This window comes from Thalassobacillus sp. C254, assembly GCF_001310615.1.
On the sequence record NZ_BAXQ01000003.1, the window covers coordinates 1 to 114791 of the forward strand.

Annotated in this window: 106 protein-coding genes, 5 tRNA genes, 35 pseudogenes and 1 riboswitch (1 of these 147 running past the window's edge); of the genes and pseudogenes, 27 read left to right on the forward strand and 119 right to left on the reverse strand. The window is 41.4% G+C overall.

Annotated features, from left to right (window positions below; genetic code table 11):
• The 9 genes from JCM19033_RS25025 to comGA form a co-directional block, all read right to left on the reverse strand.
• Window positions 1-348: hypothetical protein (locus JCM19033_RS25025; RefSeq protein ID WP_054635424.1), on the reverse strand; the 348-nt coding region annotated here is incomplete at its 3' end.
• Window positions 348-818: a competence type IV pilus minor pilin ComGF gene (locus tag JCM19033_RS04470; RefSeq protein ID WP_083465261.1), complete on the reverse strand. Its 471-nt coding sequence runs from the start codon at window positions 816-818 to the stop codon at window positions 348-350. The genes JCM19033_RS25025 and JCM19033_RS04470, both read right to left, overlap by 1 nt.
• Window positions 793-1143, reverse strand: coding sequence for a type II secretion system protein (locus JCM19033_RS04475; protein WP_054635426.1), 351 nt, complete (start codon window positions 1141-1143; stop codon window positions 793-795). Before JCM19033_RS04475 ends, JCM19033_RS04470 begins: the two co-directional genes overlap by 26 nt.
• Window positions 1109-1567, reverse strand: coding sequence for a competence type IV pilus minor pilin ComGD (gene comGD, locus JCM19033_RS04480; protein WP_054635427.1), 459 nt, complete (start codon window positions 1565-1567; stop codon window positions 1109-1111). The genes JCM19033_RS04475 and comGD overlap by 35 nt, the downstream gene beginning before the upstream one ends.
• Window positions 1554-1865, reverse strand: a complete 312-nt coding sequence (gene comGC / locus JCM19033_RS04485; protein WP_054635428.1) for a competence type IV pilus major pilin ComGC — start codon at window positions 1863-1865, stop codon at window positions 1554-1556. The genes comGD and comGC overlap by 14 nt, the downstream gene beginning before the upstream one ends.
• Window positions 1862-2026, reverse strand: coding sequence for a hypothetical protein (locus JCM19033_RS23135; protein WP_157049733.1), 165 nt, complete (start codon window positions 2024-2026; stop codon window positions 1862-1864). Before JCM19033_RS23135 ends, comGC begins: the two co-directional genes overlap by 4 nt.
• 26 nt (window positions 2027-2052) lie before the next feature.
• Window positions 2053-2316 carry a type II secretion system F family protein gene (locus JCM19033_RS04490; protein WP_198153419.1) on the reverse strand — a complete coding sequence of 88 codons (264 nt, stop codon included), beginning with the start codon at window positions 2314-2316 and terminating at the stop codon, window positions 2053-2055.
• A gap of 20 nt (window positions 2317-2336) precedes the next feature.
• On the reverse strand, window positions 2337-3086 hold the full coding sequence (locus JCM19033_RS04495) for a type II secretion system F family protein (RefSeq protein WP_054635430.1): 750 nt from the start codon (window positions 3084-3086) through the stop codon (window positions 2337-2339).
• Window positions 3055-4146 (reverse strand): competence type IV pilus ATPase ComGA, encoded by a 1092-nt coding sequence (comGA, locus tag JCM19033_RS04500; RefSeq protein WP_054635431.1) that lies wholly within the window; start codon window positions 4144-4146, stop codon window positions 3055-3057. The genes JCM19033_RS04495 and comGA overlap by 32 nt, the downstream gene beginning before the upstream one ends.
• A 120-nt stretch (window positions 4147-4266) precedes the next feature.
• On the opposite strand from comGA, the gene JCM19033_RS04505 reads away from it, so the two are divergent.
• Window positions 4267-4341: transfer RNA gene (locus JCM19033_RS04505), tRNA-Gln, on the forward strand.
• A gap of 39 nt (window positions 4342-4380) precedes the next feature.
• Here the strand turns inward: JCM19033_RS04505 and JCM19033_RS04510 are convergent.
• The 15 genes and pseudogenes from JCM19033_RS04510 to JCM19033_RS04580 form a co-directional block, all read right to left on the reverse strand.
• The gene (locus JCM19033_RS04510) at window positions 4381-4692 is read right to left on the reverse strand and encodes an MTH1187 family thiamine-binding protein (protein WP_054635432.1); all 312 of its coding nucleotides are present in this window, start codon (window positions 4690-4692) and stop codon (window positions 4381-4383) included.
• A complete protein-coding gene (locus JCM19033_RS04515) occupies window positions 4693-5448 on the reverse strand; it encodes a DUF1385 domain-containing protein (protein WP_054635433.1) in 756 nt (251 codons plus the stop codon). It lies immediately after the preceding gene.
• Window positions 5445-6068, reverse strand: a complete 624-nt coding sequence (locus tag JCM19033_RS04520; protein ID WP_054635434.1) for a hypothetical protein — start codon at window positions 6066-6068, stop codon at window positions 5445-5447. The genes JCM19033_RS04515 and JCM19033_RS04520 overlap by 4 nt, the downstream gene beginning before the upstream one ends.
• Window positions 6069-6085: 17 nt before the next feature.
• Window positions 6086-6805: pseudogene (fetB, locus tag JCM19033_RS04525) on the reverse strand (iron export ABC transporter permease subunit FetB).
• A gap of 46 nt (window positions 6806-6851) precedes the next feature.
• Window positions 6852-7559 (reverse strand): ATP-binding cassette domain-containing protein, encoded by a 708-nt coding sequence (locus tag JCM19033_RS04530; protein ID WP_054635435.1) that lies wholly within the window; start codon window positions 7557-7559, stop codon window positions 6852-6854.
• 119 nt (window positions 7560-7678) lie between these two features.
• Window positions 7679-8479 (reverse strand): annotated as a pseudogene (gene thiD, locus JCM19033_RS04535) (bifunctional hydroxymethylpyrimidine kinase/phosphomethylpyrimidine kinase).
• Window positions 8480-8513: 34 nt separating this feature from the next.
• Window positions 8514-9683: a glycine oxidase ThiO gene (thiO, locus tag JCM19033_RS04540; protein ID WP_306301220.1), complete on the reverse strand. Its 1170-nt coding sequence runs from the start codon at window positions 9681-9683 to the stop codon at window positions 8514-8516.
• Window positions 9661-10442 (reverse strand): annotated as a pseudogene (locus JCM19033_RS04545) (thiazole synthase). The gene thiO and the pseudogene JCM19033_RS04545 overlap by 23 nt, the downstream one beginning before the upstream one ends.
• Window positions 10443-10447: 5 nt before the next feature.
• Window positions 10448-10645 (reverse strand): sulfur carrier protein ThiS, encoded by a 198-nt coding sequence (gene thiS, locus JCM19033_RS04550; RefSeq protein ID WP_054635436.1) that lies wholly within the window; start codon window positions 10643-10645, stop codon window positions 10448-10450.
• Window positions 10642-11280: a thiamine phosphate synthase gene (gene thiE, locus JCM19033_RS04555; RefSeq protein ID WP_054635437.1), complete on the reverse strand. Its 639-nt coding sequence runs from the start codon at window positions 11278-11280 to the stop codon at window positions 10642-10644. The genes thiS and thiE overlap by 4 nt, the downstream gene beginning before the upstream one ends.
• A 94-nt stretch (window positions 11281-11374) precedes the next feature.
• A riboswitch (TPP riboswitch) is annotated at window positions 11375-11483 on the reverse strand.
• 179 nt (window positions 11484-11662) lie between these two features.
• Window positions 11663-13077, reverse strand: a pseudogene (gene aspA, locus JCM19033_RS04560) (aspartate ammonia-lyase).
• A gap of 147 nt (window positions 13078-13224) precedes the next feature.
• Window positions 13225-14208, reverse strand: a complete 984-nt coding sequence (locus JCM19033_RS04565; protein WP_054635438.1) for an ROK family glucokinase — start codon at window positions 14206-14208, stop codon at window positions 13225-13227.
• Entirely contained in the window at window positions 14201-14419 is a 219-nt protein-coding gene (locus JCM19033_RS04570) for a YqgQ family protein (protein ID WP_054635439.1), read from the reverse strand. The genes JCM19033_RS04565 and JCM19033_RS04570 overlap by 8 nt, the downstream gene beginning before the upstream one ends.
• Window positions 14416-14943, reverse strand: coding sequence for a hypothetical protein (locus JCM19033_RS04575; protein WP_054635440.1), 528 nt, complete (start codon window positions 14941-14943; stop codon window positions 14416-14418). Before JCM19033_RS04575 ends, JCM19033_RS04570 begins: the two co-directional genes overlap by 4 nt.
• 202 nt (window positions 14944-15145) lie before the next feature.
• Window positions 15146-16191 (reverse strand): annotated as a pseudogene (locus JCM19033_RS04580) (M42 family metallopeptidase).
• Window positions 16192-16276: 85 nt separating this feature from the next.
• On the opposite strand from JCM19033_RS04580, the gene JCM19033_RS23140 reads away from it, so the two are divergent.
• Complete coding sequence (locus JCM19033_RS23140; protein WP_157049734.1) at window positions 16277-16453, forward strand: hypothetical protein; 177 nt, start codon at window positions 16277-16279, stop codon at window positions 16451-16453.
• Window positions 16444-17160 carry a hypothetical protein gene (locus JCM19033_RS04585; protein WP_054635441.1) on the forward strand — a complete coding sequence of 239 codons (717 nt, stop codon included), beginning with the start codon at window positions 16444-16446 and terminating at the stop codon, window positions 17158-17160. The genes JCM19033_RS23140 and JCM19033_RS04585 overlap by 10 nt, the downstream gene beginning before the upstream one ends.
• A gap of 2 nt (window positions 17161-17162) precedes the next feature.
• Here the strand turns inward: JCM19033_RS04585 and JCM19033_RS21905 are convergent, their stop codons facing one another.
• The 10 genes and pseudogenes from JCM19033_RS21905 to rpmG form a co-directional block, all read right to left on the reverse strand.
• A complete protein-coding gene (locus tag JCM19033_RS21905) occupies window positions 17163-17285 on the reverse strand; it encodes a tetratricopeptide repeat protein (protein ID WP_083465285.1) in 123 nt (40 codons plus the stop codon).
• A 1-nt stretch (window position 17286) separates the two neighbouring features.
• Window positions 17287-18368, reverse strand: a pseudogene (locus JCM19033_RS27925) (rhomboid family intramembrane serine protease).
• The gene (locus tag JCM19033_RS24065) at window positions 18296-18673 is read right to left on the reverse strand and encodes a hypothetical protein (RefSeq protein ID WP_083465264.1); all 378 of its coding nucleotides are present in this window, start codon (window positions 18671-18673) and stop codon (window positions 18296-18298) included. The pseudogene JCM19033_RS27925 and the gene JCM19033_RS24065 overlap by 73 nt, the downstream one beginning before the upstream one ends.
• 33 nt (window positions 18674-18706) lie before the next feature.
• Window positions 18707-19462: an HAD family hydrolase gene (locus JCM19033_RS04595; RefSeq protein WP_054635442.1), complete on the reverse strand. Its 756-nt coding sequence runs from the start codon at window positions 19460-19462 to the stop codon at window positions 18707-18709.
• 175 nt (window positions 19463-19637) lie between these two features.
• The gene (locus JCM19033_RS23150) at window positions 19638-19829 is read right to left on the reverse strand and encodes a hypothetical protein (protein ID WP_157049736.1); all 192 of its coding nucleotides are present in this window, start codon (window positions 19827-19829) and stop codon (window positions 19638-19640) included.
• A gap of 81 nt (window positions 19830-19910) precedes the next feature.
• Complete coding sequence (locus tag JCM19033_RS04600; RefSeq protein WP_054635443.1) at window positions 19911-20864, reverse strand: L-lactate dehydrogenase; 954 nt, start codon at window positions 20862-20864, stop codon at window positions 19911-19913.
• Window positions 20865-20991: 127 nt separating this feature from the next.
• Window positions 20992-22005, reverse strand: coding sequence for a ThiF family adenylyltransferase (locus JCM19033_RS04605; protein WP_054635444.1), 1014 nt, complete (start codon window positions 22003-22005; stop codon window positions 20992-20994).
• 12 nt (window positions 22006-22017) lie between these two features.
• Window positions 22018-22801: pseudogene (locus tag JCM19033_RS27930) on the reverse strand (DUF92 domain-containing protein).
• Window positions 22798-23355: a 5-formyltetrahydrofolate cyclo-ligase gene (locus tag JCM19033_RS04615; RefSeq protein WP_054635446.1), complete on the reverse strand. Its 558-nt coding sequence runs from the start codon at window positions 23353-23355 to the stop codon at window positions 22798-22800. Before JCM19033_RS04615 ends, JCM19033_RS27930 begins: the two are co-directional and overlap by 4 nt.
• A gap of 154 nt (window positions 23356-23509) precedes the next feature.
• A pseudogene (gene rpmG / locus JCM19033_RS21930) lies at window positions 23510-23658 on the reverse strand (50S ribosomal protein L33).
• 173 nt (window positions 23659-23831) lie between these two features.
• Here rpmG and JCM19033_RS04620 point away from each other — a divergent pair.
• A complete protein-coding gene (locus JCM19033_RS04620) occupies window positions 23832-24161 on the forward strand; it encodes a hypothetical protein (protein ID WP_054635447.1) in 330 nt (109 codons plus the stop codon).
• Window positions 24162-24180: 19 nt separating this feature from the next.
• A complete protein-coding gene (locus JCM19033_RS04625; RefSeq protein ID WP_054635448.1) occupies window positions 24181-24642 on the forward strand; it encodes an endolytic transglycosylase MltG in 462 nt (153 codons plus the stop codon).
• A gap of 166 nt (window positions 24643-24808) precedes the next feature.
• Here the strand turns inward: JCM19033_RS04625 and JCM19033_RS25035 are convergent, their stop codons facing one another.
• From JCM19033_RS25035 to JCM19033_RS04670, 11 genes and pseudogenes are all read right to left on the reverse strand, one after another.
• Entirely contained in the window at window positions 24809-26071 is a 1263-nt protein-coding gene (locus JCM19033_RS25035) for a penicillin-binding protein 2 (protein ID WP_269757965.1), read from the reverse strand.
• Between the two features lie 60 nt (window positions 26072-26131).
• A pseudogene (locus JCM19033_RS25040) lies at window positions 26132-26700 on the reverse strand (penicillin-binding protein 2); the annotation flags it as partial.
• The gene (locus JCM19033_RS25045; RefSeq protein WP_269757967.1) at window positions 26676-26891 is read right to left on the reverse strand and encodes a hypothetical protein; all 216 of its coding nucleotides are present in this window, start codon (window positions 26889-26891) and stop codon (window positions 26676-26678) included. The gene JCM19033_RS25045 and the pseudogene JCM19033_RS25040, both read right to left, overlap by 25 nt.
• 135 nt (window positions 26892-27026) lie before the next feature.
• Window positions 27027-28313, reverse strand: a pseudogene (locus tag JCM19033_RS27935) (MFS transporter).
• Between the two features lie 135 nt (window positions 28314-28448).
• Window positions 28449-29060, reverse strand: coding sequence for a superoxide dismutase (locus JCM19033_RS04640; RefSeq protein WP_054635449.1), 612 nt, complete (start codon window positions 29058-29060; stop codon window positions 28449-28451).
• 297 nt (window positions 29061-29357) lie between these two features.
• A tRNA-Ile gene (locus JCM19033_RS04645) sits at window positions 29358-29433 on the reverse strand.
• 12 nt (window positions 29434-29445) lie between these two features.
• Window positions 29446-29521 (reverse strand) — tRNA-His (locus JCM19033_RS04650).
• A 14-nt stretch (window positions 29522-29535) separates the two neighbouring features.
• Window positions 29536-29612: transfer RNA gene (locus JCM19033_RS04655), tRNA-Met, on the reverse strand.
• 3 nt (window positions 29613-29615) lie between these two features.
• Window positions 29616-29690: transfer RNA gene (locus tag JCM19033_RS04660), tRNA-Asn, on the reverse strand.
• A 194-nt stretch (window positions 29691-29884) separates the two neighbouring features.
• Window positions 29885-30370, reverse strand: coding sequence for a DUF456 domain-containing protein (locus tag JCM19033_RS04665; RefSeq protein WP_054635450.1), 486 nt, complete (start codon window positions 30368-30370; stop codon window positions 29885-29887).
• Window positions 30371-30692: 322 nt separating this feature from the next.
• Window positions 30693-32317: pseudogene (locus JCM19033_RS04670) on the reverse strand (Na/Pi cotransporter family protein).
• Between the two features lie 264 nt (window positions 32318-32581).
• Between JCM19033_RS04670 and JCM19033_RS04675 the strand changes: the two are divergent.
• A complete protein-coding gene (locus JCM19033_RS04675) occupies window positions 32582-33358 on the forward strand; it encodes a DUF1189 domain-containing protein (protein WP_054635451.1) in 777 nt (258 codons plus the stop codon).
• Window positions 33359-33493: 135 nt separating this feature from the next.
• Here JCM19033_RS04675 and JCM19033_RS04680 read toward each other — a convergent pair whose 3' ends face one another.
• The 3 genes from JCM19033_RS04680 to JCM19033_RS04685 all read right to left on the reverse strand — a co-directional run bounded on the left by JCM19033_RS04680 (window position 33494) and on the right by JCM19033_RS04685 (window position 35247).
• Window positions 33494-34054: an NfeD family protein gene (locus JCM19033_RS04680; RefSeq protein WP_306301252.1), complete on the reverse strand. Its 561-nt coding sequence runs from the start codon at window positions 34052-34054 to the stop codon at window positions 33494-33496.
• Between the two features lie 35 nt (window positions 34055-34089).
• Window positions 34090-34257 (reverse strand): hypothetical protein, encoded by a 168-nt coding sequence (locus JCM19033_RS27110; RefSeq protein WP_306301224.1) that lies wholly within the window; start codon window positions 34255-34257, stop codon window positions 34090-34092.
• A gap of 102 nt (window positions 34258-34359) precedes the next feature.
• Window positions 34360-35247 (reverse strand): DUF1002 domain-containing protein, encoded by an 888-nt coding sequence (locus tag JCM19033_RS04685; protein WP_054635452.1) that lies wholly within the window; start codon window positions 35245-35247, stop codon window positions 34360-34362.
• Window positions 35248-35481: 234 nt separating this feature from the next.
• Here JCM19033_RS04685 and JCM19033_RS04695 point away from each other — a divergent pair, with 234 nt between their 5' ends.
• Both JCM19033_RS04695 and ispG read left to right on the forward strand, forming a co-directional pair.
• Complete coding sequence (locus tag JCM19033_RS04695; RefSeq protein ID WP_054635454.1) at window positions 35482-35871, forward strand: hypothetical protein; 390 nt, start codon at window positions 35482-35484, stop codon at window positions 35869-35871.
• 158 nt (window positions 35872-36029) lie between these two features.
• Window positions 36030-37139 carry a flavodoxin-dependent (E)-4-hydroxy-3-methylbut-2-enyl-diphosphate synthase gene (gene ispG / locus JCM19033_RS04700; protein WP_198153420.1) on the forward strand — a complete coding sequence of 370 codons (1110 nt, stop codon included), beginning with the start codon at window positions 36030-36032 and terminating at the stop codon, window positions 37137-37139.
• A 45-nt stretch (window positions 37140-37184) separates the two neighbouring features.
• Here the strand turns inward: ispG and JCM19033_RS04705 are convergent, their stop codons facing one another.
• Window positions 37185-37703, reverse strand: a complete 519-nt coding sequence (locus JCM19033_RS04705) for a DUF4190 domain-containing protein (RefSeq protein WP_269757985.1) — start codon at window positions 37701-37703, stop codon at window positions 37185-37187.
• 136 nt (window positions 37704-37839) lie between these two features.
• Here JCM19033_RS04705 and JCM19033_RS04710 point away from each other — a divergent pair, with 136 nt between their 5' ends.
• Window positions 37840-38418: a hypothetical protein gene (locus JCM19033_RS04710; RefSeq protein WP_054635457.1), complete on the forward strand. Its 579-nt coding sequence runs from the start codon at window positions 37840-37842 to the stop codon at window positions 38416-38418.
• A gap of 45 nt (window positions 38419-38463) precedes the next feature.
• Here the strand turns inward: JCM19033_RS04710 and JCM19033_RS04715 are convergent, their stop codons facing one another.
• From JCM19033_RS04715 to JCM19033_RS04730, 4 genes and pseudogenes are all read right to left on the reverse strand, one after another.
• Window positions 38464-38898: a Fur family transcriptional regulator gene (locus JCM19033_RS04715; RefSeq protein ID WP_054635458.1), complete on the reverse strand. Its 435-nt coding sequence runs from the start codon at window positions 38896-38898 to the stop codon at window positions 38464-38466.
• Between the two features lie 15 nt (window positions 38899-38913).
• Window positions 38914-39747, reverse strand: a complete 834-nt coding sequence (locus JCM19033_RS04720; RefSeq protein WP_054635459.1) for a metal ABC transporter permease — start codon at window positions 39745-39747, stop codon at window positions 38914-38916.
• 72 nt (window positions 39748-39819) lie between these two features.
• Window positions 39820-40688, reverse strand: a pseudogene (locus JCM19033_RS04725) (metal ABC transporter permease).
• Between the two features lie 3 nt (window positions 40689-40691).
• A complete protein-coding gene (locus JCM19033_RS04730) occupies window positions 40692-41468 on the reverse strand; it encodes a metal ABC transporter ATP-binding protein (RefSeq protein ID WP_054635460.1) in 777 nt (258 codons plus the stop codon).
• Between the two features lie 290 nt (window positions 41469-41758).
• On the opposite strand from JCM19033_RS04730, the gene JCM19033_RS04735 reads away from it, so the two are divergent.
• The 3 genes and pseudogenes from JCM19033_RS04735 to JCM19033_RS04745 all read left to right on the forward strand — a co-directional run bounded on the left by JCM19033_RS04735 (window position 41759) and on the right by JCM19033_RS04745 (window position 45477).
• Window positions 41759-42319: a hypothetical protein gene (locus JCM19033_RS04735; RefSeq protein WP_054635461.1), complete on the forward strand. Its 561-nt coding sequence runs from the start codon at window positions 41759-41761 to the stop codon at window positions 42317-42319.
• A 26-nt stretch (window positions 42320-42345) separates the two neighbouring features.
• Window positions 42346-43317, forward strand: coding sequence for a hypothetical protein (locus JCM19033_RS04740; RefSeq protein WP_269757986.1), 972 nt, complete (start codon window positions 42346-42348; stop codon window positions 43315-43317).
• A 51-nt stretch (window positions 43318-43368) separates the two neighbouring features.
• A pseudogene (locus JCM19033_RS04745) lies at window positions 43369-45477 on the forward strand (RNA degradosome polyphosphate kinase).
• A gap of 35 nt (window positions 45478-45512) precedes the next feature.
• Here the strand turns inward: JCM19033_RS04745 and JCM19033_RS04750 are convergent.
• The 5 genes and pseudogenes from JCM19033_RS04750 to JCM19033_RS04770 form a co-directional block, all read right to left on the reverse strand.
• On the reverse strand, window positions 45513-46196 hold the full coding sequence (locus JCM19033_RS04750) for a lytic transglycosylase domain-containing protein (protein WP_054635463.1): 684 nt from the start codon (window positions 46194-46196) through the stop codon (window positions 45513-45515).
• 450 nt (window positions 46197-46646) lie between these two features.
• A pseudogene (locus JCM19033_RS04755) lies at window positions 46647-47506 on the reverse strand (metal ABC transporter permease).
• Window positions 47506-48259, reverse strand: a pseudogene (locus JCM19033_RS04760) (metal ABC transporter ATP-binding protein). The pseudogenes JCM19033_RS04755 and JCM19033_RS04760 overlap by 1 nt, the downstream one beginning before the upstream one ends.
• Window positions 48260-48510: 251 nt before the next feature.
• A complete protein-coding gene (locus tag JCM19033_RS04765) occupies window positions 48511-49527 on the reverse strand; it encodes a nitrogen regulation protein NR(II) (RefSeq protein WP_083465267.1) in 1017 nt (338 codons plus the stop codon).
• The gene (locus JCM19033_RS04770; RefSeq protein WP_054635465.1) at window positions 49464-49886 is read right to left on the reverse strand and encodes a hypothetical protein; all 423 of its coding nucleotides are present in this window, start codon (window positions 49884-49886) and stop codon (window positions 49464-49466) included. Before JCM19033_RS04770 ends, JCM19033_RS04765 begins: the two co-directional genes overlap by 64 nt.
• 208 nt (window positions 49887-50094) lie before the next feature.
• Here JCM19033_RS04770 and JCM19033_RS04775 point away from each other — a divergent pair, with 208 nt between their 5' ends.
• Window positions 50095-50352 carry a DUF2624 family protein gene (locus JCM19033_RS04775; RefSeq protein WP_054635466.1) on the forward strand — a complete coding sequence of 86 codons (258 nt, stop codon included), beginning with the start codon at window positions 50095-50097 and terminating at the stop codon, window positions 50350-50352.
• A 185-nt stretch (window positions 50353-50537) separates the two neighbouring features.
• On the opposite strand, the gene JCM19033_RS04780 is transcribed toward JCM19033_RS04775, so the two are convergent.
• Both JCM19033_RS04780 and JCM19033_RS04785 read right to left on the reverse strand, forming a co-directional pair.
• On the reverse strand, window positions 50538-51428 hold the full coding sequence (locus JCM19033_RS04780) for a deoxyribonuclease IV (RefSeq protein ID WP_054635467.1): 891 nt from the start codon (window positions 51426-51428) through the stop codon (window positions 50538-50540).
• 32 nt (window positions 51429-51460) lie between these two features.
• Window positions 51461-52784, reverse strand: a pseudogene (locus tag JCM19033_RS04785) (DEAD/DEAH box helicase).
• Between the two features lie 217 nt (window positions 52785-53001).
• On the opposite strand from JCM19033_RS04785, the gene vrrA reads away from it, so the two are divergent.
• Entirely contained in the window at window positions 53002-53436 is a 435-nt protein-coding gene (gene vrrA, locus JCM19033_RS04790) for a VrrA/YqfQ family protein (protein WP_198153407.1), read from the forward strand.
• Window positions 53437-53620: 184 nt separating this feature from the next.
• Window positions 53621-54563: pseudogene (locus JCM19033_RS04795) on the forward strand (4-hydroxy-3-methylbut-2-enyl diphosphate reductase).
• 55 nt (window positions 54564-54618) lie between these two features.
• Here JCM19033_RS04795 and JCM19033_RS04800 read toward each other — a convergent pair.
• The 31 genes and pseudogenes from JCM19033_RS04800 to rpsU form a co-directional block, all read right to left on the reverse strand.
• Window positions 54619-55738, reverse strand: a pseudogene (locus JCM19033_RS04800) (Nif3-like dinuclear metal center hexameric protein).
• A complete protein-coding gene (locus JCM19033_RS04805; protein ID WP_054635629.1) occupies window positions 55735-56448 on the reverse strand; it encodes a tRNA (adenine(22)-N(1))-methyltransferase TrmK in 714 nt (237 codons plus the stop codon). Before JCM19033_RS04805 ends, JCM19033_RS04800 begins: the two are co-directional and overlap by 4 nt.
• A gap of 60 nt (window positions 56449-56508) precedes the next feature.
• Entirely contained in the window at window positions 56509-56886 is a 378-nt protein-coding gene (gene cccA, locus JCM19033_RS04810; RefSeq protein ID WP_054635469.1) for a cytochrome c550, read from the reverse strand.
• A gap of 373 nt (window positions 56887-57259) precedes the next feature.
• Window positions 57260-58375, reverse strand: coding sequence for an RNA polymerase sigma factor RpoD (rpoD, locus tag JCM19033_RS04815; protein ID WP_054635470.1), 1116 nt, complete (start codon window positions 58373-58375; stop codon window positions 57260-57262).
• A gap of 162 nt (window positions 58376-58537) precedes the next feature.
• Window positions 58538-60365 (reverse strand): annotated as a pseudogene (dnaG, locus tag JCM19033_RS04820) (DNA primase).
• Between the two features lie 28 nt (window positions 60366-60393).
• On the reverse strand, window positions 60394-60846 hold the full coding sequence (locus tag JCM19033_RS04825) for a DUF188 domain-containing protein (protein ID WP_054635471.1): 453 nt from the start codon (window positions 60844-60846) through the stop codon (window positions 60394-60396).
• A gap of 220 nt (window positions 60847-61066) precedes the next feature.
• Window positions 61067-61879 (reverse strand): pyruvate, water dikinase regulatory protein, encoded by an 813-nt coding sequence (locus JCM19033_RS04830; protein WP_054635472.1) that lies wholly within the window; start codon window positions 61877-61879, stop codon window positions 61067-61069.
• A gap of 28 nt (window positions 61880-61907) precedes the next feature.
• Complete coding sequence (locus tag JCM19033_RS04835) at window positions 61908-62573, reverse strand: helix-turn-helix transcriptional regulator (protein ID WP_083465268.1); 666 nt, start codon at window positions 62571-62573, stop codon at window positions 61908-61910.
• A 101-nt stretch (window positions 62574-62674) separates the two neighbouring features.
• On the reverse strand, window positions 62675-64759 hold the full coding sequence (gene glyS, locus JCM19033_RS04840) for a glycine--tRNA ligase subunit beta (protein WP_054635474.1): 2085 nt from the start codon (window positions 64757-64759) through the stop codon (window positions 62675-62677).
• Window positions 64752-65641 (reverse strand): annotated as a pseudogene (glyQ, locus tag JCM19033_RS04845) (glycine--tRNA ligase subunit alpha). Before glyQ ends, glyS begins: the two are co-directional and overlap by 8 nt.
• 84 nt (window positions 65642-65725) lie before the next feature.
• On the reverse strand, window positions 65726-65857 hold the full coding sequence (locus tag JCM19033_RS25055) for a hypothetical protein (RefSeq protein ID WP_269757969.1): 132 nt from the start codon (window positions 65855-65857) through the stop codon (window positions 65726-65728).
• A gap of 141 nt (window positions 65858-65998) precedes the next feature.
• Window positions 65999-66745 carry a DNA repair protein RecO gene (recO, locus tag JCM19033_RS04850; RefSeq protein WP_054635475.1) on the reverse strand — a complete coding sequence of 249 codons (747 nt, stop codon included), beginning with the start codon at window positions 66743-66745 and terminating at the stop codon, window positions 65999-66001.
• A 43-nt stretch (window positions 66746-66788) separates the two neighbouring features.
• Entirely contained in the window at window positions 66789-66935 is a 147-nt protein-coding gene (locus JCM19033_RS21935) for a YqzL family protein (RefSeq protein WP_083465269.1), read from the reverse strand.
• A gap of 307 nt (window positions 66936-67242) precedes the next feature.
• The gene (era, locus tag JCM19033_RS04855) at window positions 67243-68148 is read right to left on the reverse strand and encodes a GTPase Era (protein WP_054635476.1); all 906 of its coding nucleotides are present in this window, start codon (window positions 68146-68148) and stop codon (window positions 67243-67245) included.
• Window positions 68141-68539 carry a cytidine deaminase gene (locus JCM19033_RS04860; RefSeq protein WP_054635477.1) on the reverse strand — a complete coding sequence of 133 codons (399 nt, stop codon included), beginning with the start codon at window positions 68537-68539 and terminating at the stop codon, window positions 68141-68143. The genes era and JCM19033_RS04860 overlap by 8 nt, the downstream gene beginning before the upstream one ends.
• Complete coding sequence (locus JCM19033_RS27940; RefSeq protein WP_374701201.1) at window positions 68532-68711, reverse strand: hypothetical protein; 180 nt, start codon at window positions 68709-68711, stop codon at window positions 68532-68534. Before JCM19033_RS27940 ends, JCM19033_RS04860 begins: the two co-directional genes overlap by 8 nt.
• 90 nt (window positions 68712-68801) lie before the next feature.
• Window positions 68802-69282: pseudogene (locus JCM19033_RS04865) on the reverse strand (DUF502 domain-containing protein); the annotation flags it as partial.
• A gap of 170 nt (window positions 69283-69452) precedes the next feature.
• Window positions 69453-69845, reverse strand: a complete 393-nt coding sequence (locus tag JCM19033_RS04870) for a diacylglycerol kinase family protein (protein WP_054635478.1) — start codon at window positions 69843-69845, stop codon at window positions 69453-69455.
• The gene (gene ybeY, locus JCM19033_RS04875; protein ID WP_054635479.1) at window positions 69829-70290 is read right to left on the reverse strand and encodes an rRNA maturation RNase YbeY; all 462 of its coding nucleotides are present in this window, start codon (window positions 70288-70290) and stop codon (window positions 69829-69831) included. Before ybeY ends, JCM19033_RS04870 begins: the two co-directional genes overlap by 17 nt.
• Complete coding sequence (locus tag JCM19033_RS27115; protein ID WP_306301225.1) at window positions 70262-70699, reverse strand: hypothetical protein; 438 nt, start codon at window positions 70697-70699, stop codon at window positions 70262-70264. The genes ybeY and JCM19033_RS27115 overlap by 29 nt, the downstream gene beginning before the upstream one ends.
• Window positions 70684-71271, reverse strand: a complete 588-nt coding sequence (locus tag JCM19033_RS27120; RefSeq protein WP_306301253.1) for an HDIG domain-containing metalloprotein — start codon at window positions 71269-71271, stop codon at window positions 70684-70686. The genes JCM19033_RS27115 and JCM19033_RS27120 overlap by 16 nt, the downstream gene beginning before the upstream one ends.
• 29 nt (window positions 71272-71300) lie before the next feature.
• A complete protein-coding gene (locus JCM19033_RS27125) occupies window positions 71301-72452 on the reverse strand; it encodes a hypothetical protein (protein WP_306301226.1) in 1152 nt (383 codons plus the stop codon).
• A gap of 129 nt (window positions 72453-72581) precedes the next feature.
• Window positions 72582-73556: pseudogene (locus JCM19033_RS04885) on the reverse strand (PhoH family protein).
• 2 nt (window positions 73557-73558) lie between these two features.
• Window positions 73559-74752, reverse strand: coding sequence for a sporulation protein YqfD (gene yqfD / locus JCM19033_RS04890; RefSeq protein WP_054635480.1), 1194 nt, complete (start codon window positions 74750-74752; stop codon window positions 73559-73561).
• Entirely contained in the window at window positions 74752-75051 is a 300-nt protein-coding gene (yqfC, locus tag JCM19033_RS04895) for a sporulation protein YqfC (RefSeq protein WP_054635481.1), read from the reverse strand. The genes yqfD and yqfC overlap by 1 nt, the downstream gene beginning before the upstream one ends.
• 356 nt (window positions 75052-75407) lie before the next feature.
• Window positions 75408-75776: a hypothetical protein gene (locus JCM19033_RS04900; protein WP_054635482.1), complete on the reverse strand. Its 369-nt coding sequence runs from the start codon at window positions 75774-75776 to the stop codon at window positions 75408-75410.
• Window positions 75777-75815: 39 nt separating this feature from the next.
• A complete protein-coding gene (gene floA, locus JCM19033_RS04905) occupies window positions 75816-76835 on the reverse strand; it encodes a flotillin-like protein FloA (RefSeq protein WP_054635483.1) in 1020 nt (339 codons plus the stop codon).
• 28 nt (window positions 76836-76863) lie between these two features.
• The gene (locus JCM19033_RS27130) at window positions 76864-77340 is read right to left on the reverse strand and encodes an NfeD family protein (RefSeq protein WP_306301227.1); all 477 of its coding nucleotides are present in this window, start codon (window positions 77338-77340) and stop codon (window positions 76864-76866) included.
• Window positions 77301-78206, reverse strand: a complete 906-nt coding sequence (locus JCM19033_RS04910; protein WP_306301228.1) for an ATP-dependent Clp protease proteolytic subunit — start codon at window positions 78204-78206, stop codon at window positions 77301-77303. Before JCM19033_RS04910 ends, JCM19033_RS27130 begins: the two co-directional genes overlap by 40 nt.
• A gap of 320 nt (window positions 78207-78526) precedes the next feature.
• Entirely contained in the window at window positions 78527-78970 is a 444-nt protein-coding gene (locus JCM19033_RS04915) for a GatB/YqeY domain-containing protein (protein WP_054635484.1), read from the reverse strand.
• A gap of 15 nt (window positions 78971-78985) precedes the next feature.
• Window positions 78986-79159: a 30S ribosomal protein S21 gene (gene rpsU, locus JCM19033_RS04920; RefSeq protein WP_054635485.1), complete on the reverse strand. Its 174-nt coding sequence runs from the start codon at window positions 79157-79159 to the stop codon at window positions 78986-78988.
• A 233-nt stretch (window positions 79160-79392) separates the two neighbouring features.
• On the opposite strand from rpsU, the gene JCM19033_RS23155 reads away from it, so the two are divergent.
• Together JCM19033_RS23155 and JCM19033_RS25065 are read left to right on the forward strand one after the other, a co-directional pair.
• On the forward strand, window positions 79393-79545 hold the full coding sequence (locus JCM19033_RS23155; RefSeq protein ID WP_157049737.1) for a hypothetical protein: 153 nt from the start codon (window positions 79393-79395) through the stop codon (window positions 79543-79545).
• A 38-nt stretch (window positions 79546-79583) separates the two neighbouring features.
• Window positions 79584-80329 (forward strand): annotated as a pseudogene (locus JCM19033_RS25065) (Na/Pi symporter).
• Between the two features lie 66 nt (window positions 80330-80395).
• On the opposite strand, the gene deoC reads toward JCM19033_RS25065, so the two are convergent.
• The 13 genes and pseudogenes from deoC to gpr all read right to left on the reverse strand — a co-directional run bounded on the left by deoC (window position 80396) and on the right by gpr (window position 96022).
• Window positions 80396-81049: a deoxyribose-phosphate aldolase gene (gene deoC / locus JCM19033_RS04935; RefSeq protein WP_054635488.1), complete on the reverse strand. Its 654-nt coding sequence runs from the start codon at window positions 81047-81049 to the stop codon at window positions 80396-80398.
• 323 nt (window positions 81050-81372) lie between these two features.
• Window positions 81373-82719, reverse strand: a complete 1347-nt coding sequence (mtaB, locus tag JCM19033_RS04940; RefSeq protein ID WP_054635489.1) for a tRNA (N(6)-L-threonylcarbamoyladenosine(37)-C(2))-methylthiotransferase MtaB — start codon at window positions 82717-82719, stop codon at window positions 81373-81375.
• Between the two features lie 5 nt (window positions 82720-82724).
• The gene (locus JCM19033_RS04945; protein ID WP_054635490.1) at window positions 82725-83477 is read right to left on the reverse strand and encodes a 16S rRNA (uracil(1498)-N(3))-methyltransferase; all 753 of its coding nucleotides are present in this window, start codon (window positions 83475-83477) and stop codon (window positions 82725-82727) included.
• Window positions 83478-83516: 39 nt separating this feature from the next.
• Window positions 83517-84450, reverse strand: a pseudogene (prmA, locus tag JCM19033_RS04950) (50S ribosomal protein L11 methyltransferase).
• 324 nt (window positions 84451-84774) lie between these two features.
• Window positions 84775-85896, reverse strand: coding sequence for a molecular chaperone DnaJ (gene dnaJ, locus JCM19033_RS04955; protein WP_054635491.1), 1122 nt, complete (start codon window positions 85894-85896; stop codon window positions 84775-84777).
• A 203-nt stretch (window positions 85897-86099) separates the two neighbouring features.
• A complete protein-coding gene (dnaK, locus tag JCM19033_RS04960; protein WP_054635492.1) occupies window positions 86100-87941 on the reverse strand; it encodes a molecular chaperone DnaK in 1842 nt (613 codons plus the stop codon).
• Between the two features lie 33 nt (window positions 87942-87974).
• Window positions 87975-88550 (reverse strand): nucleotide exchange factor GrpE, encoded by a 576-nt coding sequence (gene grpE / locus JCM19033_RS04965; protein WP_054635493.1) that lies wholly within the window; start codon window positions 88548-88550, stop codon window positions 87975-87977.
• Window positions 88551-88660: 110 nt separating this feature from the next.
• Window positions 88661-89694: pseudogene (gene hrcA, locus JCM19033_RS04970) on the reverse strand (heat-inducible transcriptional repressor HrcA).
• Window positions 89695-89798: 104 nt separating this feature from the next.
• Window positions 89799-90934: pseudogene (gene hemW, locus JCM19033_RS04975) on the reverse strand (radical SAM family heme chaperone HemW).
• 77 nt (window positions 90935-91011) lie between these two features.
• Window positions 91012-92842: pseudogene (gene lepA / locus JCM19033_RS04980) on the reverse strand (translation elongation factor 4).
• A 189-nt stretch (window positions 92843-93031) separates the two neighbouring features.
• Window positions 93032-93328 (reverse strand): hypothetical protein, encoded by a 297-nt coding sequence (locus JCM19033_RS04985; protein ID WP_157049738.1) that lies wholly within the window; start codon window positions 93326-93328, stop codon window positions 93032-93034.
• Window positions 93321-94501: pseudogene (spoIIP, locus tag JCM19033_RS04990) on the reverse strand (stage II sporulation protein P). Before spoIIP ends, JCM19033_RS04985 begins: the two are co-directional and overlap by 8 nt.
• A 405-nt stretch (window positions 94502-94906) precedes the next feature.
• The gene (gene gpr / locus JCM19033_RS04995; RefSeq protein ID WP_054635630.1) at window positions 94907-96022 is read right to left on the reverse strand and encodes a GPR endopeptidase; all 1116 of its coding nucleotides are present in this window, start codon (window positions 96020-96022) and stop codon (window positions 94907-94909) included.
• 175 nt (window positions 96023-96197) lie between these two features.
• Here gpr and rpsT point away from each other — a divergent pair, with 175 nt between their 5' ends.
• Window positions 96198-96464, forward strand: coding sequence for a 30S ribosomal protein S20 (rpsT, locus tag JCM19033_RS05000; RefSeq protein ID WP_054635495.1), 267 nt, complete (start codon window positions 96198-96200; stop codon window positions 96462-96464).
• On the opposite strand, the gene holA (JCM19033_RS25075) is transcribed toward rpsT, so the two are convergent.
• A complete protein-coding gene (gene holA / locus JCM19033_RS25075) occupies window positions 96415-97176 on the reverse strand; it encodes a DNA polymerase III subunit delta (RefSeq protein WP_054635496.1) in 762 nt (253 codons plus the stop codon). The genes rpsT and holA (JCM19033_RS25075) overlap by 50 nt on opposite strands.
• Window positions 97154-97597 (reverse strand): DNA polymerase III subunit delta, encoded by a 444-nt coding sequence (gene holA / locus JCM19033_RS25080; RefSeq protein WP_054635497.1) that lies wholly within the window; start codon window positions 97595-97597, stop codon window positions 97154-97156. Before holA (JCM19033_RS25080) ends, holA (JCM19033_RS25075) begins: the two co-directional genes overlap by 23 nt.
• A 467-nt stretch (window positions 97598-98064) precedes the next feature.
• Between holA (JCM19033_RS25080) and JCM19033_RS21945 the strand changes: the two genes are divergently transcribed.
• Window positions 98065-98202, forward strand: coding sequence for a YqzM family protein (locus tag JCM19033_RS21945; protein ID WP_083465272.1), 138 nt, complete (start codon window positions 98065-98067; stop codon window positions 98200-98202).
• A 39-nt stretch (window positions 98203-98241) separates the two neighbouring features.
• On the opposite strand, the pseudogene JCM19033_RS05015 reads toward JCM19033_RS21945, so the two are convergent.
• From JCM19033_RS05015 to JCM19033_RS05040, 5 genes and pseudogenes are all read right to left on the reverse strand, one after another.
• Window positions 98242-100013, reverse strand: a pseudogene (locus tag JCM19033_RS05015) (DNA internalization-related competence protein ComEC/Rec2).
• Window positions 99953-100597 carry a ComEC/Rec2 family competence protein gene (locus JCM19033_RS05025; RefSeq protein ID WP_054635500.1) on the reverse strand — a complete coding sequence of 215 codons (645 nt, stop codon included), beginning with the start codon at window positions 100595-100597 and terminating at the stop codon, window positions 99953-99955. Before JCM19033_RS05025 ends, JCM19033_RS05015 begins: the two are co-directional and overlap by 61 nt.
• Window positions 100594-101158, reverse strand: a pseudogene (locus tag JCM19033_RS05030) (ComE operon protein 2). Before JCM19033_RS05030 ends, JCM19033_RS05025 begins: the two are co-directional and overlap by 4 nt.
• 71 nt (window positions 101159-101229) lie before the next feature.
• A pseudogene (locus JCM19033_RS05035) lies at window positions 101230-102484 on the reverse strand (homocysteine synthase).
• Window positions 102485-102552: 68 nt separating this feature from the next.
• Entirely contained in the window at window positions 102553-103164 is a 612-nt protein-coding gene (locus tag JCM19033_RS05040) for a helix-hairpin-helix domain-containing protein (protein WP_054635501.1), read from the reverse strand.
• A 41-nt stretch (window positions 103165-103205) separates the two neighbouring features.
• On the opposite strand from JCM19033_RS05040, the gene JCM19033_RS05045 reads away from it, so the two are divergent.
• On the forward strand, window positions 103206-103466 hold the full coding sequence (locus JCM19033_RS05045) for a DUF2533 family protein (protein ID WP_054635502.1): 261 nt from the start codon (window positions 103206-103208) through the stop codon (window positions 103464-103466).
• An 87-nt stretch (window positions 103467-103553) separates the two neighbouring features.
• Window positions 103554-104387 (forward strand): late competence protein ComER, encoded by an 834-nt coding sequence (gene comER, locus JCM19033_RS05050; protein WP_054635503.1) that lies wholly within the window; start codon window positions 103554-103556, stop codon window positions 104385-104387.
• A gap of 32 nt (window positions 104388-104419) precedes the next feature.
• Here the strand turns inward: comER and JCM19033_RS05055 are convergent, their stop codons facing one another.
• From JCM19033_RS05055 to JCM19033_RS05090, 8 genes and pseudogenes are all read right to left on the reverse strand, one after another.
• A complete protein-coding gene (locus tag JCM19033_RS05055) occupies window positions 104420-105172 on the reverse strand; it encodes a class I SAM-dependent methyltransferase (protein WP_054635504.1) in 753 nt (250 codons plus the stop codon).
• 119 nt (window positions 105173-105291) lie between these two features.
• The gene (rsfS, locus tag JCM19033_RS05060) at window positions 105292-105645 is read right to left on the reverse strand and encodes a ribosome silencing factor (RefSeq protein WP_054635505.1); all 354 of its coding nucleotides are present in this window, start codon (window positions 105643-105645) and stop codon (window positions 105292-105294) included.
• Complete coding sequence (yqeK, locus tag JCM19033_RS25085) at window positions 105635-106231, reverse strand: bis(5'-nucleosyl)-tetraphosphatase (symmetrical) YqeK (RefSeq protein WP_054635631.1); 597 nt, start codon at window positions 106229-106231, stop codon at window positions 105635-105637. Before yqeK ends, rsfS begins: the two co-directional genes overlap by 11 nt.
• A 63-nt stretch (window positions 106232-106294) precedes the next feature.
• Window positions 106295-106798, reverse strand: a pseudogene (locus JCM19033_RS25090) (nicotinate-nucleotide adenylyltransferase); the annotation flags it as partial.
• A gap of 20 nt (window positions 106799-106818) precedes the next feature.
• On the reverse strand, window positions 106819-107115 hold the full coding sequence (gene yhbY, locus JCM19033_RS05075; protein WP_054635506.1) for a ribosome assembly RNA-binding protein YhbY: 297 nt from the start codon (window positions 107113-107115) through the stop codon (window positions 106819-106821).
• Window positions 107108-107938: a shikimate dehydrogenase gene (gene aroE, locus JCM19033_RS05080; RefSeq protein ID WP_054635507.1), complete on the reverse strand. Its 831-nt coding sequence runs from the start codon at window positions 107936-107938 to the stop codon at window positions 107108-107110. The genes yhbY and aroE overlap by 8 nt, the downstream gene beginning before the upstream one ends.
• 120 nt (window positions 107939-108058) lie before the next feature.
• On the reverse strand, window positions 108059-109168 hold the full coding sequence (gene yqeH / locus JCM19033_RS05085) for a ribosome biogenesis GTPase YqeH (protein ID WP_054635508.1): 1110 nt from the start codon (window positions 109166-109168) through the stop codon (window positions 108059-108061).
• Window positions 109161-109687, reverse strand: a pseudogene (locus JCM19033_RS05090) (YqeG family HAD IIIA-type phosphatase). The gene yqeH and the pseudogene JCM19033_RS05090 overlap by 8 nt, the downstream one beginning before the upstream one ends.
• A 397-nt stretch (window positions 109688-110084) precedes the next feature.
• Here JCM19033_RS05090 and JCM19033_RS21955 point away from each other — a divergent pair.
• The 6 genes and pseudogenes from JCM19033_RS21955 to JCM19033_RS05115 all read left to right on the forward strand — a co-directional run.
• Complete coding sequence (locus JCM19033_RS21955; protein ID WP_083465275.1) at window positions 110085-110237, forward strand: sporulation histidine kinase inhibitor Sda; 153 nt, start codon at window positions 110085-110087, stop codon at window positions 110235-110237.
• A 200-nt stretch (window positions 110238-110437) separates the two neighbouring features.
• On the forward strand, window positions 110438-110764 hold the full coding sequence (locus JCM19033_RS23175; RefSeq protein WP_157049741.1) for a hypothetical protein: 327 nt from the start codon (window positions 110438-110440) through the stop codon (window positions 110762-110764).
• Window positions 110765-110946: 182 nt separating this feature from the next.
• Window positions 110947-113363, forward strand: a pseudogene (locus JCM19033_RS05100) (Na+/H+ antiporter subunit A).
• A 14-nt stretch (window positions 113364-113377) separates the two neighbouring features.
• Window positions 113378-113781: pseudogene (locus JCM19033_RS05105) on the forward strand (Na(+)/H(+) antiporter subunit B).
• Window positions 113781-114119, forward strand: coding sequence for a Na(+)/H(+) antiporter subunit C (locus tag JCM19033_RS05110; RefSeq protein WP_054635510.1), 339 nt, complete (start codon window positions 113781-113783; stop codon window positions 114117-114119). Before JCM19033_RS05105 ends, JCM19033_RS05110 begins: the two are co-directional and overlap by 1 nt.
• Window positions 114112-114791 carry the start of a Na+/H+ antiporter subunit D gene (locus tag JCM19033_RS05115; RefSeq protein ID WP_054635511.1) on the forward strand. 805 nt of this gene lie beyond the right edge of the window, so only the first 680 of its 1485 coding nucleotides appear in the window; the start codon lies at window positions 114112-114114; its stop codon lies beyond the right edge, outside the window. Before JCM19033_RS05110 ends, JCM19033_RS05115 begins: the two co-directional genes overlap by 8 nt.

Sequence of the window (114791 nt, forward strand, 5' to 3'; positions counted from 1 at the left end):
AGCTTCTTTTCTGTTTTTATGGCTCCGTATCAGGCAAGTGATAAAATATATAGTGCTGACGTTCCTGACCGCTGTCTGTTTTTGCAACCCAGCGAACATGGACAAGAGAAGAGGTAAGCTCAGTGCTTTCATACGTGATACTGCCTGCAGGGTAAGTGATTGTTTTTTGTACACTTTCTGCTTTGGGTCCCACTCTTCCCACCAGTCCCTTTCTCCTTCTATAATCATTCGGTCAAGTAAAAACGAGGAGCCTGTCTCTTTCATCATCATTTTCTCATTTCCAAATAACAACAGGTGATGTACAATCACCCCTCCCAGCAAAAGAGAGAAGAATAATACGGCTGGCATTACTGCCCCCTGCTGATCCATCCTTCATGCACTCCCTTCTCAAACTGAGATGGTCCAATATGAACAAAGCCGGAAGCCCCGCTTTCTGCTGTAACTACGACTTTTGCCCCCTCTCCAACCATTTCAGCTTCAAAGTCAGAAACATGTTGAAGGACAATCTCATACCCCTTTTGATTTACCTTTCGTACAATATTGGTCCCTATTAGTTCATAGGTGATTATCTCTGTTTCTTCCTCAAGTTCAATTCTTTGCACTCCAGTAGTTATCATGCCAGTATATTTTGTATCAAGTCGCAGTTGCTGAAAAAAAATATCTTTCTCCTGTTCACTTTTCATTCTTTCAATAGAGGCGGTACCGTCTAAGGAAGAAATGGCCAGGGGAAGAAAGGCAGCGATGGCGGTTACAATCACAAGACTTATCAATGTCTCTATTAAGGTAAATCCTTTATTTAAAATAGGCACAATGCTCACCGGGCCTCTGTTTTACATTTAGCCAACTGATACAAATTTCATTCCAGTCTTTTCCTTCTTTTGTCTCAATGAAAAATTCATTGTCCCCCAGCCACCTTGTTTTCTCATGATCAAAAGTAGAGGCTGCCTCATCAATAAAATACATTTCTTCCTCAAGAATAGAGAGTGCTGCTCTTTCCTGGGCGATCACTTGTCTCTCTGTCTGAACAAGAGTATAAACGGGGACAAGAACAGCTGCGATTACTGTAATGATGCTTAAGGCCCCTACAACCTCTATTAATGTAAAGCCATTAGTATTCTTGAATATAAAACCTCCCCCTTCCAAGCAAAAATACTATTCGGTATTGTTTATCGCCTGCTCTTAGAAAAATAGTTCCCGGTTTAAAAATATTTCCATTCGCTAAATACCTGATTTCATCTGCATTTATCGTATGAAAGGTAAACTGAACGTCTTCCGGGATAGATCTTACTTCAAGCACCTCGCTGTATGTTCGTATTTGATATTCATTCCGGTGAGGATAAATGCGCATAAGCACTGTTTTGTCTGTAACTAGAGCAGTCTGTTGCACTCTGAGTAAGTCGTTCTCTAGCTGTTCAATAAACTCTTTACTTTTTACCGAAGATTGAATAGTTGAAAAGTATAAGAAGGGAAGTGATAAAGCAACAGAAAGGATCGATAGAACCAAAAGCATTTCAATTAATGTATGACCTTTTTGGTTTATAGCATGAGGGAAATTACGAGGAGCCATTTCTTACAACAGTACCATTAGACAAAGTGAGAGAAGAGCCATCTGGACAAGTAATCCGATCTACATACCCCTCTTCAAGTAGATTATTTAAAGAAGAAGGTCTATCTCCATGTTCAACTTCATAGGTTGCTACTTGAGTTTGAAGCAGATCTACCGTCGCCTCGCACCCTTTTGACTGGGCAACAGAGTTATTTTTGACCATATTAGGAACAGCTATTAACAGTAAGACTGTAATAATGAGCAATACAATCATCATCTCAATCAGTGTGAAGCCTTTCTGATTTTTTATGTGTTTCATTCTATCCCTCCTGTTTTTCTTACTCTTTCAAAGCAGACCATTTCTACGAGTGACTTTACTCTTGCTGGCTCGTTTCCATCTGCGAAATTCTTTCCTCTATGCCTTTTATTTTCTCTAAAAGAGTTCCCCATTTCGATTTTTCCGGCTTCTTTCCTGATCATTCCCACACCTCCTTTCAAGAATTGTTTTACCCTAGAGAAGTCATCAACTGGAAAATAGGAAGAAAAATTGATAAGAATAAAGCAAGGACCAATGCACCTACAACCAGGAACAGAGAAGGCTGAAGAGCCATAACCCATTTTTTCATCAGGCTCTCGATCATCCCCATCAATCGTTGCTGATAAAAATAAAGGTCTTCAGCAAGCTTTCCAGATGTTTGCCCATGGTGGATCACAAATACCAGATCCTTAAGAAACCACCCCCTTTCATCAATCACTTTTGGAAACTCAATACCTTCTTTTAATTTCTCTTTTAATTGTTTTCCTTCTTCCTGGAAAAAAACAAGTGATCCTGTCTTTCAAATACAGTTAAAGCATCATGAATAGTCAAGCCACCCTTTAGTAAGCTACTTAACTGAGAAGAGAAATAATAGGTAATAATCATGCGGAAAAAATGAGAAAGAACCGGAATGCGGTACACTTTTTCCATTTGAGTGTGTGGGGATAAGCGTCTGAATACTTTCATATAGTACAAGAAACTAATAAATAAGGTTAGCACAAAAATGCCGGCTGCCAGGGGAGCCAATTCCATTATTTTGATCATAACTCTTGTAATGAGGGGAAATTCCATGTCCATAGAAGAAAACAGGAGGTTAAACTGAGGAAATAAATAATGCACCATCATAATACATAAAAGTGATAAGATCCAAATTAACAAAATTGGGTAGCGGGATAAAATTCTCACTTTCTCTTTTATTTCTTCTTTCTTACTATATAACCTTCCAGCTCCTTTAAAGCCTTCTTCCAGGCTTCCGTAATGCTCAGAAAAATACAGGAAGGCAAGCACATCTTCAGGATAATCCAGAAGACGCAGACTTTCATGAACTGAAGATCCATCTGCTATCGAGTTCATCCATTCCTTGCAGAGAAGCTGAACCTCTTCCGTTTGTTCATAGGTTAAAAATGTAATACTTTCAGGAAGTGTGTACCCCTGTTCAATCAACTGGCCAATCTTAAGTAAGTATGCTGCTTTATCTTTTCCTTTCCATTTCTTCCGTCTCAATACCCTGGTCACCTCCATCTTTCCATGAATTCATGGGGAGATATCCAAGAGCTATTCCCTTTAACAAGTAACCAGGAAGCTTATTTCTTATATGCTTATTGTTTATTTTCGGCAGCATCTCTAAAGCACCCTCCAGCTCTTCATTGGCAAGGATATCAAAAAGAGCCGTTCTTCCTCCTCGAATGTATTGTGGACAATAAATAGAACAGGTCCCCTGACAAAACGTACATTGCTTTCTAACAAGACGCTGGGAAACAACTCCTAGGAGTGTTTCTTTTAAGTCAAGCTTATTTATGCCTAAATCCTGGAGGCGAAATAATGCTCCAACCTTATCCCTGCTGTGAAGCGTGCTGACAACAAGGTGTCCAGTCAAAGCAGCACGAATGGCAGCTGCCGCCGTCTCTTCATCTCTAATCTCGCCAATCATAATGATATCAGGGTCATGACGTAAGGAAGAGCGCAGTCCTTCTGCATAAGTAATACCAGCTTTTGGATTTACTCCTATTTGCAGAAACTTATCTGTTCTCTTCTCGATCGGATCCTCAATTGTTAAAATTGTAGGCTGCTTTTTTTCATATAATTCATGAAGAAGGGAGTAAAGTGTAGTGGTTTTCCCGGAACCAGTGGGACCGGTGAATATAAGGAGGCCATAAGGATGGTGTATAAGTTTTTTTAAAAGTGTAATGGGCTGGGGAAATAATGACAGTTCGGAAAGAGAGAGGCTGTTATCCTGCGGGAGAAGACGTATGACTAAACTTTCCTTATAGGGGGTCGGAAGTGTGGAAAAACGCAAATGATGAGGCGGTGATAGCTGAGAATAAAATAAGGCACCATTTTGGGGCCGGCGTTGTTCACCAATGTCCATGCCGGATATAAATTTAAAATGAGCGATCAGCCTTTCAGCTCTACGGCGGCTGATGTGTGTTCTAAAGTGAAGGTCTCCTTGAATACGAAATAAAACAGCCGTTCCATTTTCACGGGGATGAAAATGGATATCTGAAGCTTTCCTATTCACAGCATCTGTCAGCAGAGCTATGCTGTCTTGTTCTAAACTTGGCATATAACACAACCTTTCATAAGTGATGAGTATATTCATTCGACACTTTTTTTATTTTTCCTTTTTCTTTTTTTAAAATTATTGCATAAAGATTTTTTTACTGAGCACAATACTAAATGTTGATGGGATGTAGCCAAGCGGTAAGGCATCGGACTTTGACTCCGTGATGCGCAGGTTCGAATCCTGCCATCCCAACCATACATAAAAAGCATGGGCTTTGCCCCATGCTTTTTTACATTACTTGTTTTCGACTTTTTCTTCTACTTCTTGTACCTTTTCATTCATGTCTTCTTCAGCATCACGGCGGTCGTCAATGCGGATATTCACTGCTACACGCTTCGTATCCTGATTAAATGATTCTTCATGAAGCTTTTGAATGATTTGGTATAAATCGTTTACGTCTCCCTCCAGAATCGTACTGGTAGGTGTCAGCTGGAATTTCACTTTATCCTTATAATCTTCTAGAAGTTTATGAACATCAGCTACTTCATCACTCATGCTTGTTGTTTCCTTACCAAGAGGGGTAATATTAATATCTGCAATTGCCATTTACAATTCCTCCTTTTCCGTTCTTGGTTTATTACATTCCACTATAGGAAGCTGAGGAAACTCCTGTTTTGCAAATGCCTTGTATCCATCGATTGCAGCCAGCAGGTGAATACGCTCTGGATCAGCGCACGTTACTTTTCTTTGCAGAAAAAAAGATATTTTCAATAAAGGCTCCCTCAGTGTTGCTCCTCTTCTTTTTTGAAGAATTCTGTGAGAAAAGAAAGAAGCAGGAACACTCCCATAAGCAGAAGCTGCTATTGCATTTTCCCACCCAGTAAAAAATTGAAACATTAATGTTCCCATGAGCAGAAAACAAAAGTACAGGAAAGCAATGTTTGTTGAACAATATCTGTTTGTAATAGAAGCTCTCTTAAGAGCCGTCAAATCAGCACGGTCAACATTACCTTTACAGCTGAATAGCTTGTGTTCAGCTCCGTGGAATTTTTTCCACTCTTTAGGAAACATAAAGTGGCTGCCAAAGAAGAAAAGAACAAGGATGTACCAAGGGAGGTCAGGAACATTCCAAGTCGGCCAAAGCCAAGATTGGGTTAATAAAATGGCGATGCACAAAAAGAAGGCGGTTCCTTTGTACCACCAGGGCAAAGAACCAAAAACATAACGAACAGCCTTCCACAATGTTTTTATAGTTAAGGGAGCTGTCCATGTTTGAATCTGGCCTTCTTCTACATGAGCCCCTCCTGCAAAACGTCTTCCAAAGAATAGAATCCCCTTCTGATAAGAGAGACCTTTAGTCATTCATTTGCGCTTTCTTCATTATCTACATACCTTTCAATTACCCAGTAAGAGGAGTCACTGTCTCTCATTCCAGACAGGACAGGCTCAAAAAACCGGGCATCTGTTTTTTCTAATCCATCATGAGCCTCCCACGTATGCAGATAGCTCACAATCGCTCTCTGTGGATTGTCTTCCGTTTCTACTGTCACTTCTATGTTGCCTCTATCTCCAAAGCTTTGATGCTCGTCTGTTTCGTTCGGAAAGGAAAAGACAAAGCCATTTTCTACGCTCACCGCTTCGTCTTCATAGACGACTTCATTACCATAGGTTAAATGTATATGGCTCTCATCAGCAAGCTCGGCTTGCATCGGCTGGCCGTCTTCGTCTAAAAACGTTACCCCAATATAATCCTCGCCAGCCAATCCCTCACTTGGCATAGCTGTCCATTCCCAGGCTGCCCTGAGAGTTGTGAGGCCTTCATTCTCACCGTTATGTGTCATCAATGTGTCCCACTCCACTTCTTCATGGAGAGCTTCATTGGTAACTTCTTCAGACTGCTGCACATAAACAGCCCCGCCTACAAACAAAAAAATCATTAAAAAAACGGGCAAAATCACAACTAATTTGTTTCCATTTAACACTTTTATCCCTCCTCTTTTTACTCCCTCTCTATTAATTGCATCCGGCTGTTAAAGAAGAACCTGTAAATGATTAAAACAGCTAACATTGCGCTTAACGACACGGCTACAAAAATACTTAAAGAAATGACAATTTGAAACCGAACAGCAACTAAAGGTGAGACTCCACCCAAAATTAATCCGGTCATCATTCCTGGAAGCTGGACGATCCCAATGGTCTTTAACCCATCAATGTTTGGAATCATAGCTGAACGAATAATTCTTTTAACAAATGGCTGAGTAGCTTGAGCAGGAGAAGCACCTAATGCTAGTGAAGCCAGGATTTTTTCTTTTTTCTGTTTTCATTTTCGCTTTTTTAGCTTATCTAGAGCAAGTCCAATTGCTACCATGCTATTGCCTATAACCATTCCGCTCATAGGGATGACCTGGTCAGGCTCAAAGTCAATAATCTGGAAGCTGAGCCATAAGGCGAGAACCATTCCTTCTATTACAACCATTATTATAAATACTACTGGCAGAATATATGGTATTCCTTTCCCCTTTTTAGCCGCATGCAAAGCCGCGGTCATAATCATGATCGCAAGCATTAGGGGAATCCCTTGGAGTGGTTCTAACCCGAATAAAAATGTAAGTATATACCCAATAAGAAGTAATTGGGAAATTCCTCTGAAAGCTGACCACAGAATTGACCGAGAGAGCCCTAAAGAATAATAATAAGATAAGCATACAGGAATAATGATAAAAACAAGTAAAAAAACAGGGTCGTGTTTGTTATTTCAATTTCGTTCATGAAATACTATCCTTTAAAAACAATCTAAGCCACTTTGTTTTTGGTTCACTAATCAATGACTCTGGAGGACCTTCCTCAATAACCTTCCCTTTATCAATGAAGTAAGCATAATCAGCCAGTCGCCTGATTTGGTTTATATTATGACTCACCATTACAATCGTCTTTCTCTCATTTTTTACTACGTTCTTCAGAAGTTCCTCTATTGCTTCTGTGCTTTTTACATCCAATGCACTCGTCACTTCATCAAGAAGCAGCACGTCTGGGTCATTGGCAAGTGTCCTTGCGAGAGCCACTCTCTGTTTTTCTCCCCCTGACAAGCTATCAGCTGACTTAGATAGAAATTCTGCAGGAAGCTTTACTTTTCTTAATAACTTTTCGCCATCATTAGGAGACCAGGAATGGTGTAAAGCTGGCCCGTATTTCAGGTTATCTTCAACCGTGCCTTCAAACAAAGCAGACTCTTGAAAAACCATTCCAACATCTCGTCTCAACTTCTGGACAGGTAAACTGGCAAGGGAGGTTCCACGGTAATAAATGTCTCCAGCTCCCTGGTCTGACAAACGGTTCAGCAAGTACAGGATACTGCTTTTTCCCGCTCCTGAAGGTCCAAATAAGCACGAAATTTTCCCCTCTTCCAGCGAAAGATTAACATCGTTTAAGTGTTCAGTTGAAACATTGCACAGCTCAAAAACTATCTCTGCCATGGAAAATCTCCTTCTTACTAGCTGTATCATAAGTATAAATCCTGAAAGAATGAAAGGCAAAGAGACAGCCACAGACATGGAAAAAGAGCGCACTTGCGCTCTTTTTTCGGTGATTCATCCTACTTTTTTAATCGGTGGGCTGCGTGATTTGTAGGACTATCCTGTGCCTAACATCAAGGAATGCTCAATTGCTGCTGTAATAAATTGTTTAGCAACTGTCACAGACTCTACAAGAGAATTCCCTTTCGCAAGCTCAGCTGCAATACATGCAGCAAATGTGCATCCTGTTCCGTGTGTATGTTTTGTATTTATTCTTGGGGTTTCAAAAGGAATCATTCTCTCTCCGTCAAAAAACAAGTCTGTCGCTATCTCGTCTTCCAAGTGTCCTCCCTTTAAAACAACTGACTGTGGTCCCAGACTTTTCAGCTCTCTGACTGCTTCTTTCATATCACCAAGTGTTTTAATACTGCCTGCTCCTAGTATCTTTTCCGCTTCTGGAAGATTAGGCGTAATTACTGTAGCTAATGGAAGCAGCTGAGTTGTCAGGGCTTCTACAGCCTCTTGCTGTAAAAGTTCCGATCCCCCCTTAGCAATCATTACCGGGTCCACCACAATATTAGTGACGTTATATTCCTTACACAACTTGCTGACAAGCTCAATAATTTCTGCAGAAAAAAGCATCCCCGTTTTTAAGGCGTCAGCTCCAATATCAGAGAGGACCGCATGTAACTGAGCTTCAATGCTTTCAAGAGACTGAGGATACACTCCATGTACCCCAACGTATTTTGAGCAGTTACCGCAGTGATTACGCTTGTGCCAAACACGCCTCTTTCCTGGAATGTTTTTAAGTCCGCTTGAATTCCTGCACCGCCGCCGCTGTCAGAACCGGCAATGGTTAGTGCTTTTGCCATTGTAGACATGTTTGCACCTCCTTCCACATGCAATTTTCTCTACCTAAAACCGATTGGGGTCAAAAAGATGAAGAGGAATCTCCGCTTCTTTCCCATCAATAGTATCTGCTACGATTTCTGCTGTCACCGGGCTTAATAATATTCCATTTCGGTAATGCCCTGCAGCAAAGATAATATGGCTGGCTTCTTTCTTCTTTCCAATCAGGGGATAGCCGTCTTGTGTGGCAGGACGAAGGCCGGCCCAGGAATGGAATGGTTCTTTTCCCTCAAGAAAAGGAAAGACATTTTTATTCCATTTAACCAGACGGTCAATTCCTTTTTTCGTTACCTCAGTTTTAAAACCTGCAATGTCCTCAGAGGCTCCGTTAATTAATGATCCGTTTTCTTTTGGGACGAGATAGCCTTGAGGAGAGTATACAATGTGCTGTACCTCGCCGTTGTTAATCTCATAGGCGCAAATCTGTCCTCGAATCGGCACAATGGGTATATTCATCTGAAATACATTTTCCATTTCTTTTGCCCAGGCACCAGAAGAAATGACGAGTTTGTCGGCCGTAAACGTTTCTCCGTTCTTTGCTTGAAGCAAAACAGCCGACTCCCATTCCTTGACTGTTACTTCTTCCAAGTGGTCTTTAATAGTTACTCCAAGGTTCCGGCATGCTTCTTCTAAAGCCTTTACATAACCTGGTGCATAAACATGACTTTCTTCCGGGTAACGCATGGCTGCTATAACGTCTTTTGACAGTTTAGGCTCAAGGTCAAAAAGCTCTCTTCCTTTTATTATTTCAGCCTCTACTCCGAATTCACCCTGCCAGCGCTGCCTCGACTCAAGAGACAATAAATCAGCCTCATGGTATACGACATGAAGGCTGCCTGAATTACTGAACTCAAAGTTTGTTTCCGAGTTCTTTTTTACATCTTCAATCCATTGAGAATAAAGCCTTAAGCTTCTCAGACCCAGCCTGAAAAAATCGTCGGGGTCTTCTTCAATTTCAGAAAACGGTGCCAGCATCCCTGCCGCTGCACCAGAAGCTTGTCCCCCGCAACTCACCTTTTCAAGAAGAGTAACGTCATGGCCCCGCCGCCTGCACTCAAAGGCAGCAGCCAGGCCAATTACACCTCCGCCAAGAATAATAATTGATTCCTTCATCCCCTGTACACCTGCTTTCTCAGCCTTCATCAGCCTCTGTCTATTTTGATATGAAGGTTTCATAACCACTGCTTGCTGTTGCATACCGTTTCTTCTGAATCCTTCCGGCTTCATAAGAAAGACGGCCAGCCTCAATCGCGTGCTTCATGGCAGCAGCCATCCGAACAGGGTCCTTGGCTTTAGCTACAGGAGTGTTCATAAGCACCCCATCTGCTCCAAGCTCCATAACTTCTGTTACATCTTTGGCCGAGCCAAGCCCCGCATCGACGATAATTGGTACGTTCGCTTCTTCAATAATCAAGGAAAGGTTATAAGGATTCAACACACCCAGTCCTGTCCCTATTGGAGCAGCCCCCGGCATGACAGCAGCTGCTCCTGCTTCTTCCAAACGTTTGCAAAGTACTGGGTCATCTGAAGTATAGGGAAGAACAGTAAACCCTTCTTTAGCCAGCTGCTCGGTAGCCTTTAGTGTTTCTATCGGGTCAGGTAAAAGTGTTTTTTCATTTGCACTGATTTCAACCTTAATCCAGCTGCTCAAGCCAGAAGCCTTTGCCAGCTGAGCAATTCTAACCGCTTCTTCTGCCGTTTTGGCACCGGAAGTATTGGGAAGGTACTGAAAGATTTTCCCTTCCACATGCTGTAGAATAGCATCCTCATCCGGGGCCTCCAGATTTACACGGCGGATAGCAAATGTCAGTACTTCAGTCCCACTCTCACGTATTGCTTCATTTTGAACAAACGGATTCGGATAACGGCCTGTGCCAGGAAGAAGCGAGAAGAAAGCTCTACATCTCCTATTACTAACTTATCCTTTTTCGTCATGGTGATCATCCTCCTCCTACAAAGTGAACCAGTTCTATTTTCATTCCAGGCTGTACTTCCGTTACGTCCCACTGATCACGGTCAATAATCTTTCCTTCAACTTCGGTGACAATCATTTTATCCTGAAGATCAAAATGCTCAACTACCTCAATTAATGTCTGTACTTGCAGGTCCTTTTTTTCTCCGTTCACCTCAATGATCATTTTTCAATCCTCCTCTTTGCATCCAATTTATCTAAAAAGGCCTGGCATGTTCCTTGAATATCTGTACTGCCGACAATCTCACTGATGGCGCAAATCCTGTCTGCTCCAGCATCAATTACCTGATCCACGTTATGAAGCTTAATGCCTCCAATCGCCACAAACGGGATAGTAATTTCATCAGCTACCTGCTTTACATAAGAGGTCGTCACTGGATCAATGACGTCCACTTTGCTTTTCGTGGCAAAAACCGGCCCCACCCCAATATAATCGGCCCCATTTCGTTCTGCTTCTCTTGCTTCTTCAATCGCATGGGTGGAAATTCCAATAATCATATCTTCGCCTACAATTTTCCTTGCCTCTGATAAAGGAAGATCATCCTGGCCTAAATGAATACCATCAGCTCCTGCTGCAAGAGCAACATCAATATGGTCGTTTACAATAAAGGCAGCCCCATAACGGGCAGTCATTTCCCTTAACTTTTTGGCTTTTTCAAACACTTCTTTTTTGCTGCTGAATTTATCCCGAAGCTGAATAATATCTGACCCGCCCTTTACTGCTTCTTCCATTACCTCAAGCATAGAACGGCCGCTATGAAATTCTTCTCCAGTTATCGTATATAAGCGAAAGTCCTTCATACTTCCGCCTCCTTTCTGATGCTAAATCCTTTGTTGTGAAAGAGAATCTTAAAACATATAAAAAAACGTCACCCAGCGCAGTGGATGACGTCAGTTTCCTACTCATCGACTTTCCTACGCTGGCATCAACCAGATCAGGTTCAAGGGTAAAAGGACCACCTTTTTCTCAGCCGGCTTCCTGTCCGGCACCCCTAGTCATCTATAAAGGTCTATTATTTTAAAGAATACAATATAAATATTATCCCATAAATTTAATAGATAACAACCCATTTCCCTCAATCCAACGAACATATTTTGATACTTTTTTCATGGCATTCTCCCTGTTCTTCCAAAAATAAACCGCAAAAAACCAGTCAGAAGACCTTCTGACCAGCTCCTTGCATTAATCAAAGATAAAACGCCCTCCAGCTATTCCTGGGTTCGTCATTTCTTTTGCATTGAGTATTTCATCAAGCTCTTCTTCGGTAAGAATTCCTCTTTCCAGCAAATTTGCCTTACACTCATTCCTGTCTGAATAGCTTCTTTTGCAATTCTGGAGGCTGTTTCATATCCTACATGGGGATTAATAGCGGTTATTATTCCGACACTGTGCTCCACCATGTGTTTCGTTCGTTCCACATTGGCGGTCAAATCCTCCAGAGCCAGCTGCCTGAAGGAATTTAGTCCGTTTTGTAAAATGGAAAGAGACTGAAGCAAGTTAAAAACTAAAACAGGTTCCATTACATTTAACTCAAGCTGTCCTGCTTCTGAGGCCATGCATATTGTATGGTCATTCCCCATCACTTGAAACGCAATCTGATTAACCACCTCTGCCATGACCGGGTTAACTTTTCCAGGCATAATAGAGGAACCTGGCTGCCTTGGCGGAAGGTTAATCTCATTAAACCCTGTTCTTGGACCTGAACTCATTAATCGTAAATCGTTTGCAATTTTTGATAGGTTAATAGCATGCACTTTAAGAGCTGCGGATAGTTCTGTATAGGCGTCTGTATTTTGCGTGGCATCTACAAGGTCTTCTGCACTGAACAAAGGGAAACCAGTTAGGTCAGCCAAATATTCTGCCACTTTTTCAATGTACTCAGGCTTCGCATTTAAACCTGTTCCTACAGCTGTCGCCCCCATGTTAATTTCAAACAAATGGTCCACAGATTTTTTAATACGGTTCAAATCCCTCGTCAGCACTCTTCTATAAGCCCCGAACTCCTGTCCAAGCCTAATGGGTACTGCGTCTTGAAGATGAGTTCTTCCCATCTTAATGACTTCATCAAATTCCTGCTCTTTTCGTTTCATGGTATCTACAATATCCGAGAGTGCCTGGGTCAGCCCTTTGGACAGAAGCAAGGAAGAAATATGAATGGCAGTAGGGAACGTGTCATTTGTTGACTGAGCCATATTAACATGAGTATTAGGACTCACCTTCAAATAATCCCCTTTTTCTCCTCCTAGCAACTCAATTGCCCTGTTGGCGATCACTTCATTTGTATTCATGTTAAAGGAGGTGCCGGCTCCTCCTTGAATGGCGTCCACAATAAACTGATCATTATACGCTCCTTCAATCACTTCATCTGCTGCCTGGATGATAGCCTTGGCAATTTTTTTGTTAAGTACGCCCACATCTCTATTTGCCATCGCTGCAGCCTTTTTGACATAACCGAACGCGCGAATAAGCTCTGGGTGAGGTGGATAGCCAGTGATCGGAAAATTTTCTTTGGCGCGGATCGTCTGAATCCCATAATACGCATCTTTTGGCACCTTTTTCTCCCCGAGAAAATCTTTTTCAATTCGGAATTCTGTCATACAATAACGCTCCTTCTCAAATGAACTAAGTTTCATTCGTATTATAGGTATGTATACCCTTTCTCCAACAAATTATGCTATCCGCATATTCAGCCCGTGTAAAGGCATAACACGGGCTGAATGCAAATTAATTTGCATGATTCATTTTTAATGATTCTCCGGAAGAATACCTAAAGATTTAGCGGCAAGCCAAGCCGCTCCCGTTACTCCTGCATCATTTCCTAATTCTGCAATAACAAACTCTGTGCCTTTTGCTACTTTTTCCAAGGCATAACGTTGAAAGTATTTTTGTATAGGTGACAGGAGAGCCTCTCCGGCAGCCGACACTCCGCCGCCAATCACAATTCTTTCTGGATTCAGCAATGTACAAGCATTGGCTGCCGCAAGGCCGATGTACAACGCCGCTTCCTCAATAACTGCCGTAGCGAGGGGGTCTTTCCTGGCAGCGGCCTCAAAGATTTCCTTTGTCGTCAGCTTCTCCTCGCTTGTACTTTGAAGAATGGAAGTTGGATACTCTTTATTTTCTCGTTTCTCCATTACTGAACTTACCATTCCCGTAGCTGACGCCACTGTTTCCAGGCAGCCAGTCTTGCCACAATTACAGGTTTTCCCTCTAAAAGGGTCAACCGTAATATGCCCGACTTCTCCAGCCATCCCTTCTACGCCATGTACAATATTTCCCCCTACGATCACACCGCCGCCTACACCAGTGCCTATCGTAAAACAGATCATATCCTTTGCTGATCTGCCGGCTCCCTTCCAGTATTCTCCTGCGGCTGCCAGGTTAGCGTCATTATCCAGGAAAACCGGGACAGACAGATTTTTCGATAAAATTTTGGCCAAAGGAAAATCTCTCCAGCCAATGTTGACTGCAAATTCAATTGTTCCATTCTCTATGTCCACAAAACCAGGAACACCAAGACCAACTCCTTCAAGCTGTTCAAGTGTGATCCTTTCATTTTCCAGCTCTTTTATCACTGACCTTTCAATATCATCAGGAATATAGCTGCCTTTTTCTCGTTTATCTGTAGGAATAGACCATTTCTTAATCATTGGTCCTTCTTTCGTAAACAAAGCCATCTTTATGGCTGTTCCGCCCACATCAATGCCAAGCAGATATGTATTACTCATGAGACTCACCTCTTTTCTCTCGCGAAATTTTATTTCGTTCCTGTCTGACTATTAATAAAGCTTTTTGATATGAATCTTTATCGAGTACGCCCATGTTATAGGCTTCTTTTACTTCCTCTTCTATTAAATCAAGATCAGCCAGTGGATCCTTTGTATAGATTACTGCCCCGAAGCTTATCAGCCACTTTTTTAATTCATACAAATTATTCATTCACAAACACCCTCGCTCATTATATCAGTAAAATGACAGCAAAGAAAAGAAGGAGCACCGGTGGGAGGAATGGCAGAAAAGTAGCACGAAAAAACTTCTGCTGCACAAAAAACTGACCGTATCCTCCTGCTGCATACCCTATAAAAAAGACAACTAAAATCAATCCATACCATAGGAAGTGCGAAAAAAATGCAGCTGTCTGCACCCCTGTATAGAAGAATAACATAAAAAGAAGAAACCACATGCCCTTCGCCTTTTTCGAAAAAAGCCCCAGCCTGGCTGTACTCTGTAAACGAGAAAAAGAGGAAAGCTCCTATTAAGAGGAGACGAATCACATGACTCACCCAATGCCCGGCCAGTATTTCTGTCCATTCCCACCTGCCTGTTAAAAAACCTAAATACCCAGCAGAGGCGAAAAAAAGAAAGAAAAGAAGAGCCAGCTTTTGAAAGGAATTTCTCGTATAAATGGCCATGCCGCCTATCGCAGCACCGAGTATAAGGGGTTCTACTATTATCCAAACCATTCGGGCCACCGCCTTTAGGTAAAGTAGCTTGCGAAAGCTCCACTTTTTACTCACCATATGCATACTTTAATGAAACATGCTTTGCTTCGGTGAGTTTCCTATATTTATTGATATCAAGTAGAGAACCATTATACCTGACGGTCAGGGACCACCCCTCTCCCACTAGCAGAAAAAAAGCCCTCCTGTGAAAAGAGAGCGGTTTCTATGTTGCCAATTCTGACTGTACATAATAATAAAGCAAGCCAAAGGTATGGAGGAGAGAATCTGTGTGTGTTCTTTCATGGGAATGAGAAGCATCTATTCCAGGCCCAATAAGACCATGGGCAATATCATACCCTGCCCGAATGGCAGCAGAGGCGTCTGACCCGTAATAAGGATATATGTCGACAGCATACGAAAGCTCATGTTCTTTTGCAAGCTCAACAAGCTTGTTCCTAAGCTTAAAATGATAAGGGCCAGAAGAATCCTTGGCACAAATAGAAACACTATGTTCATCAGTTGTCTGACCGTCTCCGATCGCTCCCATATCTACAGCAAGATACTCTTCTGTTTCAGGTGAGATATTTGAGTTTCCGCCGTATCCAATCTCTTCATTGTTTGAAATAAGAAAGTGAGTTGTATAAGGCAGGACAATTCCTTCGGTCTCTATCACGTTTATCAAATGAATGAGAAGTGCAACACTTGCTTTATCATCAAGATGCCTGGATTTAATATAACCGGAAGCCGTTTTTTCAAACCGGGGTTCAAAAGCTACAAAGTCTCCTGGCTGAATACCCAGCTGTTCCGTCCCTTTTTTACTATCAACTTTTTCATCTAGACGGACTTCCATATTTTTTTCATCACGCTTGATATCTCCCGCATTTTTATAGACATGCACAGAAGCCTGGTGAAGCAAAATGGTACCAGTGTACCTTTTATCCGAAGATGTGATGACTCTGCAGTATTCTCCTTCTGCAGCATTCCAGCGAAACCCTCCTATATTCGTCAGTCTCAGCCTGCCATCTTTTTTCACTTCTTTAACCATCGCTCCCAGAGTATCCACATGGGCAGTCAGCATGCGGTGGCGTGTCTTGTCTTTCCCGGGCAGAGTAACAAGCAGGCCCCCTTTGCGGTTTCTTGTCACTATAACATTTCTGTTAAGGAGCAGTTCTTCTACCTGGTTATAACCTCTTCCGTATAGCCTGATGGGCTTGGAATGTTAACAAGTGTTTCAATATAGTCGGTAATCGTTTGAATATTGCCTTTCATATTTTCTCCCCCCATAAAATGGTATATGTAACTGACACACTACATATCAATGGGTACAACCCTATTTACGAACGGTGGGATAAAGGTGATCAAAAAAAAGACCGTACGTATGGTCCTGGCCATCGCGGGGGTCCATCTTGTTTTCCTTTTGATCTGGCTTAACGCAGAACCCTCTGGATTAAGAGAGACTTTTTCCATATATCCGCCTGACCCAAAAGCAAGCTATGAAGCCGCTGAAACCAGCTTGATATTTTGCACATAGAAGATGATGATGAGTACATTCTTGAGTGGTCTATTTCTTCTTCGTTAAATGAAGAAGCGAGTCTTCGCCAAGACCTTTCCCTTTTCTTTGAGAACGGATATCTCCGTGACGTGATGACCGTGTGGGAAGAAGATAGTAAAGATTTATCCTTTAAGAAAAAGCTAAAAGGGGAAGACAGCAATAAATTTGAAGTCCTTACTCTTCACCACGCAGAAATATTAAAAGATCAGGAAGGGTGGAAAAGCAGACAATCGATGAGCCATGACAGTCTGTACGTGCTTGACTCCCCTTTTACTGAGCTTCACTCCTTTAAGAATAATCCTTCAAGCAGTGAAGATCAGGATTCAAAAGAGGTACTTGATTATATTATGGATCAACAGCTCAACCATGTAGAAAAGGGTCTTAGAAAACACTTTTCCCTGGAAGAAGATATCGATCTTTATCCTATTACGGCCATTACGTCATGGTACGAGGAACCCCCGGCCTTTCTGCCTGAAGACCGGGTAGATGCCTTTATAGGAACAATCTGGGAAACTCTTTATCATCATGTTCTCCTGGACAAAAAAAGTGCTTCTGGAACAAAGGACGTACCCTTAGGACACTCTATGCCTTTTATAGCCTGGTCTCAGGAGGAACAATGTATATACCTTATGGTTAAGATGCAGGATGGGAGTCCCGTAAAATGGAAGCGGCCTTTTAAGATATAACCTTACTCCTCGAGGTCCTCTGCAAGGTTTTGATACAGCTCTTCGTCCGGCTCAAGTTCCAGCGCTCTTTCTACCGAATCCCGGGCCTCATCCAGTTCTCCCAGCTCTCTGTATACAAGAGCCAGATTATAGTGGCTTCGTGAAACTCAGGATGCAGGTCGATAGCCTGCTCCAGGTTCCGCGTGCCTCTTCATACATTTCTAAATTAGCCTCTGCGTATGCTAAGAGAAAAAAGGCTTCCGGCCGTTCTTCCCCCTCTTCAATGGCACTTTCTATTAAAGGCCGGGCGTCTTCATATTCTCCTTCTTCAAGCAATTCCTGGCCCATCTGCAGCTGCACAAGAGGGGTGCTTCCTTTATCCTCGTTAACAAACCCGTATGCAAATAACCCGGCTCCTGCCACTAAAGCAGCTGCTAAAAAAAGCAGCTGTCTTACATGTTGGCGGTGCTTAGGCAAATGAAGGAAGGCGGAAGCTATAAAACCACCAATCAAACCGCCAATATGAGCCCCATTATCAACCATAGGAACCAGGAAGCCAAACGATAGATTAATAATTAATATGACAATTACGCTTGTGCCCATCGTTCGGAAAAAAAGTTTTTTGTGGATCAACCCAAAATAAAGGAGAGCTCCGAAACAACCAAATATAGCCCCTGATGCTCCAGCAGATATTTGTTCATTAAAGGCAAATGATGCAGCCGAGCCAAATAAACCTGCAGTTAAATAAATGAAAAAAAGCGGAACGTTCCGTAAATCCGTTCCACTGCCCCGCCGAGAAAATACAGAGCCAGTGAATTCATAAACAAATGCAAAAAACCAATATGAAGAAACATGGCGGTAAGAAGACGCCACCATTCACCATCAATGATCGCCGGATTATATTTTGCTCCAAAATCAATAAGAGTCGTGATATTGGTGGAGCCTCCCTGCTGTTCCACGATAAAATACACTGAGAGGATACATATCAACAGGATAGTTGTCAGAATAGGCTTCCCATATAAAAACAAGGACCGCTCTCTTTGAGTTCTTTCTTCTGCGGTCTTCTTTACTTCCCTTATAAGGTGCTGGGTTTCCAATTCCACATCTTCACTGACGTACTCCATGTCTTTCCAATGGCTCTTTGTTTGTAAATCCTTTAACAAATCCTCCACTCGGTCACTCTCTTCCGCCGTGTTTGAAGAAGCAATGACATAAGTTGACATAGACATCCCCGGGTAATCAGCCTGTTTTTTGCAGCATCATTCCAATTATCTATCGGCGGATATGGAGAGACATATACGTTATAAAAAGGTGCTTTTTTAGCAGCTACGAAACGCTTAGCCTTCTGAAAAGATTTTTTTGCTTTTTCGATATCTTCTTTAAGCCATTTACTCCAATCGATATCAGCCCGGAAGACCCTGATGACAGCGGGGTTTCCTTCTTGATCTTTTTCCAGCCATACCTGTTTTTGGTCAGGCTGATCTCGATAACTCTCATTTTTTCTTCTATTACGAGGTAGTGCACGAGACGCCAAAAAAGGTAGTTCTGTCGAAGTACTTCCATCTGCTCACCCTTCTTTCAACCCTAAACGTTCATAAATGAATCCCGCTGTTTCCTTTAAGGTCTTGCATTCCAAGATTGGATGGTGCGAGGTCAAGGGCTCCTCTCCTCTGGTATTTAAAAAAATTGCATCCCACCCCGCATCAATGGCGCCAGCTACGTCTAACGACCAGGAATCCCCTATAAAAAGAGGGGAAAGATTCTTTTCCCCCATTTTTTTTAAGGCAAGATCGAAAATAGCTTTATCTGGTTTTTCCACTTGGGCCTCTTCTGAAATGATTATATGCTCTTTGGGAATGTAGCTTTCCAAACCAAGGTTGTCCACTTTCTTTTGCTGGGTTTCTATTCCGCCATTGGTGATAATTCCAAGCTTCACGTTTTCCTTTTTCAGAGTATTCAGGAAATCATACAATCCTTCAAAAGGGGTACTGAAGTTCCCCACCACTTGCTGATACCGTGCTTGAAAACGGCTGGCATCATTTTCTTTTATGGGAAGGCCGAAAATTCTCATTGTTTCTTCGTATCGCTTTTTGCGATACTCCTCGAGCGTCAACCTTTCCTCCTCTAAATCCTCCCAAAACTCATCACTATGTTTCTTAAAAAAATAGAACCATTGATCCGTTTTTATGTAAGGGACAGAAGAACTTTCACTTTTAAGTTCTTCAAATTTTTCATCAAAGCAAAAACTAATGGCTTTTTCAAAAGCCTGCTCATGACTGAAAAGTGTATTATCTAAGTCAAAACAAATGATATTCCAATGCATGGTCTCCCTCCACTATCCCTCTATTATACCAACGAGCCTTTTTGAATTCGAATATTTCTTCTTCTATACCCTATCCAGGAAATGAGGTAACAGCCCTTTTGCTTTTTGGTTGTTTAATTAGTCAAAATCAAAATAAAATATCCCAGTTTGAGTCCCGGGATATTTATATAATCGATTATGTGACTGGCAAAGAAAGCGAGCGCTGAAAAAACTTCTCTCTAACATAAGGAAGCTGTAATGCAAACGTAATAAGCATAACTCTAAGCCACCTTTGGGAAAACAGGACATTAACAATTCGCCAGCGAACCCGGTACACCATCCATAAGAGAATTACACATAATAAGGACCAAAACAAGGAACGAACCATCCAAAAAGCCCCTTTCTATTGGTTTTCCTTATATTGTGTTCTCCTTGATACGCTTATACCTTATTTGTAAAAAAGCCTACATTACTCTTTTATTATAGATGCTGCAGCTTCTTTTAAAGTGTTTGCTGAATGGGAAAATTGCTTTTTTTCCTGTTCATTTAAAGAAAGCTCAACGACTTCCCTGATTCCGTTCCCATTAACAATCGCAGGGACCCCAATGTATACATTCTCTTCCTCGTACTGGCCTTCAAGAAGTGCAGATACGGTTAAAATTGAATTCTCGTTACGCAATATTGCTTTTGTTAACCGAACAAGGCCGAGGGCGATCCCGTAGTAAGTAGCTCCTTTTCTTTCTATAATGTGATAAGCTGCATCTCGCACTTTTAAAAATAATTCATCTAAATCCTCCATTTTGGCATGATGCTTTTCATCATTCACCAATTGTAAAATCGGCTGTCCTCCTATGTCCGCATGACTCCATAACGGAAGCTCCGTATCTCCATGTTCTCCCATAATGTACGCATGAACATTTCGTGCATCTACATTAAAATACTCTCCTAAAAGATAACGAAACCTCGCCGTATCCAGGATCGTCCCTGACCCAATTACTCTTTCAGGAGGGAGCCCGGAAAACTTCCAGGTCGCGTAGGATAAGACATCCACTGGGTTGGTTGCAATCAGAAAGATACCGTCAAAACCATTTGCCATCACTTCTTCTACAATTTCTTTAAATATTTGAGTATTCTTTTCAATTAAATCAAGCCGCGTTTCCCCAGGTCCCTGATTTGCCCCGGCAGTAATGACAACCAGATCAGCGTCCTTGCAGTCTTTGTAGCTGCCTGCCCATATTTTCATTGGAGACCCGTATGGGATTCCATGATTTAAATCCATTGCATCCCCTTCAGCTTTTTTTGTATCCCTGTCTATTAACACCATTTCGTCAACAACTCCTTGGTTCAAGCAGGCGTATGCATAACTTGAACCTACAAAGCCAGTGCCAATAAGAACGACTCTCGTGGTTTTTTGATATTTCATTTTGCTTCCCCCTTTATCCTTGGTTTGTACTTCGTTGTTATTTTCTATTTTACCTCTTATTTTAAGTTTGTGAAATAATGAGCAATGATTGTTCACAAAAAAGTGAACTCTTTATATCGTTCACTTTTTACAATCCTATATAACGAGAAAATAATGTCTTTGCTCTTGAAACATCCTCTGTTCCTTGAACAAGGACACGTCCATCCTGAAAGATAACCAGTCTTTCCCCTTCATCAAGCTCCACTCTAATAAGAAAGGGAGTTTTTTTAACTTGTCCTGCAGTCCGTAACTTATCAGCCCATTCTGCAAGATCAAAAGTGGTATTTGCCTGGATCTGAACGGTTTCCCGTCCACAAAGGGTCGTAATACTGTCCCCTTCAGACACATATAGATCAGGGTATTCTTTCTTCTGACACGTAAGACAATTTCCTTTTGGCTTAGGAAAGCCCATCTCATGGAACCTAAAATTCCATAAGTCAAATTGGACAAGGGACGTCCTCACATCTGAAAATTTCTCAGTTAGTATCTTAATAGCTTCAGCTGCCTGGAAGGAAGCTACCATGTCTACGACAGGAGAAATAACTCCCACCGTATCACATGTTTCTCCCGGGGAGCTCTGGCCATCACCCAAAAGACATCTTAAACAAGGAGTACGACCTGGGAGAAAAGGAGCAGACATACCTCTTGAACTAACCGCCCCTCCATAGATAAAAGGGATCTCATGCTTAAAGCTTGCATCGTTTAATAAGAACCTCGTTTGAAAATTATCCGTCCCATCAATGACGAGGTCCATTCCTTCAACAAGGTCTTCAATGGATGATGAGTTAACATCTGTCACTCTTGCATCCACAGTAATATCTGAATTAATGGCTGTTAATTTCTCTTTGGCAGCAACTGCTTTTGGCTTCGCCTCTTTTGCATCTTGTTCATCAAACAGCATTTGCCTTTGAAGATTGCTCGCCTCTACATAATCTCTGTCAGCAATCCTGATATACCCAGCTCCGGCTCTGGCAAGATGGTTGGCAGAAACCGTGCCTAAAGCCCCTACTCCAACAATTAACACTTTCTTGGTTGAAAGGAGGGCTTGTCCCTTCTCACCGATCTGAGGAAAAAGAATCTGTCTTGAATAGCGAGAATTCATTCTCTCACCTTCCTATCCTGTAAATAAATAAAATAAGGCTGCACTGCTGACAGCTCCAAATATGGTACATAAAAAATTAACTGTTTCATTGTTCATGGACCGCCACCCCTTTACCTGGACTGTCCGGCCATTACAATGATGAGTTCTTTCCGTCCGCAGCCCGCAAGCTGCACATTTATATTCAACTTGAATCAATGCTCCAGCTAACGTGTCTATTATATTACCAAAAAACCTGCCGTGGCAATAATAACGACCATCATCCAGTACGGACCTTCACCTGGAAACAAAAAAGCAGTGGTTATTCCAATCATAGCAGAACCTAGAAGAGAAGCCAGCGTGCCTTGAGGGGACACGGCCCCGGATGTGCCTTTAGGAACCTTCTTACGTGTCTTGATATGAATTGGTTTTCCTTTTGCTTTTCCCCCAATTTCAGAAGCCCACGTGTCAGAGGCAGCGGCAGCCAGGCGCCGGCAAAGCCATACACCCACAGTGTACTTGGCACAAATAAATACAGTAAGGCAAAAAAGGCGGCTGTGCCCCCATTGGCCAGCACTTGTCCCGCATCCCGCTGGCCCCCTTTTTCATTGATTTCATCCTCACCATTTCTCTTCCATTTACTCCACATGGTTGAGGTAACAAAGAAAAGGCCAAGTATGAACAAGCCAGCCAATTCAAACCCTAACGCTATCAGGATGCCAATGCATAAAGCCGCAGCCGCTCCCCCTCTGGTTAATGCTTTTAATCGATAGGCAAGGATACTGAAGAGAAGGACTCCTGCAATCATTACAAAAATCATCTAAATACTTTCTCCTCCGTTAACACTATATCTACCGGCTTATCGTGTTCTTCCCTGGGTAATTTCTCAAATAGTTGAAAGTCAAGGGCAAGTGCACATGTTGGTACTAGATGAGCTGCTAAAAATCTGTCATAGTAGCCGCCTCCGAATCCGATTCTATATCGTCCCCAATCGAAAGCCAAACCCGGCACGATCATAAGTTGGATGTCTTCAGGCAAGACAGGAGCTGCCTGGGAAGCATCAGGTTCCTGAATCCCGGCATACTGTTCTTTCAGCTGATTGAAACTTGTCAGTTTGTAAAATGTCATGGAATGAGTCAAGGGGTTAACCTTGGGTACAGCAACTTGCTTCCCTTCACTCCATGCCTTTTTTATAACGGCTCGTGTGTCGATTTCATTTTTGGTTGACAACGTAAGTGCGATCATCCGTGCCTGTCTCCATTGCTCGGTGCGATATAACTGGTTATGTACTCTTGAACACTTTTTGGTATACTCTTCAGCAGCCAGCTGGGCAAAATACTTCCGGACTGCTTTGCGAATGTCTGTTTTTGTCATCGTTATCCCCTGCCTCTACCTCCAATTCAACCACATTCTTAAAATTCCTTACCCTCTTTTAATGAGTATGATTACAAGGTTACTACTGCCCCAGTCCCATCCTAGCTAAAAGAGGACAAAGAAAAAAGAAGCAGAGGAATAAATTTCCTGCTGCTTACTTTGTTTCACGGTGAAGAGTATGTTTCTTCAAACGTGGGCTGTATTTTTTCAATTCAATACGCTCAGGGTTTGTACGCTTGTTTTTTGAAGTAATATAGTTGCGGTCTCCTGATTCTGTGCAGCTAAAGTCACTTGTACGCGCATGTTTTTCCCTCCCTACCAACAATCATTAATCATACTTTTCAATAATAGCAAATTGATGGGTGACAATCAAGTTGATATAATGAAAACTTCTTGCGAAGTTTTTCCTTTTCCCGCTATTTTGCGTGTATAATATTAGCGTTATCACTTTATATTTATTGGGAGATGAAGCTTGCATGGAATGGATGATTATTATTTTACTGTCCATAGGACTTGGGTTGTTCATCCTGTCTTTCTGTGGAAAAGATACAATCAAAGAAACAGAAAAACAAATTGAGGACCTGTCCATAACTCATTTAACAGAACTTTATAAATTGAAAAAGAAAGTTAAGGTACTCGAGGAAGAGCTTTTAAGCAGCAGCGCAAATCCTGTGTTCTCAAAAGGAAGCACTGGGACTGCGAAGCTTAAAGAGGAAGCCAGCCAATTTGTAAATGAGGGACTTGACGTTCAGGATATTGCTCAAAAGATGAGACTTACCGAAGAAGAAGTTCAAAGATTATTGTGAAGGTAACGAGGTGACATAAGTGACGAAGCCTGGTATGAGAAATTTTGCTGCTGGCTGGTTTACCGTTTCGGCTTTCCTGGCTGTACTATATTTTTACACAGACATCATCCCCTCCTCTCAAGGTGACCAGGCTGAAGGTTCTGCCTACCAGCCAAGCACTTTGGAAATGGTAGAAAGTCTGGAATCCAACGGCTACCTTGTTTGGGAAAAAACCGAATACGAAGAAAATCTGATAGCGCAGAATGAATCTTCTTCTGACTCTCTTGAAGAAGAGCAGATTTACATAACAATCTTACAAATAGAAAAAGGCATGAACAGTAAGGAAGTAGCTCAAACTCTTGAAGCTCTGCATATAATTCAAGATGCCGACTCATTCCAAGCCAAAATGGCCGATAAAGAGGTTACTCATTCCATTAAAACAGGAAGTTATGAACTAAACAGTTCCATGAGTGCAGATGAAATTATAGAGGTGATTACCTGATTGTGCCTCCAAACAAATAAGCGAATACGGTAATTAAAAAGGTCGCAAACCCCATGGTGAGGTTTGCGACCTTTTTATCGTAACTGAAAGGAAAGAGGAAACGATTGAGATAAAACTCCGTCTTTTTAAGGGGAACGTTCTTCATCGCCCCTGTTCTTGCTCCTCTCTAGTTCTCAGTAGCAGTTTCTACTAGCTCTTCAAGCTCTTCAAATTCTTCAAGGTCTTCAGGATCTTCCAGGGTTTCCTCATTAGTCTCTTCAGGTAGCTGATGAGGACGTTCTTCCTTTAATTCAAAATATGCATCCAGGGATTTACGGGCGATCGTATTGGCCAGCCCGGTGCGTCCCCCAGAAGTATCCCTTTGTACATATGGAACAATAACAGCAAAGGCTACCTCCGGGTTTTCATAAGGGGCATATCCTACTAATGCCTGATTGTTTCCTTGAACTACATTTCCTGTCCGGTCGCTCCTGACACTAATTTGGGCCGTACCTGTCTTTCCAGCCGCTACATAATTAGCAGAGCTGAAGTGGGATCTTGCCGTTCCCTGTGAGCCGTTCATCACTCTCCATAAGCCTTCCTGTACTCTGTCCATATATTCAGGCTGTATGTCCACTCGGTTTAGAACTTTTGGCTCTAACTGGCTGGAAATAGGGCCTAGTGAATCATTGTCCTCGCTTGGCTGGCGTATTTCTTTGACCAGTCTGGGCTGCATACGGTACCCATCATTTGCAATCGTCGAGATATATTGAGCCAGCTGCAGCGGCGTATAGGTATCAAACTGTCCAAAACTTAAATAGAGAAGATTACCTGGCATATTCCCGCTTCCTACAATACCGGTTGATTCTGAAGGAAGATCAATGCCTGTCTCTATACCAAGACCAAATTGATTAAAGTAATTTCTAAAGGTTTGATAAGTTCCCTCTACATCTTCCCAGCAGCATTCACGACCATAATCATAGCCTGCCATTCTCATTGCAATTTCAGCCATGTAAATGTTTGATGATCGTTCCAGAGCCGTTAATTCGTTTATACTTCCCATATTCCTTACAGATCTCATTGTAGGGGTCTGAGGAAGACTGATCGGCCTGTCATGGATAATACTTCCGGGCTGTATCACTTCGGTTTCTAGTCCAACCGCCACTGTTGCTGCTTTAACAGTTGACCCGGCTTCAAATGAACGGGAAACCGCTCCTAAATGGTCGCCGTATCCAGCAATGGATAAAATATCTCCTGTCTGTGGTTCCATCATCACTACATAAGCCTCAGGATCATTAATAAAAGTTCCCTGTGAGCTCTCCACTTCTTCTTTTATAATATTTTCTACTTCTTGCTGCAGTTCCATATCCAGTGTTAAGACTAGGTCATTCCCCCGTTTCCCTGGGTTTTCCACTGTTGCGTTAGCAAGGTTGCCAGAGCCTGCTTCCAAGACACCTTTTTGTCCTCTGAGTACCTCTTCATACTGACTTTCAAGAAAGCTGGTTCCTACTTCATCAGAACGGTCATATCCCCTGGCTAAGTATGAATCTATGCCTTCTCTTGGAATTGAGCCAGTACTGCCAAAAATCTTGGGAATGTGTCGCCATATACATAATTACGCTGTGCATCACGGTACAAGTCAACACCAGGAAGTTCATCCAAGCGTTCACTGATTTGGTGTGCTTCCTCCACTTCAATTCCTTGTTTAACCCGGTGAGGCGAATGGTGGTATCCACCCGTCATTTCACGCCAAATAGCAGCTACTTTCATATCAGCCTGTGAAAAAGATTCCAGCTCCTCATCAGGGATTCGTTCCAGCTGAAGCTGATAGAGTTCATTGTCTTCTAAAGCCGAAAGCTCTTCTGGAGTAATCAGCTCCTGTGCTTCTTCGTCATTTGTAATGAGCCAGAAGTCTCTAAGATCACGATCTGTTACCTTGTCTGTATCTACTTCAATAAATTCACTCAGGCGCTCTGCTACTTCAATTCGTTCTTCATTTGAAACCCCCGGCCTGTTTGTATAGGTAAGAGACAAAACTAACTCGTTATTTACAGCTACATTTCCATGTCGGTCATACATAAGCCTCTTGGGGCATCTATGCGTGCACTTGCACTGTTTGTACCTTCAAGGTCTCTAATATAGTTTTCTCCTTCAACAATTTGGACAAAGCCCAAACGAAGAATTAAAGCTGAAAATAAAATAAATACACCGAAAAACAATACATTTAGACGATACGGCACGTGGTTTTTCTTTTGCTTCAGTTTAGGCATGCCTCTTTATTTCCCTCTCCATCCTTCTCATTCTTACTGCAATAGAAAGAGACACCTGTTTTCCGGGCGCCCATTATCTTGCAGCGTATTTATTGTATCACATACCTTAAAACATAGGTGAAGAAAGAATGGAAATTACACAGGATTTTCCCCTTCATTGTCTTGTTTCAGCACAGGGTTTTGGGGGGATGTATCAGAGGGTGAAGAATTAGTAAGAGGCACTCCCTTAATGACAAAATACATAGCAAAATGACCAGCCCCAAAGACAGCCAGCAGCCATGGAATAACTTGTTGTGCTTCCCATAAGGACACAGCTATTAAAAATACAGCTATAGAAGTAATTCTGCCTCCATTTACAAAAAATTCACGAACTAAAAGATACTCCACTCTCATTTTGGCGGCATTCCATGCCCTGCCAATGACGTCATAGGTTAAAGATACATATGGGACTAACAACAGCGGGTAAGCTGCAGAAATGATAATCCCGTATATAATAAGCCTGGTAAAACTGGGCTCAGGGATAATGAGAAAAATTGCTGCATATAAGAATAACCCGCCTATAAAGATACCTTTTTTACGGTATTCCTTTTTTATTAACCGGCTGACAAAATAATAGCAAAAAAATGATATAGAGGAGGTAATAAGCCATATGTCCCAAGAGCCATCTCACTGCCTGAAGCAGTGTAGACCCACAGAACAATGACAAATACAAAGATTCCTTCTCTCAGCCCCTGAAAATAATGAGCCCAGAGTATGCCATTCCAGCTTGTATCTTCTTTTCTTCTTTTCCAGACCTGCTTAACCCTGATTGCTCCTTTGGCTATTCTCCGGCTGAGCCTCAGACTTAAAAAAACTGCTGCCAGAAAAAGCAGTAGTGAAACAGCAAAGATGACATGATATCCGGTTAATTCAGGCAGCAACGTAATGAGAGCTCCTGCACTGAAAGGTCCCACCATACCTGCAAAAGAGGATAATAGGCCGAAAAAACCGTTGAAAAAGTCTCTAGTGTCCGGCTCGGTAATTTCGAAGGTCAATACATTAAATGCCATCCAATAAAATCCAAACCCGACCCCAAGGAGTCCTCCTAATAACAGAAGGTAACTGCTTGCCTGCTCCCCGATATAAAGAACGGCAAAGTAAAATAAAGAAAGGATAGCAATCCCAAAACGTAATACGACAATTCTATCCACTCGCTTGGTCCACCATCCGGCAAGATAAAACGCGAACGGCTGAATAAGGCACAAGCAAATTGATATAATGCAATATCTCTAAATTCACCAGACTGTTTCCACAAATAGACATTAACAAAAGTATTAGAAAGGGCAATCGCAAGGCATATAACCCGCCGATAGTCAGCAGCAGCGTTAGATCCTTGGAAACACGCACATTGCCCAGCAATTTCTTTTTTACCGAAGTCTTCATGGCCCACTACACCACCTTACCGGTAGTGTTTCACTAAAGAATCCGGTTATTCATTAATATCCTTTTGTAGCCCTTGAAGCCTTACAGAACGTACATATAAAAAGCCTGCCGATAAATCGGCAGGCTTCCATTAAATTATTTTGCTTCTTCGTAACGCTTTCCTACTTCTTCCCAGTTTACTACATTCCAGAATGCTTCGATGTAGTCAGGACGACGGTTTTGATACTTAAGGTAGTAAGCATGCTCCCAAACGTCAATTCCCAGGAGAGGAGTTTTTCCTTCCATGATTGGAGAATCTTGATTTAGTGTATCTTCAACCGCTAATTCTCCATTATCAAGTACGAGCCAAGCCCAACCAGAGCCAAAGCGGCCAATACCCGCATTTTTGAATTCTTCTTTAAAGTTGTCGAAGCTTCCAAACTTGCTGCTGATAGCGTCAGCTAGTGCTCCTGTTGGTTCGCCGCCGCCATTAGGGCTTAAAAGGTTCCAAAAAAGAGAGTGGTTAGCGTGGCCGCCGCCATTGTTTCTTACTGCATTGCGGATGTCAGATGGAACAGAGTCCAAGTCACTGATTAACTCCTCAACGCTTTTGTTTGCAAGTTCGTCCTGGCCTTCAAGTGCAGCATTAAGTTTCGTTACGTAAGTATTATGATGTTTCCCATGATGAATTTTCATCGTTTCCTCATCAATGTGTGGTTCTAGTGCATTAGGTTCATACGGAAGTTCTGGAAGTTCATGTTTTGCCATGTTCAATCTCCTCCTTCGAATGATAACAATTATAGTCTCTTGTGTCTTGATGCCAAAACCAGCATAAGGGTTGACTCATGAAATCGGATTGTTTCATAAGTTTTCCAAATACAACGTTACCAAAACACTACTTTTTTTTCAACAAATTAGCTTGACTCTTAAGAAGTCCAGCTTATGTAACATTCCCTCTCCACCACCGTGTTAAACACAAAGTGTATGGTTTTATAATTTTTTTCTTTTTCCAAAACAAAAAAACAAACTGGTTAAGTTTGTCTGTTGTAAAGGGTATTTGTTTAATGGTGGACCCTGTAGGACTCGAACCTACGACCGGACGGTTATGAGCCGTCTGCTCTGACCAACTGAGCTAAGGTCCTTTATCAATACATGGGGCGATTGATGGGAATCGAACCCATGTGTGCCGGAACCACAATCCGGTGCGTTAACCACTTCGCCACAACCGCCATAATAATGATATTGGTAGCGGCGGAGGGGATCGAACCCCCGACCTCACGGGTATGAACCGTACGCTCTAGCCAGCTGAGCTACACCGCCATATGGCTCCACAGGCAGGATTCGAACCTGCGACCGATCGGTTAACAGCCGATAGCTCTACCACTGAGCTACTGTGGAATATTTGTTTTAAAAGTGGTAAGTACCTTTTCTATCACTTTCAGCGACAATGAAAATAATACCATGAATACCTAACATTCGTCAACAATATTTTAAATGTTTTTTCGGGGTATAAATTTTTCTTGGGCAAAAAGTAATATAGCATACTTTCCCCCTTCTAACAAGGGGGAGAAAGCCAGCACTGAATCATTAAATCAAAAGAGAAGCACCCATAGTAAATAACCAAGGTTCATAACAAGGATCATTCCTTTTACAATCACTCCTAGTACAAAACCGACAACAGAGCTTAAGCCCACTTTCCCCATTTGACGCCACGTTTTTCCTCCTGTTATTAATTCTCCGATTACAGCCCCGGCCAGAGCGCCAACCAGGACTCCTACTACAGGGATAATAAAAGGCCCAACAATAAGACCGATCGCACTTCCCCATAAGGCGGCGTTAGATCCTCCACTCCTCTTTACTCCAAAAATGCTGATTAATGAATCAATGGCGAATAACAGAAACGCAACAAACCCTTGAATAACCCAAAAGAAAATCCCTAACGAGCCAAAACCTTCTGCCCATCCTATTAAAAGCAATGAAACTGCAAAAACAACGCCTGCTGGAATTACTGGATACACCAATCCTGCAAAGGCGAGCAAATAAAATATAGCAGCAAGCACCAGTAAAGTCCCTTCCATAAGTCTCCTCCTTTTATCTTGAATGAATAGTGTCTTTCAAACCTTAAGGCACGTCATGCTGACTGGAAACGGCATGCTGTGGTTTCCGCCATTTTCCCTTTTCAAATTCGTAATAACCTATTCTCTGCCCGGCCTGCATGACTTCAGACGTAGTAAGAGGGCATTAAAATCATAATGGAACACTTCAGAAAAAATTTGTCTACCTGAGTAAATAAGACAACAAGGAAAATATCATAGAACACTACAGGAGCCTTTAGTAAGTGTTGTTTACTACCCTTATTCACAAAGAAAAAGAGAGGGAAACCTCCCTCTCCTGACATTATTATTCATTTTCTGAAATAACAGTTTCAGCAATGTTCACGGCATGATCGCCAATCCGTTCAAGATTACTGACCAAATCTACGAAAATGATCCCTGCAGACCCTGAACAGCGTCCTTCATTTACTCTTAGGATATGTTTTTTCCTAAGTTTTCTTTCCATTTTATCAATTTCTTCTTCTTGAAGTACACATTCTTTTGCTATATCTATGTTTTCATGCTCAAGGGCAGAAAGAGAATTTTGTAATGTGTGGATCGTCAAGTCAAACATTTCCTCTAAATCATTCATCGCTTCTTCAGAAAGCGATACTTTATTAGTTAACTGATAATCAACAAGCTCCATTACATTCTCCATATGATCGCCCACGCGCTCTATATCCCGTATGGTATCCATAAGAACTGAATGAAGCTTGAATTGTCATCAGACAGAGAGCGCTCTGATATGCGGATGAGATAATCAGTAATCTTTCGATCTAAATTATTGATAGCCTCTTCAAACTGAGTGGTCAATTCTGCATGCTTCTTTTGATTGGTCTTTACATACTGCCTGACTTCCTCGAGCCCTTTTTCAGCAAATTCACCCATACGAAGTGTCTCAGCCTTCGCCTGGGATAATGCAATAGCCGGTGAACTTTGAATAAACGCCGGATCTAAGTGCTTGGCTTTGTACTCAATTTCATATTCTTTACCTGGTATGAGCTTCACCACAATAAAAGCAAGAACGGCTACAAATGGAAGTTGAATCAATGTGTTAGACACATTAAAGATCCCATGGGCAAATGCTATCGTCATTGGCGGATTTAAATTTAGTGCCTGCTGAAGGTAAGCAATCAAACCTGTATAAGGCACCAGCAGAATCAGCACGATTGTTGTGCCCAACAGATTAAATATGACGTGGGTCAGTGCAGCTCTTTTGGCGGCAAGGGATGCCCCAATTGACGCCAGAACAGCTGTAATAGTAGTCCCGATATTATCCCCGAACAAAACAGGCAGAACTGCAGTCAATTCCATCGCGCCTTGATCATAAAGCTGCTGAAGCAGTCCAATAGCAGCCGTGGAACTTTGCACGGCCACAGTGAAAATAACACCAATAATAACTCCCAGGATAGGGTTTTCACTCATGCTGATTGTTAAATCTTCAAATGCCTGGAAATCTCTAAGGGGCCTCACGCCGTCTCCCATTAATGTAAGACCATAAAAGAGGGCTCCAAACCCAAATAAAACTTGTCCATAGTTATTTACCTTTTTATTTTTGAAAAAGAATATTAAAAAGGTTCCTAAAAAGATGATAGGCAAGGCGTATGCTGCAATATCAATCCCTATAATAAAAGCTGTGACTGTTGTCCCTATATTTGCACCCATGATGACACCAATTGCTTGTTGGAGAGTCATAAAACCAGCATTAACCAGTCCAATGGTTAATACCGTGGTTCCGGTACTCGTTTGAAGTAGGATTGTCACAAAAAGACCAGCAATTACACCCATAACGGGATTGGTCGTAAATTTATCCAAAATTTCCCTTAGTCGGTCACCTGCTACTTTTTGAAGGCCATCTCCCATAAATTTAATCCCAAACAAAAAGATGCCGAGACCACCAAAGAATGTAAACAATATCGTTTGGACATCCACTAATTCTCATCCCTTCAAGAAAAATTAAAAGCAACGTCATTCGACAATTCTTTTTTCATCCTTGTCTATTATTGAGTGAATAGCAAAGTTTGTAAAGGCATTATTCAGCTTTTTTTGCTTTCAAATATGATAATGGTCCGTAACCACCTGTTTTCGCTGTGTTTTATATATTTTTCTTAATTTTGTAAGCAGGTTCCTTTTACTTGTTCCCAGAGAATTGATGAAATACAATAATAAAGATGACTTTTACATGGAGGCCTTTCTATGAATGTGATTCAGCAATTTATACGCAGCCTATATTCACCTAAATATATTGCAGCCTTTCGCTTTTCAGGCATTGGAAAAGCTATTTCCTATATCTTTTTTCTTATGTTTATCACAAGCATACCTGCAGGAATTACGTTTACCTCGAGCATGCTCACGTTAACCTCTCAGGTTGACTCGGCTTTGCATGAAGACCTTCCTGATTTCGAGCTTCGCAACGGCATTCTCCATGCGGACCAGGAAGAGCCATTATACATAGAAGATAACGGAGATACAATTATCTTTGATGCAACTGGCACTGTTTCAAGAGAGGATATAGATACAGAACCAGCCATAGCTTTGTTAAGAGAGGAAGTAGTCGTTATTGAAGATGGAACAATAGAGTCCTTTTCTTACGGCCAGGCTGCCAACCTCCACTTAACCAAAGATGAAATTATCTCATTAATGGATACTGTCAGCGGATTGCTGCCTATCCTGATTCCAGTGTTTCTCCTTGGCCTTTATTTATTTGTCACTGCAATGAAATTTATTGGTATATTTTCTCTTTCACTTTTCGGCTTATTACTGAGGAGAAAAGTGGCTATTCGCCTGCCTTACCGTAACATTTGGATCATGAGTGCATACGCTGTAACACTTCCTACTTTGGTTCTCGCCATTATTGATGCAGCAGGTATTGCTCTTCCATTTTCCTTCACTGTTTACTGGGCCATAGCATTTATTATGCTTTTTGCAGCCTACAGGCGCCTTCCGAAACCGAAAAAGCCAGCCGCTTCATAATTCTCTGGGAAACCTGACACTGGGCCTGAAAAAAGAGGGCCGCTCTCAGACTATACTGGCAGGCACAAACCCTTATGTAAAAAATACCCCAAAAGGGCGGCTGTTGAGAAAGAAATTCTTAACAGCCGCCCTTTTTTAACTTTCTTTCTGTTCTTCTAGTTTCTTTACGAGAATTCGCGTACCATCCACTTCAATTACCTCTATTTCTTCCCCTGCTTTAATCCATTGGCCGCCGCTGGTAGCACTGTATTGACTGCCATCAATATCTATTGTTCCAATAGGCCGGAAATCAGTCATGGTTTTGCCTTTTTGCCCTACAAGATCCTTATATGTTTCATTTATGGAATTATATCCAAGGTCTCCTGTCATTTTGTCTTTCAAAGTAATTTTCGACCATAGCTCTCTTCTTGAGAAAACCCTCAAAAAGAAAGTTGAGGCTAATGCACCAAGGATAAAGCCCATGGCCGCCAAAGATCCATACAAAAATCCGGGAGCTGGAACAGCTATACCCATAATCATCATCAAAGCACCTAACAGTGCAATGGTGCCATCGCCAGTCACTTTTCCGTCAAAAATGATTAAACCAAGGCCCGCTCCGTATAAAAGTACGATCCACAAGCCAGATGCCGCATCTATGTGATAAGCAAAGAAAAGACTCATAAGAACTATTCCAATAACAGCGAATAAGCCTCTCATTTTCACTAACAGTTCCCCAACCAGAAACAACGTACCTAAAAAACAACTAAAAAACCAACACTGGCATTATCTAACCAGTCCATAGAAGCACTCCTTTCTCTCCACTTATTATTGCTTCTCACTCTTACTAAAAGCATACCATGAACCATCGCAGAGACACCATTGATAGTATTTTTCTTCTTTATATTATATACGGCTGGCACTCCTTTTGGTTTCGGCTGTCTGCCTCTCCCCCCTGAAAATTCAAAAGAGAGGCAGGATCTCTTCTCTTGAAGATTTCCCTGCCTCTCTTACCTATTTATTACTTATGATTCAGAGGACAACCATCCTCTTGCTGAGTCAATTAGCTGGTTAATAAAATCAAGAAAACTTGCGATAAAGGATTGAGTATCCTCTCGATTTAGAAAATCATCTAAATTGTTACGTACTTTTGAAATTTGATCCTGCACCTGGTTCCAGTCAATATTTAAATCTTGCATCCGGTCAAAAAGGGAAACCAGGCCATTAACCTCTTCTTCGTTTAAGGTAATATTCAACTCATTTGAGATATTAATAATTAAAGCCCGAAGGTCCTCTTCAGATTCGACCGACTGTCTGCCGATCTCTTCTTTAATCCTGGTGATCAATTCAGTGGCTTCTTCTGTGCCAATTCTTTCCCCAAGTTCTGCAGTCCGAACCATTTCCTCGTTAGCCACTTTCTTTTGTTCTTCAGGTATAACCACATCCGCCTGTACTTCATAGGCTTTGATAAGGCCTGTTAACGCAGCAGTTCCCGACACTTGAAATGGTGCTGTTACATAGATATCCGCATCCTTAACCCCGGCGGTAACTAAAGCATTTGCATACATGCCTTCTGAAACCCAATTGATGTTATTCGTTTCAACGTTCAGACCGCTGCCTTCCTCTGTAAGGGTAATTTTTGTGGAAGACAATGCTCTTGTACCGATTTGACTTGCGCTGATGTAATCTCCTAAATATCTATGTTCTTCCTCATTACTTACATATATAATTGTATCATTTTCATCTGCACTCATTTCTTCAAGCAGTCTGGTTCTATCATCAGGGCCCAAGTCTTCTCCTAACGTAATAATCTCTTCCCCGGGCACAGCATCCCCCTTGGCGGTGCCAGGCATGGTAATCATTCCAATGACTAGAAGCAGCAGTGCCATCCAGCTTAATACTTGTGTTTTCATTTTTTCTCTCCTTTTCATTAGGAAGATGATTTATATATATCATCCCTATAAAAATACTTACCACATGGCGCTATAAAAGGGAAGAGAATTTCATACTTTTTCACCCTCTTTTGACTTTTGCTTTTATTTCCATATTTTATAAAGGACTTTTTAGTTATTGGAAGAATTTCCTTATTATATCCCTGCTCACAGGTCTCCTCAATGGCTTTAAGAAAGTGTATTGGAGGTGGTTTCATGAGAAAATTATTCGGTTTTCTGCTTATTGTTATTGCTATTATAGCCGTTTATTACGACCTTACTGTCGGGACTCTTCCGACAGTCGTTGAGGAACCCGCCCCTCCTCAAGCTGAAGCAACAGAAACTGAAGAAGAAAAGAATGAGGAAGAACAAAATGAACAAGAATCTCCGCGCCCCCTGCCAGATAGTTCTTTCAATGAATCGGCTGTGGAAGTTACTGTAGAACCTGGACAAACTGTGCTTTCCATAGTGGAACAGCTTCATGAAGGGCCCGTGCCTGCGAGTATTCAGCAGGTCTCCCATGACTTTTCAAGGTTAAACAATGACATCTTGCCTGAAGAAATCCAAATTGACCAAACATACTGGTTTCCAACCTACAGCCCCTGACCTGATAAAAAGCGCCTCTTTATTTTTCTTGCCAAACAAATCATGGCGCTGATACAATAACGTTGTATTCGTTTGAAATTTTATGGCAGTATAAATAAGAATACTGACACAGAATATATCTTTGAAAATATAAAGGGGCGTATTCATTCATGACCCAGATTGTCCACCGTACGAACACCCGTCCTGTAAAGGTTGGGAACCTAGTCATTGGAGGAAACAACGAAGTTATCGTCCAAAGCATGACAACAACGAAAACACATGACGTGGAAGCAACCGTTAAAGAAATTCACCGACTCGAAGAAGCAGGCTGTCAAATTGTCCGAGTTGCCTGCCCGGAAATGCGTGATGCAGAAGCCATTCCAGAAATAAAAAAGCAAATCAACATTCCATTGGTTGTTGATATCCATTTTGACTATAAAATGGCTTTGAAAGCCATTGAAGGCGGCGCCGACAAAATTCGTATTAACCCTGGAAACATTGGAAGAAAAGAGAAAGTCGAAGCAGTAGTTAAAGCTGCCAAAGAAAAGAACATCCCTATTCGTATAGGTGTGAATGCCGGTTCTCTTGAAAAACGGATTCTGGAAAAATACGGATATCCTACAGCTGACGGTATGGTGGAAAGTGCCCTTCACCACATTAAAATCCTGGAAGATTTAGACTTCCATGACATTATTGTGTCAATGAAGGCTTCAGATGTTAATTTAGCCATTGAAGCCTATGAAAAAGCTGCTCAAGCTTTTTCTTACCCTCTGCATTTAGGAATTACAGAATCAGGCACTAAATTTGCCGGCACAATTAAAAGTGCTGCTGGTCTGGGAGCGATCCTGAGCAAGGGGATCGGCAATACTCTTCGAATCTCCCTGAGTGCTGACCCTGTAGAGGAGATAAAAGTTGGCCGTGAGCTGTTGAAATCCTTTGGTTTGGCTGCCAATGCCGCCACTCTTATTTCTTGTCCAACTTGTGGAAGAATTGAAATCGATCTTATCAGCATAGCAAATGAGGTTGAGGACTATATCTCAACGATTAAAGCTCCCATTAAAGTGGCTGTGCTCGGCTGTGCAGTAAACGGACCAGGTGAGGCACGGGAAGCTGATATCGGGATTGCCGGGGCAAGAGGAGAAGGACTTTTATTCAGACACGGAGAAATTGTCCGCAAGGTCCCTGAAGCAACAATGGTTGAGGAACTGAAAAAGGAAGTAGACAAAATAGCAGAAGAACATTATAAAAAAGAAAAAGAGAAAAAAGAAGCTGCATCGTCTTCATCTTAAATAATAACAAAAGTGCCCTCACGCGTGAGGGCACTGCTTATTTAGCTAGAAAAAAGGTCCGAAAAAGACAGTCATAAGAATAGAGAAGGCACCGACAGCTACCGCCCAGTATCCTAATCCTGTTGCCCCTTGGCGTGCAGCAATAAATCCGACAACGATACCTGCACCTCCAAGTAAAATGGGTAAAAAGAACAGGGAAAGAATGGAAGCAAGTAGAGCTGCAATACCTACACCCCGTCCTACAGTATCATCAGTCACGTCACTATCACGGGTTGTTACCTGCTCTTCTTCTTCTCTTTCAGGCTCAGCTAAATTTGCTCTATTGCCTACGCCCCACGTTCCCACTTCTGCAGCGGTTTCCTGGGTATAATCCTCCTCTTCAAAGTCCTGCTCTTCATCAATGAGCTGTTCTTCATCAAAGTCCGGCTCTTCATCAATGCGCTGTTCTTCATCAAAGAGCTGTTCTTCGTCAAAGAGGTCTTCTCTTGGACCCTCGTATCCTTCAGCCATTGTGTTATCACTTGGCCCTAATTGACCTTTGTTATTTTCGTTTTTCTGATTCATTTCATCCACTGTTATCCCTCCTTCCTTACTCTGTAGAGAGCAGTCTTAGTATGTGCGGAGGGAAGCTTCCTTAAAGCTGTAAAGGATGAGCATATCAGAGAAAAATTAGAAATTATATAGGAGTGAATTTCAACAAATGACTGAAAAAAAGTTAACATTTGGTTTAGATATTGACGGTACTGTCACAGACCCCGCCACTTTTGTACCTTACCTCAACAAACATTTCCAGGTTGATATTACTCTTGAGGATATCACAGAATATGATTTAACAAGCTTGCTGAATGTCAGTCAGCAGGAATTTTGGAAATGGATGAAAATCCATGAGAAAAGTATTTATTCAAATGCTGTATTGGCTCATAAGGTTGAACAAGCTCTTCTTGATTGGAATAAGAACCATAAAATGATTTACATCAGTGCTCGCGGTCACCATCTTCATGAAGCTACCCTGGAATGGTTTAATACTCACAACCTTCCATACCACCACATTGAATTAATCGGTCAGCACGACAAAATTGAATCAATCAAAAAACATCAAGTACATCTCTTTTTTGAAGATAAACATGATAATGCGTGCAATATTGCCGAGGAATGCCAGATGCCTGTCGTCCTCCTGGATACACCTTATAATCGCAAACCTGTGCCAGCCAATGTACAACGAGTGCAAAATTGGCAAGAAGCAAAACTATGGGTGGACAATTGGACAAAAAACCGATAAAAAAGAGGCAGTCTCTGCTCTGTTTTGCAGGCTGCCTCTTTTTGCTTATACGTTTGCTTTACTGTTATTTTTACAATCTGCACAATAACCATATACCTCAAATTTATGCCCGGTCACGCTAAATTCCTCATCGAATGGTGTGCCTAAATGTTCCATAGGACAAGCGTGAATGTGTTTTGTCTTTCCGCATTCCATGCATATGAGATGATGATGGTGATGGGGAGTGGAACAGCTGAACCGAAACTTCTTCTCTCCTTCAAGCTCAGTCGTTTCCAAAATTTCCAAGTCTGCGAATAAGGAAAGATTACGATATACGGTATCAAAGCTGACTCCAGGGTATTCCTTTTGCATGTGAGTAAGAACATCCTTCGCTGACAGGTAACGCTTTTCCTCGGCAAACAAGGAGACAATCATCTCCCTTTTCCCTGTATACTTATACCCTTGTTCTTTAAGTCGATCCAAGGCCTTTTCTAAATTCATACAAACTCCCTCCGGTTAACTCCTCGAGAAAATCATTTGCAGGCATGCAACAATGGCTAAAATAAACATCGCTGACATTACAATCGTGCCCCCTGTAGCGATATCCATATGATAAGAAATATATACGCCTGACAAAATGGCTGCTTCACCGAACAGCACTCCTAGAAACATGACTTGTTTGAAGCTTTTTGCTACCCTGATAGCTGCAGCAACAGGCAGTGCAATTAATGCTCCTACCAGGAGGATTCCAACAACCTTCATCGACATTGAAATCACTAAGGCAACGAGCAGTGAAAATAAAAAGTTCATTCCTTTAAGAGAAATCCCTGATACTTTTGCATATTCCTGATCGAAGGATATAGAGATAAATTCCTTAAAAAAGAAGATCATAATCAGGAGCACGACGAATGCAGTTACTATAATAAATAATAAATCTTCCTGTGTAACAGAGACGATACTGCCAAATAAATAATTAAACCATTCTGTGTAGCCAGTTTGAGCAATACTGATTAAAATCGCGCTTAGTCCTATTCCCGCTGATAATATAATAGGAATGGCCAGCTCCTGAAAGTGTCTGTATTCCTGCCTTAATTTTTCAATAAGAAGAGATCCTATGAGCGCAAACAGCAGTCCGCTGTATAAAGGATTAACATCCATAAATTGCATCGTCTGCCCCATTAACACCCCCGCTGAAATACCTGTCAGCGTTACATGAGACAACGATTCAGAAATGATCGTTACTCGCCGCACCAGTAAAAAAGACCCGAGAAGCGGACAAATAAAACCTACAATCAAAGCAGCCAGAACGCCTCTTTGAATAAAGGTTAGATCCCCAAATAAAAAATCCATATTCAATTCCTACTCTCATTTAGTTCCTTCATTATTGTACAAGAGAAAGAATTCGAAAACAACGAACACCCTCTACATTGTGTTCTTCACCTTCGTTACTCCTGTAAATTGCCATCCGGCCAGCCTTCTTGCTCCCATAGCCAGAAGGAGAAGAATAACAGCGATCATGACAATCGTCCCTCCAGGCGCTAAATCCAGATGGTAAGCTGACACCAGTCCCGTTATTACAGAAGTTTCTCCGAAAAGGACTGAATAAAAAAACATCTGCTTAAACCCTTTTGCAACCTGCATCGCAGCAGCGACCGGGAGTGACATAAGAGAAGAAACCAGCAATATTCCTACAATCTGCATGGATGCTGCAATAACCAATGCAACTAGAACTATAAAAATAAAATAAATGAAACGCTTTGGCAGTCCGGCTACCGTGGCCTGTTCTTCATCAAAGGAAAGAAAAAACAGTTCTTTATAAAATAAAATTAAAACAGCAGTAACTACAGCGGTTATAACTGTAATTGTCCATAGATCCCCTCTGCTTACAGCAATAACACTGCCAAATAAATAATTAAATAGATCGTTGTTAAAACCGTCTGCTAATGAAATGAATACAACTCCTAGTCCTATCCCTCCTGAAAGGATGATAGGGATGGCTAATTCTTTGTAATAAGTATAAAAGCCCCTGAGTTTTTCAATCAGCAAAGAACCGGCCACTGAAAATGCCATTCCCATATAAAGGGGGAAAGAAGAGAAAAATATACAAAGTGATTGGCAAGTAATAAATGAAAAGCTATTCCGGTTAAGGTAATATGTGATAAGGCATCAGCAATCAAAGACATTCTCCTGACTACAAGGAAAACGCCTAAAACCGGCGCCAGAAAACCGATCATAATACCTGTAATTAGTGCATTTTGCAAAAACTCATAACGAAAAAAAACATCAAGCATGAATTAATGTCCCCCATGCCCGTGGTTGTGCGTAATCAGGTCAACCTCATGCCCGTAAAAAGCCGATAGGTTTTGCTCTTTTTCAAAATCCTGAGAAGTACCATGAAAATGCAAATACTTGTTTAAGCAGGCAACATCTGTCACATAGCTTGTCATCGCCCCTATATCATGAGTAATGAGTACAAGGGTAATATTCTTTTCTTTATTTAAATAGCTCAGCATATTATAAAAGCTCTGAACACTTTGGGCGTCTACTCCTACGGTTGGTTCATCAAGGATAAGAAGGTCCGGGTCACTGACTAAAGCTCTCGCTATAAACACCCGCTGCTGCTGCCCCCCTGAAAGTTCCCCAATGTTCTGATGGAGGTACTCTCCCATTCCCACACTCTCAATTACTTCTTTAACTTTTTGCTTATGAGCTTTGTTTAAAAAACGAAATAAACCAATCTTTCCAAACAAACCCATGGATACGACTTCAAAAACCGTAGCTGGAAATCCCGCATTAAAGCTGTTAGCTTTCTGGGACACAAAGCCTACCCGGTCCCAGTCTTTAAATTTTTCAAGAGGTTTTCCAAATAATGAAACCTCACCATGATGAGGGGTTAGTAAACCTAAGAGGCATTTAACCAAGGTGGATTTTCCAGAACCGTTTGGTCCTACTAATCCTAAAAATGTACCACGAGAAATGGTTAAAGAAATATCCTCCAATACGTTTCGTGAGCCATAATGAAAGGAAAGATTACTTATATCAATTACATTGGATTGTTCTTTTGCCTCCATTATAGAGATCCTCCTAATTTGCAGCTTTTTCGCTATACAAATATATATTTTTCGTATATGTTTCATGTAAAAGATCAGTGCTCAAATCAAACTTTAAGAACCATTACGATTTATTTACTTAAATGAGTATAACTGATTGAGTTTTTCCTGTAAACAACTGACTTTGCAGCTCAGTTTCCTCTTCTTGCCAAACATCCACTTTTTTGAGCTACTTTTTTTGATTTCTTCTCAAGAGTTACAGTCATACTAAACAATAAACAGGATATCAATCCAAGAAGGAAGTGGTAAACATGAAAAAAGAGAAGGTCGGCGTACTGGACATCGGTTCCAATTCAATTAGATTAGTGATTCACAAAATAGACGACCAAAAAAGATACCGCCAGTTACATAACTTAAAACAAGTGGCACGCCTCAGCTCCCATATTGACCTGGATGGCCGTTTAACCCCTGAAGGGTTTGAGGTACTGAAATCAGCGCTTATACAGTTTGAAGAAATCATTCAGCACCACCATGTAACCAAAGTAAAAGTTGCTGCTACAGCTGCCATTCGAAATGCGGTCAATCAGCAAGATATCCTTGATTTTATTCATAAGGAAACTTCTCTTTATGTAAGAGTATTATCGGGAAAAGAAGAAGCTTACTACGGATATTTGGCTGTTGTCAATTCCACCTCTCTGCGTGAGGGGATTACTGTAGATATAGGTGGTGGAAGCACTGAAGTCACCTATTTTCATCACCGCAGACTTATTTACTCACACAGCTTCCCTTTTGGGGCTCTGACGTTAAAAAACAATTTTACGGGGAAGATGGAAACAGACAGGCCAACCCCCGACAGTTTTATCGTTTTTTAAAAAATGAATTTGCTAAGATACCTTGGCTGAAAAATAAAAAAGTACCTGTCATAGGCATAGGAGGAAGTGCCAGAAACATGGCGCTGATTCATCAAAGAAAAGAAAAATATCCCCTTGCCGGCCTTCATCAATATTCTATGGCTCCTAAACAAGTGGAAAGTACTCTACGTCTTTTAGAACAGACCCCTTTCAGTAAAAGAGCAGATATTGAAGGATTATCGAAAGACCGGGCTGATATCATTGTTCCGGCAGTCCGGGTCATTCAGGGGCTTATGGAATACAGCAAGTCTCCTTTTTTTATCATGAGCAATAAAGGACTACGTGACGGCTTATTATTTGAAGAGATACTCCGTGATGAAGAAAACAAACTTTTCCCTAATGTAACCGAGGAAAGCTTTTATCAACTAGGCAGGGAATATGAAATTCAGCATGACCATATCTCAGAGGTGTCCCGTCTGGCTGAGCAACTATACAGTCAACTGGAAAATCACCTTCCTTATTACTTGAAACAGGAAACCAACGTTTATTTACTGAAAACAAGCGCGAAAGTGCTTTATATGGGTGAGTACATTGATGACGAAGCAAGTGTGCAGCATACATTTTACTTACTGACCAACAGATCAATTGATGGTATTTCCCATCAAGAAAGGCTGGCCATTGCGTTTATTTCTTCTTTTAAATCGCAATCATATCTTCAGCAATTTGCAACGCCGTATAAACGGTATGTATCTCAGCGATTATTACAACGGTACGAACTATTAGGAAGCATCTTAAAACTGGCTTATTCACTCAATAGGACAAGACGAAACGTTATTACTCATCTTGACACAAGGCGCGATGGAAAAAATATAGCGATTCATCTGTATTGTACACCAGGAGCCAGCCCGTATTTTGAAGAAATAAAAAGCGAGAAATACAAAAAGCATCTTGAAAAAACATTGGGGAAAAAAATCTCATTATACTTTCATAGAGAAGAAAGCTCTTATCATAAAGTATAAAAGAGGACACTATAGTCAATTGTTTCGCTGCCCTAGAAAGGTGGAGTCTGCATGCGAGAAAATAATATAGAGAGGCACACTGACTTAAATGACCCTTCCTATTATAATAACCGTGAATTAAGCTGGCTTGCCTTTAACGAACGAGTTCTCGAAGAGGCAATCGACGAAAGAAACCCTTTGCTGGAACGCTTAAAATTTTTAGCTATATTCAGCTCTAATCTTGATGAGTTTTTTATGGTTCGTGTGGCTGGTTTAAAGGATCAGGTAAAGGCAGGATTTAACAAACCTGAAAATAAAGCTGCCTATACCCCTAAAGAACAGCTGAAACGTATCGCTGATAAAAACCATTCGTTAGTTAAACTTCAGGACAATCTCTACAATGAAACCATGCTTCCCCTTCTATTTCATGAAGGCATAGAGTTCTTATCCACTGAAGAATTAACTGAAACTCAGATTCAGTTTTTAGAAAATCATTTTGATAATTATATTTTCCCTGTTCTCACACCAATGGCCGTAGATGCTTACCGCCCATTTCCAATGCTTCTTAATAAAAGTATTAATCTGGCGGTGTTATTAGAGCCTAAAGGGAAAAACCAAAAGGAATCCCTCGCTATTGTGCAGGTTCCCTCTGTCCTTTCCAGGTTTATCCAAATCCCTTCGCGTAACAGAAACAGGCAGTTTATATTACTGGAAAAGGTTATTACACACTTTATAGACAAATTATTTTCAGGTTATCAAATAAAAACGGTCTGTCCTTTCAGGATCACACGTAACGCAGACTTGACAATTTTAGAAGAAGGGGCCAGAGACCTCCTCCGTGAAATAGAAAAAGAATTGAAAAAGCGAAAATGGGGAGCGGCAGTGCGTCTTGAAGTACAAGAAGGGGTCATAAAAGATGAGGTTCTCTCTTTTTTAACTTCAGCCTGGAAATCCATGACCGGGACGTTTACATGGTTAAAGGGCCTCTTGACTTAAGCTTTTTATTTAATTTTACAAAAGAGCTGGCACCTGACTTCGAACACTTGGTTAACCAGGCTTTTATACCTCAGCCGCCTGAAGATTTATTGGGAGAAGACGATATTTTTGATGCTGTATCAAAAAGGATATCTTTCTCCACCATCCCTATGAATCTTTTCAGCCAATAATTGATTTTATTTCAAAGGCAGCCGACGATCCTGCAGTTCTTGCTATTAAACAAACATTATACCGAGTCAGCGGTGATTCTCAAATTATTGCAGCCCTTGAACGGGCTGCTGAAAATGGCAAGCAGGTAACCGTACTAGTAGAGCTGAAAGCTCGATTTGATGAAGAAAATAACATTCAATGGGCAAAACGACTTGAAAAGGCCGGGGTTCATGTTTTATATGGTATTACCGGGTTAAAGACACACAGTAAGATCACATTAATCGTCAGGAAAGAAAAAAACAAAATCAGGCGCTATGTCCATCTCGGTACAGGAAACTACAATGATGCCACGGCAAAGCTTTACACAGACATGGGGATTTTAACTTCAGATGAAAAGTTCGGAATTGATGCCACAAACTTTTTTAATCACTTAAGCGGTTATTCTGAAAAGCCAGAGTGGCACAGGATATCAACCGCACCTTTTGAAATTAGAGAAACGTTTTTATCTTTAATTGAAAAAGAAATCGAGTATCACAAGGAACATGGAAATGGCCGAATCATTGCCAAAATGAATTCACTGACCGATAAACCTATCATTATCAAGCTCTATGAACCTCCCAAGCAGGCGTTTCCATAGACCTAATTGTCAGAGGGATTTGTTCCTTACGGCCTCAAATTAAAGGAGTCAGCGAAAACATTCGTGTGAGAAGTATTGTTGACCGTTTTCTGGAACATAGCAGGATTTTTTATTTTCATCAAGGTGGCGAGGAAAAGATATTTCTCTCCTCTGCTGACTGGATGACACGGAACATGGAGAGAAGAATTGAAATTCTTTTTCCTGTTTTATCCCCAGCTCTCATTTTCCGCTTAAAAGAAATTCTTTCAGTTACGTTACAAGATAATGTGAAAGCCAGGGAGCAGAATTCTAATGGTGAATATCATTATGTAGAAAAAGAAAGCAGGGAACCAACCGTTCAAAGCCAGTTGTTATTTTTTGAATGGGCTTCTCGTTTTATAGAGGAAGATGAGGAATAACGTACCCCGTCCCAAATTTATGGGAACGGGGTATGTTATTGGTAGGCAACAGCAGATTCTTGATTCTCGGCGTTTTCCTGAATTTCAATAGCATACCAGCTCTTAGCATCACCATTATCTTTAATATACGCCTGCAGGCCGCCCATTCCCCGGTGATAAGCTGTTAAGGCATGATCCCAGTCATCATATTTATCATATAAATAGTCTAAATAAAGGACTGATAACTGAATAGAGTAAAATGGGTTAAAAAGCAGATCATCCTCATAGGGCAAGTCAGCTTTTTCAGCAATCCAGGGACCAGTATTTTTCATAAACTGCCCCATACCATATGCTTTTCCATACCTTGTTTCAGGTCCCACAAGGGAAGGATCAAATGTGTCTCCAGTTTCTACCCTGAGGAGTTCAAATATCAAAAACGGGTCGATTTCTCTTTTCTTAGCTTGATGAGCCAGAAAAACTCCCCACTCCATCTTAAAGTTTTCATTAGAATCGTCATAAAGGTGTTTAGCCGTTTCTCTAGCCTCCAGCCACGTTTGGTAATTAAGATCAAACACGACTTCGTCAGAATCTTCCAAAAAGAAAAGCTCTTTTTCTACGATATTTTCAGCCTCTTGCAAGGCTTTACTTTTCTCTTCCAACAGTTCCATTCTCTGTTCTATTTGCTGTTCGTCTATAGCTGAAAAGAATAAAAGCATAACAAGGAAATGTAAGCTGCTCATATATTACCTCCATCATTACTTAAGTCGTAGTCAATTCCTATATCCTAATTGAATAGATCTTTGAAATCAACCACCAAAACTTAACAGTAAGCATGGTACAAGTAAGCTTTTTCCCTTCTTTTAGCGTGAGTAAACAACCAATCATTGATGCAGAGAGGCCTTTTCAATGAGGTAGTGTCTTCCTTCATGCAAGAAATTCTGTCTTTAAAGGAAACCTTTGTAACCTCTCCTCCCCTGGTTCAAAATATGAATGAACAAGGAAACAAGAGCTGATGACTCCCTTTAAACAAAACATAAAGAAGGCCGCAGACCTCTTGCCAGAGGATTTGCGGCCTTTTTTCGCTGCAGAAAATTACGAAAATGAAATGAGGTGAAACACAACAGCATTTGAAAGAAACTGCTTTTTCGTAAATCTTATGCCATATAAAAATCAAAAAATGTATAACTTACTTAAGCGTGCTGCCTGGCCCTGAAAAACTTAATAACTATGCCCTGCTTTGGAGAAAAGAGAAAGGCTAACATGAAAAAGGCAGTAGCAGCTAACACTATAGAAGCCCCTGAAGCTACATCGTATACCACAGAAACAAACAATCCGACTACTCCTGCTAAAGCACCGCAAATCGGGAGAGGATCAGCATAATTTGAAAACGGTCTGTAAGAAGGTAGGCGGTAGCTCCTGGAGTAATCAGCATGGCGACAACAAGGACAATCCCAACCGTCTGCAGGGATGCGACTGTGACAAAAGAAAGCATAAGCATTAATCCATAGTGAATATACTTAACATTTAGTCCTGTAGCTTTTGCCATGGTAGGGTCAAATGTACTTAACAATAAAGGTCTGTAAAAAACAAAAATCAAAAATGAAAATGAGAATTCCAATCGAAAAAATCAACCAAAGGTCAGTTGTTGACACGGCCAGCACATTTCCAAACAGAATATGCCAAAGATCCACTCCTGTACCTCTTAGGCCGGTAATTAAATAATCCCGAGAGCAAAAGCTGCGGTAAACATAATTCCTATTGCCGAATCATCTTTAATTCGACTGTTTTGAGATACGTAACCTATAGCCAGGGCTGTTAATACTCCCGTTATGACAGCCCCAATAAAATAGCTTACACCTATCATATAAGCAATAACCACACCAGGTAGAACAGCGTGAGAGATGGCATCCCCCATCAAGGCCATTCCACGCAAAATAATATAGCAGCCAATAATGCCGCAAATAATCCCTACAAGCACTGCAGCAATAAAAGCCTGCTGCAAATATGGATAACGAAGGAGCTGATCAATGAAATTTGCAACCTGGTTCATCAATTCCCCACCACCATGACTTTATCATCTGAGAATAAGTGGAGGCTTCCTTTATAGGCTTCACTGAGCCTTTCCGGATCATACACTTCCTGAGAAGGGCCATATGCAATAAGTTTTTGATTGATCAACAACAGGTTATCAAAATAACTTTCTACCTTACTTAAATCATGATGAATAACAAAAATTGTTTTTCCATTCCCCTTTAAATTCCGCAACAGATTAATAATAATTTCTTCAGATTTTACATCAATTCCAACAAAAGGCTCGTCAAGGAAGAAAATTTCAGCATCCTGAACTAATGCCCTCGCTATGAACACACGTTGCTGTTGCCCACCTGAAAGCTCGCCAATCTGGCGTTTACTGTAACTTTCCATCCCTACTTTTTCAAGAGCCTCACGCGCTTTTTTCTTTTCATTCTTTCCTATTTTTTTATACCACGGAAGATGGGCATATCGCCCCATTAATACTACATCTTCAACCAGAACAGGAAAGTCCCAGTCAATGTCACTTCTCTGGGGAACATAAGCCAGTTTTTTTCTGACTTTTTTCTACTTTCTCTCCTAACACTTCTATCTTTCCGCCGGTTGTTTTTTCCAATCCCAGCAATGCTTTCATCAATGTGGACTTCCCCGCTCCGTTTGGACCAATAACGCCAGTCAATATGCCTTTTTCAGATGAAAAGGAAATGTTTTGTATGGCAGGGTGATGATCATAGTATACTGAGATGTTTTCTACTTTTACTGTTTCACTCATGAGTTCACTCCCCCAATCAAGTCATAACTTTACCGAGTAAACTTTTTTTGCGCAAGACCAACTTTTCCTGATAAAAAAAAGAATACCTCTATTTGTATTTTATTATATGCGAGCATTACAAAAATGTGTTATTCAACTATAAAAAGTTTCCTTCAGGAAACTTTTTACCCATTTACATAAATTATAAGGGCAAATGATTTGTTTTTGCAAACATCATTTGCCCTTCCTGTTGGTCACATATTTAATACAGCTCAGTAATTTTTCACTAAGGGAAATGTTAGAACAATACTTGTCCCAGAATCAGGATCACTTTTGATGGTAAATGTTCCATTATGATCTTGCATGATTGTTTTGCAAAGAGGAATACCTATACCTGTCCCTTGATCTTTTGTAGTGAAGAAAGGTTTCCCTGCCTCTAATTTTTTAAGGATGTCCTTCGGAATGCCATCCCCGTTATCTTTAATAACTATCCAGTATTCTCCCTTTTCAACAAAACTTTTTAAAGAGAAGCAATTATTCTTATTCTTTTGAGTAAAGGCTTCCATAGCGTTGCGTAATGCGTTTAAAGCTACCTGCTTTAAAGAGGAATCATTCACTTTAATTTCTTCTGTTCCCTGATAAATATCAAAGGTAAAGTTTATTCCCTTCATTAAACACTCAGAGTGTATAATATCAGCTATACTATGGAGGAGTTTAGCAGGATTTTGTACCTCTTTTTTTATGTTCCTGCGCGCCATGGAAAGAAAGTTTTCAATGATGCCATTCATACGGTCTACTTCAGATAAAATGGTGGACGAGTATTTATCATAGCTGTTGGTTAAAGAAGAAAGCTGAAGAAAACCTTTAATCACTGACAATGGATTGCGAAGCTCGTGAGCTACACCAGCAGATAAATGTGATACAGATTCCATTTGATTTTGAAAAAGCAGCAAATGATTATAGCGCTTTTCAAAGGATTGATCATAGATGAAAATAAGTACACTATACCTTTCTGGCAGATAGATACCTTTCAGCCTGAAATAATCCCCTTTAGATTCATTATTGTAGTCTTTTACAAGAGGCTTTTTTTCCAGAAAAACTTCTTCTGCAAAGGAAGTGATATAAAAAGCACGATGATTTTCATCTTCTTTGTATGCTGACAGCCTTTTTTCTACACTATCTATGCCTAAAAAGCTTGCAAATTCATTGTTATGTTTAGAAATCATTAAATCATGATCGAGAATAACATAAGGATGGATGAAATGAGGAAGGACTTCCTGATCCCACATGCCATAGAGGGTATCTGGCTTTGGATTATGACGCAGGATCCTAAGAGAAAAAACTTTCCGTTCTTATACTTTCCGTTGTAGGAAACTGTAAATATGTGAGAGTCGAATTGATGTGTTAAATTAAATTCAAAGATCTTTCCCTGAAGAAAAATTGACTTCAACAAAATAATTGCTTTCTTACATTCTTCTTCGTCTAAATGAAGAAAAAAGCTTGTCCCCCGTTGAAACCACCTTGCCGCCTCGTCATTTAACGATATCACTTCACCGTCATTTGCTAATACAAAACGCCACTCCGAAGAGACTTCCTTGAATTCGTCTTCAAACCCCTCAATTTCCGCTGTATATAATGATTGGTACATATTACCCCCTCCTCAATGAAACCAATCAATCATATTTCACTGCCAATTTCTTTCCATTTTATTACTCTTATTTTTGATTATACTAAATGACAGAGTGCTTGCCTACTCTTTTTGGTAAAATTTATAAACTCCGCACTAAAAAGAGCGACACTTCAAGATAACATGCATATCATATATTATTATGAATTGAAACTATAGGAGGCTCTTAATGAATCCTTTTTTTCAGCAGGTGGTTAAACAACATATTGCTCAGATGACACCTCAGGATGTTATGGCTTACGGCCAGCAATATGGGGTAACAGTAAGCAGAGAGGAAGCGGTTAAGCTCCTGACACTTGTAAAAACAGAGCCATGGGATTTTAATGATAAGCAATCACTTCATGCTGTGCTTCATAAAGCAAAGAGCAACGTTTCACCGGCAACTGGAGAACTGCTTGAAGCCCTTTTTGCTCAGTATATCCAATAATTGTGGAGTCTTTTTCCGAAGAAAGCTTGAACGGATGTCGCACTTGTGCCTTTAGGTGCATGCGAGTGGACCTTTGAACAATCAACCCAATAGAATACAAAAAAGAGCTCTCACCGTGGTGAGGGCTCTTCCCTTTTGCCGGGTTTTGTCCCGGTCTTTTTTTCTTTAAGATGATGTTATACGCTTTACTGGTTAAATACTTCGTCTTTTAAATTTTCGTTAAATGCTTTTTCCTTCAGCATATTGATTTCAAATTTGTAAGGTGGTTTTTTATTTTTCTTATCTGTTCCAACATAAGGAGTTTCAAGGATCTTAGGAACCTCTGTAAAGGAGGGGTGATGAACAATATAATTCAACGCCTCAAATCCTATATAACCGCACCCTATGTTTTCATGACGGTCCTTTGCTGCCCCGCACTCATTTTTGCTGTCGTTGATGTGAAGAACTTTTAACCGGTCAATACCGATCAATCGGTCAAACTCATCTAAGACTCCATCGAAATCATTTACAATGTCATAACCTGCATCATGAGTGTGGCATGTATCAAAGCATATGGACAATCTCTCATTATGAGTAACTCCGTCAATAATCTGAGCCAGCTCCTCAAAAGATCGGCCGCATTCAGATCCTTTTCCTGCCATGGTTTCCAAAGCAATTTGTACCTTACTCTGGGGATCAATCACTTCATTTAGTCCCTCTATAATTTTCTTTATTCCTTTGTCTGCTCCTGCTCCCACATGTGCACCCGGATGAAGAACAATCTGGGTAGCCCCAAGCGCTTCCGTCCTTTCTATTTCCGAACGAAGAAAGTTGACGCCAAGTTCAAAGGTTTCAGGCTTTGATGTATTCCCAATGTTGATTATATATGGGGCATGCACCACTACCTCGTTTACCCCGTGTTCAGCCATATGCGCTACTCCAGCCTCAATATTAAGTTCTTCTATTGGTTTTCTTCTTGTATTCTGAGGAGCTCCTGTATAAATCATCATAGCCGTTCCACCATAGGATGCAGCTTCCTCACTTGATCCTAAAAGCATCTTTTTCCCGTTCATTGACACGTGTGATCCTAAAAGCATAGTTATCTCTCCCGTTTCACTGTAAACCTGTATTATTTTTTGTTGTTTCTCTTCGTTTCAATTCTTCTTTGTCGTTTAGCCTCTTGTGCAAATTGCTGCTTCGCTTTTTTCTTATATCCAGGCTTAACCTTTTTCGGTTTTTTTGTGCCCGTGGCCGGTTTCATGCCGGCGGCCGGTGAAGCTGTTGACCTTGTCCGGTTTTTCTTTGTCACAGTCATATTTTCTACAGAGACCCATTCTCCCCGTCTTAAATCTTTATACTCAAATGAGATTCTCTTTTTAGCGAGCTTTTGCAGAGGCTCCTGCTCATTTTTTTCTACAAGAGTATACGCTTCTCCAGTATGACCGGCTCTAGCTGAACGTCCAACACGGTGGACATAAAATTCAAGCTCCTTTGGAAGAGCATAATTGATGACATGAGTGACCCCTTTAATATCGATTCCACGGGCAGCTAAGTCAGTAGCAACCAGATACTGAACGGAAGCATCATTCACCCGCTTCATCACTTGTTTTCGTTGACGGGGGGCAATACCCCCATGAAGCAAGTCCACATTCAGCCTTCTTCTACCATCGCAGCAAACACTTCATCGGCTTCTTCTTTTTTATTCGTAAAAACGATGGCAAGATAAGGATTTAACGACGCTGCAACCTTCACTGTTAATTCCGTCCGGTCCCGATGGCGGAGAGGCACTAAATAATGATCGATTTTTGATGGAGTGGCTTCCTCGGGCTTCACGTGCACATGACGTGGCTGGCTCATATATTTTTTTAAAAATGGCTGAAGCTTTTCAGGAATAGTAGCTGAAAAGACCATCATCTGTAAATCTTCTGGCATATTGGAAGCAACCTGGTCCACCTGTTCAATGAAACCCATGTCCAGCATTTGATCAGCTTCATCTACAACATAGAATTTTGTTTTATGAACATCCAGAGCCTGGCTTTTGACCATATCATGAAGACGCCTGGTGTACCAATAACGATATGGGCTGATTTTTCAATTTATTCATTGTACGAAGTCGGTCAGTTCCGCCTACCACCAGCCTGGATGTAATTTCATCCTCCTTGTCTTCTCCAAGAAGCTTCAGTAATTCATCGTACAGCTGGCCGGCAAGCTCTCTTGTCGGAGCTGTGATCACAGCTTGAGTGTAATTTTTTTTTGTATCAATTCCAGATACAAGCGGAAGCAGAAAGGAAAGGGTTTTTCCTGACCCCGTCTGCGACTGCCCTATAACATCCTTGCCATTTTTGATAGCAGGAATCAGCCTCTCTTGTATTTCGGTCGGTTTTTGAATGTTTTTGTTTTTGTAATGCTTGTATAAGAAATGGGGGTAAGCCAAATCGTTCAAATGCTTTCACTTTGTTTCCGCCTTTCTTTTTCAATACCTATATTTCTCACTATAACCAGGTCATGTCACGTTCCTGTAGGCATCATCATATTTTATCATAAACCATCTTTAAACACAGCAATTGTCTACGTAATCTGTAACTTGAAAGGGTGAAATTCATCATGTACCCGTCACCATTTTATTTTCCCTCGCCGTTTCCTGCCTCCCCGGTGACTTCACCTCATACAATGGCAGGGTTTTTACCTCCAGCAGCAAGGTCCCTTCCTTTTGGAAAATTGCTTTCTGGTCTTGGCTTTAATCCAGCTATGGGTGGAGGAATGATGGGCGGTGGAGGGATGGGACCCGCAATGATGGGAGCTGCTCAAGGCGGAGGGATCATGCCTTGGATTCAATCTGCCCAAAAGATGTTAGGTATGATGCAGACTGTAACTCCGATGGTCCGCCAGTACGGGCCGATTGTCAGACAGCTTCCTGCCATTTGGAAGGTAATGAACAGCAGTCCTCCTGCAAACCCATCCGAAGAAGCAGAGCCTATAGATAAGGAAGAAACCACTTCTTCCCCAGTGACACCAACGACACAAGAAATACCGGTAAAGTGGGAAGAGAAAGAAGACTCCTCTTCTTATTCGTCTACTGTGCCCCGGCCTAAGTTATATATTTAAGTTTTTAGCCTGATCCTTAATTTTGTGCCGCACCATAACCAGGTAGAATCCACGACTGAACAGAAGAAAAAAGACAATTTTCTCCTTATAACTTTCTTTCAGCCTCTATCCTTTCATTTTTATTATGCAAATAGTATAATGACCCTAGTCTAAAAAGGATAACTCTTTTTAAGAGGAGGCAGTTATGAAAGTACTAAAAATTTCTCCCCGCGGATATTGTTATGGTGTGGTAGATGCAATGGTTCTCGCACGCCAAACAGCTAATAACCTGGATTTGCCAAGGCCCATCTATATTCTGGGATGATTGTTCATAATAAGCACGTTACTGATGCTTTTGAAGAAGATGGCATTATTTCTCTGGACGGACCTAATCGCTTAGAAATTCTTCAAAAAGTTGACAAAGGCACTGTAATTTTCACAGCCCACGGTGTATCCCCTGAAGTAAGGAACTTGCACGTAAAAAAGGACTGACTACTGTCGATGCAACATGCCCTGACGTCACACGAACCCATGACCTGATTAGAGAAAAGAAAGAAGAAGGATACCAGGTTGTGTATGTCGGTAAAAAAGGACATCCTGAGCCTGAAGGTGCCATTGGTGTTGCTCCTGATATTGTCCACTTAGTCGAATCGGTGGAGGATGTAGAAAATCTGAACCTTGATTCTGAAAAAATTATCGTGACTAACCAAACCACAATGAGTCAATGGGACGTTTCTGATATTATGAATAAAACACTTGATAAGTATCCCCACGCTGAGATACACAATGAAATTTGCATGGCTACTCAGGTAAGGCAAGAAGCAGTAGCTGAGCAAGCGAAAGAAGCAGACTTGCTTCTTGTAATTGGGGATCCGAAGAGCAATAACTCCAACCGTCTGGCACAGGTTTCTAAGAAGATTGCGGGCACGGAAGCATACCGCATTGCAGATGTTTCTGAAATTAACCTGGATTGGTTTGAAGGTGTAGAAACTGTGGGTGTTACCTCAGGAGCTTCAACTCCTACACCAATTACAAAAGAAGTTATCAGGTTTCTCGAACAATACGACAAAAATGACCCATCAACATGGGTAACTGAAAAGAAAGTACAGGGAACCAAAATTCTTCCGAAAGTAAAGGCTAAAAAGTAAAGGAATAAGAGGGCTGCCCCATTCTGGGCAGCCTCCTTTTTTCCTATTACCCTTTTTATATAAAGGTAAATGGATCTGTATTTACCTCAGAAGCCAACACTTCAACTTCATAACCCTTCTTTTGCATTTGTTCTTTCAACCGCTTTTGAACCCCGACCTTCATCACTTTTTCAACATTATGGCCTGGATCAATCATTTTCAAACCGCTCATCATGGCATCATGGGCTACATGGTAATATAAATCTCCTGTTACGTAGACATCAGCTCCCATTCTTTTTGCATGACTCCAATATTTGTTCCCATCTCCTCCTAAAATAGCCACCTTTTTCACCTTGCTGTCTTTCTCCCCGACTGCTCTTACTGTATTTACATCAAAAGCATCCTTAACATGAGAAGCAAAATCTCCAAGGGTCATTTCATTCTCCAATGAACCTATGCGTCCAAGACCAAGAACTTCCCCCTCCATGTCTGAAGGATAAAGATCATATGCCGGTTCTTCATATGGATGTGCTTTAATTAAAGCATTTACAACCTTTTTGACTTGTGATTCGGCTAGAATGGTTTCAATTCGTTTTTCTGAAACAAATTCCATTTTCCCCTGCTCTCCAATATATGGATCCGCCTCATCTCCTGGCATAAAAGCGCCTGTTCCCTCTGAGGTGAAGCTGCAATGGCTATACTCGCCAATATGGCCGGCGCCCGCGTCCCCTAAAGCGTGTCTCACTGTTTCAAGATGATCCTCCGGAACAAAGGCGACCAGTTTTTTCAGTTTGTCTTCCATAGTAGCACAAGCACTTTCGTATCTATAAGGCCAAGAGCTTCGGCCATCATATCGTTTACTCCGCCTTTAGCAACATCAAGGTTAGTATGAGCAGCATAAACAGCAATATCATGCTTAATACATTTTTCAATGATCGGGCCTTGGCCTGTTTTTGTATTAATGTGCTTTAAGGTTTAAAGATCAGCGGATGATGAGCTATGATAAGATCAACTTCCTTTTCCACAGCTTCATCTATAACTTCTTCTAAGACATCTAAAGCGATCATTACCTTTTTTACCGGCTTATCCAGTGTTCCTATCATAAGGCCTATTTTATCTCCCTCGACAGCTAAGGACTTAGGTGACCAGCTCTCAAAGCTCTGTATGACATTTTGACCATTGATCGTTTTTTTCATGATAATACCTCCTCTGTAAGCTTAATTTTTCTTTCAACTTCTTCCTTTCTGGCTGTGATTCTGTTTTCATCCGAAGCTTTCTCCAGTTCCCGAAGAACTCTTCTCCAATTATTTAATTCCCTGCTCCATTTTTTAATAAAAGCATCATTTCTTTCTTTTAATAAAAAAGGTCCCAGGAGCAAAGCTGCCTCTTTGTTTATGTCTTGGTAAGGCTTTTCCCATTCACCACATTCTGCAACGATGATTTCATAAATTCTATTATCTTCTTCTAAAATATGTTCTTTTTTAATTTCCCAGCCTTCTTTAAGAAGCCACTCTCTGACATATAGAGCGTGGATGTTCGGCTGAAGAATAAGCCTTTTTACTCCAGGTAACTTTTCTTTTCCTTCCTCAAGGATTGCAGAGATAAGAGAGCCGCCCATTCCGGCAATCACGATTGTATCTACGTTGTCTTCTTTTTTTATAACAGAAAGCCCGCTCCCAAGGCGTGGAATGACAAAACCCGCGCAAGACGAGGTTTCTATTTGATTTTTTGCTGCTTCTAAAGGTCCCTCGTTCACATCTCCGGCAATCGCTTTTTTAATTTTACCCTGACTGCACAAATAAACAGGTAAGTATCCGTGATCTGTGCCTACATCCGCCAGAACTGCTCCCTCCTGCACTTCATCGGCAATAAATTGCAGGCGCTTTGACAACACGTCCTTATTCATGTTCAGGTCGTCCTTTCTTTGCATAATAAAAAGGAGGGGCTCCCCCTCCTTTTTTATTGGTTACTCTGAAATAGAAAGCAAGTATTCGCCAATGGCTTCAGCATCTTCACCTTCAGCCCAGCCACCAGGCATGGATCCAATTCCATTTTCAGCAATATCAGCAATTTCTTCTACAGTAAAGTCTCCTTCGAGATTATCAATGGCAGGCCCCTGACCGCCTTCAAGATTGTCACCATGACAAGAAATACAGTTTGAATTTACGAGCTCTTCACCATGAGCAATTGGATCTTCAATCTCTGTTTCTTCTTCGCCATTTTCACCATTCTCCTCATCTTCGATGGAAGCTTGCTGGTCAAGTCCAACTAGAGATAGAGATAACATTAAAAGGATTCCAACTACAGCTGTTATAAAAAACGGAATAAGCGGACTTCTCTTCATCTTTATTTCCCCCTTTCCCTTCAACTTTGTACATGTCGTGGACTATGTAACCGTATCCCTTGTATATTTTACTGTAAAAACCCTTTTTAGAAAAGGCAAAATAGAATCTTTTGCTTATTTTGTCACCTGCTGTTCAATATTTCCTCTTGGCAGCAATCAATTCCCGCCTGTTCTTTTTTATTACATTTTCTACTATTGCTTTATTCCTTACGTAATATGCGTCTGTCCTACATCTTTAACGGAAAATGAAATTTGCAATAGTAGAAGAAACTGAGTAAAATAAATATCAATTACAGCTTCCAAAAATTTGAACTTAAACAAGAACATGAAAAACGGCTACCCCTTATATAAGGGTAACCGCAATAGAAAGGTCTTACTCAAGAAAATCCTTCAGACGCTTGCTTCGGCTTGGGTGTCGAAGCTTACGAAGTGCTTTGGCTTCGATCTGACGGATTCGTTCTCGCGTAACGCCAAATACTTTTCCTACTTCCTCCAGCGTTCTGGTTCTGCCATCATCAAGGCCAAACCGAAGCCGGAGAACATTTTCTTCCCGATCCGTTAAAGTGTCAAGGACATCTTCCAATTGCTCTTTAAGCAGCTCATATGCTGCAGCGTCGGAAGGAGCAAGTGCTTCCTGGTCTTCAATGAAGTCCCCTAAATGGGAGTCGTCTTCTTCACCAATCGGAGTTTCTAAAGAAACAGGTTCTTGAGCTATTTTCAAAATCTCTCGAACCTTATCAGGAGTCAGGTCCATTTCCTTTGAGACCTCCTCCGGTGTTGGCTCTCGGCCTAAATCCTGAAGAAGCTGACGTTGTACACGAATGAGCTTGTTAATCGTTTCAACCATATGGACAGGGATCCGAATGGTACGGGCCTGGTCGGCTATGGCACGAGTTATAGCCTGACGTATCCACCAGGTAGCATACGTACTGAATTTATAACCTTTATTGTAATCAAATTTTTCCACAGCTTTTATAAGACCCATATTTCCTTCTTGAATTAGATCAAGAAACAGCATTCCGCGTCCTACATAACGTTTCGCAATGGATACAACGAGCCTGAGGTTAGCCTCAGCCAAACGGCGTTTAGCTTCCTCATCCCCATCCTCAATTCGCTTGGCAAGCTCTATTTCCTCCTTTGCAGACAAAAGAGGAACGCGGCCAATTTCCTTTAGATACATCCGTACAGGGTCATTAATTTTAATTCCAGGAGGCACGCTTAAATCGTTTAGATCAAGCTCTTCTTCTTTTTCTACTTGATCCATGCTTGGCACTTCTTCTCCTTCGTTGAGAATATCAACACCCTGCTCTCCCAGATATTCAAAAAACTCATCCATTTGGTCAGAGTCTTGATCATAAGGGGCAAGCTTCTCAGTAATTTCAGCGTACGTAAGCACTCCCCTTTTTTTCCCGGCTTCTAATAATTGTTCTTTTACTTGATCGATGGACATTTCACCTTCCGCCAACGGGCGTATTGGTTTCTCAGCCATTCGATCCCCTCCTTCCATTCTGCACAACACTACTTGTCAGTTACCTTCCATTTATCTCTACAAAAATAATCAAAGAAGAATACTCTTCTTTATCGTGCATAAAAAAATAAATTGTTACTATCAGAAATAAGAACTGGCTTCTTTCTACAAACATCGACACTCTTACTTGCTTTTTAATGCTTTTTTCATTTCGACCAGTTCATTTGCCAATTGCAAGGCATGTTGCAGATCATGCCTGCGCTCCGCCTCTTTCATTTCTTTTTCTTTTTCTTCTATTTCTACCCACTTTGGATAGTTCTTAATCTGTTTTATATAATCAGCCAACTCATTTTCTGTCAAGTTTCGATTAATGTCAAGCATTGAGAGCTCTGCCGCCAGTTTCATTAAGCTTTCATCCGTAAGGCTGTGGATAAAATCGGAGCTGTCCCCATCACTGCCTGCTCCGTAAAAGGCATATAAATGTGCCGCCAGAGCGATGTGATTCTCTACATTAAACTCTCCTCCTAGTTCATCTGCTACCTGATCTGTAATTTCCTTACTGGAAAGCATATGAGCAAGAAGGATTCTTTCCGCATTGAAAAAGGCAGGACGGAGTCTTTGTTCCGTCATGTACTGACTGGCTCTCCGTTTTGAAGAGTCACTTGAATAACTTGTACCTGCATTTTTATTTTTTTGTTTATTCGCTCTGAATAGCCTGTGTTGTTCTTGCTTAAGAGCTTCTAAGGAAAGATCAAATTCATCGGCAACCTGCCTCAAATAATGATCTCTTTCAACAGCTTTAGATATTTTGCTTATTTCACCTACTATTTCTTCTATATACTGAAGTCTATCTCCTTCATGTTGCAGGTTTTTCTCTTTTTTAAGCTTTTGCATTTTTAAAGCTCATCAATGTAAAGGGGGCTTTAATAATTTCATTAACAAATTTATCTTTGCCATGGATCTTAATGAAATCATCTGGATCGCTGCCCTCAGGAAGTAAAGCAACCTGTACCTGGCAGCCTTCCTGTTCAAGAAGCTCCGCGCTTCTCAAGGCAGCTTCCTGTCCTGCTTTGTCTCCGTCATAACATATAATTGCCTGTTCGGCGTTACGCCGGATAATCTTAGCCTGACGGGCAGACAGCGCAGTACCCAGTGTAGCCACACCATTATTTACACCTGCATTCCAGGCTGAGATAACATCTGCGTAGCCTTCAAAAAGTATCGCTTTGTTTTCTTTTCGAATCGCTGGGCGTGCCTTGTGAAGAGCATACAAGGTTTCATTTTTATGGAAGATAGGAGTTTCCGGACTATTTAAATATTTCGGCTGTCCTTCTTGAAGAGCTCTGCCCCCAAATGCAATGACTCTACCCTGATTGTTCATGATGGGAAACATCACACGGTTTCTAAAGCGGTCCATGTATTCCCAGCTGCTTTCCTTGCGTAAAAGCAGACCAGCTTCTTCCATTTCACTTTCCTGAAATCCTCTCTTTTCCAGGAGAGCTTTCAGTGCCGCGGGATTATCAGGAGCGTAGCCTATCTGAAAAGCACTGATCATATCCTGGGTAAAGCCTCTATCAAGTAAGTAATCATAGGCAGCCTTGCCTTGCTCTGTCGTTGTTAATAAATGATGATAAAATTTGGCAGCAAGCTCGTGACCTAGTATTTTACTTTCATGCTTTTTTCCACTTTCATTCCCTGAAACACCTTTCACGTGTTCAGGAAGAGCCATGTCAATACGTTCAGCCAGTTTCTCAACGGCCTGGATAAAATCTGCACCTTCCATTTCCATCACAAACGTAATGACATTTCCGCCTGCTCCACAACCAAAGCAGTGATACAGCTGCCTTTCGGGCGAGACAGAAAACGAAGGTGTGTTTTCACCGTGAAATGGGCATAAACCTAAATAATGGCGTCCTTGCTTTTTAAGCTGAACATGGTCGCTGATGACATCCACGATGTCATTTTTATTCCGGACTTCCTCGATCAATTCTTCAGGTATTCGTTGCTTCACTAATTTCCTCACCTGATCTTCTTAAGATTCACTCTTTAAGTATTCTGCTTAATGTCTCAGTAAAATTGTTCCGGTCCGATTGACTAAAAGGCGGAGGTCCTTTCAATCTCATCTTCTTTTGTTTTTTTGCCTGAATTCCCTGAAGCCTTCCAAGTAAAAGAGCATCTGTATCTTCATTCTTCCACTCTTTGCCTCGAAATGAAATCACCTTGGTTCCATTGTGTAATAGCATAGCAGCCAGACCATTATCCTGAGTGATCACTACATCGTTTTTCTTTGCATGGTTAACGATATATAAATCAGCAGCCTCAGGTTCAGCGTCTACCGTGATAAGTTTTCCTTTATACTTATCAGACGAAAAATGGGAATAGCTGGCCACAAAAACGGCTTCCGCTCCATGCTCCACCGCCAGCTTATCAATTTCTTTTTTTACAGGACAAGCATCAGCATCAACATAAATGGTTATCGATTTTTGTCGCATTTCAGAGTATTCTACAATTGTAATGGAAATCCTCCTTGTTATTGGAAAATTACTTTTTTGATTTACTTACTTTACTTACTTATTATCTCATTACACACAACATTTCATTATAATTTAAAAAGTGAAAAAATACCACTAGAAATTATACTATGTGTATAAATTTCTTAATTTTTTTGAAGTGAAAAGAGTGCAGAACGTATCTTCTGCACTCTTACTTTTCTTAGGATTTTTGAAACATGTTTGAAATTAAGTTAGCAGTTTCTTCTACTGCCTTATTGGATACATCGATAACCGTACAACCAATCTTATCCATGATTTTAGAAGAATATTCCAATTCATCTTTAATTCTCTCGATATTTGCATAATTAGCTTCGGCTTTTAAACCAAGTGATTTCAACCGTTCTGAACGAATCCCATTTAATTTTTCCGCACTGATTTTTAAACCTATACATTTTTTTGGAGAGACGTTAAAAAGCTCTTCTGGTGGTTCAACTTCAGGAACAAGCGGAACATTCGCCACTTTTAACCGCTTGTGGGCTAAATATTGGGACAAGGGAGTTTTGGAGGTTCGCGACACACCAATCAAAACAATATCTGCTCGTATAATCTTTGGGTCACGGCCGTCATCATACTTCACAGCAAATTCTATCGCCTCTACTTTTCTAAAATAATCCTCATCAAGGCGATAGACCAGACCCGGTTCATATTTGGGCTCACTATTTGTAATTTTGCTCATTTTCTTAAGCACAGGGCCCATAATATCCACGGTTTCTACTCCCTCTTCATTAGCTCTTCTCTGGAGATATATGTTTTTCTCAGGGATGACCAATGTAAAGGCAATAAGAGCCTGGGCTTCTTTTGCCAGTAAAATAACCTCTTCAATGGTGCCTTCATCTTCCACATATGGAATTCGGCGAACCTCCATCCCTTTATCACCAAATTGGCTTGCAGCGGCTTTTACTACCAATTCAGCTGTTTCGCCCACTGAATCTGAAACCACATAGACAATGGGGCGTTGATTAATCTCCTCCATTGAAATCCTCCTCATTTTTCACTATCCATCATTCATTCCTTCTATATAGCTCATCATATGCTAGATCAACGAGCACTTTCGTAATGTTTGTTTTTGTTAATCTCCCAATAACTTCAACCTTCGTTCCTCTGTCCACTTCCTTGACCACTGGCAAAGCATCTATTTGCTTATCTATCAGCTTTTGTGCCACATCAATAATAAGATCATCTTTTTGGCACACTGTAATATTTGGCATACGTGTCATGATAATACTCACAGGCACGGCTTCCAAATCCTGTTTCCCCAGGCTGGTGCGAAGCAAATCTTTTCTTGAAAGCACTCCTATTAGTGTGGAATATTCATCCACAACAAACAACGTGCCAACATCCTCTAAAAACATCGTACAGATCGCATCATATACCGACGAGGACTGATTAACCACGACTGGAATTGACTGATATTCCTGCACGGTAATCTGCTTTACCTTTTCTGTTAAAAGCTGCGAACCAGTTTTGCCTGTATAGAAATAACCGACGCGCGGCCTTGCGTCCAAAAATCCAGACATAGTTAAAATGGCTAAATCTGGACGCAGTGTGGCTCGCGTCAGAGACAGTTTCTCTGCAATCTGCTCCCCGGTAATAGGGCCGCTGTTTTTCACAATATCAATAATCTGTTCTTGTCTCCCTGTCAGTTCGATTTTCATCACCGCCTTCATAGCACAATGTGTTATGCTATTTCTTCATATATTATATCTTATTGAGCAGGGAGTGAAAAACTTTTCGCTTATTTTATTTTAGAAGGACATTTGTTTTTAGTTTATGGAAAGACAATATGTTGAAAGGAAGCAAACTTTTTGATTTCTTCAGACAGATGATTCATCTGGGTCAGCCTGTTTTCTTTCACCGCTTCATTTTCAGTCATAACCATTACATTATCAAAATAGTTATTAATGGTCTCTTCCAACGAAGACAGCTGCTCATAAGCTTCCTCAATACGCCCTTCCTTCAAAAGGCCTGGCAGCGTAACCTTTAGCTTTTGATAAGCGGTGTATAAGGTCTTCTCTTCCTCACTTTCAAATAGGTCCTCCTCAATTGAGTTCTCTAGTTGTTGAGCTTTTTTAGCGATATTGGTGATTCGGCTTAAAGCTTCAACCGTTTGTTTGAACTCGTCTTCATCTGCTTTTTTGTTTAGAAACTCTGCTTTACTGAGAAGAACATCAAGCTTTCCGTATTGCCCGGGAAGGACGGCATCAACAATATCATAACGAACTCCACGTTCAGTAAGCAGATTTTTGATACGCAGACCAAAGAATTCAAGTACTTCTTTTGCTGTGACTTTACGATCCATTTTCAAAAGTCCAGCCTGCTCTGTTGTAGTAAGAGAGAGCTGGATAATTTCCTCTAAATTAAGATCCAGGCGGTATTCTACAGCTGTCTGGACAACGCCTGCCGCCTGTCGTCTCAAACCATAAGGGTCCTGGGAACCGGTAGGAATTAACCCTATACCGAAACATCCAACGATTGTATCAATCTTATCAGCAATCCCTACCAGTGCTCCCTGAATACTTTCTGGTACGCTGTCACCGGCAAAGCGAGGACTATAATGCTCGTTTACAGCAGCTGCGACTTCCTTTTCTTCTCCTGCCAAGAGAGCATACTTCTCGCCCATAAATCCCTGAAGTTCAGGAAACTCATCTACCATATGAGTTACCAGGTCAAACTTGGCCAGGTGAGCCGCTCGTACCGCTTGGCTGACTACAGTGTCACTGAGATTAATGCCCTTTCCAAGGGCATCTGTAAGCTTTTCGATCCGGCGGACTTTATCACCGATTGAGCCTAAGTCTTCATGGTAGACGATGTTGTCTAATTGCTCTACACATTGGTCAGGCTTCTTTTTCTGGTCTTCTTTATAAAAGAAAGCAGAATCTGAAAGTCTGGCCCGGAGTACTTTTTCATTTCCTTTTTGTACATTCTCGAGGTGTTCATCATTCCCATTTCTCACTGTAACAAAATGGGGAAGGAGCTTTCCTTCTTTGTTTTCCACTGAAAAATATCGCTGGTGCTCTCGCATTGAGGTAATCAGGACTTCATCCGGTATTGCCAGAAAATCTTCATCAAAACTTCCGTATAGTGCCGTAGGATATTCAATTAAATTGTTGACTTCTTCAAGCAACTCTTCTTTAATAGGAATTTTCCAGCCTTTTTCTTCTTCGATCATTTTTATTTGCTTTCTGACAGCTTCTTTTCTTTCTTGTGGATCAGCGATGACAAATTCGCTTAATAAGGCTTCTTTATATTGTCCGGGCTCTTCTATAACTTTTTCATTCCCCAAAAAACGATGTCCTCTAGTCATGTTTCCTGTTTGTACGTCTGTAATAGAGAAAGGAATCACTTCAGAGCCATATAAAGCAATAATCCAATGGATCGGCCTTACATAACGTAGGTTTTGTGTTCCCCACTTCATATTCTTTGGAAAACTCATACCTGTAATTAAGCTTTCCATTTGAGAAAGGAGCTCTTTTGTTTCTTTGCCTGCAATTTCTTTTTTCGCAAATAAGTACTCCGTGCCTTTTACTTCTTTTACAAATAATTGATCAGGGTCTATCCCTTGACCTCTGGCAAATCCTTGTGCTGCTTTCGTCCAGCTTCCGTCCTCAGCGACAGCTATTTTCTTTGCCGGCCCTCTTGCTTCTTCAACTACATCCCCCTGCCTGCCTGCAAGGTCGGTTACCACAACAGCAAGACGCCGAGGAGTAGAGAAAGCCTGGACCTCGGAAAATTCCAGCCGTTGTTCATTCAGCCAGCCAGAAACTTTTTCTTTTAATTGATACATTGCTCCGGTTACAAAACGGGCCGGCATTTCCTCTAGCCCGATTTCTAATAAAAAATCCTGATTACTCATAAGTTGTCCCCTCCTTATCGTTTAACAAAGGAAACCCTAAACGTTCTCTTGCCTCTAAGTGAGTTTTTGCGCATTTCCTGGCAAGATTTCTTACTCTCCCTATATAACCGGTTCTTTCCGTCACAGAAATGGCTCCACCTGCGTCTAGAAGGTTAAACACATGGAGCATTTTAAAACGTAATCATAGGCCGGGTAAACCAGACCTTCCTGTAATGCTCTTTCGGCCTCTTTTTCGTATGTGGTAAATTCATTAAAAAGCATTTCATGATCGGCAATTTCAAAGGTATATTTTGAATGCTCATATTCAGGCTGCAAAAAGATATCCCCGTAGGTGAATCCGTCCACCCACACCAAATCAAAAACGTTTTCTTTATCCTGGATATACGACGCGAGCCGCTCAATACCATACGTTATTTCCACAGCGACAGGGTCAGCATCAATGCCGCCTACCTGTTGAAAATATGTAAATTGAGTGATTTCCATTCCATCCAGCCATACTTCCCATCCTAGCCCCCAGGCACTCAAAGCAGGGTGTTCCCAGTTATCCTCAACAAAGCGAATGTCATGTTCTCTTGGATTGATACCCAGCTGTTCAAGGCTTTGCAAGTACAATTCCTGGATATTGGATGGAGAAGGTTTCATAATTACTTGGAATTGATGATGCTGGTAAAGCCTGTTAGGATTTTCTCCATACCTTCCATCCGCAGGACGTCTAGATGGCTCTACATAAGCCACATTCCATGGTTCCGGCCCTATGCTCCGCAAAAAAGTCATTGGATTTAGCGTGCCAGCGCCTTTTTCTACATCATATGCCTGCATTACGAGGCAATTTTGTTTAGACCAAAAGTTCTGCAATGTTAAGATCATATCTTGTACATTCATCGCTATCCCTCCTTAAGGGTATATTTGTACTCGTGCGATGGAGTGGCTGTTACTTGGCAATCTCCTGCAAATAGAGTCCTGTCATCACAAAAAACCCGTCCCCATGCCATCATTTGGCATAGGGACGGGTTTCGTCTCGACCCGCGGTTCCACCCTACTTGCTGTTTCATCAGAAAACAGCCGCTTCTCATCGTCTGTGCTCAAGAACGCCTTCACTACCATTTACCGCGCGGCTTCCACCATCCACGCTCGCTTTTAGGTAAAGAGGGTACTTACTACTCTCTGTCTTCGCACCATATGAATTTATTTGAATCATACTTGAAAGGTTCATAGGCTGTCAAGTTTTCTTATAAGTCCTTACAGCTTCCATTTTTCAAGTTGGCTAAGAAACCTTTTGCTCTTTAAGTGAAGCCCGGAGTATTCGTCATAATATGTCTCAAGTACAGTCTTTAGCTGATCCTTTGTTTCCTGCTTTAACGAAACCGTGCCAAGCCTTGCGATATCCATATAAAAGAAAAGACGCAGCAGCCTGACGGTCTGCTGGCTGATAGGGATTATCTTTTCATCAATATGAGCACACTGCCTGCAAAGAAATCCTGCTTCCTTAACGGAAAATGAAAACTCCCCTTCTTTGTTCTGGCAGCTTGCACAATGGTCTAATTCAGGTTTTATTCCCGCAACTGCTGTCATTTTTGTTTCAAAGATGCGCATCAGCACTTCTTCATCCATTTCTTCATTTAAGTATTGAAGCAGCTGCAGAAGCAACTCGAACAAATAAGGATTTCTTTCCTTCTCTTCGGTGAGTTTATCGACCATTTCTACAAAGTAAGAGGCATAGGCAGTTTTATTAATATCTGCCCTGAGCAGCTTAAAGGAATTCACAGGATCACCTTGGCTTAACGTACTCATTCCAGATCCTTTGTAATATAAAAACATTCCATACATAAAAGGCTGAGTAATGGAGGCAAGCCTGCTTTTTGGCTTCTTTGCCCCCTTAGCCATCACGGCTATTTTACCTGCTTCCCTCGTGAACAACGTGACTATGACATTTGATTCCCCATAGGAAATGGTGCGAAGAACTATTCCTTCCGCTTTATCAAGCATAAATTACTTCTCCTCATTCTTCGTAAGTGACGGCAAACGAGGGTTAATTCGGTGTACTATCAAGTGGTGTGTTTTCCTCACTAAGAGGCAGGGCCTCCTCAGTTCCCATGTCCTGTTCAATCTCCTTAATCAAGAGGTACGTATCTACATTCCCAGTTATGGAAAATACCTTCCAAGAGAAATCCAACATGTTCTTAACACTCCTTTTTTGAAGCAGTTAAAAGTAAGCCTGCACTCTTAGGATGACCTCGTTTACCTGTAACAATGTTATGGAAAAATTGACAACTTTACTTGCACATAAAATACAGAAAAAAGAATAACATATAATGTTTGATAAGTTGATGGTTTCTTATTACCCTATTTGTATAGTTTACACCGAAAATACAAAAAATTTCGAAAACAAAAAAGTATTCCTAACAATGTTTATTTATCATTATCATAATAATTTTTTTATAAAAAGACAATGGCATCCAAATATTGCCATTGTCTTTTTTCTCTTAATATTCGTCTTCACGATAGCCATGCTCACTTAAATGGAACTTTTTATTACGCCAATCTTTTTGTACTTTTACCCATAAATCTAAAAATACTTTCGACCCAAGTAGAGCTTCAATATCCTCCCGTGCCCTCTGGCCTATTTCTTTAAGCATTTTCCCCTGCTTTCCTATAATGATTCCTTTTTGAGAGCTTCTTTCCACAATAATGGTGGCAGCAGCATAAATTGTGCCTTCCTCCCGCTCTTTCATTTCTTCGATTCCAACTGCTATGGAATGTGGGATTTCATCTCTTGTTAAATGAAGAACTTTTTCTCTGATTAACTCACTGACCACAAACCGCTCTGGATGGTCCGTGATTTGATCAGCCGGATAAAATTGAGGCCCCTCCTCAAGGTAGGCTTTTATTTGATCAATGAGAGTAGGAACATTGTTTCCTTGCAGAGCAGAGACAGGAATGACCTCTGCAAACGGGAAACGATCCTTATAGGCTGCTATTTTTTCAAATAGTTCATCAGGGTGGATTAAATCAATCTTATTAATAACTAAAAACACCGGGGTTGAACTACTTTCCAACCTGGACAAGATAAATTGCTCCCCCGAGCCAAACGGTTCTGTAGCATCGACTAGAAACATAACCAGATCCACTTCTTTGATTGTCGTGGTAGCTGCTTTTACCATGAAATCGCCAAGTCGATGTTTAGGTTTATGAATTCCTGGAGTATCTATAAAAATAATTTGAGCATCGTCTGAAGTATACACTCCCTGGATTTTATTTCTGGTTGTTTGCGGTTTATCGCTCATAATGGCAATCTTTTGTCCAATGACATAATTGAGAAGCGTTGATTTACCAACATTAGGACGGCCAATCAATGCTACAAATCCAGATTTAAATGGCTGGTTACTCATAAAAATCCTCCGCTCCAAAAGCTCCTGGCAGCAGCTCATTGATTGTGGTCGTTTCTGTGTCTCCCTTTAAATTGGTTAATATAACCTTACCGTTTGGAGGGAGAAATTCAGATAGCACCTGGCGACATGCTCCGCAAGGCGAAACAGGACCATCAGTATCTGCGACAACGGCTACTGCTGTAATATTGCTGCTTCCCTCAGATACCGCTTTAAAGACTGCCGTACGTTCTGCACAATTTGTTAAACCAAACGAAGCATTTTCAATATTACAGCCAATATAGACTTCTTTATTATCAGTCAGCACAGCAGCACCTACAGGGAAATGTGAATAAGGGACGTATGCATTATTTCGTGCTTCGATTGCTTTTTGGATAAGTTCTTTATCATTCATCGCGATTTCTCCTTTCTTTCTTGCCCTTCACGTTAATGACTAACCTTTTGTTTTTTAAATCTTCTTCAACGTAAGTATCTCTTTGTGGCGTCTCTGGGTCAGGAGGAACTACCACACCTCCTGAAATAATAAATTTTAACCCTTGTTCCACTGTCATTTCAAGAATTTTCACATCTTCTTTTGGAACAAGGACTAGCCAGCCCGATGTTGGATTTGGTGTAGTAGGGAGAAAAACATTAATGCACTCTTTATTTGTCAGCCTCTGAACCTCTCCCTTTGATTCCCCGGTTAAAAATCCAAGTATATAAGCCTTTTCTAGGGTACTCCAACAGAACAACCCGCTGAAACGAAGACCGTTCCTGGGCAAACGCATGGACGACCTGCTCCACCGACGTGTAAATGGAGCTTGCAATCGGTATCTTTCTAAACGTACGGTCAATGGAAGTAAATACAGGAGCTCCCTGGCCTTTAATACGCATTGAACCGATCCACGTAATTAAAATGATTGTCAACACAAAGCCTATACCGAGAAGACGTTCTGTGAAGGGAGTGTAAATTCCCAGAAAATGAATGCTTCCATCTTCTACTGTTATGACGTTCAACGTCCGAAGGACATCAGTGATAAATGAACCGAGAAAAGCATCAATTAAAGAAAAAAGAAATTGCAGGACGTATATTGTAGCAATCGCAGGCAGTAGAAATATCAAGCCGGCAAGAATATTTTTTTGAAAGCTTTTCCACATGAATGTTTTCTCGACTCCTCTCCCTTTATCGTAACAGCAGCTGATCTTATACTTTTATAGCTCTGTAAACGCTTGTACGCTTCACATTTGCTGCATTCTGTCTCTTTTTACGGACAGGGAGGGATAACAGCAGGACTGCACAAGAACAAAACAAATACCTTTCACAGAGCTTACTTTATAAATAAATTTCTAAGCGGCTCCAGGAAGATCACAATACCAACAATGACAGCTATCAAGCTAAAAACAAATACTCCGGCTGCTGCGATGTCTTTGGCGGCTTTTGCCAAAGGATGATACTCATCAGTAACCAGATCTACCGTTCGTTCTATGGCCGTGTTTAATATCTCTAAAGACCAGACTCCTCCTATGGTGAGGAGTAACAGTAACCAGTGAACTTTTGGGATCCCTAACAAAAAACCTGCGAGCAAAACTAAGATACCAGCTGCCAGGTGAATCCTCATGTTTTGTTCGTGTATGATTACATGCTTTATCCCGTAGGAAGCAAATCTAAAAGAGTGAAATAGACGCCGCCACCTTATGTTGCCTTTACCTTTCAAGCCCATAAGCTTTCAGTATTTCTTCCTGACGGGAAATCATTTGCTTTTCCTGTTCTTCGGTCTCATGGATGTAGCCTAAGAGATGGAGCACACCATGAACGGCCAGGAAGCCAAGCTCTCTTTCGAAGGAGTGCCCATAGGCGGCAGCTTGTTCCTCTGCTTTAGGAACACTGATGATTATATCTCCTAAAAGGTTGGGAACGGATGGATCAACAGGACCTTCTTCTCCTTCGTCTAAAGCAAAAGAAATAACATCTGTTGCGTAATCCTTTCCTCTGTACTCACGATTAATGTCTTGGATCGCCTGATTATCTACAAATGTTACCGAAACCTCTGTTTCAGCTGGAACATTTTCCTGTAGACAGGCAGATTCAACTATTCGTCTCACCAGTTCCTGTTTCTCCTGAGCCAGGCTCTCCGTTTCATCTAATAGGTCTATGATGTAGGTCATTCTTTTCCTCCTTTGTTCTTGCCTTTATTCTTCCCTTCCTCTGGTACTCAATGCGTGAATGAAAGGTTCCCTGAAGTGTTTCACAGATAGATTTGGCTATGAGGTCCAACTCTTTTAACGTCAGATCGCATTCATCAAACTGGCCATCTTCAAGCCGTTCTCTAATAATTTTTTTAACGAGCTGTTCGATTTTATCAGGCGTTGGTTTTGTCATCGACCGGACAGCTGCCTCTATGCAATCTGCGATCCCTACAATAGCAGACTCTTTAAATTGTGCTTTAGGTCCAGGGTATCTAAATTGAGACTCTGGGACTTTCTGCTGACTTTGTTCATTTGCTTTGAAATAGAAGTACTTAAGCAGACTTGTGCCGTGATGCTGTTCTGCAATGTCTATTATTTCTTTTGGCATTTTGTACTCCTTAAGCATTTTCGAACCATCATATGGATGAGAATGATAATCGTTTTACTTAATTGCGGTGAAATTTTGTTATGAGGATTGTCAATCTTCATCTGATTTTCAATAAAAAAGTGCGGGCGCCTCGTTTTACCTATATCATGGTAATACGCACCTACCCTGGCCAGGAGTCCGTGTGCTCCAATAGCTTCACACGCAGAATCCGCAAGATTTGCAACCATCACACTGTGGTGGTAAGTTCCTGGTGCTTCAAGCAGGATCTTACGCAGCAGGGGATGGTTAGGGCTGGAAAGTTCAATGAGCTTTGTTCTGGAAAGAATGCCAAACCCGGTTTCAAAAAATGGCATGAGCCCCAGGGTAAGCACTGCAGCAAAAAACCCTGAAATAAAGGCAAAGGAAATGGCCGTTCCGTAATCAAACCAGCTGCCAAACCCTCCTTTCATCATGTGGAGGGCTGTAATAGTAATGATATTGATTAAGGATACAAACAATCCTGCTTGTAGGATTCTTACGATGCGATTATCTTTTCCAAGAAAAAAAGCCCCGGCAAAACAGCTGAATAAGATATAAACCCCTGTAGTAAAATTTAACGTCCCTACAGCACATGATTAAAAATGACACTGGCAACCAAAGCAAACATCATGCTGGTCATGAGGCCTACCCTAAAGTGGATAAGACTGGTGATTAACATACTGCCTACTGCTGCCGGAACAATTAGTTCCAGAGAGGCCATATCAAGATTTTCAAGGAGGCTTATTGATTTCATTACCACTACAGTCACTAAAAAAATAAGAACATACATTAATAAATGGCTGTTGTTATTCTGTAAAGTGGTATTAGCTTCTTTAAAATAATAAGCAAGGGTTCCAACAATCAGGAGAACAAATAAAGCCAGGCCGATGTATGGGAAAGGATTAAAGGTATCATCAAGAAGACCTGCAAGCCTCAGCTGTTCATAAACAGCATGATTAATAATTTCCCCTTCTTTAACAATCAGCTGGCCCTCGCTTATCATTACCGGTTCAATAGATTGAACCATCTCCTGTCTCAGTTCCTCCGTTGCTTCATCATCGTATAAATAATTTGCTGTAATGGATATCCTGGCTGTTTCAAGCATAGCTTCATATAGCCGTTGATTTACGCTCGTGAGCGCTAGTTTTTCAGCAACTTCGTCTCTTGCAGAGGAGATATCATCTAAAGCGATAACTCTGCTCATGGACTCATAGACAGCGTTCTTGACTGTTTCTCTGGCAATCTGCAGCTGACTGTCTGTAGCGTCTAAATATGTTTCCACAGATTCTTCAGAAAGCCCCCGGTTAGACCCGGATGAAAGTATTTCTTGGATATAAGAGAGCTGGTCTTCTATTTGCGGATCTGTGACTGTTTCTCCATCAATAGTCAGCACTTCCTCAGTTCTAACTTGTTCAACGAGCTCAAACACATCATTAACCTTTTCTACTTGATTTTGAGCATAGTCACTCTTGTGGACGTACACAGGATCCACACTATTTAATGCTTCTTGATATTTAGACTCTGTCTCAGCTTTATTTTCCACAGTGACCGGAGAACGGATATCTTCTTCCGCAACACTCGACAGGCTCACTTCATAGGTGTCAGGGATCACGTTGCCGAGCATGGATACATACAAAACAACAGCCAATAAGACGTATAGCAAAATTCGTATATAGCGCTGATTTTTGACTTTTTTCCACCATCCAACATGTTCTATGGATGTTCTCTTTTTCAACCTTTTTCACCTCTTACCAAAAGCCTCTCCAAATAAACAGGCCAGTAGACAACAAACCATGCATCCCCGTCAATATGTAAGACGAGGCCGGCCCCAAAATGGAACCGGCCTTGTGAAAGATCATAGATGTTACTTTTCTTTTTTGGATTGGTCTGTAGTTTCATAAGCATCCAATATACGCTGGACTAACGTATGTCGCACGACATCAGCCTGCTTAAGATAAATAAACCCAATGTCTTCAATATTCTTTAAAATACCAATGGCTACCTTCAATCCTGATTGTTGACCTCTTGGAAGGTCAATTTGCGTTAAATCTCCGTTTACTATCATTTTTGAACCAAATCCAAGTCTCGTTAAAAACATCTTAATTTGTTCTTTTGTAGTGTTTTGAGCTTCGTCTAAAATAACAAAGGCATCTTCCAGCGTTCTTCCTCGCATATAGCAAGAGGTGCAACTTCTATGGTTCCTCTTTCCATTAAACGAGCGGTATGCTCAACACCAAATATATCATGAAGAGCATCATAAAGCGGACGAAGATATGGGTCAACCTTTTCTTTTAAATCACCTGGAAGAAAACCAAGGCTTTCCCCTGCTTCTACAGCAGACGTGTGAGAACAATACGTTTAACATGTCCTTCTTTCAAAGCGTTCACTGCCATGACCACTGCAAGATAGTTTTTCCGGTACCGGCAGGCCCAATACCAAAAACCATATCACGCTGTCGAATCGCTTGAATATACTCTTTCTGTCCAAGGGTCTTAACCACAATGGGTTTTCCCTTGGAGTTAACTGCTATCTTCTCCTGATAGAGATCAAGCAGCTGATCTAACTGCCCGGCCTGCTCAAGTTGAATAGCATAAACCACGTCTCTCTCAGAGACATTTACTCCCTTGCGTATCAATTCCACTAATGCTTCAAGTACATTTGAAACCAGACCGGCTTCCTCTTTCGTGCCGGCAACCATTAACGACTCTCCTCTGGTAATGAGCGTGACGTCTAGCTTTTCTTCTATACGCTTTAAATGTACATCACCAGGTCCAAATAACGCTTGAGCTTCATTACTATCTTTTACATCAAGCTGGATGACTTGTTTTTCCGTCAATATTCTCAATCCCCTTGAATGATCGGTGCTTCCGATGTAATATCTTCAATTACTTGATAGTGAATTACTAATTTCACTTTACCATTCTCTTCAATTTCGTGCAAAACTTTTTCCCCAATTATTTCCGCATCCTCTGGAAGCCTCGAATGTAATTCATGCCTGCCCATGATCTCGGCAACTTTTGATGCTTCTTCCTTGCTGTTTTCCTTTATAATCTGCTCTGTCTCCCTATATTTTATTTTTTGCCATGAGAAGGGAAGATTAAAACCTTTTATTGTTATTGTTGATTCATTTTTTTCTTCTTTCGCACTTTCAAATGCCTCTTTGCTTGTAAAGCCCCACAAAGGGATGTCCACATCGAATACCTTAATAAGGTACTTTCGTTTTTCCTCTCCTGTCAGCCCTTCCATGACAACTTTTTTTGGAACCTCCACCTCGGCCTTGTACCATATTTCTCCGAGAATCTGCCCTTTCGCTGCTACCAGGCTTGTGTATTCTCCCTTTCCAACAAATCCAGATACAAGCATATCCCCTTTGTTTACAAAGTCGTTTGGCTTTACCTGAGCCTGTCCGTGTTCAACGAATATATCGTGAACGACTGCTTTCTTTTTAGCAACCAAATGTCTTGGATTCACATATTGTGCTTCTTCAGGCAGAGTTTGCTCGACAACGTGAAAATGGTAGGTTGTGCCTTTGACTTCGACTCCTATCCATGTTGCTTCTTCTATGCCATTTGTGACTTGCAGCTGCAGTTCTTCAGGAGAGGGAAGTGTAAATTGAAACGCTCCCCTGGTGACTCCTATCTCTTCTGTCAACTTTTTTAGCTCATGCTCTACTTGAGGGGAAGCCCCGTCAATTTGAACGTCCCATACCATATTTGATAATAAATACAGCAAAACTACAAATAAGCATGCTCCTGCAGTAAATCCCAGTCTTCTTCTGAACCATTGAAGCAAAAAAGGCAGGCCTTCTCTTTTTTGAAACTGGAAGCGGCACTCTGTTTCTTTTGCTATTTGTCTTAAATGCTTAATGTCCTTTACATTAACTTGACACGTTATCATCTCATTGCCTGCTTTAGTAACAGACCAGACAGGAATACTGCGGTGCAGACAGCTGTTGATAAACCTCTCAGGGTGAAGACCCTCTACCTTAATCACAACCGTGCCGTTCCATTTCCTCTCTATCCATTGATTTTTCATTAGCGCTCCCCACCGTTTTGTTCAGTAATATATGTTACCTTATCTATTACTCCCTCTAACAACAGTTCTTCTGGAAGGATTGACTTAATCACAAATTCTTTCCCTTCTACCAAAAGCTCTCCCTGTGTTAAGCGGAGGCGGATTTGTGTCTTGGTAAAGTGGAGCACCCCGCGATGATTTTCTATATATAAATGCAGCTGGCCAATCATAGTTATACGCGGAACGTCCATTAACACATCGGCAGGAAGGTCCATCTCTCTTGTAAGCCACTGTTTGAATGTCTGCTTCCATCGTTTCATGGTCCCCTCGCCCTCCTCTTCCACCATACTTATGTAAAAAAGCAGGACCTAGCACAATTATTAAACTGAGAGGGGATTTTCCTGCCCGGTTGTTGTCCTCCCGCTTTTTTTGTATATCGAAAGCAGAGAATAAAAAAAGAAGCTAAGTCACTCGACTTAGCTTCTTCTCTGGCGTCTATAAAGAGATGCACTTCGATGGGGCTGATTTGCCCTTGGTTTCCCTAATACCTCAGACCAAATCACGCCTTGCATAGCTTCTTTTTTGGAAATACGGCTGAATTGAAGATCCACCTTCGATTTTTGAGAAGAAGGGGAAGAAAGTTCATTTCCGAAAATAGGAGAATCCGAAATCTCACCTATTTTTCTTCTGCTTGTTTCTTTCTACGCTGTATTTCTTCCAATCGCTGTTCATACTCACTTTTAGCATTTCGGGTCTCTTCCTCAACGCCTTCAGGATCTGAAGCAGCCGTTCGGCTGCCCTGCTGAGGACCTGAAGAGCCGCCCGGGGGGGTAGGACGGGGAGAAGGCTGTCCTCGGCCCGGGTCATTTTCTTCCTGCTTGAAAATTTCTTTCCAATCTATTTCCCCCTGCTTGCGCTGCTCTCCCTGCCCTTGTCCTCTTTGTTGGTTCCCTCCGCCCTGCCTGGAGATCATGCTGATGATTCCCCCGACAATTAAGAGAATAATAAAGAGGTTTGCAAAAATAAACTCTATGATCGCTTCCATATCCTCACCTCATTTCCCTTTCAGAAGGTGCTGCCCAACTTAGTAACGGCGGTTTCCGCTATTAGAATCGCCGGAAGATGAGTTATTATCATCTTCTCCAGTTGCTTTACCGATATTTTCTCTCATGTCAGTATCGGCCATGACATTTTGGATATTCATATAATCCATTACGCCAAGGTTACCGGATCGAAGCGCTTCCGCCATAGCAAGAGGTACCTCTGCTTCAGCTTCCACAACTTTTGCACGCATTTCTTCAACGCGGGCTTTCATTTCCTGCTCATGAGCTACCGCCATTGCACGACGCTCTTCGGCCTTCGCTTGAGCAATTTTCTTATCTGCTTCTGCTTGGTCAGTCTGCAATTCAGCTCCGATATTTTTGCCGATATCAATGTCTGCGATATCAATGGAGAGAATTTCAAAAGCTGTCCCAGAATCCAACCCTTTAGACAATACTGTTTGTGAGATCCGATCTGGGTTTTCTAATACATCTTTATGTGCCTCTGAGGAACCAATCGTGGAAACGATCCCTTCCCCGACCCTTGCAATAATTGTTTCTTCACCAGCACCACCGACAAGACGGTCTATGTTCGCACGCACAGTGATACGCGCCTTAGCTTTCACTTCAATTCCATCCATTGCCACACCGGCAATAAAAGGTGTTTCAATTACTTTAGGGTTAACACTCATTTGAACGGCTTCAAGAACATCTCTTCCAGCAAGATCGATGGCTGCACAACGCTCAAAAGTCAGTTCAATGTTTGCTCTTTGTGCAGCAATTAACGCATTGACCACCCGATCCACGTTACCCCCAGCCAGGTAATGACCTTCTAATTTGTTCAGGGTAATCTTCAGCCCTGCTTTTTCTGCCTTGATCAGCGGGTTAACCACTCGCGCAGGGATGACCCGGCGGAGCCTCATTCCTACTAATTGAAAAATACCGATTTTTACGCCGGCTGCAAGTGCCGAGATCCAAAGCATTACTGGCACGAACGTAAATAGAACGGCTAATGCAATGATGACAAGAGCCACTACGATTAATAATGATAACTCTACTGGCATTTTCTTTCCTCCCAACTAAAAATACAATTTATTCCTCGTCTTTCAACTCTCTTACCACAACACGTGAACCCGAAGTGGCGACTACCTTAACTTTCCTGCCCTGTTCAATATATCCTCCTTCCGAGACAACGTCAAGGCGTTCATTGTTCATTACTACAGAACCTGACGGCCTTAATGGAGTTAACGTTCTTCCTGTCTGATTGATCAGCTCTTCTCTTGTAACACTTGAAATATAGCCTTCTTCCGTAGTCGTAGAATCATGTAAAACCATTTTTTTCATTGGCCCTCTTTGACCAAAAAACTTAAAGAGCACTATAGCTGCTATAGCTGCCACTGCTACTGCAATCAAGATAGAAACAAGTATGTTGAATGTGGAGAACGAAGCAAGGATCATTCCACCAATCATTGAAGCAATACCAAGGATTCCAAATATCCCAAATCCGGGCACAAATATTTCAATGAGCATCAAAATGATTCCCGCCCCAAAAAGAATAAAGGTTTCCATTCCGGCAAACCCTGCAAACATATGGCCGAAAAAGAACAAGAGAAGCGCGGATATACCCATAATTCCAGGTATTCCAAAGCCGGGGGAGTATAGCTCCAGTATGAGCCTAAGCTTCCCATGGATAGTAAAATAGGGATAACAACTGGATGGGTTACAAACCGGGCCAGCTGTTCAGAAAAAGATACGTCCATTTCTTTTGCCACAACGTCTTCGATGCCCATCCATTCAACTACCTCTTCACGATTGGAAGCTACAGCTTCAGCATACCCTACCTCCAATGCTTCCGAAGCAGTGAGACTCAGTAAATCCCCTTCCGGTGCTCTGTAATCAGGAAGATCTACACGGGGATCGGCCATCGCTTGTGCATAAAGAGGATCTCTGTCGTTCAACTCAGCTGCACTAATCATGTTGGCTACCCAGGCAGACTGAGCCTTATCATCAGCAGCGTTGCCGGTTCCGTCTATAACCTGGGCAGCGCCCATTCTGGAACCTGGACTCATGACTATATGATCAGCATTCAACGAAATATAAGCTCCGGCTGACATTGCTTCGCCTGTAACAAAAGCAATGAGGGGAGTATCTGTCCCTTGAAGGAGATTAGCAATATTTCCTGCGGCATCAACGGCCCCGCCAGGAGTGTCGATTTCAAGTACGATGAATTCTGCCCCTTCTTCTTCTGCATCTGCAATGGACCGTTGTAAGAAAGCTTCTAATCCTCGTTCAACAGTCTGCTCTACTGGAATAAAATAAACAATTGGCCCTTCCTCATTTTGCTCCTCGTCTTCTGCCCATAAGCTTGCCGCCGGGTAAAAGAGTGCAGTCGCAATAAGAAGGAGATATATAAACAAACGAAGCATTTTAAACATATTTTCCCCTCGCTTTATCGCCATCACAAAGTTGTGTTATGACTCTTATTAACCTTACTATAATTTAATCATGAACGTAGCCTGTTCACAAGAAACTAGTAAGGCATTTTAGTGTCTCTACGGCTGACAGCAGATATCGTTTCACTTTATTATCGATTTGGGTATGAACAAAGGAAGTATGTGACTTTAGATGAAAATAAATTCATAAAACAGAAAACGAGGATGTGAAGGCATCGGAATCCTATCTTTTCAATATAGCAAATGATACTTCATCTTTAAAAAAAGGCACCTCCATGGTGGAGATGCCTTTTTATTTTATTTTAAGATAACTGCTTCTGCACGAGTTGATTTACTTTGCCGCCATCTGCTTTGCCTTTTACTTTCGGCATGATGGCTCCCATGACCTTTCCCATATCGGCTTTGGTGCTGGCACCTACTTCATCAATTGTTTCCTTGATGACCGTTTCCAGCTCCTCATCAGAGAGCTGTTCAGGTAAATAGTCAGACAGAATTTCAATCTCGAGTTTCGCTTCATCTGCTAAATCATTTCTTCCTGCTTTTTCAAACTCATGGAGGGAATCTTTCCGTTGTTTCACTTCACGGTTCAAAACTGAAAGAGCATCCTCTTCACTAAGTTCTTTGCCTAACTTGATTTTTTCATTTTGCAAAGAAGATTTGACTCCGCGAATTACAGAAAGCCGTTTCTTTTCCTTAGCCTTCATGGCAGATTTCATATCTTCATTCAAGCGTTCCATGAGTTCCAATGATTAGCACCTCTCTTAAAACTTACGCTTTCTAGCCGCTTCAGATTTTTTCTTACGCTTAACACTAGGCTTTTCATAATGCTTGCGTTTACGAACTTCACCCATTGTGCCTTCTTTAGAAACCGTCTTTTTAAAGCGACGAAGAGCGGCGTCAATGGACTCATTCTTGCGAACACGGGTCTCAGCCATTTGATTCCCTCCCTCCGGACAACCAATACCACCAATAAACTCTAAAGAGTTTTTTTAGCAGAAATACCACTAAAATGTGATTGGATAGTTTATCAAAGTATAAAACAAAATGATATAAAATGCAATCATGTGTCTACTATTTATTTCAGAAGCAGACTGTATTATTTTATACTGATTCACCAAGCATGACAAGCCTTTTCCTATCATAAAAATGAAAAGGAAGGGAGGATCTCATGTTTGATTGGGTGACGACACTATTTGTTTATATAGGAATTTTCCTATTTGGTATTGCTCTTTTGCGTACAGGATTAAATAATGCAGCAAAAAACAAAATAGAAAAACTGCTGCAAAAAGGGGTCTCCTCTCCTTTATCAGGCTTATTTTAGGAACTGCTGTCACTGGGATCCTGCAAAGCAGTTCCGCAGTGATTGTCATGACTGTTGGTCTTGTTTCAGCGAAAATTCTAACTTTTCGTCAGTCTATCGGCATTATTCTTGGTTCAAATATCGGTACATGCCTCACCCTGGAGATGCTCGCCTTTTCAGTTGAGGAGATGGGCTGGATGCTTTTGCTGGCTGCAGCTGTTTTGCTCATAATGCCTTCAGACAAAACCTTTCATCTTGGTACTGTATTGTTTGGTTTAGGCTGCGTTTTTGTTGCCATGCACAGCTTAAAAAATATAGGGCCTATTGTTTCCACTATGCCCTATTTTACGGATCTTCTCTCTCAGGCAAATGACCATTTGCTATGGCTCTGGCAGCAGGAAGCAGTTTGTCTGCCATTATTCAATCAAGTACAGCTTCTACAGCGCTCATGATGACAGCCCTTGGTTCTGAATGGCTAACGCTGGACACGCGTATTACGGTTATGCTCGGCGCTAACATTGGCACATGCATGACCGCTCTTTTAGCAACCATACTTTCGTCAAAGGAAGCGAAATTAACAGCTCTTGCACATCTTTGGATTAACATAGCTGGTGTATTGGTTTTTATTCCGATTCTTCAGCCCTTTACCACTATTGTAACCTATTTAAGCCCAGATCCTTCTGTACAGCTCGCTCATGCTGCTACACTGTTTAACGTACTGACTTCTATGCTGTTTCTCCCTTTTGCCTACAGAATTGCCCAGCTTATAGAATTCTTTCATAAAGGAGTGTTTAAACACCTTTAACTTACTGGGCTCACAGTTTGTTTGAGTACTCGCACCTGCGAGTACTCAAACATATAGGAGGTATCGTTAATAGTCTTTGCTGTCCCCAGTCGTATTGGTCACGATAGCCACTCCAGAACTTGTCCCGATTCTGTCAGCACCTGCTTCTGCCATTTCAAGAGCTGACTCGTAATTTTTCACTCCTCCGCTTGCTTTTACTTTTGCTTTGTTTCCTACTGCTTCTTTCATTACCTTGACATCGGCTACGGTAGCACCGCCCCCGGCAAATCCTGTAGAGGTCTTAACAAAATCAGCTCCTGCTTCAACAGCAAGTCTGCAGGCTCTTGTCTTCTCCTCATCCGTTAACAGCACTGTTTCAATGATGACCTTGGTAAGAGCTTTTCCTTTGGCGGCCTCTACAACCGCAAGTATGTCTTTTTTTACCGTTTCATCTTCCCTCGCTTTTAAAGCTCCTATGTTGATTACCATATCTACTTCCTCAGCACCTCTTTTAATGGCATCCTCCGTTTCAAATGCTTTCGTTTCTGGGGTCGAAGCGCCTAAAGGAAATCCTATCACCGTACAAACTTTCACCTCTGTTCCTTTTAATATCTCATAAGCTGTTTCTACCATGGCAGGATTCACACATACAGAAGCAAACTTGTGCTCCTTTGCCTCTTTTGCAAGGTCAATCACTTGTTCTTTAGTGGTTTCTGGTTTTAACAGTGTATGGTCTATCATGCTGCTACGTTTATAGCCATATTTTTCACCCTTTCTGAATCTGCATTGTATCTTGTTATGTACTTCATTACCCTATCATATTTTCCATGAAAGAAAAAACGTCGTACCAAGGCTTACAGACTGTCTGATTGTTTTCAAAGATTTTGTTTTGATGAGTACATACATACCCTTTGTCAAAGACAAACACCCCAAATGTTAGGTTAATTAAATCTAACACTTGGGGTGCAGCACCGTCTTATATTATTATAATAGATCTTTCCTTCTATAAGTGATAGATGTTGTCTCTACCTGATTGATGACGCTCTTTCATACAAAAGTGTGCTTTAGCCGGAAATCGTTTCAGGAGAAACTTCACTCAATACCCTGACAAATTCACCTTCATTATATGGGTAGCCTGCTTTGACAATTTTCACCTTGACGAGCTTCCCGATCATATCTTCAGTGCCTGCAAACTTCACCTTCATATAATTATCGCTGTACCCTGTCAAAAGGCCGCTTTCTGGATGTTCTTTGTCCCTTTCTTCCGGGATGACCTCCAGCACTTCCCCTTCAAAACCTGAAGCGTACTCTTTCGCGAGTTGATTAGACAGCTCAATCAAGCGATGGACACGGGTGTTTTTGATTTCCTCATCAACTTGATCGTCCATTCTTGCTGCTGGTGTTCCTGTCCGCTTTGAATATGGAAACACATGGAGTTCTGAAAACTTATGGGTTGAAATAAAATCGTATGTCTCCTGAAATTCTTCTTCTGTTTCTCCTGGAAAGCCGACAATAACATCACTCGTTACTGCAAGGTCCGGAAGCACTTCTTTCAGTCGGTTTAACCTTTCCCCGAAAAATTCCATCGTGTACTTACGACGCATTCTTTTCAGTACAGTGTTAGACCCTGACTGAAGAGGTATATGAAGGTGATTTACAATCTTATTGGACTGATCAATTACCTCGATTACTTCGTCAGTAATCTGGCTTGCTTCAATGGAAGAAATACGAATCCTTTTTAGCCCTTCCACTTTTTCAAGTTCCCGAAGTAAATCAGCAAAATTGTATTCTTTTAAATCTTCACCGTACCCGCCAGTATGGATACCTGTTAAGACGATTTCCTTATAGCCGGCCTCCACAAGCTGTTTTGCCTGTGTTAGCACATCTTCGGGGTTTCTTGAACGAAGCAGCCCTCTGGCCCATGGGATAATGCAGAATGTACAGAAGTTATTACAGCCTTCTTGAATCTTTAAGGAAGCCCTGGTACGGTCTGTGAAAGAAGGAACTTCAAGTTCTTCGTAAACGCGGGCTTTCATTATGTTTCCTACTCCATTGATCGGCTCACGCTCTTTCTTGAATTCCTCTATATAAGAAAGCATTTTTTTCCGATCCTGAGTTCCAACTACAATGTCCACACCAGGAATATCCATTATTTCTGCCGGTGATGTCTGCGCATAGCAGCCTGTCACACAAATAATAGCTTCAGGATTTCTGCGTATGGCGCGTCGGATCACCTGACGGCTTTTTTTATCTCCTGTATTTGTAACCGTACAGGTGTTGATAACGTAGACATCGGACCGCTTTTCAAATTCCGCTTTCTCATAACCTTCTTCTTTAAACAACTGCCAAATTGCCTCAGTTTCATAGTGATTTACTTTACATCCTAATGTATGAAAAGCCACAGTTGGCATCTTCTTCACCTCGATATTTCAAAATGATACGAAATGGCTGATAAAATATATAATGGAGCCGTTTCACTTCTTACAATTCTCGGTCCCAGGCTGACAGATAAAAACCCGTTTTTTTCAGCTTCCTCAGCTTCCTGGGGAGAAATTCCTCCTTCAGGACCGATAATAACAAATAAAGCCTCCCCTGGTTTAACTTCTTGAAGGGCGCGAAACAGCACAGGATGCTTTCCTGCTTTTGCAGTCTCTTCATAAACAAGAAGCTTGTGGGCAAACTGCTTCCCTGTTTCTATAATCTCCTTGAATGTATGGTGGCCTTTTACTACAGGCATATAGTCTCGATGAGATTGTTCTGCTGCCTCTTTTGCTATCTTTTCAAGGCGTTCCAGCTTTTTTGGTTCTTTTTTATCATCCCATTTTACCACAGAACGCTGAGCAGCAAAGGGGTAAAAACAGGAAGCACCCAGCTCCGTCCCTTTTTGGACGACCGCCTCTACCTTATCTCCCTTGGATAATCCATAAGCGATATGCACGTTGACTGGAAGTTCATGGTTTTCATTCAGCTGCTCTAAGACCTTTGCTGTCACTTTTTCTTTGGACAGCTCATCAAGCTCACACCTTGCTGAAAAACCGTCATTATCATTGCAGATAATCTGATCGCCAGGCTCCATGCGCATAACCTTTGAAATATGCTTAACATCCTCACCGGTTATAGTGACAACACCATCTGAAACGGCTTCTTTATTCACGAAGTATCTTTGCATGCCATCCTCCACATATTGACGATTATTGCCGAATTTATTTTACGATGTTTTAGCTATAAAAGCTACCCAATCTTCAAGCTCAAGCGTTTCTTTAATTTCAAAGCCGCTGCTCTCAAGTTTGTTTTTTACTTCATCCTTCTTTGCAGCTATGATGCCTGAGGTAATAAAGGTCCCTCCCGGCTTAATAACCTTTCGGGCATCCTCAACCATGCGAATGATAATCTCTGCCAAGATATTTGCTACGACCACATCGTACTGTTCATCAATTGTTTTAAGAAGATTATTCTGTCTGGCAGATACAATGCTGTCTACTTTATTCACCTGAGCATTTTCCTGTGCAATGTTTACTGCCATATCGTCCACGTCAAGGGCTGTGACAGACGAAGCACCAAGCTTGGCTGCTGCTATGCTAAGGACTCCGGAGCCGGTTCCTACATCAACTACCGTATTGTTTTTCTTCACTTCTTTTTCCAATGCCTGCAAACAGAGAACTGTAGTGGCGTGCGTGCCTGTGCCAAAGGCCATGCCAGGGTCCAGCTCAATAATATGTCCGTTTGCATCAGGCGTGTAATTCTCCCATGTAGGAACAATAGTGATCGTCTCTGTAACTTTGACTGGCTTATAGTATTTTTTCCATTCATTGGCCCAATCTTCCTCATCAATTTCGGACAATTCAATTTTGCTGCTTCCGGCATCTATCCCGTACTCCTGGAGCCCATTAATTTTCAACTTGATCTCTTCTATTGTCTCTTCCAGGTTGTCATGTAAAGGAAAATATGCTTTCAGAACTGCACCTTCTGCGGGGTAGTTGGAAGGAGAAAGAGCAAAAATTTCATCTTCTGCCCCTCCCATTTTTTGTTAAGTCGGCAGTATCCTCTATCACAACACCACTTGCTCCACTATCATTTAAAATACTTGATACTGGCTCGATTGCTTGTGGAGTCGTGTGCACACTGCATTCTATCCATTTCATTATTATCAACTCCATATTTGCCCAGGATCCAAAAGCAAAGTGTCCCGGGGATTTCAGCACAGCTTTATAATAAAGAAAAATGCGGGCTCTCCCTTAAAACGCATGACGTTAAAGAAAGAGTGTTCCGCTTTTTTCTTTGCTTTCCATTTTCTTTTTTGAAGGCTTTGTTTACGTCTTGTTGTTGATTTTTGTTAAAATAAGCTCCCTTCCACTAAAGGTTATGCCTCCAGCATTCTAAGGGAAAAAGCACCTCGGGATCTTCGGCTAATGCTCTTCTCGAAGGAATAACGTATAAAAACTCAACCTTCCCCTATCACAAAGCCTTTACTCTCCCCGAAAAGCTCTTTTTACTTTTGCGAAGAAATTATCATTTTGCTCATCGGCATGTGCATCACCGCTTATCTCAGAAAACTCTCTAAGCAGTTCCTTCTGCTTTTCTGTAAGCTTCTTTGGAGTAACAACCTGTACCTTCACAAATTGATCCCCGTAACCGCGGCCGTGAACGTTTGGCACTCCTTTTCCCCGGAGCCTAAACTGTACGCCGGACTGCGTGCCAGCAGGGATTTTCTGCTTGACTCTTCCATGAAGTGTCGGCACTTCAATTTCATCCCCCAAAGCTACCTGGGTGAAGGTGAGAGGCATATCACAGTATATATCGTCGCCGTCACGCTTAAAGAATTCATGGGGACGGACATTAAAAACTACATAAAGATCCCCGGAAGGACCGCCATTTTTCCCGCCTTCTCCTTGACCTGCTACCCGGATTTGCTGGCCGTGATCCACGCCTGCCGGAACCTGGATATTGATCTTCTTGCGTCTGCGGACCTTACCTGCTCCTCCGCATGTGTTACATTTGTCCTTGATTGTTTTGCCCGTGCCTTCACATTGGTCACATACTCTTCGGTTAACGACTCGGCCAAACGGTGTATTCTGTTCAATGTTAAGCTGGCCGGCACCGCCACATTTTGTACAGGTTTCTGGCTTGGTTCCCGGCTTTGCTCCAGAGCCGGAACATGTATTACATGCTTCTTCCCTTGGAATTTCTATCTCGGTCTCTTTTCCAAATACAGCTTCTTTAAATTCAATAGTCATCGTATACTGCAAATCTGCTCCTTGGCGTGGTGCATTAGGATCTCGTCTTCCTCCGCCACCGCCAAAGAACATATCGAAAATATCCCCAAAGCCGCCAAAGTCTCCAGCTCCGCCAGCTCCTCCAAACCCCTGGTTAGGATCTGCATGGCCGAAACGGTCATAATTGGATTTCTTTTGTGGATCGCTTAACGTATCATAAGCTTCCTTAACCTCTTTGAACTTTTCTTCCGCATCTGGTTCTTTGTTTACATCCGGGTGATATTTACGGGCGAGCTTTCGATATGCTTTTTTCACCTCATCAGTAGATGCCTCCTTACTGACACCTAGAACTTCGTAGTAATCTCGTTTACTCATTCCTCAACACTCCCGTATTCTATTCCATAACGCTAATCATATCATCCAAACAAAAAGCCAATCAACCTGCTTTATGGATTCAACCTTCCAGGCAGTCAGGTTCTCCTTTTGTGTTCGAGTCAGCTAAGCGTCATGATACCTGAAAAAAGTCAAAGTCAAGAGACCCTGACTTTGACTTTTTTACTTTTTCTATTTCCAGGATATTATTTATTGTTTTTATCGTCTTCGTTTACCTCTTCGTAATCTGCGTCTACTACGTTGTCGTCTTGCTGAGCTCCGTCTGCTCCCGGCTCTCCTTGAGCTTGCTGTGCTTGCTGAGCAGCTTGCTCATATAGCTTGGTAGACAGCTCCTGCACTACTTCTTGCAGTTCATCTTTAGCAGATTTAATTGCTTCAACGTCTTCTCCTTCAAGAGCAGTCTTAACTTTTTCCTTTGCGGCTTCCGCTTTATCAATTTCAGCCTGTTCTACATTGTCGCCAAGATCCTTCAATGTTTTTTCAGTAGTGAAGACAAGCTGGTCCGCTTCATTTCTTACTTCCACTGCTTCTTTACGCTTTTTATCTTCTTCAGCGTTTTCTTCGGCTTCCTTGACCATGTTTTCGATTTCTTCATCAGAAAGGCCAGAAGAAGAAGTGATCGTGATAGACTGTTCTTTATTTGTTCCTAAATCTTTGGCACGGACATTAACAATACCGTTGGCGTCAATATCAAATGTTACTTCAATTTGCGGCACACCCCGCGGAGCCGGAGGAATGTCCGTCAATTGAAAACGTCCTAACGTTTTGTTATCCGCTGCCATTTCACGCTCACCTTGAAGAACGTGGATATCTACGGAAGGCTGGTTATCAGCAGCCGTTGAGAATACTTGAGATTTACTTGTTGGAATCGTTGTGTTTCTTTCAATCAATTTTGTATTTACTCCACCCATTGTTTCAATTCCTAAAGATAAAGGAGTTACGTCCAGAAGAACCACGTCTTTTACATCGCCGGAAAGCACCCCTGCCTGCACAGCAGCACCAAGAGCAACGACTTCATCAGGGTTTACGCCTTTGTGTGCATCTTTTCCTGTCAGCTTTTTAATTTCTTCTTGTACAGCCGGAATACGAGTGGAACCACCGACTAAAATGACTTTGTCGATCTCAGATGCGCTTAAGCCTGCATCTTGCATCGCACGGCGGGTAGGTCCCATTGTTCTTTCAACAAGGTGGGAAGAAAGCTCTTCAAACTTCGCACGAGTCAATGAAAGCTCTAAATGTTTTGGACCGCTTGAATCAGCAGTAATAAACGGCAATGAAATTTGTGTCTGTGACACTCCGGAAAGGTCTTTTTTCGCTTTTTCTGCTGCGTCTTTTAAGCGCTGCATAGCCATTTTATCCTGTGAAAGATCAATGCCGTTTTCTTTTTTGAATTCAGCCACTAGATGATCAATGATGACTTGGTCAAAGTCATCTCCGCCCAGCTTGTTATCACCAGATGTAGATTTAACTTCGAAAAATCCATCGCCAAGCTCTAGAACTGATACGTCAAATGTTCCGCCGCCAAGATCATAAACTAAAATGGTCTGATCTTCTTCTTTATCAAGACCGTATGCCAAGGAAGCAGCTGTCGGTTCATTAACAATTCTTTCTACTTCAAGTCCGGCAATTTTCCCTGCATCCTTTGTTGCCTGGCGCTGAGAATCATTGAAATATGCCGGTACAGTAATAACTGCTTTTGTTACTTCTTCGCCAAGGTAGCTCTCCGCGTCGTTTTTAAGCTTCTGAAGGATAATTGCAGAAATCTCCTGAGGAGTATATTCCTTGCCTTCTGCTTCTACTTTGTAGCCTGTGCCCATGTGACGCTTTATGGATTGGATTGTATTTGGGTTTGTAATGGCCTGGCGTTTTGCTACTTCTCCTACTTGACGCTCCCCATCCTTGAAAGCCACTACAGAAGGAGTTGTTCGATTACCTTCCGGGTTCGGGATAACTGTCGCTTCTCCTCCCTCCATAACTGCTACACATGAGTTTGTTGTTCCTAAGTCAATTCCAATTACTTTACTCATTTTTATTCCTCCTGTCCATTTTCATCTATGTAATTATGCATTCACTTTAACCATTGAAGGCCGGATAATACGGTCCTTGAGCTTATAACCCTTTTGTAATTCTTCCACGATCTCATTTGTTTCAAACCCTGCTTCTTCTACTTGCATTACAGCCTGGTGAAGGTTAGGGTCAAACTGTTGGCCCTCTGTTTGGATAACTTCTACTCCTTCATTCTCAAGAGCTTCTTTGAGCTGGCTGTACACCATGTTCATCCCTTGAAGCAGAGATTTCGCTTCTTCTCCATCAGGTTCAATTTGAAGAGCTCTTTCAAAATTATCAAGAGCAGGGAGTAGAGATTCCACTAAACTTTGAGCCTTATATTTGGCTGCTGTTTCTCTTTCTTCCTTAGCTCTTCTGCGGAAGTTCTCAAGGTCTGCCTGGACACGCAATGTCTTGTTCTTCCATTCATTTACTTCATTTTCAAGCTGGATGAGGCGGTTGTCTTCCTGTTCTTCAGTTTCTTCACCAGCATCATCTACTTTAAAGCCATCTTCAGCAGTCTCCGCTTCTTCTAATGGCTGCTCTTCCTCTTTTTCTTCATTGACATTTTGTTGTTCTTCTTTGGCCACTAGGTTCACCTCCTGTTGTGCTTACCTCTATCATTTTTCTGAATAAACAAGCGTCTTTCATAAAGGAATGGGAGAGAGAACTCTCCCATAACCAATTGATAATATTACCATTAAGGACCTTTATGATACAAGTCAGTAAGAACTTTGGTTAAGTCTCTTGACAAATGGTCCAATAATCCAATAACACGCGGGTATTCCATTCTTGTAGGCCCGAGAATACCAACTGTTCCCACTGGCTTTCCCCCTATGGAATAAGTGGCCGTAATGATGCTGCAGTCTTCAAATGCAGCAATATCATTTTCCTGGCCTATCTTCACTGTAATTCCATTATGCGAGGCGCGAAGCAAGCGATTTACAGACTCGTCTTGTTCCAGGAACTCAAGGAGCAGACGTGCTTTTTCTACATCCTTAAATTCAGCTGTCCCAATAAGTTGGTTTTACCGCCATAAAAAACTTTCTCAGGCTTTCCTGTCTGCAGGGAGCCTTCTAAAAAGGAAAGGACACTCTTATAGTTGTCTACATTATTCTTCAGAACATCTGCAACCTCGTGCATCAGCTTTTGTTTCATCTGAAACAACGGAACTCCTTGAAGCCGTTCGTTCAAAATGTTAACTACCTTTTCAAGGTCTGAATTGTTCAGACTCTCTGGAAGTGTCACTGAATGCTTTTCCACATGCCCCGTATCTGTCACTAAAATGGCGATCGCAGTTTCATCACTTAAAGGAATAATCTGCAAATGCTTTAACTTCGTATCAAATACTTCCGGGCCAAGGACGATTGAAATGTAGCTTGTTAATTCTGAAAGAATTTGTGCAGACTGCTGAATAACGTGCTCTGTTTCGAAAATCTTTTCAGCAAAAAGTGCTTTAATATCCGTTAATTCCTCAGTAGACAAATGATGCGGCATGAGGAGGTGATCCACATAATACCTGTATCCCTGATGGGAAGGAATCCTTCCTGAAGAGCTATGTGGCTTTTCTAAAAAACCAAGCTCTTCAAGGTCTGCCATTTCATTTCTAACGGTAGCCGGACTGTACCCAACGTCCTCCCTTTTTGAAATGCTCCGGGAACCAACGGGTTCTGCAGATCGTATATAGTCATTTATAATTGCCTGTAAAATAAAGAGTTGTCGTTTCGTCAACATCCCCTTCATCACCTCTGTTAGCACTCAATCATTACGAGTGCTAAATCTAATGTTAAATTATCAAATGCCTCACTTTTTGTCAACGATGACCCTTCACTATTTTATCAAATAAGGAGAAACCTTTCGAACACTTCGTTCCCTAACAGCTTACCTCTTTGTGTTAACCTTATCGTTTCCATCTCATTTATAATTAAATCTTCTTCTTCCAAGGAAGAAATCTGACGAGAAAAAACTTCCTCTATTGATTTCTGATATTTTCTCAAAAAGCGCTGCTTATCCACGCCCTTATCCATTCTCAGCCCCATAAACATTTCCTCTTCCATTTTCTCTTGGAGAGTAACGTTATGACTTTCTTTAATTGGAAGGTTATTCTCTTGTACAGCCGATAGGTAATGTGGCAAAGGCCGATGTTTGCATAGCGGACTCCTGCTAAGTAGCCATGGCACCTGCTCCAAATCCGTAGTATTCTTCATTTGCCCAATACGTTTGATTATGGAGGCTTTCATAACCTTCTTTAGCAAAATTGCTGATTTCATAGGGATGAAGAAGTGAGCGACTCATTTGTTGCAACAGTATCTCATACATTTCTGCTTCATCATCCTGAGGAACGAGTGACAGTTTTCCTTTTCTCATCATGTTATGAAAGATTGTCTTCTCTTCAATCTTTAGAGAGTAGGCAGATACATGCGGAAGGTTGAGAGCCACTGTTTTCATAATACTTTCTCTCCACTGCTCTATCGTCTGATTTGGGAGCCCAAACATTAAATCAATGGAAATATTACTAAAGCCGTTTTTCTTAGCTTCTTCTATTGTAAAATAAACATCTTTTTCACGGTGAGTGCGGCCGATTGCTTTTAGTAGGTCATCATCAAAGCTCTGAACTCCCAGGCTTAAACGATTTATACTGTACTGGCTCATTACCTTCAGCTTCTCAGCATCCGCCCCTCCTGGATTTACCTCTACCGTATATTCCTTTACAGGGTGACCAGAAAGCATTTCATCTACCGCTCTTAATAGTTTATCCAACTGGGCCGAGGACAATGCTGTAGGTGTGCCCCCTCCGATATAAACGGTTTCAATCTGATCAGGAGGCTGTGCTGAAAACACCATTTCCATTTCGGTAATCAGCGCGTCAATGTATGCATCAACTGGCTGATTTTCAACATATACCTTGTTAAAGTCACAATAAAAACAAATATGCTCACAAAAAGGAAATATGAATATATATTGATTTTGCCATACCTCTTAAACGCTTCCTTTGCTCATTAATAGTTTCTGATTTGGAAAAGCCGCAGGGTATCCCTGCGGCAAGTGGCCTTACTTCTTATTGCTGTCGTCCATTTTCAGAACGGACATAAATGCTTCTTGAGGAACGTCAACTTTCCCGACGCTTTTCATTCGCTGTTTTCCTTCTTTTTGCTTTTCCAGGAGCTTCCGTTTTCGAGAAATGTCGCCCCCGTAACATTTTGCAAGCACGTTTTTCCTCATGGCCTTGATTGTATTTCGGGCGATGATCTTATATCCAATACTCGCTTGAACTGGGACTTCAAACTGCTGCCTTGGTATCAATTCTTTAAGTTTATCCACGATCGCTTTTCCTCTTTCATAAGCGAAATCCCGGTGGACAATAACCGATAAAGCGTCAACTGTTTCCCCGTTTAACAAAATGTCCATTTTTACAAGTTTGGAGGTCTTATAGCCAATCAGCTCATAATCAAAAGAAGCATAGCCTTTCGTACTTGATTTCAGCTGGTCAAAGAAATCATACACAATTTCAGTAAGAGGTATTTCATATACAATATTAACACGGTTCTCATCCATATACTGCATATCAATAAAGTCGCCTCGTTTCCCTTGGCAAAGCTCCATGACAGCACCTACATAATCATTAGGGACCATAACCGTTGAACGGACATATGGCTCCTCCACACTGTCAATCTTTTGCTGGTCAGGCATTTTGGATGGGTTATCAATTTCAAGTACTTCTCCATCTGTTAAGTACACGTGATAATTAACAGATGGAGCTGTTGTAATTAGATCAATACCATATTCTCTTTCAATTCTTTCCTGGATAATTTCCATATGAAGGAGTCCAAGAAAGCCGCAGCGAAAACCGAACCCAAGTGCCTGTGAGGTCTCTGCCTCAAATTGCAGAGAACTGTCGTTTAGCTCAAGACGTTCCAGGGCATCTCGAAGTGGGTTGTAATTGTTGGCATCAATCGGGTAAAGACCGCAGAAAACCATAGGTTCATCCGCTTATACCCAGGGAGCGGCTCGGCAGCAGGTGCGTGTACATGGGTAATCGTATCCCCCACCCTGGAATCGCCAACGTTTTTAATGGCAGCCGTAATAAACCCAACGTCTCCGACCGTTAATTCATTACAGGAAACCGGTTTGGGTGTAAAAACCCCCACTTCCGAAACTTCAAACTCCTTACCGGTTGCCATCATTCTAATTTTCTGTCCGGGCTTTACCGTGCCTTCTACAATCCGGACATAAGCAATGACTCCCCGGTATGTATCATATAAGGAGTCAAAAATCATGGCCTGAAGGGGCGCCGCTGGATCTCCTTCAGGAGGCGGTACCTTTTCAACAATCTGGTCAAGAATATCATCAATTCCAATGCCGCTCTTCGCAGATGCCAAAACCGCATCAGAAGCATCAAGACCAATAACATCTTCAATTTCCTGCTTTACTCTTTCTGGCTCTGCACTTGGAAGATCAATCTTATTGATAACAGGAATAATCTCCAAATCGTTATCCAGTGCAAGATAAACGTTGGCAAGAGTCTGGGCTTCGATCCCTTGAGCAGCATCAACAATTAAAAGAGCTCCTTCACAAGCTGCCAGGCTTCGGGAAACTTCGTATGAAAAATCGACATGGCCCGGTGTATCAATCAAATGAAAAATATATTCTTCTCCGTCCTTATGCTTGTGCTTAAGCTGGACTGAATTCAACTTAATCGTAATGCCTCGCTCTCTTTCAAGATCCATCGCATCCAGCATCTGGTCTTTCATTTCCCGCTGGCTTAACGCACTGGTTGATTCTAAAATACGATCGGCAAGAGTGGACTTGCGTGATCAATATGAGCGATAATGGAAAAATTCCGTATTCTTTGCTGTCTTTCTAACTTTTCTTCCTTCTTCACTATAAATCACTCCCATGGTGGAATGAGCTCTTTGTCTCTATGTACTAAAGCACGTTCAACCCGCTCTTTTCGGAAAGACTATCCTTTATTATAACAACCGCCCGTATTATATTCAATTGCTTGCCATGAAACTTTCTGTCCTGTCCCCTAATAGGAAATTGTTTTCCTTTTTGTATAAAAAAAGAACTCTCATTGTCCTGTGACATTGAGAGTTTTTCCTAATTTAGAGAAAAAGTTAACGGATCCTCTTTCCGCTACTTCTTCCTGCTTTTGTGTCAGGTCATCTGTAATTGCTTGTCTTTCTATGCTTTTTTTCTCTTCCTTCTTTTCTCTTTCCTTCTTGGCTTGTTCGATCACAACCAATTCTCTTTCGTACTCGGCTATCTCTTTAAACTGTTCGTGCGCGTGATAATGTCCCACGAGCATTCCACTGATGAATAAGAGAGTGATAATTAACAGCCCGGCAATAATTTTCAAATTAATCATCTCCTTGTGAATCTACTTCCTCTCCATCCCAGTAAAATTCACTAATTACCTCGGCCATAATATCCGTTGAACGATAGACCTCTTCCAGGGTATTCTCAATTCCTCCCATTTCAATTAAAATCGATCGTTCCGAAAGGTCCTGATTATACCTCCCGTTGGAGCCGCCGCCGCCTTTCACAAGGACCCCCCGGCTTAATCCCGGGTAAGATTTCTCTAAACGGTTATGGAGGTCTTTAGCCATCGCTAAATTCTTCTCATAATTGGCATGATTTTCACCAATGACAAAAAAGGTTCGTGCATACACTTCTCCGTTGATCGTGATTGTCGTAACGTCCCGGGGTTGTGAATCTCGATGAATTTCAAAAACATGTCCAGTTTTTCATTTTCGGCGATCGCTTCTTTTACCAGGTCTCTTGAAACGTCATAGGATTGAGGAAAGTCAAGTCCCTGTTCCTGAAGCATAGCTTCGATATCGCTTGTATCTACATCGGTTTTTATCCCCCGCTCTTCTAAGGCTTCTCCCAGCTTTTCGCCGACTTTGGTGATGTTAACATCTGGATGAAATGCAATCTGTGTCCCTTCCTCAAGCTCAGGCAGAAATGATTCACGGCTGTGGGAGTGAATGATATGGGCGACCACTTCCTCTCCAGGCTCTCGTACCGCTTCAGGAGTCTCTTTAGTTTTTTCTGTTTCATTCATCGCGACTTCAGAAGCTGCCCGCTCTTCCATTAATACTTCCATTGGAGGAGCTGATTCAATTGGCATGGTTGTAAAATCAGTTCCTTCCCCTGCTACTACAATCCGGCCATCAAATAAAGCAAAACCAGGAAGTTCTCTCCCTAAAAATGTTCTAGGATCCTCAAAATTTACACTTGTCATCATCTCAAATGCCATAGCCGAAAAGGAAGGTGATGAGTACCCCTCCGGGAGTGCTTGTCCAAAGTAAACATTTTCCATAGAAAGAAATTCAACAAGGACCTCATTATGGACCTTATTTGTCCACCCATGAACAGCTGTTGATGAAAAATGCTTATTATGCTCAAAAGAGGTTAACATTGCAACCAAAATAAAAGTCATCATTAGGCCAAACACAACAAAAAGGATAAAGCTTTTAATGCTTGTCCGTTCCACAGCAAAAATAGGATGGATACGCTGCTTTTTGAAATTTTTCATAACATCCCTCCCATAGCTTTATTTTATGTACTCATTCCTTAGCTGTAGAACAGATTTCTATTAAATTTTGATAGGTTTATCTCTACTATGGTGATAAGGCTTACAATGCGTTCTTTTAAGTCAGACTCTAATTAAGGGAGGATGTTGATCTTATAAGTCAATTGTATTGTAGATAAACGGATAAATAACACGACGATTCGAAGGCCCCGCAGGAGGGTTCCTGAGAAAGCACAGACTAGATCTGTATCGGGGAACACGAATGGGGGATTGGTTACCCACGGGTCTGCGGAAATGTCCAGAGGCTTAAGAAAACTATGGCGCAAGGAGAATTCAAACTTTATGGACAATAGGGAAGGAAAAGCCGTCACGTAAAAAAAGCATATAAACAAAAAAACCTACTCTTCATTAATGAGAGTAGGTTCCAGTATTATCCTGATCAATTGATTTGTGCAAAGCAGCATTCAGACCTTCAGCAATAACATTGGCCATATCTTCCATAAAAACGTCCACTTCCTTTGGAGTAACCATCAGGTTATGGCCAAGAGGAGCAAGAACCTCCTGAATCAACTGTCTCTTTTCATTTTCCTCAAGGCTGCCAATCATCCCAAGAATAGATTCTCTTTTTTCTTTCTCCGGCATATCCTCGTCTGTGAATTCTTTCTTTTCACCAAAGGTCATCCCTGCTGGAGCTAACGCCCTTGAAGGTCGATTCCCTTCTTTCATTTCTCTTCCCAGGTGCTTTAGCAAAAAGTCGATCGTATCGCTTGTAATGGAAACTGCATCCACAACGGTTGGAATGCCTACAGCTATAACTGGAATTCCCAGTGTTTCTTTACTAAGCTCTTTACGTTTGTTTCCCACCCCTGAACCCGGATGGATTCCTGCATCAGAAACCTGGATTGTCGTATTCACTCTCTCAATGGAACGAGAAGCTAAGGCGTCAATAGCTATCACAAAATCCGGCTTTGTTTTTTCTATAATTCCCATGATAATATCACTCGTTTCAATTCCTGTGAGCCCCATCACACCAGGCCTGATCGCACTAATGGAGCGAAACCCTTCCTCCACCTGTTCAGGAGCCTCTTTAAACAAGTGCTTTGTTACAACAAGCTTTTCAACAACCATTGGCCCTAAGGCGTCAGGTGTCACATTCCAGTTTCCAAGTCCTACTATTAGACAGCTGGCCGAATCCTCTACCCCTATATTATTTAAAAATGCGTTGAACTCCCTTGCAAAAATTCTCTCTAAATTTTTCTGGAGTTCAGTGTCTTTCTTTCTAATCCCCTGTGCTTCAAAAGTTAAATATTCTCCTGCCTTTTTTCCTATTCTCTCTGAGCCCTTACTGTCGATGGTTACATTTACCATTTTCACTCCATCTTCAGTTTTCTCTTTTACTATCACACCATTGATTTCCTTTGCGGGCTCTTTTGTACTCTGTTCTCTTTCCTTTACCATCTGTTCTGCTTCCATTGCCAGGTCCGTTCTTACCGAAAAGCGAGATAAATCTAGATCTTCACCCACTTCTATCCCCCTTGTAAAATGATAGCCAAAAATATTTTTGTTTATATTTTTCCTATCGTGTCCTGTTTTAGCCGTTTTATTCTTGTATTGCATAGGCTGCGCTTTTTTGGTAGAATCCATTATGTTGTATTGATTTAAAAAGAACCAATGGATCCCCATCAAGGAGGTGAAGTAAATGGCAAATATTAAATCTGCCATCAAACGCGTTGAGCTTAACGAACAACAGCGTGTGAAGAATCAAGCGTTCAAATCTGCTATGCGTTCTGCAGTTAAGGAATTCTACAAAAAAGCAGATAACAACGATGTTGAGGGAGCAAAAGAATTGTTCTTCCTTGCTACGAAAAAATTGGACAAAGCTGCAGGTCAGAATTTGATTCATACAAATGCTGCATCTAGAGAAAAATCTCGTCTGCAAAAGCGCTTAAACGAGATTGCTCAATAAATTTTTGAGTAACCATGCGAAAAAACGACTCACTGGAGTCGTTTTTGTTCGTATGTAGAAAATCTTTACTTATACAAAAAGCAAGGCTCTTAGCGGGGCCTTGCTTTTTTGGCTCTTTTTTTAACTGGGTAATAAATAATTCCAAAATCAGCTTTTTGTCCATTTTACCCATTTTCATTTGATAATCCATTTCTGCCAGTTCCTTTAAAATAGAGGCCAGCTCTTTCTCGGAAAAACCCTTTGCCTGCTGTTCAGCCATTTTAACAGCATAAGGGTGAAGCTTTAAATGGCCTGCTATTTTTTGCCGGGAATACCCACGTCTGCTTAACTCTTTAATATGAAGAATAATTCGGAACTGACGGGCAAACAAGTTAAGGATCTTTACAGGCTCTTCATTCTGTTTTAAAAGGTCATAATAAATACGTAGTGCCTTCTCTGTCCGCCCATATACCACATTTTCCACCAAAGCGAATATATTTTCCTCCAACGTGCGTGCAATAAGCATTTCAACTGCTTCTACAGTAATGGACTTGCTTTCTCCGGCGTAAAGAGCCAGCTTTTGAAACTCAGAAGCAAGCTGCATCAAATCTCTGCCCGCCAGCTGAAGAAGCTTTTCCTTAGCCTCTGAAGGGAGGGACAGGTTCATTTCTTCTGCTTTATCCTGAAGCCATTTTGCTTTTAATTGATCGTCAAATGAATCCGCCTGGAGCACTTCTCCCCCGCTTTTTTAATTTCTTCACTAACTTTTTCCGTTCGTCAAGCTTGGCATATGGAGCGATGATAATAAACAAGGTTTCACCAGGCGGGTTTTCTATGTATTCTTCGAGCACTTTCACGTTATGTTCTATCTTATCTTTACCTTTTGCTCCTGTTAAAAACGAAGCATTTTTTATAATCACCACACGCCGATCACCAAAAAAAGGAAGAGTCTGCCCTTCTTCTACAGCTGAATCGACAGGCTGCTCCTGCATATCATATACCGAGAGGTTAAAATCCCTTTCTTCATCGGTCAATGCCTTACTAAGAAGCTGCTGTGTAATTTCATCTATTAAGTATTGTTCAGTGCCATAAAGCAAATACAAAGGAGCTAACTGTCCTTTTTTTATCTTTTCTTTCAGTTTTATATATGACATACAGCTTCAGCCTCTTTAGTTGATTTTTCTTATCACTCATACCTGTATAAAACAAGGCAGGACAAGAATATTTATTTTTATACTATCTTTTCTACTCTTATTTATCAATCATAACTTAAAGGACTCCACCTTTCTCAGGAGGAGTCCCATTCAGTAAGTAAAAGGAAAGTACCAGCACGGAAAGGCGGCACTTTCCATTTATGATAAACGTTAAGAAAAAGACCTAGGAACCTCTTTCTTAACGGTTGAGCGTTCTTTCTTTCTCTCTTATGGTATCCTATGCGGCAGCAAACTATAGGTGACAACTCTTTACAATCAGGGGAATACACTCCTTCCTGTGTTATATTCTTCAATCAGACTTGTCCGGAGTTTTCAATGAGGGAAATTCTGTTTGTGAATTTAGTGAACGTTATGGATTTTTAAAATAGCTTCGCTTATACTAAAATGTGTACGAGGAGGGATTAAATATGAATCATTTTGAAAAAGATGTTCAAAGTAAGCGGAATGACGCTATTGATTCAGCTGTTGGATTTATTGTTTCATTTGTATTTTTTACCCTTATCTTTGTTGTGGCCACGGTCGTTGAAGTGGTTGGCAACCTGTAAGGCATAAAAGGACTGTCACCGGGACAGTCCTTTTGTATGTTATGAACAGCTCACTTCCCCTTCTTCTGACCTCATTACCTCCCATCCTTTCACGCCCATTTCCGTAAATGTAAATCTTACCGAGCCATGAACATCAGTGCGAAAAACCATGACATCCTCTTGTTCCAATGTTTCAAGGACAGAGGAATGGGGATGCCCAAATCGGTTGCATCTCCCCGCTGGAATCAGAGCTGCTTTCGGCTGAATTTGTTTTATAAATTCTGGCGAAGTCGACGTTTGGCTGCCGTGATGTGCGACTTTTAAGATATCAGCCCTTACGTCTGCATGCTCTTCTATAAAGCGCTTTTCACTTTCTCCTTCCATATCACCCGTGAACAGCCAATTCTCTCCTTTTGTTTTCATCCATAAAACAATGGATCGGTTATTTACACTGCTTTCATTTCCTTTTGGCGATAAAACAAGAAAATCAACTCCCGATGCACTCCACCTGTCACCTTCCGATACAGCGTATACAGGTATTTTCCGTTCGCTCATTGCGGTAAACAACTCTCTTTCTCCCTCTCCTTCAAGAGGAACATTTCCGTATAACACGCTTTTTACTTTTGTTTCTTTCATCACAGCAAACATTCCGCCGTAATGATCCCAATGTCCGTGAGAGACGATCATTTTGTCAATTTGCTTAATTCCTCTTTGCTGCAAATAGGGAACCACCACCCTGGCACCTGGATCATAAACTGACGACCGCACCTGCCACTCTTCTCTTTCAAAAGCTACGTGACCGCCCGCATCAATTAAATACACACCTTCTCTGAATGGAAGCTCAATTAGAATACTGTCTCCCTGTCCCACATCAAGCAGCGTTACATATCCATTTTTATCAAGGTAGGGAACAGCCAGCTGAATACCTGCAGCCATTACCCAGAGTGAAGAAGCAGCAACAATTGCTCTTTTTTTCTTTTCAAAAGATAGAAACAGGATATAAGTGGTTATTATAAATAACCCTATTATGACCGAGGAGGGCTTGCCAAACACAGCTTGGGCCTCTGGAATACTTGCTGCCTGGTGCAGCACCTCGTGTGATAACGTAACAATGGAAGTAAAAGGAATAATAAAGATGTTGTAGGCTGGAGGAAACCAAAGGGAAAGGAAAAATAACATAAAGGAACCTGGAAGAACGAAAAGAGAGATAAACGGTATAAAAAACAAATTAAGCGGATAGCTGAGGAAAGAAACCGAGTAAAAATGGAGAACCAGTAAAGGAAAAGAGGAGAGCTGGGCGATAAGGCTGGCAAAGCAAAGTTGAAAAGCCGCTCCCTTTACGTTTGAAAAAATTTTATGACTTGAGACAAGCAGGGAAAAGCTCACTAGAAAAGACAGCTGAAAGCCAATATGAAAGAGATAAAAGGGGGTGTGCCACAATAAAAAAATAAATACCCAGCTATTGCATCTATAGGTGAAATGGGAAGCTTCAATTTTAAACATATCAACACAAGTAAAGTCATCATGGAAGCTCTTATCACTGAAGGAGCACCGCCTGCTAAAATAATGTAGGCCGGGAGAAACGCAATTAGAAGACTGTACGTCCGTTCCCGTGTGATTCCCAGACGAATGAATATGTAGAACAAAGTTCCAGTAATAATACCAACATGAAGGCCTGATACTGCGAGCAGGTGTACAAGTCCCAATTTTTGATAAGATGAAAGAAGGTCAGGTTCCAATAGGGTTCGTTCTCCAAAAATGAGTGCTGCTATTAGTCCTTGTACGTCCTCAGGAAAGACGTTTTCAATCCAGTGAATGCCTCGTGCCTCCATACTTTCAGTCTGTCCTTCATATCAGTACTCTTTGAAAGACAGTGGGATGCTGTTAAATGCTCCGGTGTAAACACCCAATGTGCAGATTGCCTGTACAGATATTGCTGATAATCAAAGGCTCCGAAATTGGAAGATTTTGAAGGAGGAGATAGTGAACCAGGCAGCCGGCAGTGAAGTCCCGGCGCAAGAGTTTGCAGTTCTTCTTTTTCTTCTGGGGAAGAAATAATATAGCTTACAGGAAGGGTTTCTTTGTGAGGAAGAGAGAGGGTCATCGTCAACAGGTTACCATCTATATCAGGACCTGCCATAATCTTTCCTTCAACAAAGGAGGTTTCAGGAGAAATAGAAGTTACGTTATTGCTGTCTGCAGCAATCCCTCTAAAGAGGGATATAAGAAATATACAAACAATAAAAAGATAAACGCTATGTTTTTCTCTTTTAAGAAAGCAAAGGACAAGAAGAAGGAACAGTGCTCCTCCTGCCGCCTTTGCCGAAGCTTCCATCGCTGCAGCTGTGCCAAGGCATGCTGCCAGCGCCAGCAAGTAAACCTTGCCTTTCACCCATTCATCACCTGCTTTTCTCAAGAGGATGTGAATAACTGGTTTGCTCTTTCATGCAAATCCTTCATTTCAACGGAATCTACACCGGCATTTTCTAATTTCTTGAGCAGGTCTGCGGTAAAGGAAAGTTTTTCACTTTTATTATAGTCCAGAACTGTATCTTCAAGTTCTTCCTGCATGACACTCACACCGGCTTTTGAAGGATATCCTGTGCATACGGGTGATTTTGTAGTCCGTAGCATAAATGACTTTTTTTATTCCGCTTTGGATAATTGCTTTGGCACAATGAACGCACGGAAAATGAGTGACATAAAGTTCCGCTCCCTCTGTAGCCACCCCAAACTTGGCGCATTGTAAAAGAGCATTCATCTCAGCGTGGATCGTACGAATACAGTGGCCATCCACGACATAACAGCCTTCATCCAGACAGTGATCTCCGCCTGAAATTGACCCATTATAGCCCCCTGCAATAATCCTTTTATCTCTGACAATCGTGGCCCCTACCATCAATCTCGTACATGTACTCCGTAAAGCCAGTAAATGACTTTGCGCCATATAATATTGATCCCAGGAGATTCTCTCCATGCTTTTCACTCCTACACAATCTATTTCAGATAATAGTGTAGAGCAGGAACGTCCAGCCGTCAAAGCTTTCTTTACTCCTGGCTTCTTTTTATGGCTTGATCAAGGTCAGCGATAATGTCGCTGCTGTGCTCAATGCCCACTGATAGACGGATAAGATCAGGGTAACACCTGCAGCTTTTTGCGCCTCCTCGGTTAATTGCTGATGAGTAGTGCTTGCAGGATGAATCACAAGCGATTTAGCATCTCCCACGTTTGCAACGTGGGAATGAAGCTTTAAAGAATCAATCAGTTTCTTGCCTTCTCTTAATCCCCCGCGTATTCCAAAGGTCAAAATAGCCCCCTGTCCTTTGGGTAAATATTTCCTGCCAAGCTCATATGTTCTATGAGATTCAAGACCAGGATAATTCACCCAGTCCACTAGTTCATGGTCTTCTAAATATTCTGCTACCTTAACGGCATTCTCACAATGGCGCTCCATGCGAAGGTGGAGAGTTTCAAGCCCTTGAAGTAATAAAAAGGAATTCATTGGCGCAATAGCCGGCCCCAGGTCTCTGAGCAATTGGACTCTTGCTTTTATAATATATGCCAGGTCACCGACCGCTTCTGTATAGACAACGCCATGATAACTTGGATCCGGTTCGGTCAGCCCGGGAAACTTTCCATTTTTCCAATTAAACTTGCCGCTGTCCACAATGACTCCTCCAATAGAAGTTCCATGACCCCCAATAAACTTGGTGGCAGAGTGAACAACGATATCTGCTCCATGCTTAAAGGCCGGCATAAGTATGGCGTAACCAGCGTAGCATCAATGATTAAAGGAATGTCATGACTATGTGCCACCTCGGCTATTTGTTCAATATCAAAAATATCACCATTAGGGTTGCCTATCATTTCGCCAAAAACAAGTTTTGTTCTTTTATTGATCTTTTCCTCATAGGCTCCTGGGTTATTTCCTTCGACAAGGTGAACCGTAATCCCAAGCTTAGGTAAAGTGTGCATAAACAAATTATAAGTACCGCCATAAAGCCCGCTTGAAGCTACAATTTCATCCCCGCTTTCACATATATTTAAAATAGCAAGGTGAATGGCTGAGCTTCCGCTTGCCGTTGCCAAAGCTCCCACACCGCCTTCCATTTCAGCTACTCTTTTTTCAAACACATCCTGGGTAGGGTTCATTATTCGGGTGTATATGTTCCCAAATTCAGATAAGGAAAAGAGATCAGCCGCATGGTCAGTGTCTTTAAAACCATATGACGTTGTCTGATAAATGGGCACTGCCCTTGCCTGAGTAGCAGGGTCAACTTCCTGACCGCTATGCACGGCCATTGTCTCTAATTTCCATTCATTCTTACGTTCCACCACTTCTCCTCCTCATGCAGCAAGCTGCAATTCTATTAATCTACAGAAATATACTCCTTCATTTGTTCTATTGACTTTGGTCCAATTCCTCCTACTTTTTCTAAATCATTAATTTCTCTAAACCGTCCATGATCCTCTCTATAGGTAATAATCGCTTGAGCTTTAGCCGGACCAATCCCGGGAATGGCTTCGAGTTCTATAGCATCAGCGTAATTCACCCGGATTTTAGTTGGACCGCTGTTGTCAGTCCCGAAATGATATTCTCCTTCACCATGCTCCCCTTCCCTCGGTACATAGATCACCATTTCATCCCGTAATGTTTCTGCTAAATTCACGTGTCTCTCATCTGCTTCATCTGTTAACCACCCTGCTTTTTCAATCGCATCAATAACTCTCTTTCCTTCCTCCATTTCATACACCCCTGATGCTTTTACTTCTCCTTTTATGTCTATTTTAATCCATAGTGGGTCAGCCTGTATGTGTTCCTCTTTGTTGACCTCCTCATCTGAGTAAATATCTTCTTCCTGGCTCCAATGTGAAAATTGCAGCTCTTCCGTATTGTCATTAGGAAGAAACCAAAGTACACTAAGTGTGGTTAAAATACACCCGCCGGCTATATAGCTTATCCATTTAACCTTTTCCAGCAAAACAAAACACCTGCCTTTATTGAAAATAGGAGGAATATAACATGAGTGTTCATCAAGCGATATCAGGACAAATAGAGAAACGGTTACTAAAGGAAAAAGAATTTTTGGCACTTGATCTGCGTAGAGAAGAGGCAATTGAAGAAACACTGACACAGGCCAAAAAAGACCCTGGAGAAATTTCAGTACAGCGTATTAACCAAATTACAAAGGAAATGAATCAAATTGCGGCACATTACCGGTTTCCTCAGCGAAAAAACGTGACAAAAGAAATGATTCAGTCATACATTAATCGAAAGTCATAAAAAAAGTCACTTTCTCATATCGATGAGATAGTAAAGAATAAGGGAAAAGTATGGGGTCATACTGAGCCTTTAAAGGAGGCATATAGTATGCAGGTGGGTGTCATTGGGACTGGAAACATGGGAAGGATATTAGTGGAAACTATTGTTGAAAGCGGAGCTGCTCAAAAGGAAGAAATGATTATTACCAATCGTACGCTGGATAAAGCCAAAAAGCTGGCAGATGCTTATCCCGGCATAAAGCTGAAAAAGAAGATATCTGATGTAGTAAAGCAAAGCAACTTACTATTTGTTTGTGTAAGACCTTTACAATTTCCAGATGTTCTTCAGGAGATCGCTCCCTACGTAACAAGAGATCACATTGTTTCATCAATCACAAGTCCGGTAGAAGTCGGTCAGCTGGAACAATCGCTTCCCTGTAAGGTTATGAGATCTATACCAAGCATAACAAATCGTGCTGGTAAAGGCGTCTTGTTGTTGACCTACGGTTCGAACTGGGAAACTCACGAAAAAGAAAAGATCGCAAATTGGTTTTCGGAATTCAGCCACCCTCACGAGATTGAAGAAAAAGTAACTCGTGTAGCAAGCGACATAGTAAGCTGCGGGCCTGCTTTCTTTAGCTATCTGCTTCAGTCTTTTATAGATGCTGCGGTGAGTGAAACGGAAATTGAGAGAAAGGATGCAGAGTACCTGACTGCAGAAATGATCCAAGGGTTATCCTCTCTTTTTGAAAAGGGATTTTATACACTTCCTTCCTTGCAGAAAAAGGTCCACGTTCCAGGGGGAATTACTGGTGAGGGACTTAAAGTTCTCCATAGACAATCAGAGGGAATGTTCGAAGATTTGTTTAAGGCAACACATGAAAAGTATTACGAGGATAAAGAACTGCTCGCTGAGAAATTTACGAAGAGACAGGACTCTTAAAGAGCCTGTCTCTATCTTACTGAAAAGTCTTATTATTGTAAATCTTTTTTAATTGCAGTAAAAAATAGCCTGTCACTGCCTTGACCAGGAGGTTGGTCCGTAAAATCAGCAGTAACTCTTACATTTTTAAATCCCTGAGCCCTGAGCATATCTTCATACTCCTGCTGAGAAAAGGTTCGCTGATAGTGAAATTCGTCAAATCTTCTATATCTGCCGTCTTCTTCTTTAATAAAAAATGTCAGTTCATGCTCCACTGAGTATGGGTCCTCGCCATTATAACAATTCCATATACAGCTTCGATTTTCTAACGATTCGGCAAACTGAAATCCTGCCAGTACATCTTCCATGTACGAAAGAGAATGAACGTCAAATAATAACAGTCCTCCTGTTTTTAAATGAGAATAAAAGGAAGCAAAAGCTTTTTCCACATCCTTTTTTGTTACAAGGTAATTTAAGGAATCGCACGTTACTATAACAGTATCAAAAACTCCCAGCCCTTCGAGTTCTCTCATATCCTGGCAAAAAAGTCGTGATCCCTGATCTTTTGGCATTTTCTCGTTAGCGACTGCAAGCATTTCCTCTGAAGCATCAACACCATCTATTCGGTATCCTTTTTTTATCAAATCAGCCATGATCCTACCTGTACCGCAGCCCACATCTAACAAATGAGGAGCTGTCACTTCATTTGCAGTTAATGTTTTTTCTATCCATAATACCCATTCTTTATAAGGAGCCTCCTCCATTAATTCATCATAATAATAAGCAAAGCCCTGATAGGCGTTCATTTTGGTCTCCTCCTTACTTTAATAAAATATTACTTATACACAATTATCCTTGTCTGTAAAGGCAGGAACCCCAGTCGTCAAAAAACGCCGACCCCGCTTCAGGATCGGCGTTTTGTATATTAATTTAACACCTTTTCAAGCTCTACATATTGGGCATCTCCCCAGAGTTTTTCAAGGTTGTAGTAATGGCGGTCATCCTTGTGGAAGATATGCACTACTACGTCACCAAGATCAACTAATACCCATTTCGCTTGTTCATACCCTTCAAGGCGTTTTACCTCATATCCTTCTTCCTGGGCTGCTTTCTTAATTTCGTGAGCAATAGCCTGGACCTGCTTATGGGAATTACCATGACAGATAACAAAATAATCTGCGATTAGGGAAATTCCTTTCATATCTAGCGCTACAATGTCCTCAGCTTTTTTATCATCTGCTCCCTGCACAGCCATTTGAAGAATAGTATTATCTTGCATTTAAACACCTGACCTTTCGATTTTTATTTTTTTCTAACACCAGTTCGTTATATGCAGCCAGTGTTTCCGGAAAAACAGGCTGGCCTTTTTGCAGTAAAAATTGAATGGTATTACGAAGAGACATAATAATTGCACTGTCCAGATTGTGGTATGCTTCTTTTCTGACCTCTTCCACGCCTGGAAAAGAACGGTTAGGCTCGATATAGTCGGCAATAAAAATAATCTTCTCCAGCAATGTCATTCTCGCTTGTCCGGTAGTATGCCAGTATATAGCAGAAAGTATTTCCTTATCCTTAATTCCTGCTTCCTTTTCAACTAAAAACGCTCCAGCAGGTGCATGAAGAAGAGCATCTCCATACCTTGGGAATTCTTTGCTGACTTTCTGCTCCTCAATGATATCAAGCATTTCACTTTTTGAACGAAACTTCGCATAATCATGGAAAATAGCAGCTATCTCAGCTTTTTGTACGTCTGCTCCGTATAATTTCGCCAACTCCACGGCAGTTTCTGTAACTCCTAATGTATGCGTGTAACGTTCGCCTGTCAACTGTTCCTTTACAATTTCAAGAGCAGTGGCTCTATTCATATAATCCCTCTCTTTAATATATTCTCTCACTGAATCAGGGACTAAATATTGAATATTTTTTCCCATTTTAACCCTCAAACGAATATCAGTGGAAGAAACATCAAGCTGCGGGGCTTCCATTATTAAGATTCCTTCCTGAAAAGGTGGTGATGATTTATATGGCGGACGGGCGGCTACCGTAAAAGTGACCAATTTCTTAAGAGCATTAATTTCATGCCACGTATCCAGCTGCTCTGCCATATCGCCCCCTATAATAAAATAATATTCATGAGACGGGTTTTCTTTCTTAAGTTGTTTAATTGTATCTATTGTATAGGAAGGACCATTACGTTCAAGTTCTATAGTAGACAGTTTAAAGAAGGGATTATCATTAATAGCAAGTTGAATCATTTCTTTTCTTTGACGATTACTCGTCGTCGAAGATCTCTGTTTATGAGGAGGTACATTTACTGGTATAAACCAAACCTCGTCGAGCCCGCATTCCGTTAAAGCTTCCTGAGCTATCATCAAGTGAGCATGATGAGGTGGATCAAACGTTCCTCCGAGTATTCCAACTTTTATTGCCACTTAGGTTCACTCCTTAGAATTTAAGGAAGCTCTATAGATTTATTTTCCTTTGATTCCTTATATAAAACAATGGTATTGCCGATCACCTGGACAATTTCTGCTTTTGCTCCTTTACCTACTGCTTCTGCTACCTCATGTTTATCATCCATGCAATTTTGAAGTACGCTTATTTTAATTAATTCCCGTGCTTCCAAGGCATCAATCACCTGTTTTATTAAATTCTCATTTACTCCTCCTTTTCCAACTTGGAAAATAGGCTTTTGGTGATGAGCCTGGCTCCGGAGAAATCTCTTTTGCTTACCAGTTAACTTAGTCATTTTTGCCTCCTAATTGTTGTAACACGGTCTTCGTCATGATTTCCAGGTCAGCTTCCTGTCCCGTCCACTTTTTAAACGCCAGAGCGCCCTGCCTCACGAACATTCCTATTCCGCTGTGGGTCACGGCACCTCGTTTCTCCGCTTCAGCCAGCCACCTTGTTTGTAAAGGATTGTATATTAGGTCGCTTGCAATTGTCTTTGGTTTCATCCCTTCCACACTCATCGGCATCTCGTCAGTGTTTGGACTCATACCAATTGAAGTGGTGTTAATAATAACATCAAATTCTGAGAGCATTCCTTCTGCCTTTTCCTTGCTGATTACCTGACCTCCGCAGTCCTTGGATAAGGCTTCAGCCCTTTCCTGGGTTCTGTTTGTAATCATTAGATCGTTTACCCCGTAACGGCATAAAACGGTAACTACCGCTCTTGCCGCTCCCCCGGCACCTATTACAAGGATCTTATAATCAGAAATATCAGGGCCAGTCACTTCAAGAAGTGATTCAAGATATCCCTGTCCATCTGTGTTATATCCAGTTAATACACCATTTTCATTTACAATGGTATTGACGGCTCCAATGATCCTGGCTTCTTCATCAATATGATCCAGATGTTTCATGATTTCAACCTTGTGGGGAACCGTGACATTAGCTCCAGCAATGGAAAGGGCCTTGATTGCCTCCACTGCTTCTTTTATTTTTCCAGGCTCCACGTCAATAGCGTGATAATGATGAGGTATATTCAGCAATGAAAATTGTTCATTGTGCACAATCGGCGACATAGAATGACCAACCGGGTGGCCAAACAACACATACAAGTTTCCCATTTCTTTTTTCCTCCCCCGAACCTCTCTTTTTAAGAATTGGCTTATTTCATTTTATTTACGAATACAGTTCGCTCGTTTATCTATAAAAAAATCAACACTCTTCTTAACAGAACCAGCGGATTAAATAATACCCTCACGTATGGTGACATGAGACCCCTCTGGTACATATACAGCAATTTTTGCTCCCGCTTCACTTACGTTAATCCAGCCCAAGCCGGAAATCACCACGTCTGTTTTCTCCTCTTTAACGGTGATCTCCTGGCGTTTTAAAGGCGGAAATTCTTTGGCTGTTTCCTTACCAGGAGGAGAAAGCATATCTCCTAAGTGATTTTCATAAAGCTCGTCAGCTTTTTCTGTCTTTGTCCTGTGAATCGAAAGATCGTTTGCAAAATAACAAACAAAGGAGTTTCTTTCTCCTTGAAGGAAATCCAACCGTGCCATGCCGCCAGCATAAAGAGTTTGTCCTTCATTAAGCTGAAAAATCTTTGGCTTGATCTCTTTCCTGGGAGTGATTTCCTTTAATTCCTTTTGGCTGACAAAATGAGCCATTTGATGGTGATTAATAATACCAGGGGTATCGAATAGGCTTTTTCCATCTTCTAACGGTATATCAATCATATCAAGAGTCGTTCCTGGAAAGTGAGAGGTCGTGATCAGCTCCTCCTCTTCCCCTCCGAATTGCTTAATAAGGGAATTTATGAAAGTGGATTTTCCTACATTTGTACAACCTACAATATAAACATCACGATTCTTCCTGTATTGTTCAATTGCTTCCGCTACTTTGTCGATGTCGTATTTCTTTTCAGCGCTCATGAGCATGACATCAGCCGGCTTCAGTCCCAGTTCCTTCGCAGACTTTTTCATCCATTGGATTACTTTGTTTTGCTTTACAGATTTAGGGAGTAAGTCAGCTTTATTTCCGACGAGAAGGACTTGATTGTCTCCTACGAAACGATGAAGGCCCGGGAGCCAGCTTCCGTTAAAATCAAAGATATCTACAATTTTTACTATAAGAGCATCTGTCTGCCCTAACTGATTTAAAATCGCAAGAAAATCATCATCTGTTAAAGGCACATCCTGCACCTCATTATAATGTTTTAAACGAAAACATCTTTGACACGTAATGGTATCTCGCTCTAATGCTGATGGCGGGGTATAACCCATTCCCTGCTTATCTTCTGTTTGAATAGTTACCCCACACCCTGTACATACAATTTCCTGTTCACTCACGATTGGAATCCTCCCATTGGATAAGCCCTCTTTTTTTCAAACGTTTAAGCACTCTGCGCTCAACCCTTCTGTTAATCTTCGTAAAAAACCATCAGTGGAAGCTACCGGAACCACTAATATTGTCTTAAATCTGGCTCTGTTGCCTCCAAATACATCCGTCAGTACCTGGTCACCCAGGACAACAACCTCTTCTCGCTGCAGCCCCATCTCTTTACAAGCTTTTACAAAAGCTTTTCTGCTTGGTTTCTTGGCGGAATGAATAAAACCTATCCCTGTTGGCTCAGAAAACAAACGGACACGTCTTTCGTTATTATTAGAAACAATAGTGATCTTGAACCCACTGTCCCTTACTTTTTTAAACCATTCAAGAAGTTCAGGCGTAGCCTCTGGCCTGTCCCATTCCACTAACGTATTATCAAGGTCCGTAATGATCCCTTTAATGCCCTCTTCTTTCAGTTTAACCACATCAAGTTCATACACACTCTCAATAAATTCATCCGGCATAAATTGTCGCAGCACTCAATTCACCCTCATTCTTAGCTTTCTCCATCGTTATGTTTTCCTTAGCCGTACCATTATGTAACTAAACTGAAAGTATAACGATAATAGGCTCTTTTTTCAAATATGCTAACTTTTTTCCAAAACTTTTCGACAAAAACCAAGCTCGTTTCATGGTTGTGGATAATTATATCCCCAAATTAACAACCGACAGTACCCTGAAAAATGAATTTATATACAGATTGTACACAATTTATCCACGGGAAATTGTGGATAAATCGAACGATTGTTCTCTTACCCATTACATGATAACATTTGATTTAACAAATTGAATCTGATTCCCACCTACATACATGAATAAGTCATAAAAGTGAATAAATGAAGGAGGTGACCATCCGCTTATCAAGCGGATTTACCTATGGAACAATTGCCAGATGATTTGCTAGTGGAAGCATATCTGAAAGCCGTATCCCTTCGTCTTAATGAAGACTTTATTCAATTAATTGAATCTGAACTTGAGCGCCGTTCACTTCATGTCCGTCTTCCTTTGACAAACAGAATGTCATCTTGAATTCATTGGAAAAAGCAGCCGTTTTTTGTTAAACGGCTGCTTTTTTATGAACTCTGCTCATTTTCAATTCCCTGATAAATTCGAATGTATTCCCTTGGGAGAAAGGTTCAGGCCTGGCATCAGTCATTGGAGTCTCCGCTTGAAAAATCTCATACTCATTTTCATTGCTCTCCGGGGGCATACTAGGAAATGGCCGGGAGGTGTACGAATTTAATGCAAAGGCAAGACTGAAAAGAGAAACAAAGATTGCAATTGAAACACCAGCTTTTCTTTTCATATTGAAAAATTCCTTCCACCAAACTATTTTAGCGTTAGGTTCGCCTTTTTCGACACTTTTTATACGTCTTGAGAATAGGGAGGATAAGGAAGAAATAAGACAATCAGTTTCCATACTTTACTTTCACAAAACCTTCAATTTAAAAAAATTTAAGCTTGGAACAGCGTATTTCTTCCTATATATAAATCCTGTAAACCCGAAAGGAGTCGCAATGCACCAAGGTGCAACAACAAAAAATTTTAGGTTATAATTTGACATAGCTTTGCAATTGTTCGGTCTATTGGAGCAAAGAACACCTAGTTCATTTCACCCGAGGAATTGAAGTTCTCTTATGCAGGAAGCTGATTTTCTACAGTTAGCGCATTGTTTCGCCTGCATAATTTTACATTTTTTTGCATTTTTCATTAAAAAATAAAGGAGGTTTTTTTGTTCATGACTCTGCTTCACTGGGCTGTCTTATCACCATTCTTGCTAGCTATACTCATTCCATTCTTATATAGATATGCAAGAGCTGTTCATACCGGCTGGTTTGTTATGATTCTTCCAGCTGTATTATTTATTTACTTTTTAACCTTTCTTCCTGTTACCTCTGGAGGAAGTGTAGTAGAACAAACTGTTCCGTGGGTTCCTTCCCTTGGAATCAATTTTACGGTTTATGTTGATGGATTGAGCTTACTATTTGCTCTCCTGATTTCGGGTATTGGTGCTTTGGTTGTTCTTTATTCCATTTTCTATTTATCAAAGAAAACCGAACGATTAAATAATTTTTATGTGTACCTTCTTATGTTTATGGGGGCAATGTTTGGAGTAGTCCTCTCAGACAATTTAATTGTGCTTTATGTATTCTGGGAGTTGACAAGTCTTGCTTCTGCTCTGTTAATCAGCTACTGGTACCATAGAGAAAAGTCTACATACGGTGCCCAAAAGTCCATGCTGATTACAGTATTTGGCGGATTTGCAATGCTTGGGGGCTTTATCCTGCTTTATGTTATGACTGGAACCTTCAGCATACGCGGGATTATTGAACAAGTGGATGTAGTGGCAGCAAGTCCTCTATTTCTGCCGGCTATGCTGCTGGTACTTCTTGGTGCGTTCACCAAATCAGCTCAGTTCCCGTTTCACATCTGGCTTCCAGATGCTATGGAAGCTCCAACACCGGTCAGTGCGTATCTGCATTCAGCCACGATGGTTAAAGCAGGTATATATTTAGTTGCCCGCTTAACACCTGTGTTTGGCGGATCGGCTGAGTGGTTCTGGATACTGTCCGGCTTTGGTATTGTGACCTTGGTGTGGGGATCTATTTCTGCGGTCCGGCAAAAGGATTTAAAAGGAATTTTAGCCTTTTCCACGGTCAGTCAGCTTGGATTGATTATGACACTTCTTGGTCTAGGTTCTGCTTCTCTTGCTTTTGGTTTCGGAGAAGATACTATGCTTTACAGTGCTGCTACACTCGCTGCCATCTTTCATTTAATTAACCATGCAACCTTTAAAGGAAGTTTGTTTATGGCTGCGGGGATTGTGGACCACGAAACAGGTACAAGGGATATAAGAAAGCTGGGCGGCCTGATGTCTATTATGCCGATTACTTTTACTGTTTCCTTAATCGGTACGGCTGCAATGGCTGGTCTGCTCCATTTAATGGATTCCTCAGTAAAGAGATGTTCTTTACCGGAGTTTTAAATGCGATGTCTTTTGAAGGCTTCAACATGCAGACCTTGGGACTCTTGTTCCCTGTCTTTGCCTGGATCGCCAGTGTATTTACCTTCTTGTACTGTTTGATTATGTTCTTTAAGACCTTTACAGGTGACTTTAAGCCTGAAAACTATGACAAGCATGTACATGAAGCTCCTGCCGGTATGCTGATCAGTCCGGTGGTCCTTGCGTCCCTTGTCATTATTTTCGGCCTGTTTCCAAATCTACTAGCGTACTCAGTTATCGAACCGGCGATGGCTTCAATTTTGCCAAACCTTCTGGCTGAGGGAGAAACGTTTTATGTAAATATCTATCATTGGCATGGATTTAATACTGAGTTATTTATGACGCTAGGTGTTGTGGCGTTTGGCTCCCTTCTTTACGTGAACATGAACAAATGGTCCGCCATGAAAGTCTATATGAAAGAAAGAGACCCTCTTAACGGTTTATATGATAATTCATTGGACTGGTTAATTGTCGGTTCTCAAGGTGTGACTCGTGTTCAAATGACTGGGCTGCTGAGAGACTACTTTGCCTATATGCTAGCGTTTATGATGCTTTTGTTTATTTACAGCTTCATGAGATATGATGCTTTTGCTATTGACCTGGAAAACGTAGCACCGATTTCATGGTATATGTGGATCCTTACAGGAATTTTTATAGCGACAACCGTCGTGATTCCATTTATAAACAAACGAATCACAGCCATTATTGTCGTAGGCGTTATCGGATTTTTACTGGCTCTATTCTTTGTTATATTCCGGGCACCGGACTTAGCACTCACACAGCTTCTTGTGGAAACTGTGATGGTTGTTCTGTTCCTTCTTGTCTTTTATCACCTGCCTGAACTTAGAAAAGAATCGTTCAAGCCGGCGTTCAAGGTTACTAATGCGATCATCGCCGTAACAGTTGGTACTGTCGTCACACTTATTGCCTTCAGTGCCCATGCGATGCGCCATCAAAATGGTTTTGAAGCGATCTCCCAATTCTTCATTGATAACTCCTATGAGCTCGCAGGCGGTCTGAATATGGTTAACGTTATACTTGTTGACTTCCGTGGTCTCGATACGTTACTGGAAGTACTCGTTCTCGCCGTTGCTGCACTAGGTGTTATCACAATGATTAAACTTAAAATGACGGGGAGGGAAGATGTGTGAAGACAAATAACGTAATGCTTCATACTGTTACGAAAATTGCTGCCTTTATCATTCTTACCTTCTCTGTGTTTCTCTTTTTTGCAGGACACAATAATCCAGGAGGCGGTTTTATTGGAGGCTTAATGACTGCCTCTGCCTCCTGCTTTTATACGTAAGCTATGATATTAAAAGTATCCGGAAAGCTATTCCGTTTAACTATGTTCATATTATTGCAGCCGGCCTGCTGATTGCCATCGTAACCGGTATTGTCGGTATGTTTATAGGAGATCCTTTTCTCACCCAGTACTTTGATTATTTTGACCTTCCAATACTGGGGGAGACAGAATTAACTACCGCCCTTCCATTTGATTTAGGTATCTATATGGTCGTTGTCGGTATTGCACTTGTCATTATTTTAACGATTGGAGAGGATACTTAATGGAAATTTTAATGTCCATCACTGTGGGTGTCCTCTTCATGGTTGGCACTTACATGATTTTAACGAAGAGTATATTACGTGTTGTACTCGGTATTGTCCTGATGTCCCATGGAGCCCACCTTCTGCTTCTTACAATGTCTGGTTTAAAAGAAGGGGCTCCGCCATTATTAGGAGAAGAAGCTACCTACTATTCAGACCCGCTTCCTCAAGCTTTAATTCTGACTGCCATTGTAATCAGCTTTGGTGTTACGGCTTTCTTACTGGTTTTGGCATACAGGACATACAAAGCTCACAAAACGGATGATCTTGATAAATTGAGGGGTACTGCCGATGAATAGTTTAGTCTTATTACCAGTTCTGCTCCCTTTTCTAATGGGGACCATTCTCATATTCTTTGTCAAAAAGCATAAGGTTCAACGAGTCATCAGCGGATTAACTGCCATTGCCCTTCTGGCCATTACCATTGCTCTTGCGATTGTCGTTTATCAAGATGGCATCATGACGATGGAGATGGGTAACTGGCAGCCTCCGTTTGGTATCGTTCTTGTAGCTGATATGTTTGCTACTATGATGCTTATTTTATCAAGTATCGTCGGTATTACGTGTCTGTTCTTTGCCTTTAGAACCATAGCTACTGAACGAGAAAAATATTATTTTTACCCGTTTTACTTCTTCCTTTTAACAGGGGTAAACGGCTCCTTCTTAACGGGTGACCTGTTTAACTTGTTTGTATTCTTTGAGGTTATGCTCATTTCTTCCTTCATTCTGATTGTTATAGGGGGAACAAACTACCAGCTCAGGGAATCCTTTAAGTACGTCGCTATAAATATCTTTGCTTCCATCTTCTTTGTAGTCGGAGTGGCATATATCTATGCGGTAACAGGAACTCTGAACTTTGCTCACCTTGCTGAAAGAGTAGGTGAAGTTGAACAGCAAGGGATTATTAATACCATTGCTATTCTCTTTTTGGTTGTGTTTGCTATGAAGGGTGCTCTATTTCCCCTTTATTT

What these genes read in the sequence shown, in the direction of transcription:
- comGD (WP_054635427.1), bottom strand. Translation starts at nt 1,567, where the DNA reads ATGGCTCCTCGTAATTTCCCTCATGCTATAAACCAAAAAGGTCATACA.
- comGC (WP_054635428.1), bottom strand. Translation starts at nt 1,865, where the DNA reads ATGAAACACATAAAAAATCAGAAAGGCTTCACACTGATTGAGATGATG.
- JCM19033_RS23135 (WP_157049733.1), bottom strand. Translation starts at nt 2,026, where the DNA reads ATGATCAGGAAAGAAGCCGGAAAAATCGAAATGGGGAACTCTTTTAGA.
- comGA (WP_054635431.1), bottom strand. Translation starts at nt 4,146, where the DNA reads ATGCCAAGTTTAGAACAAGACAGCATAGCTCTGCTGACAGATGCTGTG.
- JCM19033_RS04510 (WP_054635432.1), bottom strand. Translation starts at nt 4,692, where the DNA reads ATGGCAATTGCAGATATTAATATTACCCCTCTTGGTAAGGAAACAACA.
- JCM19033_RS04515 (WP_054635433.1), bottom strand. Translation starts at nt 5,448, where the DNA reads ATGACTAAAGGTCTCTCTTATCAGAAGGGGATTCTATTCTTTGGAAGA.
- JCM19033_RS04530 (WP_054635435.1), bottom strand. Translation starts at nt 7,559, where the DNA reads ATGGCAGAGATAGTTTTTGAGCTGTGCAATGTTTCAACTGAACACTTA.
- thiO (WP_306301220.1), bottom strand. Translation starts at nt 9,683, where the DNA reads ATGAAACCTTCATATCAAAATAGACAGAGGCTGATGAAGGCTGAGAAA.
- thiS (WP_054635436.1), bottom strand. Translation starts at nt 10,645, where the DNA reads ATGATCATTGAGGTGAACGGAGAAAAAAAGGACCTGCAAGTACAGACA.
- thiE (WP_054635437.1), bottom strand. Translation starts at nt 11,280, where the DNA reads ATGAAGGACTTTCGCTTATATACGATAACTGGAGAAGAATTTCATAGC.
- JCM19033_RS04565 (WP_054635438.1), bottom strand. Translation starts at nt 14,208, where the DNA reads ATGAGTAATACATATCTGCTTGGCATTGATGTGGGCGGAACAGCCATA.
- JCM19033_RS04570 (WP_054635439.1), bottom strand. Translation starts at nt 14,419, where the DNA reads ATGAATAATTTGTATGAATTAAAAAAGTGGCTGATAAGCTTCGGGGCA.
- JCM19033_RS04575 (WP_054635440.1), bottom strand. Translation starts at nt 14,943, where the DNA reads ATGGTTTGGATAATAGTAGAACCCCTTATACTCGGTGCTGCGATAGGC.
- JCM19033_RS04595 (WP_054635442.1), bottom strand. Translation starts at nt 19,462, where the DNA reads ATGCATTGGAATATCATTTGTTTTGACTTAGATAATACACTTTTCAGT.
- JCM19033_RS23150 (WP_157049736.1), bottom strand. Translation starts at nt 19,829, where the DNA reads ATGGTTCGTTCCTTGTTTTGGTCCTTATTATGTGTAATTCTCTTATGG.
- JCM19033_RS04600 (WP_054635443.1), bottom strand. Translation starts at nt 20,864, where the DNA reads ATGAAATATCAAAAAACCACGAGAGTCGTTCTTATTGGCACTGGCTTT.
- JCM19033_RS04605 (WP_054635444.1), bottom strand. Translation starts at nt 22,005, where the DNA reads ATGAATTCTCGCTATTCAAGACAGATTCTTTTTCCTCAGATCGGTGAG.
- JCM19033_RS04615 (WP_054635446.1), bottom strand. Translation starts at nt 23,355, where the DNA reads ATGACAAAAACAGACATTCGCAAAGCAGTCCGGAAGTATTTTGCCCAG.
- JCM19033_RS04620 (WP_054635447.1), top strand. Translation starts at nt 23,832, where the DNA reads ATGGAATGGATGATTATTATTTTACTGTCCATAGGACTTGGGTTGTTC.
- JCM19033_RS25045 (WP_269757967.1), bottom strand. Translation starts at nt 26,891, where the DNA reads ATGCCTAAACTGAAGCAAAAGAAAAACCACGTGCCGTATCGTCTAAAT.
- JCM19033_RS04640 (WP_054635449.1), bottom strand. Translation starts at nt 29,060, where the DNA reads ATGGCAAAACATGAACTTCCAGAACTTCCGTATGAACCTAATGCACTA.
- JCM19033_RS04665 (WP_054635450.1), bottom strand. Translation starts at nt 30,370, where the DNA reads ATGGAAGGGACTTTACTGGTGCTTGCTGCTATATTTTATTTGCTCGCC.
- JCM19033_RS04675 (WP_054635451.1), top strand. Translation starts at nt 32,582, where the DNA reads ATGAATGTGATTCAGCAATTTATACGCAGCCTATATTCACCTAAATAT.
- JCM19033_RS04680 (WP_306301252.1), bottom strand. Translation starts at nt 34,054, where the DNA reads ATGAGAGGCTTATTCGCTGTTATTGGAATAGTTCTTATGAGTCTTTTC.
- JCM19033_RS04685 (WP_054635452.1), bottom strand. Translation starts at nt 35,247, where the DNA reads ATGAAAACACAAGTATTAAGCTGGATGGCACTGCTGCTTCTAGTCATT.
- JCM19033_RS04695 (WP_054635454.1), top strand. Translation starts at nt 35,482, where the DNA reads ATGAGAAAATTATTCGGTTTTCTGCTTATTGTTATTGCTATTATAGCC.
- JCM19033_RS04705 (WP_269757985.1), bottom strand. Translation starts at nt 37,703, where the DNA reads ATGAATCAGAAAAACGAAAATAACAAAGGTCAATTAGGGCCAAGTGAT.
- JCM19033_RS04710 (WP_054635457.1), top strand. Translation starts at nt 37,840, where the DNA reads ATGACTGAAAAAAAGTTAACATTTGGTTTAGATATTGACGGTACTGTC.
- JCM19033_RS04715 (WP_054635458.1), bottom strand. Translation starts at nt 38,898, where the DNA reads ATGAATTTAGAAAAGGCCTTGGATCGACTTAAAGAACAAGGGTATAAG.
- JCM19033_RS04720 (WP_054635459.1), bottom strand. Translation starts at nt 39,747, where the DNA reads ATGGATTTTTTATTTGGGGATCTAACCTTTATTCAAAGAGGCGTTCTG.
- JCM19033_RS04730 (WP_054635460.1), bottom strand. Translation starts at nt 41,468, where the DNA reads ATGGAGGCAAAAGAACAATCCAATGTAATTGATATAAGTAATCTTTCC.
- JCM19033_RS04735 (WP_054635461.1), top strand. Translation starts at nt 41,759, where the DNA reads ATGAAAAAAGAGAAGGTCGGCGTACTGGACATCGGTTCCAATTCAATT.
- JCM19033_RS04750 (WP_054635463.1), bottom strand. Translation starts at nt 46,196, where the DNA reads ATGAGCAGCTTACATTTCCTTGTTATGCTTTTATTCTTTTCAGCTATA.
- JCM19033_RS04765 (WP_083465267.1), bottom strand. Translation starts at nt 49,527, where the DNA reads ATGTGGGATCAGGAAGTCCTTCCTCATTTCATCCATCCTTATGTTATT.
- JCM19033_RS04770 (WP_054635465.1), bottom strand. Translation starts at nt 49,886, where the DNA reads ATGTACCAATCATTATATACAGCGGAAATTGAGGGGTTTGAAGACGAA.
- JCM19033_RS04775 (WP_054635466.1), top strand. Translation starts at nt 50,095, where the DNA reads ATGAATCCTTTTTTTCAGCAGGTGGTTAAACAACATATTGCTCAGATG.
- JCM19033_RS04780 (WP_054635467.1), bottom strand. Translation starts at nt 51,428, where the DNA reads ATGCTTTTAGGATCACACGTGTCAATGAACGGGAAAAAGATGCTTTTA.
- vrrA (WP_198153407.1), top strand. Translation starts at nt 53,002, where the DNA reads ATGGCAGGGTTTTTACCTCCAGCAGCAAGGTCCCTTCCTTTTGGAAAA.
- JCM19033_RS04805 (WP_054635629.1), bottom strand. Translation starts at nt 56,448, where the DNA reads ATGAATAAGGACGTGTTGTCAAAGCGCCTGCAATTTATTGCCGATGAA.
- cccA (WP_054635469.1), bottom strand. Translation starts at nt 56,886, where the DNA reads ATGAAGAGAAGTCCGCTTATTCCGTTTTTTATAACAGCTGTAGTTGGA.
- rpoD (WP_054635470.1), bottom strand. Translation starts at nt 58,375, where the DNA reads ATGGCTGAGAAACCAATACGCCCGTTGGCGGAAGGTGAAATGTCCATC.
- JCM19033_RS04825 (WP_054635471.1), bottom strand. Translation starts at nt 60,846, where the DNA reads ATGCGACAAAAATCGATAACCATTTATGTTGATGCTGATGCTTGTCCT.
- JCM19033_RS04830 (WP_054635472.1), bottom strand. Translation starts at nt 61,879, where the DNA reads ATGGAGGAGATTAATCAACGCCCCATTGTCTATGTGGTTTCAGATTCA.
- JCM19033_RS04835 (WP_083465268.1), bottom strand. Translation starts at nt 62,573, where the DNA reads ATGAAGGCGGTGATGAAAATCGAACTGACAGGGAGACAAGAACAGATT.
- glyS (WP_054635474.1), bottom strand. Translation starts at nt 64,759, where the DNA reads ATGAGTAATCAGGATTTTTTATTAGAAATCGGGCTAGAGGAAATGCCG.
- recO (WP_054635475.1), bottom strand. Translation starts at nt 66,745, where the DNA reads ATGCTTGATAAAGCGGAAGGAATAGTTCTTCGCACCATTTCCTATGGG.
- JCM19033_RS21935 (WP_083465269.1), bottom strand. Translation starts at nt 66,935, where the DNA reads ATGTTGGATTTCTCTTGGAAGGTATTTTCCATAACTGGGAATGTAGAT.
- era (WP_054635476.1), bottom strand. Translation starts at nt 68,148, where the DNA reads ATGAGTAACCAGCCATTTAAATCTGGATTTGTAGCATTGATTGGCCGT.
- JCM19033_RS04860 (WP_054635477.1), bottom strand. Translation starts at nt 68,539, where the DNA reads ATGAATGATAAAGAACTTATCCAAAAAGCAATCGAAGCACGAAATAAT.
- JCM19033_RS04870 (WP_054635478.1), bottom strand. Translation starts at nt 69,845, where the DNA reads ATGGGCTTGAAAGGTAAAGGCAACATAAGGTGGCGGCGTCTATTTCAC.
- ybeY (WP_054635479.1), bottom strand. Translation starts at nt 70,290, where the DNA reads ATGACCTACATCATAGACCTATTAGATGAAACGGAGAGCCTGGCTCAG.
- JCM19033_RS27115 (WP_306301225.1), bottom strand. Translation starts at nt 70,699, where the DNA reads ATGCCAAAAGAAATAATAGACATTGCAGAACAGCATCACGGCACAAGT.
- yqfD (WP_054635480.1), bottom strand. Translation starts at nt 74,752, where the DNA reads ATGAAAAATCAATGGATAGAGAGGAAATGGAACGGCACGGTTGTGATT.
- yqfC (WP_054635481.1), bottom strand. Translation starts at nt 75,051, where the DNA reads ATGAAACGATGGAAGCAGACATTCAAACAGTGGCTTACAAGAGAGATG.
- JCM19033_RS04900 (WP_054635482.1), bottom strand. Translation starts at nt 75,776, where the DNA reads ATGGAAGCGATCATAGAGTTTATTTTTGCAAACCTCTTTATTATTCTC.
- floA (WP_054635483.1), bottom strand. Translation starts at nt 76,835, where the DNA reads ATGCCAGTAGAGTTATCATTATTAATCGTAGTGGCTCTTGTCATCATT.
- JCM19033_RS27130 (WP_306301227.1), bottom strand. Translation starts at nt 77,340, where the DNA reads ATGGAAACCTTTATTCTTTTTGGGGCGGGAATCATTTTGATGCTCATT.
- JCM19033_RS04910 (WP_306301228.1), bottom strand. Translation starts at nt 78,206, where the DNA reads ATGTTTAAAATGCTTCGTTTGTTTATATATCTCCTTCTTATTGCGACT.
- rpsU (WP_054635485.1), bottom strand. Translation starts at nt 79,159, where the DNA reads ATGGCTGAGACCCGTGTTCGCAAGAATGAGTCCATTGACGCCGCTCTT.
- JCM19033_RS23155 (WP_157049737.1), top strand. Translation starts at nt 79,393, where the DNA reads ATGTTTGATTGGGTGACGACACTATTTGTTTATATAGGAATTTTCCTA.
- deoC (WP_054635488.1), bottom strand. Translation starts at nt 81,049, where the DNA reads ATGATAGACCATACACTGTTAAAACCAGAAACCACTAAAGAACAAGTG.
- mtaB (WP_054635489.1), bottom strand. Translation starts at nt 82,719, where the DNA reads ATGCCAACTGTGGCTTTTCATACATTAGGATGTAAAGTAAATCACTAT.
- JCM19033_RS04945 (WP_054635490.1), bottom strand. Translation starts at nt 83,477, where the DNA reads ATGCAAAGATACTTCGTGAATAAAGAAGCCGTTTCAGATGGTGTTGTC.
- dnaJ (WP_054635491.1), bottom strand. Translation starts at nt 85,896, where the DNA reads ATGAGTAAACGAGATTACTACGAAGTTCTAGGTGTCAGTAAGGAGGCA.
- dnaK (WP_054635492.1), bottom strand. Translation starts at nt 87,941, where the DNA reads ATGAGTAAAGTAATTGGAATTGACTTAGGAACAACAAACTCATGTGTA.
- JCM19033_RS04985 (WP_157049738.1), bottom strand. Translation starts at nt 93,328, where the DNA reads ATGATTAATTTGAAAATTATTGCCGGGCTGTTAATTATCACTCTCTTA.
- rpsT (WP_054635495.1), top strand. Translation starts at nt 96,198, where the DNA reads ATGGCAAATATTAAATCTGCCATCAAACGCGTTGAGCTTAACGAACAA.
- holA (WP_054635497.1), bottom strand. Translation starts at nt 97,597, where the DNA reads ATGTCATATATAAAACTGAAAGAAAAGATAAAAAAAGGACAGTTAGCT.
- JCM19033_RS21945 (WP_083465272.1), top strand. Translation starts at nt 98,065, where the DNA reads ATGAATCATTTTGAAAAAGATGTTCAAAGTAAGCGGAATGACGCTATT.
- JCM19033_RS05045 (WP_054635502.1), top strand. Translation starts at nt 103,206, where the DNA reads ATGAGTGTTCATCAAGCGATATCAGGACAAATAGAGAAACGGTTACTA.
- comER (WP_054635503.1), top strand. Translation starts at nt 103,554, where the DNA reads ATGCAGGTGGGTGTCATTGGGACTGGAAACATGGGAAGGATATTAGTG.
- JCM19033_RS05055 (WP_054635504.1), bottom strand. Translation starts at nt 105,172, where the DNA reads ATGAACGCCTATCAGGGCTTTGCTTATTATTATGATGAATTAATGGAG.
- rsfS (WP_054635505.1), bottom strand. Translation starts at nt 105,645, where the DNA reads ATGCAAGATAATACTATTCTTCAAATGGCTGTGCAGGGAGCAGATGAT.
- yqeK (WP_054635631.1), bottom strand. Translation starts at nt 106,231, where the DNA reads ATGAATAGAGCCACTGCTCTTGAAATTGTAAAGGAACAGTTGACAGGC.
- yhbY (WP_054635506.1), bottom strand. Translation starts at nt 107,115, where the DNA reads ATGACTAAGTTAACTGGTAAGCAAAAGAGATTTCTCCGGAGCCAGGCT.
- aroE (WP_054635507.1), bottom strand. Translation starts at nt 107,938, where the DNA reads ATGGGAAACTTGTATGTGTTGTTTGGCCACCCGGTTGGTCATTCTATG.
- JCM19033_RS21955 (WP_083465275.1), top strand. Translation starts at nt 110,085, where the DNA reads ATGGAACAATTGCCAGATGATTTGCTAGTGGAAGCATATCTGAAAGCC.
- JCM19033_RS05110 (WP_054635510.1), top strand. Translation starts at nt 113,781, where the DNA reads ATGGAAATTTTAATGTCCATCACTGTGGGTGTCCTCTTCATGGTTGGC.